We start from the raw sequence: 115,343 nt of genomic DNA, 5'->3' as shown, positions 1-115,343 counted from the left end.
CTGTGCTGCACCGTCAAGCTCACCCAGCAGATGCAGAGCCAGCTCATTCTTACCCTTCTGCTCCGCCACACGTGCCATCAGCAGACGCACCAACCATTTGTCTTTTGTGGTGTCGGTGCCCGGGCGCGTTTGCAGCCAGTGGAGTGTGGCATCCAGACCATCCGTGTCAGCTTTCTCCAAAGCTTCCGGTTCAAGGGCCAGAATATCGTTGCCAGTTTCACTCAAGGCATTGACAGGCTCATCCCGCCAGTTGGACATCTCGTCCTGCACGCTCTGGTTTATCCAGTTCAGCGTGACCTCATCAGCAAAGGGTGTGCCGTCATTGAAGGCCAGCGTTTCAAGTCCGGGAAGGCGCCGCAGCAGCCCTTTCAGGTCAGCGATAATGATATCGGCCAGCACATCCTGGCCTGATTTAATCAGGGCCTGATGGATGTACCACTGCAAATCCAGCCAGAGATGATTGGCGCCACGCGAGAAAGTGCTGTCCGCTTGTTCCAGTATCTCCAGCCAGCTCTGTTGCAAATACAGCCGTTTGAGCATTGCCCGCTGGTCAGCCCGCGGCGGTTCGATGCGCGTTTTCCCTTCGGCATCCGGTGCCGGGATCGCTCTCAGCGTGTCGTGACGCAGACTTTTCATCAGTCGGTGTGCGGCAAGCCAGCCATCGGGTTGCTCACGTAGATATCCCGTCAGGGTTCGGGCCTGAGCCAGCAAATCCTGACCTGACGTGATGTGGCTCAGCACTGGCGCGTCCTGTTCTGCCGCGTGAGATGCCCACTGCGCGCGTGTTTTACTGCTGGCGTTCTGGGGTATTACCGCATCCACGCCACCGGCTTTCATCAGGCGGGAACCCAGCGCGCTGTACAGGGCACTCAGATCTGGACGTGACGCTTCAGGCTCAGTTTCAAGACTGTCTCGGATGAGAAGCAACGCACCGGTCGTACGCTGGGCATCGTCGCGTACCACTTCTGGCCAGAGTAACAGGCTGTCAAGCAGACGAGAGCCTGCGAGCCACTCCAGTGCTGGTTTACGGCTTCGCTCACGCTGAGGGTGGAGCTGTGTTCCATATTGGGTTAGTAATCCCGCCAGTAACTCAAGCCCTTCAGCAAACCCGGTTTCACCGTCCTGGTGCAAGCGCGCCCAACAATAGTAAGTAGCAACCCGGACATCTTTGGCCACAGTGTTCAACACCTTTTCAGCCAGTTGGCAAATCAGCCCGGTATCAATACTGGAAAGTTTATTGACCTCCTCCCGGATACGCTGGAAATCATCGTCATAACCCGGGTCTTCTCCTGTAGGACTGTTCTCACTGATCGGGGTAAGCCAGCGCTGCCAGCTTTCGGAATGTGACTGCGCCTGCTGTCGCAGCAGGGTTTCATCTGCCTGGCAGGCAACAACCAGATTCTGCAAAGCGTCCATTATTCGACTCCGTCCATGTCACTGTTTTCTGTATTGGTCATCAGCGCCTGCGCCATAGCCGCGCTATCTACGCTAAATATTTGATCTGGCAGCGTAAAACCCCGGAGTGCCAGTAACGCCAGCGGCCCACTGCCCAGTTGTGAACGCAGTACCCACTGTAGGGTACGACCATCCGGGGCGGTAAAACTCATCATCCACTGACTGCGGTCAAGCTGCTCTCTCTTACTTTCATCCAGCCAGCGAATAAAGCCCCAGGTTCCGCTGTAATCACCAAACAGACGTGCACCCGCATTGACGGTAGTCCATGTCAGCATGGTTCCGGGCTTGTAGGTGTCACCAGGCCAGCGGAAGCTCTGCCAGTCTGCCATCTGGTTGAAGTAGTGCAGCTTTTGTCCATCAATAGTCAGTTGCGTTTCTACCACCTGCGGTACCGGACGCGCCTGTAGCTCAAAGCTGATGCCCTGACTGCCGTCGGTAAATAAGATATCCGATAGCTGGCTGAGCTGATTAATCGCCCGCAGGAAGGCTGGGTTAAAGCTCAGCCCCTGGCTATTAACCTTATCCGGCACCCACTGGCTGCCCTCCTTATGCAGCACACCGCCGAGTTCCGTGGTCAGGAAGCGCTCAATGCGTCCGCTGTCCTTACGCACAAACTCAGCCAGCATTGGCAGAGAGGAATCACTCTTGCTGATAGCGAATGGGAAACGTCCGTCAAATGCCGTATGCCAGTTCGCCACCACGGAGCGACTCCATTTGTCATTCAGGCTCGCTGCCGATGGCTGAAGCACAGTTTCCCAGGCCTGGGTCAGTGGTTGAACAAACGTGGTGCTGCCAAAACCACTCCACTCTTCGCCCAGGCTTGCAGCAATCAGGCTGCCGTACTGCTGGGTGTCGGTCAGGTCCACGCTTTTACCCTGGAATACGGTCTGCGCCAGGCTCTGCATCATTTCCTGAGGGTCAGAGGCGCTGGCGACCTGTTGCAGACGCAGACGCACACGGGTGATACGGGTAAGATACGTTTGCAGACTCAGTGAATTGTCAGCCGACATAACGTTGCTGCCTTTGTTTTTACCCATAAGTGTCAGCAACGGTCCAAAGGTTTCATCCAGTGGGCCCTGCGGGCCTGAGGCTGACTGGTCAATTACCGGTTTGTCCTTCCCGCCTACCAGGTCTTTAGCCGATTTGATGATGGAGTCCGACAGGCCTTCACTCTTCTGGCCGGTCTGCCCCTGCCAGGCGAGGGTGTTCATCAGGGCAATCAGCGGTGACTGACGAACATCACTCATCAGCGTCAGCTGGTCGGTGACGTCTGCAATATTGTTTGCCGGATTAAGTTGCAGGCTGTTGAGGAAGCTCAGCCAGCTACCGGCAAAGTCGGTGAAGTAGCGTTCCGTCAGACGTGCTTTCAGTGCTTCCGGCGACAGGTCTGAGGAGACGGCTTTCCGGCTGTCGCTCAGCACCCAGTCAATTTCATCGCGGCGGGAGTTTGCCGCTTTCTCAATGGCCTGCTGAATACCACCCTCCCAGGCCTGACGGGTGAACATGCCCGGCACCACCTCATCGGTGGTAAACAGGCGACGGGCATCGGTACCGCCGGTCATGTCCTCCAGAGACACATCGGCGAAGTTACGACGCACGGATTTGAGCATGTTCTCGTAAAGCGTACTTTCCGCGTTGCGCCGTCCAATTTGCTGCAACAGCACCTGGCGGCTCTGGCTGACCAGTTGCGCATCCGGTGTGGTTTTCCACTGTGGCTGCGCTGGCAGTTCGGTGATGTAGAAAGCCCACAAATCCGGTGACAGGCTTTGCCACAGGCCAGCTGAGATGCCTAAACGCGTCGGCTGCACGGTTTTCATGGTTTGCGCGTAGAATGCACCATCAGCTTTATCCGGACGGGACATCATCAGCCAGGCTTTCAGCTGGTCATAACCCGGTTTCGCCATCTGTGTCCGCTGGTCGCTGTTGGGTGCCGAATTGACCAGCGCAATGAGCTTCTGCTTAAGCGCTTCATTTGCCGGGTCACGTATCAGACGGTTGTTCGCCACTCCGTACCAGGGCAGCATTGCGTCAAGCAACTGCTGATCATGGTCCAGACCAAAGCGCTGATACCATGGCGCGCCGTCCTGAATATGGTGCAGCAGACGACCGGCATCATTACGCAGAGCATGCAGGGCCGTCAGTTGGTAATCCGATACAGAAGGGTGCTCCACCAGAGCATGAGCCTGCTGTGCAACAGAAACGATTTGTGACCGGTTGACCGCAAACGACAGCAGCGTCCCTCCACCCCAGACACTGATGATGGCCATCAGTGCCCAGGCCAGCGCCCGTTCCCACGGCATACCGACACGACGGCCACGTACGCGGGTGCAGTCGTCGACAATCCCCTGCCAGGTTGCTGGCAGAGTCAGGGCATGACGCTGTGATCCATAATTCTCAGCGTCGGCTGTTCCCGCTGACATTCCGGCAGGTTTCTTCTCCGACAGGCTGAACATCAGACCACGCAGCGGGACGCGCTGCTGAGAAACAAAGAGCCATGGCTGCAACTGCTGAGCCCAGCGGGCAATAGCACCATCGTTCAGGTGCTGGCTCAGGCGCAGCAGGAAGTCGTGGCTGCTGTTTTCCGCGACCTGACTCATCCCCTGCGCCCGCAGGGCTGGCAGCATCAGTTCCAGCTGGCGGATTACATCGTCTTCTTTTGCGCGTGGTGGAAAGCTTGCACCTACCGCCTGCTCAGGACGCGTACCCTGCGACCAGTGACTGCTGCACAGTTGCCACAGCCAGACCGGAGCGGAATAACGCAGCAGTTCGCTGATTTTTTCCAGGCCGCGTAAATCGCTGTCGCTGATATGTGGGGTAAGATTAAGCGACTCAGGCAGTACACGGATAATCCCGTCCAGCGGGCGCCCGCGGCGTAGTTTACGCAGCGCTGTGTATTTTTCGCGGTCAGGCTCCGATGCCAGGCTGCCGCCATAAATCAGCACGGTGCGGTTGCCTTCGAGCCACTGCTGCTGTTGCAGGCCGGGTACCAGTTGCTCGATCGCGGCTTCATCGCCGGTGATTAACAGCAGACGTGTTTTGCTACGCCAGTAAAAACTAATACGGGAGCGGAGATGCGCCCGAATCCTGTCACACATGACCACCGCAGGGTGAACAGGGGCGTTATCATTTTCCCGCTTCCTTTTTTCATCATCACCACTGGTATCGTCGACAAGCGCATTAAACTCCTGCTTACCGGCATTACGAACTGCCGCCAGGAGCAACATGGATAGGATAAGGGTGCAGCCTGAAATACATCCGCCAGCGATAAGCCAGTAAATTTGCTGCTGACTACCGTCTTGAATCCCGGCAATATCCGGATGCTTCCAGATCATGAACGTCATAACGGCTAACAACAAAAAGAAAAGCAATGCGACAGCAAGATAGCGGCCTTCCGTAGTCTTTGGTGCAATAGCAAAAGGTAGCTTCACGGATCCATCTCCTGTCGGGAAGCAATCGGGGTAATGAGCGTGCTCCACAGCACATTCTTTGTGGTATCGCCACAGATAATCATCTGTGGTGACTGTGTTTGTTGGGCGATTTCAGTGGCGGCAGCGATGGCAAGCCAGGGGGCTGCGGCACCGGCACGTCCCATAGACCTGTCGAGTGAAATGACGGAGTCGTCCGCTACAGACTGCGCAGGATGTACATTCTGACACGTGATCACTTCTGCGTGCTGCTCACCCGTCAGTCCGGCAAGCCATAAATTTTTAACGATATGTCCTTTGAGCGGGACGTTCCAGGCTGCCATGTTCATCCCCTCGCTCAATTCACCAGGAGAGGAAGCATCTGGCCGGTGCAGCAGCGCGAGAGGTTCGAGTGCCTCCTGTGTCAGGCGATTGCCGAGAAGCAGTGCAACAGCGGCTTCTGCGGTATTGTTTGAGTCAACCGGGTCAATCTGGAGGCCAACGATCAATAACATCGTTTCATCTTTAATGCGGTAATCCAGCCAGTGGCTAACTACTCCCGGCCCATTGCTGTCCACATACTCAACCGCGCAGGTTATTCCACTTTCCTTCCAGGCTTCCTGCCAAATTTCCTGAACCGCAGGGAATGACAAAGTTGACGAGATATTAAGGATGACAGCCAGTGAGGCATTTTCCGGGAACTGGCCAACTGGCAGATCCGCAATGAGTTCAGAAAACAGACGTGAGACAACCAGCTCAGGAGTCTCTCCCGGCTCTGTCGTAATACGGCTCAGCCTCTTGCCTTTTTCACCTTTCCAGTCCGACTGAGAAATAATAATGCTGTGATTCTTGAGCATCTCAACAGCGACAGAACCCTGTTTGTCTTCCTTATGGGCAGTTATAAATGTCATATTCAGTATCTGAAGCGCGCGGCGTGCTTTACGGGTCTCACTTAAGATCCAGCGTTCCCGATGCCGGTCAAAACTATTCGCTTTACTGTCCTGTAATGACCAGTGCCACATACGAAAACCGAAACTTATAATCCAAACAACAACGGGCGTACCAATAGCGACCAACCAGAAGTGGTTGTTATCGATGTATCGCCCGAATATCCGCATGAGGATCACACTGATGACCAGCATTGCCGCCAGGACAGCAAACCAGCGGGATGTTTTTGGCGGAACTGGTAGTGGATAACATTCAGGAAGATGTTTAAGGGAATACCGCATTCACACACTCATGATTCAAAATTTCTAAGCATTAGCTAAAAGGGAAAAATGTTTGGCTCTCTCGGGATATCTGTCAAAGATCATTTCATATTTTTTATGGCCTCTGTTTTTAATTTCAATTAGCGTTACCTCCCCGTTTGAATCATATGAAATGCGCTTACCCTCCTCAATATAATTACCTTGTATGTCAATGTAATTTGTTTCTATTCTGAGGCGGCCAATTTCAGGGCCTGATGTATAATACCCACGGCAATGCATTGTTTTTTTGAGTACATACTTCGGAATTCACATAAAGTGGCCCATGTTTTTCGAAGATATAAAATATAGTCATTTCATTATGAAAAAAGAAAAACCTGTTCTCTCTGTTGGGTATGTAGTTGTAAGCAAGATACGCTTTATTATCTTTATCTGCATTCAATTTACCTGGTCTTTTTCCGTAAGCATAATCGGAAGCATATACATTACCGATTTTTTATGTCTCTAGCTACTACCTTTGTAGTTGAATGAAACATTATTGATATATTGGATTTTATTATCATCCCCACGATAAGAAATGCAAGAACATGAGTGGGATTTTTTCATTAATTTTTTACCTTTCCCATTCAAAAATAATTCTGGTACACTGAATTTATTTAATGTCTAATCAAAATATGTTTACTCCAGAACAACTGTTGATGCTTTACACCAATTGTTGAGCATGTATTTATGCAAAAGAATATTATTTTTTAAATTAGTATCTGGTAATGGTCTAATATTATTATCAATTACCCCATCAGGCGTAATCATCCGTTCTTCTCCTCGAAGAGAATGCTTAATACCATTTTCATAAGCAAAATATTTTACAGCAACTGGATCAAGGCCGCCCACACAACCTATGGTATAAGCAAACAATACTGTATCTAATGAGTCATTAATTTTCTTAACCTCGAATGAGCCCTTAATCAAGGCCATATTTATATCAAGCGGACATTTATTTACAAAATCGACAAGACTCCATATTTTTTTGTTTTTCACATACTCCGAAGCGGTTATTGTTGAATTTTTAACATCCCCAAGATTTTCTTCTTGAATATCAATCCTCACCTTATGGACACCATCAATCCTAACAAACTCCTTAGTAAAAGAAGATGCAAAACTACTCATAACAGGCAAAGTCACCAGAAATAATGCTAGTTTTATCTTGTTTGTTAGAATCATCTTGTGCTCTCGTGTCCAGTTGTTTTAGAATGAATACCAATCATTTCATTCAGTTCATTTACATCAAAGATGTCTAATTCTTTTTGTGCATTTGACTCATAGTATCCTTTATATGCCACTGGTAAAAAAAATCTAAAATCTTTAAAAAGTGAAAATTTTATTGTGTCACCCTGATTACCGCCCAAACAAATTAATTCTCCAGACTTCGATTGACCATATACAAAGGTTGCATGCTTTCCTGATGATGCGGCACATCCATAGATAGGTTTTTTGATTTCAAAAAAGTTATTGCTATCTTTAAAAAACGAAATAGCACGATATGGATCTGGCACTGTTTTATGATATCCACTTTCTTGAAAACAATAATTTACAAAAGACGAACACCAAGCATTTGATGTCCCAACTAGATTTTTTATCCATTTATGACCTATTAATGCATGATAATTGCTGGTAATAGAGTCTTCTTTAGTTCCATGCCATTTCTTTGCCTCACTCAGTGCAATATTCATCCACGGAGCTTCTCTCTGGTCGTGAAGGAGTATAGCTATTGGATTTACAGAATTTTTTCCCCCAATCGATTCCAGCGTTTTTTTATTCACTGATTTTGATGCTGGAGGGCTAACTGCTGGTTTTTCTGTTTCGCCAACAGCATTACTACCACTTTTGCTTATGGAAAATGATTGCCCTGGGTAAATTTTATTAGGATCGGATATGTTGTTCTGTCGTGCGATTTCGTCTAAACTAACATCGTATTTATCCGCGATCTCCGCAAGAGTATCACCCGGTGAAACGATATACACTGAAGGGTCACTAGTATTGACACCATAAATCGTCAAGTGCTGACCGGGGAAGATCTTACTTACATCTTTTATATTATTATTTTTAGCAATTTCATCAGTACTTGTCTTATAACGTTCGGCAATTTTCGAGAGGGAGTCTCCTGACATGACTATGTACTCTATCGTTTTTCGCTGTCGACCAAGAGGCCGAGATTCAGCTGGCTCTTGCTTTTTTGGTACTAATTACTCTCTCCCCACCGGAAACATGCAAGGAATATTGCCCATACGTATTATAACCAATTCTGCCAGAAGATTGCGTACAATATTTATTCAGTAATTTAATGTATTCCTCTTTTGCCTGAAAACCCGTATCTTCACATAAATTTTGCGTAGCAAATTGATTCCACGCCTCATAGTCACTAATAAAATTAATGACTGTTTGATGAGGAGTCAGTTTTGCATTTGAACTCATTGCAAAAACTGAGAAGATCATTAACACAAATAATAGAATTAACAACTTAAGAAATTTCATTTTCATTACGTAATAGCATAATAATCGGATTCTTGTTCTGTAAAATCGTTAAGCACATACCAGGCATGCTAAAACGCAGGCTATCTGACATCCTCAAATGCCATTCGTCCTGGATTTATTCTCCGTGTAACCTCTTCTGCTCCCTTATCAGCCCGAAAAATGCCCTAATTTTCCGGAGGCCATTAATCGTCTATTGCGGATTGTATATTTTTTTAGTGTTGATGAGTTTTCCACCAAGTTCACTCAGAGTTTTCTCACCTGAAAAAAGCTCTTTGCATTTACGATCAATAACTACATCATCTTTATCCTCCAGGAAGGCAACTTTCATTTTCCGTTCAATATCCCAAACACCAGGAAATGAATTCACAGTACAATCCAAGTCATTTGGTGCGACATATTTAGCATTGACAGATATTTTTCCAAGATATATCGTATGTCCGAGATAAAACAAGCTGTCATCATCAGATTCCTTTTTAGAATTACTCCAAAACCCTTTTCCTGACAATAGATTATCAGTCCCATTAAATTTTGAAACAATCGCTTGATATGACCTGAGGTGAGCATCAATCACAACCAATGCCAGTACTATTTTTTTTTCAAAGTTCACATCTATAATTGACGAAATGTCTTCATCAAAGTATGGGATGAAATGAATGCTGATGGACTTTTCTTTACAATTTATAATATCATTAACAATCAAATATTTATTACCTGATGCTATAAGCACACCTACATGATCACTAGTTAAAGATATGCTTCCTGCTCCAGAAAGTAATGAATCATCCCAGTTATCTAATTTACAGGAATAATTCACATTTGACTTTTGATCATGAACAATTACATCTCCAGCTTTATTTTTATCAAAACTTATGCTAACACCATCAACTTCAATGGTATTGTAATATGCCCCCCAAGAACTAAAAGTCATAGCGCCGAGCATCATAAACAAAAATAGATTGGTTTTAAATTTCATCATCAATCACCTCTTTCGCTTTTTTTGTAGTTATCTTCCTTTGGGCTATCCCTTTAACTGCACCATTTATACCTTTAGTTACCGACAAAATAGTACTATCATCATCAGACTTACCAAATTTGTCTCCATCCATAAGTTTAAGAACTTTAGATTTAAAACACGCTATAAAAAAGCCACCTGTATCAACACAGTTGTATGAACTCTCTGTCAATTTCTGAGGACTTTCTATTTTTGGAGGATTTTTCTTCATGCCAGCAGCATTTTTTTTCTTGTACTCAGGGTCATCCCACCAATATTTATCGAAATCATTTTTAGTCAACCAACCTCGATATATCCAATAGCTTGAATATGTGTCAAGGCCAGTTAGCATCTTAAATCCTCTACCTCTGAACTTTTGCGCGTCAACATCTCCACAGTTACCATTGATCCAGCTATAGGAGCCTGTGATATACCCTCCACGAGAATTGTATTTTTTCCCTGAGAAGTAATTATCTTTCTCAGTTTCAAGAAATCCGTACCAATGCCCTAGCTCAGTAGTTTCATTAAGTGTCGATGTTTCGACAATAGCACCACCTTTCTGAACACCATCGACTATAATCTGTTGCTGACTGGTTTCCTGCATAGACAATAAATACCCTGATTCCACTGCGCCCTGCCCTAAAAAATGACAAATTCTGTTAGTATCAGATAAATTATATTTTTGCATTATTTTATTTATGTCCACATAGTACTCTAACACACTCTCTTTAATGTTATCAGATGCATTTTTATTTTTCTTACTAATATTCGCTGCCATTACCTTTTCAATTACATCACAGTCAAGCCAACCACACTTTCTGAAGTGTCTAATAAATGCTTTTGGCTCAAAATGCCACAGTCTTCCACTACTCAATGCTCCGGAATCAAAGCACAACGCTTCTGCATGAGCCTTAAATTTTGCATAATCTGCTTCCGTCATCGGAGCACGCTTGTCATTTCCTGTTTTCAGCCATGAAAAACGGGTATCGATCGTACTTTTTTCCCATTCGAACGGGAAATGACAGATTAACTTTCCACACTGATTATTGTACTCACCGTCCTCCTGCAGCTTCCTGATTATGGCTGAGCTACACTGACTATTACTGTCCGCATCGTCATCAACCAGCTGCCAGCCCGTCCAGTGAGGAAAATCAGCGTCACTGAACTTTTTAATATTCGGATCAGCGAGATTGACCACCCCTTTGCCACCCGGATAACTGACCGTCATCCATAATGGCGCATCTGCCGGTACCAGCGTTTCATGCTCCGTATTGATCACCCGGCCAAAACGAAGCAGCTCAAACCCGGCGCTGGGGCTTTCCTTATAATTCCGCATCGCGGTGTTATAGAGATTATATTCGTAGTCCTCTCCGTCAGCATTCACCAGAGGGTCGCCCAGCAGGTCATACTTCCCGTCAGTCTGCGTATTTTTCTGCCGGGTCACCATCGTGCAGCTGCCCTGTGCCAGCGTCATACTGGCATACAGAGGCGCACTGCTGGTATACAGCTCAGAAAGCCCGGTTATGGAAGTACTGTTATTTGCGGGTGCCTTATCAAAAAACTTCGTTCCGGCCGGAAGATAAAAGTGAATATCTCCGTAAACGGCATCAGTCCGGCCATCTTTCGACACGTCCAGTTCACGGGTCGTTCTGCCCGTCAGCTTGCTGATATTGTTGTCATCACAGAAAATCTGGAAATGGAATTCATTCCGTCCACTGCACGTGCCTGAAGAGCCCAGGAGGGCTTTACGGTATATTTTTGCATCCTGTTTTATTTCTGCCTCCAGAAATTTCATATGCATGCACAGTGAATAGAATATGACCTTCCCGTTATCTCCGCTTCCTGTCTCCGTTTCATGCTTCAGCAACACATAGCCGTCATCTGTCGGTCCGAGATAATTGAGTGGTTCTGCATCTTTAGACGACGATGGCTGGCGGAACGAAACCACCACGCCATCAGCAATTGCCCGGATTTTTTCAGGAGAACTTGCTCTGTCTGTATGTGTAATGTGAATACCTCTATGCCAGGATTCTGCTCCGTTCAACGGGAATCCCTGGTCTGGATTAACCGGCATCATTGCGCCAGTCCAGTCGGCATCAGACTGGGATGCAGTTCTGTTTCTCAGAAACGGTGGGCTGATAATCATGTTATGACTCCGTGTCAGGAAAAAAGGAAATAACTGGCTGGCTCTGCTGCTTCCGGAGCAGCAGAGCCAGTACCCGGGACATCTTCGTCTTTGTCTGGTTTTTCTTGCTGGTTGTTACCGGAGCTGGCAGGTTCTGCTGTTTGTCTTCCTTATAAAAGTCATATTCAATATCTGAAGCGCGCGGCGTGTTTTACGGGTCTCACTTAACGCCGGGCAAAACTATTCGCTTTACTGTCCTGTAATGGCCAGAGCCATATGCGAAAACCGAAACTTACAATCCGCACAACGACAGGTGTGCCAATAGCAAGCAACCAGAAGTGTCTGGTATCGATGTAGCGTCAGAATATACGCATAAGGGTCACGCTAATAACCAACATTGCCGCCAGAACGACAAACCAGCGGGATGTTTTTGGTGAAACTGGTCGTGGATAACATTCAGGAGGATGTTTCAGTGAATACAACATTCATACTTCATACTTCATAATTTATAATTTATAATTTATAATTTATAATTTATAATTTATAATTTATAAATATTAACTAAGGTTAGTTATCATCAAATGAAATACTCTCAAGCAGTTTTAACGCATCTTTAGAGAGCTCTTCATTTTTATCATCAGGGGAATTAATGCCAGAGCCACATAGAGCATTATTTTTATGTATCAAACAGAAATAAATGCTCTCACCTAGAGTTCCATCTATGAGTTTCGCCATACTGTTAACAGCCATAAAACCAGATGCATTTTTACTTTTTACCTGCACTAGTGATAGATGGTTTATCTTTCCATTTTTTACATAAGCTGTATCTGGTATTAGTTTCCATATCTTATTCTTATAATCATAAACAATTTTATTATCAGTACTACTAACACTAATTCCTTTAGTGTTTACTTGCTGTGTATCATATCCCGCTTCAAATGCCTCACCAGAATATAAACAACTCCACTCTGATATTGGCGATTTTTTTTAAAGTACTCATCCTCTGACAATGTAGGGAATTTGTAATCACTGAAATGCACATTACATGCATCAAAACTGGATGACGAAGAGATTTCTGCGTTAGAATCTGAAGTCAATGCTCTGGTTACTGAAGTATTTTCAATTTTAGCTTCAGGAGCAGAGGCCATAGCGAAGGAACTAATACTGAGAAAAACCACTATATATAACAATTTCATATAATTTACGTCCTATGATTATATCCTTCTGGAAAGTCCAAAACAAAACTTCCAGAAGCATTCGGGAATTTATTTTCAGTTAAAATAGCAATGGCAACTCCGTAGGCACAGCATCTTGAATCGAATCCATTTAGTGAGCGATGGTAAAGTGAACCGATCCTTCCAGGTAAATTAACTGCGGCACTTGCTTTCCAAAAACTAGGACTTCGGTAGTAATACTTAATTCCCAGATTTGAATTAACAGAAGCCCTCTCTAAAACATGCTCCTCATCGGCATATTTAGCCATCTTATTTTTTACCCAATAAAACCCAGCGCTATCTGCAGCTAATGTACCTTGTGAATCACTAACCTCGCTCCTTAGTTCTATAAACTCTGTTGGAAGCGTAGGGAAGTGGCGATCTTGCAATGTCGCATTAGATCTTTTCGCAGGTGGTTGTGCTGCAATTAATGCATATGCGTCAACCAAACTTCGTTTTAATTGATCCTGAACTACCTTGCCAATATATTTAAAATAATTTAGATGGTTTTCTGGATTAGTTAATTGCAAAAAACCGCGTCCGTACCACGGGGCGTACCAGAGGTTACTGCCATTTCCTTCATGAAGGGTACTTAACCAGCCTGTTTCTTGTATTGCATTACCTAAAAAGCAATAAATCCTAAAGGGAGTATTAATACAATACTTTCTCATCGAGGAATTTAAATTTGAAATCTGGTTACTTAAAATTGAGCCCGGCTTTCTTAAATTCGCATTAATTGCCTCCCAAGCAAACCGATCTCTGCCAGATTGCCGCAGTGCATGGCTAGGTACTATTTGTTTCATTTCATAGAAACTTAACCATCCATAGTTTCTAAAATGTTTAATGAATGTTTTTGGCTCAAAATGCCACAGTCTTCCACTACTCAATTATTGATACTTATTTCACTTAAGAGCGTCAATTGGCATAGCGCATGATTTCGGAGCGTTACCATCATAAAACGTGTTAATTAAATTGTCACCTTCAATCCGAATATTAACAAAACCATCGCCGCATCCAGACTTTATCTCTTTGAATTTTACCTCAGATGGTGCAAAGATAAATAATCTATAAATCTTATACGTACCCATTCCTTCATCTAAATGCCATACACTGAAGTCTTTATAACCATCACGATTATAATCTTCGAATGTAACATGATTTTTTTTCTCAGATGAAACATCTATTTCTTCTGTACTAATAATCTTACCATGAATTAAAATCGACATTGACAACGAATCATTACTTTTCAGCAAAATCTTCGCAGAAATACCCTCTGCAATGTTAACATTTAAAAGTGTATTATCACAACCCAATGCAATATTTGTAAAAATGCAAAAAACAAAAATAATATATCTCATCATAACACCTTAGGATTTTGTTAAGTCCACAACAATGCGAGATTTTCCAGTAGGGCTTACAGTAACAGTTGCATCAGTATTTATCTCATCCATTAAATAAAAACCAATAAATTTCGAGTAGGCTTGTCTTTCATAGTACCCATTCGAGCCCCCATTAACCAAACGATTGATTAACCCGACATTATCTGCTGTGAAATCTTCATCCGCGACTCTATTCATTGAGGTTTTTCGTCTATATACCTTTGAAGCCCAATAAAATCCACCAGAATCACAAGCGTTGTATTTATCTTCAGCCACGATATCAGGATCGAATCTTGGAGACCACCGAAACAAAGTCCCCCCATCATCGGGATGGGCTGCATAATGGGTTGAGATTGAAGTAAGCCGCGGAGCATCAGGGCGTAATCGATCCGTATATGAACCTGAATGATTTGGAAAATTTCGGTATTCACCGTAGGTTTTATACAGTCCTGCCCATGTAAGTTGCATGATCCCTCTACCATAAAAAACAGTATAATACTCCGTGGCAGGATTCACTGAATTATAACGTCCAAACCCCCACTCATGTAATAACCTCTTACTACCACCTAAATCCCTCCACTGAGCAGTTTCTAGTAATGTTTGGGGTAGAAAAAATGATATTCTTTTTTTGTCGTTTCCAATGTATTTTCTAATACACAAATTCAACGATTCGTAATGCGACTCAATCCTAGTTTTGGCTTGTTCATGATCTATTGTATACACGCTTGCAGGCTGCTTTTGAGCAGTTCTTGGGTTTCCATTTGAAGAGTAAAATAAATATTTCGGAAATGTGGCAGCTAACTCATCAAGATTCATCCAACTACATTTTCTAAAATGTTCAATGAATGCGTTTGGCTCAAAATGCCACAGTCTTCCACTATTGAATGCTCCGGAATCAAAGCACAACGCTTCTGCATGAGCCTTAAATTTTGCATAATCTGCTTCCGTCATCGGAGCACGCTTGTCATTTCCTGTTTTCAGCCATGAAAAACGGGTATCGATCGTACTTTTTTCCCATTCGAACGGGAAATGACAGATTAACTTTCCACACTGATTATTGTACTCACCGTCCTCCTGCAGCTTCCTGATTATGGCTGAGCTACACTGACTATTACTGTCCGCATCGTCATCAACCAGCTGCCAGCCCGTCCAGTGAGGAAAATCAGCGTCACTGAACTTTTTAATATTCGGATCAGCGAGATTGACCACCCCTTTGCCACCCGGATAACTGACCGTCATCCATAATGGCGCATCTGCCGGTACCAGCGTTTCATGCTCCGTATTGATCACCCGGCCAAAACGAAGCAGCTCAAACCCGGCGCTGGGGCTTTCCTTATAATTCCGCATCGCGGTGTTATAGAGATTATATTCGTAGTCCTCTCCGTCAGCATTCACCAGAGGGTCGCCCAGCAGGTCATACTTCCCGTCAGTCTGCGTATTTTTCTGCCGGGTCACCATCGTGCAGCTGCCCTGTGCCAGCGTCATACTGGCATACAGAGGCGCACTGCTGGTATACAGCTCAGAAAGCCCGGTTATGGAAGTACTGTTATTTGCGGGTGCCTTATCAAAAAACTTCGTTCCGGCCGGAAGATAAAAGTGAATATCTCCGTAAACGGCATCAGTCCGGCCATCTTTCGACACGTCCAGTTCACGGGTCGTTCTGCCCGTCAGCTTGCTGATATTGTTGTCATCACAGAAAATCTGGAAATGGAATTCATTCCGTCCACTGCACGTGCCTGAAGAGCCCAGGAGGGCTTTACGGTATATTTTTGCATCCTGTTTTATTTCTGCCTCCAGAAATTTCATATGCATGCACAGTGAATAGAATATGACCTTCCCGTTATCTCCGCTTCCTGTCTCCGTTTCATGCTTCAGCAACACATAGCCGTCATCTGTCGGTCCGAGATAATTGAGTGGTTCTGCATCTTTAGACGACGATGGCTGGCGGAACGAAACCACCACGCCATCAGCAATTGCCCGGATTTTTTCAGGAGAACTTGCTCTGTCTGTATGTGTAATGTGAATACCTCTATGCCAGGATTCTGCTCCGTTCAACGGGAATCCCTGGTCTGGATTAACCGGCATCATTGCGCCAGTCCAGTCGGCATCAGACTGGGATGCAGTTCTGTTTCTCAGAAACGGTGGGCTGATAATCATGTTATGACTCCGTGTCAGGAAAAAAGGAAATAACTGGCTGGCTCTGCTGCTTCCGGAGCAGCAGGACCAGTACCCGGGACATCTTCGTCTTTGTCTGGTTTTTCTTGCTGGTTGTTACCGGAGCTGGCAGGTTCTGCTGCTATCGGGGCAATACTCGGGAAATCTTCTGGTTTATTTGCCTTCTGCTGCCGGTCATAAAATCCCGCCCGTGTCCGGTAATCCCCGAGCGTCGCCGCCTCAATCGCATTCACATCCAGTGTGATATAACTCCCGCCGCCGTTCAGCGTGATCTTCTTCTTCGCAAGGATTTTGATTTCATCTTCCGTGCTGACGATGCTGAGTTCTTTTCGTGCCAGCAATGCCATCAGGTCGTTCTGTGCCTGTACCTGCACCGGCCCCTGGTTCGCGATAAGCTTTATTCCCAGCTTGCGCACAAACACGCTCAGGGCACTGCCCACCCCGATGAACAGATTTTTCACCACGCTGACGTCCGCATTTTTACCGGCTGTGGCAATCAGGTTCTGCCCGGCCGAGACCTGCAGGTGTTGTCCGCTGGTCAGCGCCATACCGTCCGGTGCGCTCATCAGCAGCACTGATTTTTTAAGGTCCGTCAGATGCTGTTCCAGCAGGGCGATTTGCGCCTGAAGGTCTGCCGGGTTCGCGGTCGCCTGCTGCGCATCACCGGAGATGGATGTCATCTGCTCCCGGGCATCGCCGAGATTGCTGACCGCCGGCGCCATCTCCAGCACCTGGCCCTGCGCCTTCGCCTGGCCGTCAGCACTGATAAAAATCCCTTTCTGCGCCCGGATGGCGCCCCAGTTGTCGGTTCTGAGTTCAAACCCCTCGCCGCGCTTCTGCCTGTCGCTGTCAACCAGATGGCCTAGATTCAGCTGGCTCTTGCCGCCGTACTCCGTGCTGACCTTGATATGCTCTTTCCCGCGCTCGTCGTCGAGGCGGATTTTGTTGTTCGCCGGCGTGCGCAGCACGTTACGCTTGTAGTTGCGGATGGTGACGTGGTCGCCGTGCGCCGAGTCGTGCAGCACACCGGCAATGTACGGCCGGTCCGGGTTACCGTCCTCAAAGCCAATCGCCACCTCGGTGCCTGCCAGCAGCGGCAGGTGCAGGCCGTAGGTATTCCCGGCGTACGGCCGGGACTGACGGACCCACAGGCTCTCGAACCCGGTCTCCCAGTTCTCACGGTCAAACAGCATACTGACGCGGTAGCGGCCGTCTTTGTCGATATGCCCGTAGGTGTCATTTTCAGTGGTACTGGTGACGCGGGCCGGTAAGGTACCGGCCATCACCGGACGTGAACCAGGCTCCGGGCGAAAACTGAAATCCGGGCTGTCCGGGATACCGTCAAACCTGACGCAAAAGTCCGCATCACGCTGCGCATGGCTGTGCATCGCCGTGACAACCACGCCCTGCGCAAACACGTCTGCCACTTCGTACTCGCCGGTGACGGTCAGCAGCATACCCGGAGAGAGCACCGGACAACTAGTGAAGGCAACGGTCTGCGTCTGGCCATTCAGGTAGCGTTCGTGACGGATGCGGGCGTAAAACGCACCGGACTCCGCTGCCGGGTTGCGGTCATACGCACTTCCCTGCATCAGATAATTATCGCCGTAATGATAGGCCTCACCACAGGTGGTGGTATCCCCGCCGGTCGCGTCAACCCGGGCGTTCATATCCTCCGTGGCCTGACGGTAGTTGTAATCGCGGGTGCTGACCTCCTTCTGGACCACCTTATGACGGCTCTCCATATCCCACACCGCGTCCACACCCTGCGAGTACTGCCCTGACGGCGGTACCGACGGCAGCGTCAGGCCTTTCTCATACCCCTGCTGGCTGTCATAAAACTCCACCACGTCAATGCTGAGGCGCGTGTCGGTGGTGAAGCGGAACCATATACCGACCTCGCCCAGCAGGCGGGTGATGAAGTGCAGGTCGTCCTCAGCGTACTGCATCACCTGCTCACGGCGTGGATACTCTTTACTCAGTGAGAACAGGAAGTCCTGGCCGCGCATGCCGTGACGTTCGCGCAGGATTTTTTCCACGATTTGCGGAACCGACATGTCCTGGTAAATCGCGTTCTGGTGCGAGCGGTCGAGCAGCGCCAGACGCGGCGCAAGCGTCAGGGCGTAGCGGGTTTCATCTTTTGACGTGCTTAGGCGTTCAAAACCGGTCACCACGCCCTGAATCACCCGCACCGGCTGCTGTATTTTGATACCGTAACCCTGGTCTACCGGGGCCTGAAGCGTCAGGGAAGCCGCTTTCATCAGCATCATCTCTTTGCTGATGGCATGATCCGCGCTGGTGAATTCAGTACGGTAGCTGAACGGTGTGCTCAGGGCTTCATCGCCCTCAAATGCCAGCACATCAAGCCCTGCATCGCAGCCCTTCACCGAAAGCAGGTGATGGCTGTGGCTGAATCGTAAGGGAAGATTACTGCTCATGCATGCTCACCTTCTGTCCGGTCAAACTCGAGCACTATGCCCTCTTCCTCATCCCAGCCAAGCGTCAGGGTATGCGGCTTCTTTCCCGCCGCCATCTGGCTCAGCAGCTGCTGGCTCAGGACCGGCAGAATCTGCTGGTTCAGCAGGCTGTCGATATTGCGCGCCCCGGTGTCCGGCAGCAGGCAGGCATCGGTCAGCGCATCAGACAGGCTGTCTGCTATAGCGGTTTTCATGCCGTAATGCCGGGCCAGGCGCTGACTCACCTGGCCGAGCTTCATGCCGACAATCATACGCATCGCTGCCTGTGCCAGCGGACGGTAAATCACCGTCTGGAAGCGCGCCAGCAGCGCGGGCTGGAAGTGGTCCCGCAGGACAGGACGCAGCAGTTCGTGCAGGTCGCCTTCGGTGGCGTCCGGATTTTCATCCAGCATCTGCATGATAAGGTCGCTGCCAAGGTTCGAGGTCATCAGTATCACCGTGTTACGGAAGTCAATTTCACGCCCCTCTCCGTCGCGCATGAATCCCCGGTCAAAGACCTGGTAGAACAGGTTCATCACGTCCCGGTGCGCCTTTTCCACTTCATCCAGCAGCACCACGCTGTACGGGCGCTTGCGGACGGCTTCGGTCAGAATGCCGCCCTGACCGTAACCAACGTAGCCCGGAGGTGAGCCCTTGAGCTGAGAGACGGTGTGCGGCTCCTGGTATTCCGAGAGGTTGATGGTGATAAGGGATTTCTCGCCGCCGAACAACTCGTCCGCCAGTGCCAGCGCCGTTTCCGTCTTGCCGGTGCCGCTCGGTCCCACAAGCAGGAACACGCCCTGCGGGCCATTCTCTGGTGCAAGGCCGGTTTTGCTGGCGCGCAGGCGCTGCGCAATGGCATTCAGCGCACTGTCCTGACCGACAACGCGTTTCGCCAGACTGTGCTCAAGACTCAGCAGTTCCGTCTGCTCGTCCTTCATCAGGGAAGAGAGCGGTACGCCGGTCCAGTCGGCGATAACGGTGGCGACGGTACGCGCGTCCACATCCAGCCCCAGCAGCGGGGTATTCTGCTGCACGGCAGTAAGCTGCATCTGAAGGTCCGCAATTTCCCCCTGACGGGAGATATCCGTGCGGCAGGCAAGCAGTTCTTCCGTGAGTTTCAGCTCCTGGCCGTACCGGGTTTCCCGTTCATCGAGCTGCAAAATGATGCCGACTTCTTCCTCTCCGATGGCGGCCAGACGTTCGGCGTGGGCGGTATTGCCCACCGCGATATCCTCCAGCAGCGCCTGTTTCTCCATGGCAAGTGCCGTGAGCTGCGCCTTCATCCTGGTCAGCGGCTCCGGCACCGTATCCAGGCTCATGCGGACACGGGCCGAAGCGGTGTCCAGCAGGTCAACCGCCTTGTCCGGCAGCTGGCGTCCGGTCAGATAGCGTCTGGAGAGCGTGACGGCGGCTTTAACCGCCTCATCGGTAATATGCACGCCATGGTGCTCCGCGTAGCGTGACTTGAGTCCCCGCAGCATCAGGCAGGCGGTGTCGTCGTCCGGTTCGTCCACCTTCACCATCTGGAAACGACGCTCCAGCGCGGCGTCGCGCTCAAAGTACTGCTTGTATTCGCACCAGGTGGTGGCGGCGATGGTTCTGAGCTCACCGCGGGCCAGTGCCGGTTTCAGCAGGTTGGCCGCATCGGCGCCCCCCGCCTGGTTGCCCGCACCGATAATGGTGTGCGCCTCGTCAATGAAGAGCAGAACCGGCAGGGGTGACTGCTGCACCGCGTCGATGATGTTTTTCAGGCGGTGTTCAAACTCACCCTTCACGCCTGCACCCGCCTGTAACAGGCCGAGGTCAAGGGTGCGCACGGAGACCGGCTTCAGCGCGTCCGGCACATTCCCTTCGGCGATGCGCAGCGCCAGTCCTTCAACCAGGGCGGTCTTGCCGACTCCCGGTTCGCCGACCAGAATCGGGTTGTTCTTGCGGCGCCGGGAAAGAATATCCACCATCTGGCGGATTTCATTGTCGCGGCCATAGACCGGGTCGATTCTGCCCTCACGGGCGCGGGCGGTGACGTCGAGGGTGAACCTGTCCAGCGCATTCTGTAACGCCGGGTTCAGCTCTCCTTTTATATCCGCATTCACCGGACGGCCGACAAACTCCACCTCATCGCCCTGCGTAAGCTCCGCTTCCTGCTGCACCTCCGGGCGTTCATCCGACTGCGCATCCAGAAGCCCCCGCAGGCGCTCAAGCTGGCTCTGCGCCAGCGTCAGCAGCGGCCACAGGCCGTCGCAGCGCACCAGTTTCGGTTTGTCCACCAGGGCCATCAGGAGGTGAATGCTGCGGATGTGCTCTTCCCCCGACAGCGAGGCGTGCAGCCAGGCCTCCTGCATCAGAGCCCGGACACTGTCCGACAGCTGCGGACGGCTGCGCACCGAACGTGGCAGGCTGTCCAGAAAACCCAGCATATCCTGCCATATCGTATCCATATCCCATTCGTAGCGCCGCGCCAGCACCGTCAGGTCGCCCTCACCCTGCTCCAGCAGCTTCAGCAACCAGTGCTCGGGCAGGATTTCCGCATGGGCGCGGGTCTGGCACAGGGACGCGGCCCCTTCCATCGCGCGGGCACAGTAAGGGTTAAGACGGCGTAACAGGATGGCGGGATTTTCCATGAGACTCTCTCTTTATCAGTTCCGGACACGCTACCGCCCGTCGCTGTTCCCTGTTATTCAGGAACCCAAAGCGCATCAGGTCGGGCAGGCAGATTGTGTTTTTCTTTGCACAGCGTCCGTGCATACAGACGCTGTGCAAAAAACTGCGGACAGGGCCCTGTCCGCATGCGACTTACGCGGTGGCGCGTTCGTTCCAGGAATCGGAATGAATGATGTTGCCGTCCTTGTAGGTCCAGGTGATTTTTTCGTAGCGCAGTTCAATCTGCTCGAGGTGGTTGTGCTTCTCGAACGCCGGATCTTTGATGTCGTGCATCTTCGGATTCACTTTCACCAGCTTCACGTTCTCAAGCTTCGTGTTGAAGTACTCCACTTCCTGGCCCGCGTCATTGATTCTGTACCACTTAAATTCCGCAGATTTCAGGGTCTGGCCGGTGGTCACCGCCTTGTACAGGTACGGGCTGGAGGAGTCGATTTCCTTGGTGAACAGGAACGGGGTGTGGATACGGGTACCGGTCAGCTTGCCGGTGTTATTGTCGGTCGGGATGTACAGGTTGTGCTCCTGGGCCACCACCTCGATGCTGCCTTCACGATCCTGAACGTCCACAGACCCTTTGATGTCCGCGCCGCCGTCGTCCTTCAGCCACAGATAGACTGGTATTGCCATGTTAATTACTCCGTTAAGTTGTTATCAGCGCCATCATCCTGCGATGACGCGGGGGTGTTGCCCGGCAGCTGGCAGGCGTTCGCCTGCGGCACCAGACTGATTTCGACACGGCGGTTCAGCGCCCGGCCTTCCGCCGTGTCGTTGGTGGCGACAGGTCGGCTTTCACCGTAGCCCTGCACCGCAAAACAGCTCTCCGGCACATCGCCGGTGTCCCGCATCCAGTCGCGCACCGACTCCGCACGCTTCAGGGACAGCACCTGGTTGGACTGGTCATCCCCGGTGCTGTCGGTATGGCCCGCCACTACAATCAGCCAGCCGGGCTTCGCCTTAATGCCCACCAGTGAGTTCACCAGCAGCTTTGTTGAGGCGGGTTTCAGCGCCCATTTGCCGGTATCGAACAGCGACATGCTGTCGAGGCGGATGATTTTCGGCGCGACCTTTTCCACAGGCTTTGGTGGAGGAGGTGGTGGCACATATGAGCGGATCGCTTCCAGCACCGGTATTCGCAGACGTTCCCCCCGATAAAGCCCCAGCCCCAGCCGGGCCGGTACACCATTGCGTGCATGCTCATCCAGCAGCGCCGCATCCTCGCGCAGCACCTGTACGGCGCTGGCTTTAGGACCGTAATCATCCATGGCGATGCTGTTGTAACGGACAATATCGAAGCTAACGCGTTGCAGCAGTTGGCGGTTGTTCCAGCTACTGCTGAGCAGTGCAGCAATGGTCGCCAACGTGAAGATTCCGAGCGCACCGCGCCAGGTTCGTCCATGCGGTGTCAGGCCTCGTCCTTCTGGCAGTAAAGGGAGGACAAAATTCGGGAACAGGGAAATAACCGTACTGTCCGTTCCCGCCGGCTGCCAGCCAGACACCTGCTGCATCGCAGTATGGCGGGACAACCACGCTGTCCAGACAGAGGTGGCCATGCTTCCGGCCAGGATCGGGCCCAATCCCCACAGAACCGCAACAGGTTCAATGACAGGAATATCGGGGTTTTCATCCATAAGGACAGCGTGGACGTGCTGTTGGAACCAGCTCATCAGGCTGTTCATAAGCACCTGTTGATGCATCGCAGGCGTTCCGCCAGTATTAACCCATTCAGCAACTGAGCCAGGCGCTGAAGTCCCACTCCAGACCTTTACCCCTTCCCCCAGGATCGCCGTCTGCCAGAGCATGTCATTCATCATCGCACTGCCGACCTGTCCATTCAGAACCAGTGGCACAGAATGGCCGGTTGCTTTACGCAACCGACTAATCTGCCAGCGCAGGGCAAGCAAACGACTGGTAAGGCGTTCACTGTCAGGGTGCTGCTGCGGACAAACACTGACCATCACTGACAGCTGACGTCCCCAGTCGGGGCGCAACCACAGTACCTGACGGGCGGCCTGCTCCAGTTCCAGATGATCCTCCACACGGATCCAGCAGCCCTGCGTGACAGTAAGTACCGGTGACTGATGCGGCCAGGCAAGCGGCAGATCGCCACAGACCAGTACCACGGGCTGGCAATAACTCGTTTCAGGCAGGTCCTCCAGACACAGGGTGAAATCGTGCTGCACGCGACGGCAGGCGACAGCCCAGAACGCCATGATTAGCCCCAGTACCGCCAGCAGGACGAGAACGGAAACCAGCCGGGATGCTGGCAGAAACCACAGGCAGACCACTGCACTCAGCAGGGCAGCCCAGAGCGCAAGCCCGCGCTGTTGTGCAGGGCTCATTTCACGGCTCCCGGCAGCAGGGTAAGCAGTGTCTGATCCAGCCAGCAATCCAGTCCCCACCATAATGCGGTGACCACCACCACACTCAGGCCAATGCGCATGGGCCATGATGCAAGCCAACCCCTTATCCCCCGTCCGGCATGGCTTTCCGCCAGAACGGGATGGGGTTGTGAATAGCTGAACGGCGCAACATGTTCATTAAGTGCATTCATGAGTTTCTGCCGCTCAGGATCGTATAGGGAGCGGAAGTTGCCGAGGAATCCGAGCATCATGACCCGCTGGAAGCAGGTCACGACAGCGTGGTCAGGAGCCGGTTCACGCAGCACATCGCGCATCCGATCGCACAGCGTGTCACCGGCGTCCATGGTGCCAAGGAAGTGCCCCTGCAGGGGAATGTCATACCACTGCACGCAGGCATCATCCTCCACACCGCGACTCTTAACCGCCTCATCCAGCAGCGCACATTGTGCGGTGAGAATATGCCGGCAGCTGGCTTCATCAAGTTCGCCCGCTTTCAGCTCACGCTGCACACGTTCGACATCAGCAATGCAACGCTCCCACAGCGTGCGCCCTTCTCCATCCTGAAATTTCGGACCGTGACGCAGGCTGATCACCTGCAGCCAGGTATCCTGCAGCAGGGCATCAATATCAATGGCCGCGGCAGCGCCGCGTTTACGCTCACTCATGTTCTCAGCACCGCAAAGAGTTCGAGTTCAGGCTCGCCGAGCATGCCCGGAACGTAAAACATGCAGGTGCCGCCCTGGAGCATTTCAGTGGCCTGAGGATGAGAGACATCAAGACTGAAATACTGATTTTCCAGACGTAACGGAATGGCTGCCGGCACATGGCGCAGCGGGGTCAGCGGCACGCCCACCCGCGATGAATTGACGATACTTCTGACATGATCGGGGCTGCCAACCTTGCACTGGCGCGGGAACTGCTCCTGCAGCTGAGCCACCGGCACCATTGAACGCACGGAGAGGTAGTAATCCGCCCCTTCACGCAGACGCGGATCATGCAGACGGGCCTGCCAGAAGTGCAGCCGGGCATCGTGCTCAAGCTCAATCGCCACCACCCGCGATGGCAGACTGGCTTCCAGAAGGTCCCCCAGTAAATCAAACAGCGGCGGAAATACGTTATTCAGTTGCTCGTGCTGCCAGACCGGGATCGCACTCACCTGGTGCTCCAGCGAGAAGGTCAGCAGGCTGCCCGCCAGGCGGGCCAGCTCCGGATACAGGCGTTCAGGCGGACTTTGCGGATGGCGCTGAAACTGCCCCAGCACGGGCTCAGCGCTGTTGAGGGCATTCAGCAACCAGAACAGCGACACGTCGGCCACGGCAAAGTCTGCCATGCGCTCATTACTTTCCCGTCGCATGGCCATCAGTCGGCTCAGGCGTACACGTAGCTGGATCATCAGCTGTTCGAGCTGGGTTAACAGCCAGCGGCTGCCCTCGATGGCCAGGAGCGGGGGGAGAAACGTCTCATCAGGCTGCCATGCCCCCTGCAGATCCTGCTGCAGGCGGGCAACCGGACAGGTCAGGTAATCGCTGTTGTTCTGATGTGCAAACCGCAGCGTCAGCTCAGGACGCATTACCGCAATCTGGCGGGTATCGTCCCCGAAGGTATTGCGGATATCCTGCCAACGCTGGCGATAGCGAACAGGACGCCCGGCTACCTCATCGGGCTTAAGACAGTTGCCACCATTCGCGCGCAACAGCGGAAGCGCGAGCATCACTACCACCTCATTTGATTCACTCTCCAGCGCGAGAACCGGTGGCAGATCGTCAGCATTATCCGTGTCGATAAGCGTCCCGTCGGGGAAACGGATGTGCAGATGGCGGGCCTGCAGGCGGCCCAGTTTCAGTGCATCCGGTTCGAAAGTGGCTTCAATCACTCCCCAGGGATGGGAGAGACCTAACCGGGCGATGCATTCCGCAGACCAGGCCGCATACGCGGCCTGTTGCTGGAAGTGCTGGGGAGAGACCATCTGGCCCCTGCCCCATAACGGTTGTTCCGTTTTCATGCTTCCTGCCTTACGTTACGCTTTCGCTTTCGGCATCTGGCTCACCAGAGACAGGTTCACATCCATGCCTTCCACCTGGAAGTGCGGCACCGCAAACAGCTTCACGCGGAAGAAGCCCGGGTTGTCTTCGATATCTTCCACCACCACCTTCGCGTCACGCAGCGGATGAGAAGCCTGCAACTCATCGCCCGGATCGGTCATTTCCGTCACCAGACTACGCACCCAGGTATTCAGCTCCAGCTCCAGCAGACGGCGGTCCTTGGTGGTGCCGATGTTCTCGCGCTGGATGAGCTTCAGATAGTGCGCAATACGCGACAGCAGGAAGATGTACGGCAGACGGGCATTGATGCGGCTGTTGGCCGTGGCATCTGCGGTGTCGTACAGCGCCGGTTTCTGCGCGGAGTTCGCCGAGAAGAAGCAGGCATAGTCGCGGTTTTTGTAATACGAGAGCGGAATAAAGCCGAGGTTGGCAAACTCAAACTCGCGGGTCTCCGGGATCATCATCTCAGACGGGATTTTCACCTGGTTGCCGGTACCCAAATCGTACAGATGAATAGGCAGATCTTTCACCGCCCCGCCCGCCTGCGGGCCACGGATCTGCACGCACCAGCCGTTATTGATGAAGCTCTTCACCATGTTTGACGCGAAGGAGAACGACGCGCTGGTCCACAGGTATTTCTCGTGATCCGGGCCTTTCACCTGCTCAACGTAGTTAAAGCTGCGCACCGGTACGGTGTCCGGGCCATACGGCAGACGCCCCAGCACGCGCGGCATCACGAGGCCGATGTAGCGGGCGTCGTCAGTGTCGCGGAAGGATTTCCACTTGATGTATTCAGCGCGGTCGAAGTAGTTGCCGATGTCCTTAATTGCAGCGACCTCTTCCATAGAGTCTTTCAGGAAGAATTTCGGGCCGACAGAGCCAATAAACGGCATGTGTGCGGCGGCAGACACTTTCGAGATGTTGCGCAGCAGCGCCACATCCTGCGGGCTGGCGTCAAATTCATAGGATGAAATCACGGAACCAATCGGCTCGCCGCCCGGGGTGTCGTATTCGGCGGTATAGGTGTGCCAGTAGAGGCCGCTCTGGATCAGTTCCGGTGCATCCTCAAAATCCTGGCGCAGGTCGTCCTTGGAGACGTCCAGAATCTCGGTTTTCACATTCTGGCGGTAGTCGGTGTTGTCCACCAGCTGCTTCAGGCCGCGCCAGAGGGATTCCACTTTCTGGAACGCCTGGTGATGCATTACGGCATCCAGCTGACGGCTAATCTGGAAATCCAGTTCGGCGATATGGTGGTCAATCAGCGTTTTGTCGAGCTTCTCCACGGGCTGACCGGATTTGCGGATGCAGTCCATAAACACCTGCATCGCCGCCGTCAGGCGTTCACCCGCCGGCGCGTCAGAAAGCGCGGCATCATCCAGAAACGCATTGATATCACCCAGGCTCGAGGCCGGAGTCAGGTTGATTTTTTCAAACAGGGAGGCGTAAACGCCCTCTTTTTCCAGTACGATGGTCTGCCCCTGCGCGGAGGCGGTTTCACTATTCACAGACATCAGCATATTCCCGGTTAATCCATTAAATTACACATGCCGCTTATTTCGGGGCCAGTGCACTCATTTCGTCGCGTAATTCCTGAGACAGCGCCGGGTCCTTAAGAATTTTCTCGAGTTCTTTTCTGAAAGTGGCGTTATCAAGAAGATTGGATTTGAGGTCGCGTAATAAATTACGCATGGCCAGCATGGCGCGGAGCTGGGGGATCTGGCGGGCAACCTGTTCAGGTTCGAAATCCTTAATATCGGAGAAATTCAGTTTTATACTTTCCTCCGAACCATCGACAGCCATGGTGTTAGGCACCGTCAGATTAACCTCCGGGTTAAATTCCGAAAGTACGCTATTAAAGTTATTTTTGTTGACGTTGATTTTCTTCCTTTCGGACAATGGACGATTCTCTTTTCCATTACTGAAATCACCGACGGTGAGAAGTTTAAGCGGCAGTTCGACTTTCTTCTGCGCGCCGCCTGTATGCAGCGCCAGCTTTAAATTTATGCGTGCCTTGGGCACCTCATTCTGAAATGAATCGGCCATAGCAGTCCCTTTCTTTGCAAGAAATACGAGTTAAGTGAGTGACGGGTCTTTACAAAACCATATTAGAGCAAAAGCCCATTCATGATCAACTTTTCAGATCAAAGATCTGCACATGGATTTTTCTTAAGAATTTTCCACTAATCACTAGTATTTATAAATTCCAGATATAAGTGGCACGCAGAAAGTATTAACCATTTATTCACAATAGATTAGCAGGAACGTCTGCCTTGATAGAGAATATTGAATTCATTACCACCTGTCGTTGAATAATTGATTTATATCAATGCTGATCTAAGCATCAGCTGCAAAATCGCAGAGACATATCATCTTATTCAATAAACCTCCTGAATATGGAAAAATCCTATATCGGACAAAAGTCAGGTTTTAAATAGCAGGAATTAAGCTATTACATGGAGGATGTATAAATGCTTGCAGGCTTTTCAATAAACTGGAAAAGAGATGTCGCTCGAAGCATTCATCAAAAGAATAAATGATTTTTTATGAAAGGAATTTTGATAATAACTAGCCTGTAGGTACCATGAACCGTGTGTTCAGGCGCTTAAGCGATGTATAGCTATTTGCCAAAACCACTTAAGCGCCTTTCCTGTTTTTTTAATGCTTTTCAATATACATTGTACGACTGTACGCAACATCCTCTGGGTTATTTATCGGATACCCTTTAACCCAGGGCTTAATGAGGCGGCCATTGGTGTATTGATAAATAGGGGCTATCGGCGCTTTCTCGGCGAGGATCTTCTCGGCCATGTTGTAGTCTGCATTACGCGCTTTTTCAGTGGTTTCGAGCGTCGCCTGATGAATAATCTTATCGTAAGCAGGGTCGTTGAACCGTGAGATGTTGCCGGTGTGAGAGGACGTCAGCAGCGACAGGAATGTCGACGGCTCATTGTAATCCCCTACCCACGACGCACGGATCACGTCGAAATTCCCGGTATTGCGGCTGTCGATGTAGGTCTTCCATTCCTGATTCTGCAATTTAACGTCAACACCCAGATTTTTCTTCCACATAGATGCGACGGCAATGGCGATTTTCTGGTGGTTTTCAGACGTGTTGTACAGCAGCGTTAATTTCAGCGGGCGCTGGGGACCATAGCCTGCCGCCTGTAATAACGTTTTCGCCTGAGCATTTAGCTCCTGCTGCGACATCTGCTCAAATGGCGAGATTTCCGGTGTAAAACCGGCAGTGACATCGGGAGTGAAATGCCAGGCCGGTTTCTCACCGGTTCCCAGGACTTTTTCCGCCATAATACGTCTGTCGATAGTCATGCTGAGCGCCAGACGTACGCGGGCATCCGCAGTTGGGCCTTTTTGTGTGTTAAACGCGTAGTAATAGGTCCCAAGCTGTGGCGGTGTATAAACCTGTCCCGGAATATCTTTAAGCAGCTTCTGGTACATGTTTTTCGGAAACGATTCTGTAATATCGATATCGCCCGCCAGGTAGCGTTTGGTCGCTGAGGACTCCTGGTTGATTGGCACAAAGGTGACTTTTTTAAGCACCGTGTTGGCGTTATCCCAGTAGTGAGTATTCGGCTCAACCACCAGTTTTTCATTCACCACGCGATCTTTCAGCACATACGCACCGTTGCCGATGAGCGCGCCAGGGCGCGTCCATTCTTTACCGCTTTCCACGTTTGCCTTTTGAACAGGATAGAACGCAAAGCTAGCCGTGAGGTTGCTGAACCATGGCAGCGGTTTATCCAGCTGCACGCGCAGCGTTTTAGCATCGACTGCCGTCACGCCGAGCGTTTCCGGTGCAGCTTTACCATCGATAATGGCCTGCGCATTATTAATACCCGCCAGCGCTGCAAACCAGGCGAAAGGTGACGTAGTTTTAGGATCAACCAGACGACGCCAGCTGTAGACAAAATCTTGTGCCGTCACCGGGGTACCGTCAGACCACTTCGCGTTATCCCGCAACGTAAACGTCCAGACACGGTTATCGTTGCTCTGCCAGCGCGTCGCCACGCCGGGAACCAGCTCCCCTTTTTCGTTCTGATTCACCAGCCCTTCATAAAGGTCGCGGATCACCTGTATCTCGGGTAAACCCACCGCTTTTGCCGGATCGAGCGAGGCGGGTTCATCTTTAATGTGTCGAACCAGCTCCTGCTTTTGCGCCAGCTCCGTTCCCCTGGGAACCTCCGCGGCATATGAAAGTGAAGAAAACCCGCACAGCCACAGCGCAGTACAAAGAAGCGAAACAGGATGCTTCATACGATCCCCTTAATGATGTCAGGTAACAGGCAGATGCGTAATTATTTGTTTCGAAACGGAGAAATGCAAATGCTTCCTCAGGAAAGTTGATGTCAGGCAATTTTACACACAGACGGAAACTATTTGATTAAGCGCGGGTTTTGCACAACACTGCCAGAAGCGACTTCATCATCAGGGTTTATTATGGCAACCACCCGACCAAGAACGGAACGCGGCGCCTTCCCGCCCGGGACTGAACATTATGGCCGCTCATTTTTAGGCGCCCCACTGATCTGGTTTCCGGCTCCCGAGCCCGATCGCACAAGCGGCTTAATCATTGCGGGCACACATGGCGACGAAAACTCGTCCATCGTGACGCTTTCGTGCGCGCTACGTACGCTGGCCCCCGATTTACGACGACAACATGTGATTTTGACCGTCAACCCGGACGGATGCCAGCTTGGATTACGGGCGAATGCACGAGGCGTTGACCTTAACAGGAACTTTCCGGCAGCAAACTGGCGTGCCGGTGAAACGGTGTATCGCTGGAACAGTTCGGCGCAGGAACGAGATGTGGTCCTGCTTACGGGAGAAAAACCGGGTTCCGAGCCCGAAACCCAGGCGCTGTGTCAGCTTATTCATAAGATCCACCCGGCCTGGGTTGTCTCTTTCCACGATCCCCTCGCCTGTATTGAAGATCCTCGTCATACAGCGCTCGGGCAGTGGCTGGCGGATGCGTTTGCTCTACCTCTGGTAACCAGCGTCGGGTATGAAACGCCCGGGTCGTTTGGCAGCTGGTGCGCGGACCTCAGTCTTCACTGTATCACCGCAGAGTTTCCGCCTATTTCCTCGGATGAAGCGAGTGAAAAATACCTCAGAGCGATGACAGATCTTCTGCGCTGGCAGCCTCAAAGATGAAGTACGCCGGAGGTAAAACTCAGGGCGGGTGAAACGTCAACCGCCAGCCAGGTTGGGCCATCCAGATCGGCAAAACGCACGCTGTTCACCAGCGGGAGTGCAGCACCGATCGCTCTGGACGTACACAACATACAGCCCAGCATCAGGGAAAAGCCTTGCGCCTGGGCATCTTGTGCCAGTGCCAGGGCCTCGGTTAACCCACCCGTTTTATCCAGCTTGATGTTCACCATCTCGTAGCGGCCCTTGAGGGCTGACAGGCTCTCACGGGTATGACAGCTTTCGTCTGCACAGACGGGAAGCGGATGAATAAAATTCGCCAGCGCGGCATCGTCTTCTGCCGGGAGAGGCTGCTCCAGCATGGCAACGCCCAGATCGGCAAGCAGCTGACAACGGGCTGCCAGCCCTTCGCTGTGCCATGATTCGTTCGCATCGACGATAAGGGTGGCATCAGGTACCGCCGCACGAATGGCGACCATGCGTTCGCTAATCAGACGATCGTCGAGCTTCACCTTTAATAAGGTTGCACCGGTGGCATACAACGCCTGAGCGCTGGCGGCCATTTGCTCTGGTTCACCAATGACCACCGTTTGCGCGGTGACGATCAATTGCGGCAGCGTAACGTCCAGCAGCGAAGGTAGCGGTTTTTGTTGTTTCGCCGCTTCCAGACTCCAGAGTGCGCAGTCAATCGCGTTACGTGCCGCGCCGGCCGGCAACCTCTGCTGAAGAGCCTCACGCGTCAGGCCCGCCTGCAACTCGGGCACCACCGTCATAATTTGCGCCATGACTGACGCCAGGCTTTCTCCGTAGCGAGGATAAGGGGTACATTCCCCGACGCCTTTTACGCCGTCCTCTTCACATTCAACCACGACCACGCAGGCCTCATTACGGCTGCCGCGCGAGATCACAAACGGGGTGTGCAATGGCCAGGCTTCTTCATAGACCTTAACGCTTCTCATCACTGACTCCTTGCAGGCCGGAAAGGCAGAAAATTGGTTTGCCGTGCTAACTGCGGATGACATACACTAGCCACGACGTTAACTATTTGTAAACAGGAAGATATCTATGTCACAACTCGTTCATTTCCAGGGCAACCCGGTTGCTGTTGCAGGTTCCATCCCACAGTCTGGCAGCAAAGCACAGCCTTTTACTCTGGTGGCTAAAGATCTGTCTGACGTCACGCTGAGCCAGTTTGCTGGCAAACGTAAAGTCCTGAACATTTTCCCAAGCATCGATACTGGCGTTTGTGCTGCATCAGTGCGTAAATTCAACCAGCTGGCGACCGAAATGGACAACACCGTAGTGCTGTGCATTTCTGCTGACCTGCCGTTTGCCCAGTCCCGTTTCTGCGGCGCTGAAGGCCTGAGCAACGTCATCACCCTTTCCACTCTGCGCAGCCCGGATTTCCTGGAAAAATACGGTGTTGCCATTTCCGAAGGCGCGCTGAAGGGTCTGGCTGCTCGTGCGGTGCTGGTGATCGATGAAAACGACAACGTTGTTTTCAGTGAGCTGGTTAACGAAATCACTACCGAACCGGATTACACCGCTGCACTTGAGGCACTTAAAGCCTAAACGTAAAAAAGCCTCTGCAAAGAGGCTTTTTTATTTATTCGTCACCCTTCTTCTGATTTAACCCATACTCGCGCAGCTTATTCGCAATCGCGGTATGTGACACCCCAAGACGTTTAGCCAGCTTGCGCGTGCTCGGATAGCTGCGATAAAGCTGCGTTAACACCGAACGCTCGAAACGGCTGGTGATGTCATCCAGCGAGCCTTCCATTGCCTCTTCGCCTACCGAGACCGTCCCGGCATCGTAATCCGGCAACAGAATATCCTGAGGACGCAGTTCATACCCTTCAAGCTGAGTTAATGCGCGATAGACCGCATTTTTTAGCTGACGAATATTGCCCGGCCAGCCGTAACGCGTCAGCACGGTACCCAGGTCGGCAGAGAGCTTCGGACGCGGCACGCCCTGCTCGTCGGCAAAACGGGCGACGAAGAGTTCCGTCAACGGCATGATGTCCTGCGGGCAATCGCGCAGCGGCGGAATATTGAGCGTCAGAACGTTGAGACGATAGTAGAGATCTTCGCGGAATACCCCTTTCTGCACCAGCTCCACCAGGTTTTTCTGGGTGGCGCAGATGACGCGTACATCCACGTGCACTTCATGATCTTCCCCCACGCGGCGGAACGTACCGTCATTGAGAAAACGCAGCAGTTTCGCCTGCATGCGTGGCGACATTTCACCAATCTCGTCCAGCAACACCGAGCCGCCATTCGCCTGTTCAAAGAAGCCTTTTTTGCCTTCCGGCGCATGCCCGAACAGTTCACTTTCCACCGCATCTTCAGGAATAGACGCGCAGTTCAGCGCCAGATACGGTTTTGCCGCACGCGGGCTGGCCATATGCACAGCATGCGCCAGCAGATCTTTCCCCGTACCGGTATCCCCGGTAATCAGCAGCGGTGCCGTAAGATTTGCCAGCTTGCGCGCCTGGTCGAGCACGTGACGCATCTTCGGGCTCACCGCAATAATCTGGCTGAATGCGCCTACGTCCTGGCTGGAAAGGTTCTGTAACTGGCGTCCCATGCGCACCGTGGAGCGCAGCATGATTACCGCGCCGGTGAGCACCCGCGCGGCATTTTCCCCTTTCAGGTAGACCGGCGTGATCTCCATCAGGAAATTCTGTCCATTGATGACGACGTGCTCGCTATGGGTATTTTGCGGGTTGCTGTCCAGCCAGCGCTGGAAATTAAAACCTGGGATCAATTGCGTGGCGTGATGACCGATTAGCTTTTCCTGAGTCTGCGCAAACAGCTGGCAACTGGCCTGGTTAACGCGCTCGACTTTGTTTTTCAGATCGAGAGAGAGAAACGGCTCCGGCATTGCTTCCAGCAGTGCGCTCAGCGCAAGGTGTTCCCGCTCGGATGGCATCCAGGGGATGGTGCGTACATCCGTAACGCCAGCGATACGGCGGATTTCGGCCATCAGGCTACTGAAGGTATTAAATTCAATTTCGGCAAAATTGAGGTAAATTCGCCCGACAGGGTCGATCTCTATGCCACGTAAATCAATGCTACGTAAAACAAGAAGATCGAGTAACTCGCGGGTCAGACCGAGACGGTCCTCACAAAAGACTTCCAAACGCATGGGAAATTCACCGTTTAAGCCAATAACAGTAAAATGATATGTCAGATCACGGTATTCGGGAAGGTGGCTGTCAACAAATATTGACAGCCCGCACGATTAGTAAACGAAACCTCACTGAGCAGGTTTTTTATTGAGCGTCTCTTTAAGCTGACCAATCAATTCGCGACGGAAATCCCCCAGCCGCGGCTTATCGCCATCGATCCAGGGGAGTGGACGACAAACCTCCATCGCTTTTATTCCTAAGCGTGCCGTCAGCAGACCGGCACCAATCCCCTGCGCCGCCCGGGCAGAGAGACGCGCCGCAAGATCCTGCGACATCCAGTCCATCCCGACCTCCCGCACCAGTTCGCTTGCCCCGGCGAAGGCGATATTCAGCAACACCAGTTTGAACAGGCGCAGTCGGCTGTAATAGCCAAGCTCAATGCCATACAGTCTGGCGATGCGGTTGATCAGGCGCAGGTTGCGCCAGGCGATAAAGGCCATGTCCACCATCGCCAGCGGACTGACGGCAATCATCAGGGTGGATTCCGCCGCCGAGCGGCTGATCTCACGACGAGCCTGCGCATCCAGTACCGGCTGAACAATGTGCGCATAGAGCGTGACCACTTCCTGGTCATTCTGGGTTTCGTGGATCGCCGCATACCAGCGCTGAAGCGCCGGGTGAGAGTGATCTATCCCGGCCTGAGCCGCAAGCTTTTCACAAAAAGCACGCCCTTTTCCGGTGCCGTGACTGTGCAGCAGATCCCGCGCTTCATCGCGTTCGTGCGCACGCTGACGCAGACGCCAGAGGCGACGCCACTCGGTCACGACCGAGCCGACGCCCGCACCAACGATCAACGCCCCGGCGGCGCATCCCCCCAGCGCTACCCAGTCCTGGGTTTGCCAGGCATTGATGCCCCACTGCACGCCCTGACCAATTACGCTCACACCAAAAAGGGCTAACCCGGCGGTCACCATCTTACGCCACAGGCTGCGTTTCGGGCGCAGTGCCGCATCAACGACCGCTTCCGCCTGCCCCTCTTCAACCAACGGCTCCTCTGCCAGCACGGGAGCAAAGTTGTCGGCCTGCGGACCGCTGAAGGTTTGCGCTGTTTTAAACGCCTCATGCGGGGACTGCTCAAGCTGGCCGGTAAAATCAATGCGGGGTTTTAACGGTTCCGTCATCGCAATTTATCTCCAATTAAAAACTCCAGCGCGGCATCCAGACGAATATGCGGCAATGGCTGGTCAACGTTCATGCTCTGCGGACGGAAGTCTTCGAACTGAAAACCCTGGCTTTGCCAGAAAGCCTGGCCCGGCAAACGCGGGGGAACTTCGCCCGGATAGACCGTGAGCGGCTCACCGTCGCTGAGTCGGTTGCCCCGCAGGGCCGGAATTTTCTCGCCATTCACGTCAATCAACCCACTCTGTGTAGCCTGTACGGACGCCAGACCCAGACAATCCATACTAATCCCTTCGAACGCCGCGTTCTGCCAGGCATCCTGCACCAGCTGTTGCAGCAGGGATACCATGTTGGCGTGCTGATCGACCGTCACATGATCAGCTTTTGTGGCGGCAAACAGCAGCTTGTCGATGACCGGCGAGAATAAACGGCGAAACAGCGTACGCTGGCCATAATGAAAACTTTGCATCAGCTGCGTCAGCGCCAGCCGCATATCATTGAACGCCTGCGGCCCGCTGTTGAGGGGTTGCAGGCAGTCCACCAGCACGATCTGGCGGTCAAAGCGTAAAAAATGATTTTTATAAAAACCCTTAACCACCTTCTCACAGTAATAATTGTATCGCTCGCGGAGCATACCGGCGTTGGTGGTCTTGTCTGCCTGTGCCAGCTTCGATTCGCCGATGCGGTCAACGTCCGGCCACGGGAAAAACTGTAGCGCGGGAGCACCGGCTAGATCTCCCGGCAGAACAAAACGGCCAGGCTGAATAAAATGCAGCCCTTCCTGCTTGCACTGATGCAGGTAATCCGTCCAGGCCTGGGCTATGACGGCCAGACGGTTTTCATCCGCCGGCGCCAGCGGATCCAGCCCTTCGCAAAGCTGGCGCCATTTGGTCGACCACTCTGCCCGCTGCCCCTGCAACAGACCGGTCATCTGTCGGGACCAGCTCAGGTAATCCTGCGCCAGCATCGGTAAATCGAGCAGCCATTCTCCCGGATAATCCACAATTTCGAGATACAGCGTGGACGTTTCTTTAAAGTGACGCATCAGGGATTCATTCGAGCGAAAACGAAGCGCAAGGCGAATTTCGCTCACGCCACGCGTCGGGGTGGGCCAGGCGGGAGGCTCCCCGTATAACTGTGCCAGACCTTCATCATAGGTGAAACGGGGGATGCCAAAATCACGTTGCGGTACGCGTTTTACGCCTAACAATCGCTCCTCGCGCACCGCGCTAAGCAGTGGCAGGCGCGCCCCAGCATGCAGGTTCAACAGCTGATTGACCATCGCCGTAATGAATGCCGTCTTACCGCTGCGGCTCAGCCCGGTAACGGCAAGACGCAGATGGCGATCAACGCCACGGTTCACCAGAGAATTGAATTCGTTTTTAAGTCGCTTCATCGCCGTCCTTCATTGTCTGGAACCCTGAACAAAGTCACTTCAGAATACAGTAAATTGGGGCAGATCGTTGATTATCAATTCTTAATTATTGCTATTGCCGTTTTCTCTCCAGTAAGATGGACGCAATTGCTGTCCGTCTGGAGTGAGTAAGGTGTATGTCACCCACCATCTATGATATTGCCCGCGTTGCTGGCGTTTCGAAATCAACCGTGTCACGCGTTCTGAATAAACAAACGAATATTTCTCCTGAAGCGCGTGAAAAGGTGTTGAAGGCGATAGATGAGTTAAATTACCAACCTAATAAACTTGCCCGCGCACTCACCTCTTCTGGCTTCGACGCCATTATGGTTATTTCGACCCGCTCAACCAAGACCACTGCAGGAAATCCCTTTTTCTCAGATGTACTGCATGCCATTACGGCAAAAGCAGAAGAAGAAGGTTTTGATGTTATTTTACAAACGTCCAAAAGCAGTGAAGATGATCTGCAAAAATGCGTGGGTAAAATAAAGCAGAAGATGATCAAAGGCATCATCATGCTAAGCTCGCCGGCGAACGAGTCGTTTTTCTCGACACTGGATGAATACGGTGTGCCCGTGGTCGTCATTGGTAAAGTGGAAGGAAATTACCAGAATATCTATTCTGTCGACACGGATAATTTCCGCGACAGCGCCATATTAACAGACTCGTTTATCACGCATGGCCGCACCAAAATTGCCTGTCTGCATGCCCCGCTCGATTATCACGTCTCTATCGATCGCCTGGCGGGTTATAAATTCAGCCTTGAGAAACACGGCATCGAAATTAACCCGACCTGGGTTATCGATGGCGGCTATACCCATGAAAGCGCGCTTCAGGCGGCCTGCCAGCTACTCTCCTCAGACAACCCGCCCGATGCGGTTTTTGCGACTGACAGCATGAAATTGCTGAGTCTTTATCGTGCCGCGGATGCGCTAAATCTGGCGATCCCGGAACAGGTCGCAATGGCAGGATACAGCGACCCGATGCTATCTCTCATTTTAACCCCTGCACCAGGCGGCTTTGATATCCCCACGAAAAAGCTGGGCGAAGAGAGCTGCGATTTGTTGTTCAGGTGCATTGCGGATAAACCTGCGCCGCATAAGGTATTGGTTGAAACACATTTTTCAGATGCAGCTTCGTTACGCTAAAAACCAGGGGCAAACGCCCCTGGTATAACGTCATCAGAACGCGTAATTGACGCCGACACCCGCATAGTGGAAGCGGTCGCTCTCGCCTTCGTCATGATTTTCCCATTCGTAGGCATACTCGAGCGTCATGGAAAGGCCATTCGCAAAGTCATAAGCATAGAGCAGACCCAGTCGGTTGAAGTCATGCCCTTCACGAGTTGGATCGTCCTGCCAGTCCCAGTTTGACCAGCGATCGAGCCCCAGACGGGTGTAAGGTGTAAGCGTTGTCTGGCCTAATGAAACAGGCAGGTAGGCACGAATCTCCTGGGTGGAGAATTCACCGTTATTACGTGAACTGTCCATATTGAAGCCACGCTCTAAATAGTAGTTAACTTTTGCAGAGACGGTTTCGTTTATTGTCCAGGTAAATCCGGTTTCCGTTTCGACGCGGCTGTCAGAATAACCGGTTTTTCCCAGGTCATTCGCAAACTGGTACATGGCAAACCAACCGCCAAAACGCCAGTCATCTGTTAATTTCACATCCCAGTCAGGCTGAATTTTATAGCGCTGCATATTAGCACTACCGTCTTTCGCACCGTGCTCATCTTTAAAATGATATCCATAATTACGGAAACCGCCCGTAAGACCCAGCGTAAAATCCTCTGTGCCAATGAAGCGATACCGTAATTCAAATTCAGGACGATCGAAATAGGTGCCGCGCGTCATGCTGCTGTAATCAACCGGGCCTTCCTGATACATCGCCAGTGAAATTGTCCACGCATCATACGTGGCGTTAAACCACACGGAAGGTTCATATAATCCATCTTTATCGTCGCCCTGACCTTCGACGTTTTCAATTTCATACATGGCACCAATATTAAATTCCCACTGTTTGGTTGACTCTGTTGCTTGCGCGCAGCTTACCCCTGCGCACAGAACGAGCGCAGCACTTCTTAGTAGAGTACTCATTAAAATATTCCTTTATAATTAACATACAAAAAAACCGGAAACTTTCATTTCCGGCGAATACCTTTCTTATCTAATAGCTGCTTCAGTATCAGCATCGAAGAAATGGCACTTACTCATATCGAACTGGATGCCGATATTATCTCCTGCAACGTAATCATCCGCCGCTCCCGCACGGACAACCAGTTCATGCCCTCCCACGTTGGCATAAAGCATAAATTCTGCCCCAGTCAGCTCAGCGACGCTGATCTTCGCCGCGATATTTTCACCGCTGCGCTGTAGCGTGAGAATGTCTTCCGGACGGATCCCAAAGACGACCGCTTTGCGCTGGTAACCTTGCGCATTCAGTACGGCGAGCTTGTCTTCCGGGATCTCCAGGCGCAGCGTTTCCGTCACGAAGTATCGGTCGTCGATCGCGCCACGAATGAAGTTCATCGCAGGTGAACCAATAAAGCCTGCAACGAACATATTCGCCGGCTCGTTGTAAACCTGCTTCGGCGCGCCCACCTGCTGAATGATGCCGTCTTTTAAAATCACAATACGGGTCGCCATCGTCATGGCTTCCGTCTGATCGTGCGTCACGTAAATCATGGTGGTGTTGAGCTTCTGGTGCAGCTTGCTGATTTCAGCGCGCATCTGTACACGAAGCTTGGCATCGAGGTTTGACAGCGGTTCATCCATCAGGAAGACCCCTGCTTCACGCACTATCGCCCTGCCTAACGCCACGCGCTGACGCTGACCACCTGACAATGCGCCAGGTTTACGCTGGAGATAGTCGCGTAAACCCAGGATCTGGGCCGCCCAGCTAACACGTTCTTCGATGATGGAAGGTGCTATTTTTTGCATCTTCAGGCCAAACGCCATGTTGTCGTAGACCGTCATATGCGGATAGAGCGCATAGTTCTGGAAGACCATTGCGATATCACGGGACTTGGCGGGAACATCATTCATGCAAACCCCGTCAATAATCAGTTCACCTGCGCTGATCTCCTCAAGGCCGGCGATCATTCGCAACGTCGTGGATTTCCCACAGCCCGATGGACCGACGAAGACGATAAATTCTTTATCTTCAATCTCGAGATTGAAATCCTTAACCACGTGGACCTGGTTATCATAGATTTTCTGAATGTGTTTCAGAGACAGTTGAGCCATTATTAATTCCTTATCAATACGCCCGGGATGCCCAGAACGCCGTCAGGCGTTCCCAGGTCAGTTCCTGCGTTGAATGAAGTTGTAATCCCGCATGGTTCAGGCCAGGCCCAATTCCGACCGACAGCATTCCTGCGGCGTTGATCGCATCTACCCCTGCGGCGGCATCTTCGATACCAATGGCCTCTTCAGGACGCACGTTCAGTCCTTTACAGGCTGCAAGGAAGATCTCCGGGTCCGGCTTTGAGCGGCAAATGCGCGAAGCATCGGCGCAAAAATCGAAAGCCTGATGAATGCCCAACGCGTGCAAAATCCCAGGGGCATTAAGCGATACGGATGCCAGCCCAATTTTGACCTTCGCGGCGCGAATATCCGCCAGCACGTCGCGAATACCCGGGAGCAGCGAATCCTGCGTCAGTGATGCCAGCGACTGGACGTAAAGCGCGTTTTTTTTCGTCGCCAGCGCCAGGCGCTGCTCGTCACTGAACATCCCCTCTTTCCCGCCATGTTTCAGAATGCGCTGGAGGGAGTCCATTCGGCTTATTCCCTTCAGCTGTTCGTTAAATACTTCATCGAAGGTAATACCAATCTCCTCCGCCACGGCGCGCCAGGCCAGAAAGTGAAGATGCGCGGTATCGGTGATCACCCCGTCCAGATCGAATACAACAGCGTTAAGCGTCATGGCGCCCCTCCGTGGTAGCGGTCCCATTAACAGGTGCAAGAAAGTCCTTGTGCGCGCAGACTTTTCGCCCTGATACGTGCAGCGTTTTACCCCACAGCGTCAACGTGACAGGTGCGGTAGTCTCAATGGTTAACTGGTCATTTTCACAGGTAATGTGCATTGTTGCGTCCCGCCACCGCAGCGGGAAGGCGAGTTTCTGCCAGTGAACAGGCAGTTTCGGTGCAAGATGCAGCTCCCCTTCGCTAATGTGCAGGCCAGCAAACCCCTGAATAGCGCCCAACCAGATCGCACCGGTGGCGGCGGCATGAATACCGTCATCACTGCTGTGTGGGTCGTCCCCCAGGTCGATGGCGATACCGTCACGCCAGAAGGCATACGCCCCCTCGGTGTCACCGCAGCGTGCGAGCACAATGCCGTGAATGGCTTTACTCAGGGATGAATCATGAATCGTGCGTGGCTCGTAGAACGCCAGATTGGCGGCACATTGCTGCGGCGTAAACCGTTCCGGCAGCAGGTAGTTAAGCATCACCACATCGGCCTGCTTCAGGATCTGCATCTCGTTCACTTCCGCGCGAGAGTAATCAAGCAGAATGGTTTGCTTACCCGCTTTGGCTTTATAGCGGCTCAGATCGATGGCAGGTTTTGCCATGAAGGTATCATCCTGCGGGATCACACCGTCTGCGTCGGCCTCTGGCAGCCACAGGCGCGCCAGGAACTTCCCGGCATTCTCCGTAAAACGCGCATCTTCACGGCCAAACATCGCCATAAACTGACGCGCGCAGGCAACGTTGTGCCAGGCCAGATAGTTGGTGTAGGCGTTGTTGTTGACATGCTCGGTGTATTCATCCGGTCCGATCACGTCATGGATCTCAAGACGACCATTGATTTCCGTCGCGCGTCCCATCCAGAACGAAGCGGTTTCCATCAGTAGCGTCAGCCCCTCATTCCGCATAAAGGCATCGTCGTGTGTTGCCTGCCAGTAAGCGACCACGGCCCAGGCGATATCAGCCACGATGTGATGTTCAGCGAGTGCGGAAGCCACCTTCTGGCGAACCCCGGTGCGGATGTTAATGGCCGCGAATTCTGGCGTCTCTTCCTGTCCGCTGGCCGCACTTTCCCACGGGAACAATGCACCCGGCCAACCGTTACGGCGCGCTTTTTCCCGTGCGCCTGCCAGATTAAGCCAACGATAGCGTAGCAGGCTGCGGGCAATCTGCGGGCGGGTAAACAGATGGAACGGCAGCAGGAAAATTTCGGTATCCCAGAAGACGTGCCCCTTGTACCCCTCACCCGTCAGCCCTTTCGCCGCAATACTGCTTCGCTCATCATGAGCAGGCGTCATTGTCGTCAGATGCCAGACGGCGTAATCCAGCGCCAGCTGATCCTGTTGCTCTGTGGTAGTCACTTCCACACGTGCGTCGCGCCAGACATCTTTCCAGGCATACGCTGAGCTTTCAAGCAACGCCTCATAACCTCTTGCCGCACAGACTTTAAGATCGGCCAGCGCGTTGCGCGCGATTGACTCCTGCGACAGCGCTTTCTCGCTACGATGAGCCACCCAGACGATCTTCTCAAGCGTGACAGTGTCACCTCTAGCAATCGTCAGCGAATGATGCACGCTGAGACGGCGGTTTTTGGCGGTGAAACAGCTGTCGCTTTTCGTCGAGAGCTGGCAATACGCCGAAACCACAACCTCAGATGCACGGTCCTGCGTTTCATACACGCCCTGCATGTAGTGCTGGTCAAAGATCCTGACCGAGATTTCATCCAGATGCTGTCTGCCGCTGTTCGTTTGTGTCGCATCTATGCCGGTTTTCAGCACGGCCTGAGCGTCGCCATCAAGCGGTGTGATCGAGAACTGCATTGCCACTAAGGGCAACTGGTCCAGCGAAACAAAACGACGGCTCTCCAGCCGATAACGTTTCCCGTCGGGTGCACGCCAGACAACGTTGCGATGCAGTTCGCCGTTAGCAAAGGCCAGCTCGCGCTGCCATTCAAGAATTTCGCCTGACAGGAGCGTGAAATTGACGCCATCAAGCTCAACATCAATACCGGTGATATCCGGCAGATTGACCAGCTCAGTAGTCTCGTTGCGACCCGCGCAATGATAAAGCCCCGCGAGATACATGCCTCTGGTCTGCTGGGTGTAATCTTCTTCATGCGTAGCGCGAATGCCCATGTATCCATTCCCGCATGTCATGACAGAGGCATATTTGTTCAGGCTGTGAGGACAAAAGCCCGGATCGTTTAATACAGACACGTTCAGCATAATGTCACGCTTTCCCCTGTTTCTGCTGATTCATAAAGCGCGGCAACAAGCTGTTGTATAACCAAACCCTGTTCTGCGTCAGCGATCATAACGTGCTCTCCCAGCACATGACGCACGAAGGCATCCATACTGCGCAGATGGCGCTGATCGTCCGCCTCTTCTCGATGGATAAGGGTTTCTAAAACACCGGCTTCGTCGTTATAGATATGCGCCGGGAACAGCGTTGCGCCTGCCTTATCACCGCAGAAAGAGACGTTCATGATGGACTGCTCGCGGATGTTAAGCGCAAAGGAGGTGTCCAGACGCAGAACGCCGCCGTTGCAGAATTCAATCGTGCCAAACAGGGCATCTTCCACGGTAAACTGCGTAGGATCCCATTCGCCAAACTGACCGGTGTGTTTCCGGTTCCCCAGTCTCAGGAAGCTGTGTGCGGTTACCCGCTTCACAGCCGGGAAGCCCAACACGTACATCGCAGCATCCAGCATATGAATGCCGATATCGATAAGCGGCCCGCCACCCTGGAGCGATTTATTGGTGAAAACGCCCCACCCCGGCACACCGCAGCGACGCAGCGCCTGCGCGGAAGTGAAGTAAATTTCACCGAGTGTGCCGTTCATTACCGCATCGCGCAGGAGCTGGGTGTCCAGGGCAAAGCGATGATGAAAATCATACGCAAGGACTTTTCCTGCCTTGCGCGCCGCGATGCGCATCTGGTCGGCATGTTCCGGCGTCATTGCCGGCGGCTTTTCACACATCACATGGCAACCCGCTTCGAGAGCCGCAATCACATGTTCAAAATGGAACCGGTTAGGCGAACAGACGCTCACCACATCCGGTTTTACTTTCTGCAACATCTCGTGAGCGTCCTGCCATGCCGATGGAATGGCATAACGTTCCGCGAACGCCTGTGCCTGCTCAAGGCGGCTGTCCATGACAGCCACCATTTGAACATCACTGCGCGTGGCGTAATACGAGGCATGCACTTTGTCTGCAACCTGCCCGGCGCCAATGATGGCGACGCGCAGAGGCAAAGGTGTAGAAGCACTCATCACGCTCGTCATCCTTAGCATTCACGCAGGTAATTGAGTGAGTCCTGATAGGCTTGAGCCGGATCGTCGGCACGAACCCGGCACTCGTACACCACATAACCCTGATAGTTATCAGCACGCAGCTGACCGAACAGGCTGGCGAAATCGAGGCTGCCGCTGCCCGGCTGATAGCGGTGGTTATCAGCAATGTGCACATGACCCAGCAGGTCGCGGTTGTGATGCAGCGCTTCCGTCAGTGAGTCTTCTTCAATGTTCATGTGGTAGAAATCACCGATGATCTGCACGTGCTTCAGGCCGTTCTCTTCGATATAACGACGCGCGTCGGCCAGGGTGTTGATCATATGATCCTGATAGCGGTTCAGCGGCTCCAGGTAGACGGTAGTACCGGTGCGCGCTGCTACCTCATCCAGCCAGCGCAGGGAAGCGCTGACCGCTTTGCGATCGCCATCCAGGCTACGTGGCGAAGTCATTGGCGGCAGACGGAAGGTAAACATCCCCCAGGCAGCCGGGACGATAATCCCTTTGCCGCCCACTTCTGCCAGCGCTTCCAGAATGCGTTCAATCTGCTGGAGACCGTTCAGGCGGCGTTCTTCGATGAAATCCCCGATCCAGCCATCGTATCCGCCACACGCCGTCGTAACCGGCAGACCGGTGGCTTTGATAGCGGCTTTCACTTCGTCGAGATGTTCAACCAGCAGCCGGCCATCTATTTCATAGCCATCAAATCCCATCGCTTTGATATATTTGAATTTTTCCATGATAGCGGTCGGGAAAAAGGCCTGGTTTTGTGTTGCAATTTTCATGATTTGCTGTCCTTAGCTTAAAAAGTAACGCCCATTTTGATACTGAGTTCCGGGTGCTGATCGACATACTTCATGTAGCTTTCCGGGCTGGTGGTAAAGGTGACGACCGGGTCGATCAGATCTTCACAATTGAGATAACCGTTCATCAGCAATTCCCAGCAGGTCTCTTCAATACGCTTGCGACTCCAGCGTGGATAATCCGGGTTGGGTTCACTGCATGCGCGGGAGAAGACAATCTTCGCGTTGTTGAAGTGTGCTTCGCGGCCCAGGTTGAAGCCTGCCGCAAAAGGTTTGGCGAATGCCACGTAAGAGATCGTGCCGCCGTAGGCGAGTCCGCGCAGCGCAGATTGCAGCGCATCTGCAAAGCCGCTGGTTTCGATGATCACATCAGCGCCCTGCTTGCCGGTCAGTTTCTTAATTTCAAGACCGACATCGGTACCGATTGGGTTCAGGCAGTGGTCTGCACCGTGACGGCGGGCGATCTCACAGCGATGTTCAATAGGATCGACACCAATAACCACTGACGCGCCAGCTTTTTTCGCCAGCTGAATCGCAATCTGGCCAATAGCGCCCAGCCCGACAACTACAACGAAATCCCCTACGCGGACGTTAGCATCACGCACGCCGCTCATGGCGAACTGAGCCGGATCGTAACAAACAGCGTTTTTCCAGGATGCGCCCTGCGGCATTTTGCGCAGCTTATAGTTGTTCACCGCGTTGACGATGACCGTTTCCTGCAATGGGCCGTAGCAGCAAACGCTGTCGCCGATCTGGTATTCCGTTACGTCCGCACCACATTCGATGATGTCGCCGACGATCATGTTTCCCAGTTGGAATTTACCAAATTCGATGCCGCGTGCTGCCCCCTCTTCACGTGGGGTAAACATCTGCCACTCGGCGTTAAACTCTTCATCAATGAACGGGCTTGCCGCGCGGAAATCCACAACTTCGGTGCCGTGTTTCGGGGCGCCATAACGGGCACGAATCTTCACTTCATGTGCTGCAACAGGACGATCTTCGTATTCCACCAGCGCCGCTACACGAGGCGCTGTCGCAACTAATTTTTTCATGACTCACTCCTTGTTAAAATCGGCCGCCTCAGCCCTTTACGCCGCCGGCGGTCAAACCACTTTTAATAAAACGTTCAGACAGGGCATACATAATGACAACGGGCAGTGCCGTCACCAGCGATGCCGCCATCATGCGACCCCAGATGTAATCTGGCGTACTGAAGAGCGTGTTCAGCCCCACCGGCAACGTGAAGTTGCTGGCGCTGGACAGGAAAATGGAGGCGAACAGGTAGTCATTCCACGCCACCATGAAGCAGTAAACGAAGACTGACACCAGACCCGAGATCGCCAGCGGCACGGTGATGCGGAAGATGATTTGCAGGCGGTTCAGGCCGTCCATCATCGCGGCTTCTTCGATTTCGTCCGGGATAGTGTCGAAATAGCTACGCAGCATAAAGACCGCAGTCGGCAACGTCTGCGTCACCATGGTGATGATCAGCGCCAGCTCGGTGTCATAAATGCCGAGCGCGGTGATGATTTTGAACAGCGGCACTACCAGCAGGATCCCGGAGAACATATAGACGGTGTAGAAGCTCGCATTGATCGTCGTGCGCCCTTTAAAGCGCAGTTTGGATAATGCATAAGCGCCCAGCGTACCGAGAAACACCGCAATGACTGAGGAGGTCAGTGACACCACCATGCTGTTACGGAAGTAATCCACAAACGGGAAAATCAGCGGGTTAAAGATGTCGATGTAGTGCTGTAACGTCCACTCCTGCGGCAGGATAGTCGGGTGCAGTGAGATCGCCTCTTTCGCGCTTTTGAACGATGTCATCAGCATCACAAAAAACGGAAACAGCGTGATAATCAGGAATACCGCCAGTCCCAGATAAAAACCGATACGGCCCAGAACGCGTTTATTTGTTGCCATTGAGGTTTACCCTTTTTCTGGTCAGCAGAATGACAGCGAAGATGATCACAAACAGCACAACGGAAATGGCGGCTGCTTTACCCAGGTCATTGAACGCAAAGGCGGTTTTGTAGAGATATACGCCCAGAATGTCGACCTTGGTGGTGAGCAGATAAACATCCGCAAACATGTAGAACATCCAGATGGTGCGCAGCGTGACCACCGTGGCCAGCACCGGCATGATGGCGGGCAACGTCACGATACGAAAACGCTGCCAGGCATTCGCCCCGTCCATCTCTGCCGCTTCGTACAAGGATTTATCAATGGTCTGTAGAATCGCGAGGAACGAGATAAAGGCATACGGGAAGTAACGCCAGATGGCGAACAGCACGACCAGGACAAAACTGCTGCCAGGGTTATCGAACCACAGCGGGGCCTGATCGTAGAGGTGCAGCAGATCAACGCCAAGATAGTTCACAATTCCGTAGCCGTTGTTGAACATGTATTTCCAGGCAAATACCAGTGAAATAGACGGCGTCACATAGGACAATATCACCAGTGAACGTGCCGTTTTCCGCATGCGGAATTCACGGTTAAAGAAGATCGCTACGGCCAGCCCCAGTCCGGTGCTGCCGATCACCACCAGGGCCGTATACCAGAACGTCATCCACAGGGAGTGCCAGAACGCAGCATCGCCCAGGATGCGAATGTAGTTATCCAGACCGACGAAAACCGCATCAATACGCGGATTCAGCGGTAAACGTAAAAAACTGATTTCAATGTTAGAAATCATTGGCCAGGCCACCAGGCCCCCCAGCAAAATCAGGCTGGGGGCCAACAGCAGCATGGCGAAAGGCATATCTGAACGACCAGAAAACAACGTCTTCATAATTCCCTTCGCAAAGCGCTCCTATCGTTGTGATATCAGGTCAGTCAGTTTCTTCTGGCTGTTGCTTAACGTCGCATTGAGATCTTTTTGTCCCACCGTCACGTTATGCACCATGGAACTGATAATGCCGGACCCGGTAACATCACCCATGCGGGTAAAGTTCTTGTCGCCCACGGCACCAAACACCTGGACGTTCGGGAACTGCGCAATCAGCTCGTAAGGCAGTTGACCAAAGGCCTTGATAACGTCGTTGTTTTTCCAGGAATCAGTGCCCACCACGAGTTTATTGACCGGTAGCGCGGCGCCCGGAGACATCATGACCCAATCAGAGGCGTTCTGAGCCTGCTCCATCCAGGTGACAAATTTCTCGGCGGCCTGCGTTTCCTCTTCGGTCTGGCCGGTAGTGATCGTCAACGAAGTGATCATGCCGTACACGGCAGATGATTTTTCCGTCGGGACCACGAACCCCAGGTTGGCCGGATTGCCATCTTTGAAGACCGCGGGCAGGATATAGGTAGAGTAAACGGCCATAGGCGCAGAACCGTTCATGAAGGCGTCTTTGATCTCCATGACATCATTCGAGCCCGGCATGGTGTTCGCGGCCAGTGCCCTATAAAACTCAAGCGCTTTCGACATCTCAGGGGTATCGATTTTCACGCTGCCGTTTGCATCAAAGACGTTAGCCCCTCCAGACAAAGCAAACTGCGAGAAAGCCTGCTCCGTCATGACGCTTTCTGCGGTTGGAAGCGCGATACCGTAATGTTTTTTAGCCGGATCGTTGAGCGCCTGACTGGCTTTCAGCAGTTGCTCCCAGTTGTGCGGCTCTTCAATACCCGCTGCCGCGAGCGCATCTTTGTGATACCAGACGCCGGACAGCCAGGCGCTAACCGGCACCCCCGTCCATGCGCTGCCATCTTCCGTGCGAACAACGCGTAAAATACCGTCGTAAAATGTCTCCTCGCCCACCGCCTTGACGGCGCGGCCGATGGCGTCACGATCCAGCAATTGCTCTTTATCCATGACTTTGGCGTAGTCATGACTGATCTCTATCACCTCCGGTAGCGCACCGGTACGTGCCAGAGTAATAACCTTGGTGTTATAGGCATCTTCCTCAACGGGTACCTGTTTCACCGTTATAGTCGGGTTCTCTTTTTCGAATTTTTCAATCAATTTCGTGATAACGGCCTGACGCTCCTGTTCTACCGACGAGTGCATAAACTCAATGGTGACCTGAGATGCTTTATCGTCCTTACAGCCTGATAACAGGGCGCACGAAACCAGTGCTGATAACAGCACAATTTTTGGCATTTTCATTTTAGGGTCCTTTTTAGTTTTCTTTAATCCACATTACCTGCCATGGATTGAGGATCAGCTCCGTACCGCTAATATCCTGTCCTGATAATAATTCCTTACTAGAAAGCGTTTGTTCATATACGGTCTGCATTTTATTGCTAAAATTAAATAATGCTGTAATTCGCTCGCCATTTTCAGCAACACGAATAATTTTAAGAATTTGTTTACCCACTGCGTCGAAAACAGCCTGACTATCCGGATGGAACGCCCTCTCGCCGCGACGAATAGCGATAAACTTACTCAAACGAGAATAAATTTGATAACGAATACTCTTCTTATTATTCAGTTCGCTATCAAGCTGCCCCGCCGTGTATTTTTTCCGGTTAATCGCGCGGTTATATCCGAGGCGTTCGACGCCTTCATAATCGTTCCGCGAACCAAGAATGCTCTGAATATAAACAGCCGGGACGCCTGGGAAACTTAACAACACAGCATGCGCGAGGAGGAACCGTGCAATACGTTCCTCATCTGAACTGTCTTGTAAACTTAACGCATCAAGATAGGTGACATTAATTTCATAAGGGCTTCGCGTTCCGTCAGGATTATTTTTCCAGTTGACCAGCGCGCCTTCCTGCTGAAGATTTTCGACCAACGAGAGGATCTCTGATTCCGGAAGAATGCCGCGCAGCGGATTCAAACCGATACCATCATGCGAGGCCAGGAAATTAAACCATGTAGTGTGTGAAGAAGGCAGTGCCAGCGACCCCGCCCATTGGCAAAGTGCTTTCACATCCTGACGATGAACGGCATGCAGCACCAGCGGAGGTAAGGAAAACTGATAGACCATCTGGGCTTCGTTTTCACCATCACCGAAGTAAGAGATGTTGTCTTTGTGCGGAACATTTGTCTCAGTAATGATCACCGTTCCAGGTGCCACGGCGTCCGTAATGGCGCGGAACAGCTGAATAAGGCAATGGGTTTGTTCCAGATGGATGCAGGTTGTTCCCGGGATTTTCCACATAAACCCGACCGCATCCAGACGAATATAACGCGCCCCTTCCATGAGGTAATGGAGCAGAACGTCAACCATTGCAATCAGCACCTGCGGCGAGGCGAAATTGAGATCGATCTGGTCATCGCTGAATGTAGTCCATAAATGACGAACGCTGCCATCATTAAGCGTAAACGGCGTCAACAGCGGTAAAGCGCGTGGGCGCGTCACCGCGGATAAATCGGTTTCCGGGTCGACAGAAATAAAGAAATCTTCATAACCAGGCTTCTGCGCCAGATAATTCGCAAACCATTCGCTTTTCGCTGACATATGATTGCAAACGAAATCAAACATTAAGCTGGCTGACTGTTTTAATTCCGCGACATCGCGCCAGTTTCCCGTTTCAGGTGCAACGGTATGATAATCAATAACGGAAAAACCATCATCTGATGACCACGGATAGAAAGGTAAAAGATGGACATGAGAAAAAGTACGAGAAAGCCACTCATTATAGAACCGGGTAAATACCGGCAATGCTTTCTCCCCTTTCGCGGAGATCTGATCGGCATAGGTAATCAGAACAACATCTTTTTCATCCCAGCCTGACTTACGCTTCTCCGTAATATTAACCGCCGCCAGTTGAAGCTTAGTTAATAACACGTCCAGGTGTGCATCTGAAAATGATTCACCGTAAATATGATTGATAAGGTATTTAATTTTTGCGTTCACATTATTTTCCATGGTAGCGGTCCCACGGAGTGGCAATCTACTCCCATGAAAAATATCTGTCAACGGACCTGGGGGCTGAAAAAGGCATTCTCAAAGCAGCGCAACGCAGTAATGTGAGCTGCCGCAAAGAAAGAGAAAAAGCAGAGGGGGAATTCATGCCCTCTCTCAGCGCGAGAAAGGGCTTATATGAGCGGGATTAGCGTGAAAAGTAGCGACGTGAAACGCGTTTTGCCAGTTTTTGTAACAGCGGCTCCAGCGCGACCGCCAGCAACATTCTGACCGGCTTACGGGCAACAGACTTGATCGCCCAGCCCGCCACACCAGCCGGACCATAACGTAACGCCGTCATCAGAACCAGTTTACCTGCGATTTTCAGGCCGGGTTTTACCTTCTGACCGGCCTGTTGCCAGTTTTGTTTCATGTAAGTTCTCTCTTAAAGCTGACGGAAACGACTTCTCAGCGTAAAGGTATCGGAGGTGACATAACGTTCCATCTCGCGCAATCGCTTCTCCCCTGCGCTCAGCTGTTCATCCACCGCGTTAAGAAGATCGCTGCTGGTTGGCGTGTTTTCCGCATCCAGCTCACCTTCCGGCATCGGATCAAGTACAAACGACAGAATGATGTAAGCCACCAGTGTAATAAAGGCCAGGCCAAAGAAAATCGACAATACGGTGACCACACGTACCAGTTTTACCGGGACATCCAGATAGTGTGCCAGCCCGGCGCAAACGCCCCGAACCATGCCCTGCTGCGGGATGCGCCACAGTTTTTTATTCAGATTTAGTCCAGCCATTAACGCTCCCTCCAGTTCGGGTGTTCCGCATCCAGGATGGCTTCCAGCGCTTGAATACGTTCGCGCATTTTGTTTGCCTCAGAAGAGAGCTGCGCCAGCCGCTGTTGCTCGCTTTGCGACAGCTCCCCGCGAGAAGAGCGGTTGCTGTAGTGCAGCCATAACCAGATGGGCAGAACAAACAGCACGAAAATTGTCAGGGGTATTGCCAGAAAAAGCGCGCTCATGTGTACTCCTTGTCTTGCGATGCGGCACGCTCAGGTGCCGCAGGATTTATTATTGGTTGTCTTGCTTCATTTTGGCTTTCAGCGCCGCCAGCTGCTCGCTAATTTCATCATCGGCTTTCAGGTCAGCAAACTGCTGATCCAGGGTTTTCTGCTTACCGATGCTGTGGCTTTCGGCTTCCGCTTCCATGTGGTCGATACGACGTTCGAACGATTCGAAACGCGCCATCGCTTCATCCAGTTTGCCGCTGTCCAGCTGGCGACGCACGTCGCGGGACGAACTTGCAGCCTGGTGGCGCAGCGCCAGCGCCTGTTGACGTGCACGGGTTTCGCTGAGTTTGTTTTCAAGCTCACCAATCTCTTTCTTCATACGCGTCAGAGTATCATCCACCAGCGTCACTTCATGTTCCAGCGTGGCAACCATATCGGTCAGCTTCTGCTTCTCAATCAGCGCAGCGCGGGCCAGATCTTCTTTATCTTTGCGCAGCGCCAGTTCAGCTTTTTCCTGCCACTCGTTAAGCTGGGCAGTCGCCTGCTCAATACGACGCGTTAACTGCTTCTTCTCTGCCAGCGCGCGGGCGGAGGTGGAGCGTACTTCAACCAGCGTGTCTTCCATCTCCTGAATCATCAGGCGCACCAGCTTATGCGGATCTTCTGCTTTCTCCAGCAGCGAGTTGATGTTGGCGTTCACGATGTCGGCAAAACGAGAAAAAATACCCATAATTCAATCCTCATAGTTCTGTTATCGGGCGATGCCCTGCTGAGTAGTTAATACAAATCCCATGCCAACTTTTTATCTTATTGATTTTACTGGGTGTGATTGATATTTATCCATCCAGCGGCTATTCTCACCTGGTGAATATCACTAAGGAGTGGTTAATTTCATCATGGCTGAATATAAAGACAATTTGCTTGGCGAGGCAAACAGCTTCCTGGAAGTGCTTGAGCAGGTATCGCGCCTGGCGCCGCTGAATAAACCGGTGCTCATTATCGGTGAGCGCGGAACGGGTAAAGAACTTATCGCTAACCGTCTGCACTTTCTGTCTGGCCGCTGGGACGGGCCTTTTATTTCGCTTAACTGCGCGGCGCTGAATGAAAATCTGCTCGACACGGAGCTTTTCGGTCATGAAGCCGGCGCGTTTACTGGCGCACAAAAACGGCACCCCGGTCGTTTTGAACGTGCCGATGGCGGAACGCTCTTTCTCGACGAGCTGGCGACCGCGCCAATGCTGGTACAGGAAAAGCTGCTGCGCGTCATTGAGTATGGCGAACTGGAACGCGTTGGCGGAAGTCAGCCGCTTCAGGTTAACGTTCGCCTGGTGTGCGCCACTAACGCCGATCTGCCCGCGATGGTGGCAGAAGATAAATTCCGCGCCGACCTGCTGGACCGGCTGGCTTTCGATGTCGTCCAGTTGCCGCCGCTGCGTGAGCGACGCAGCGATATCATGCTGCTGGCCGATCAATTTGCCATTCAGATGTGCCGGGAACTGGGCCTGCCGCTCTTTCCGGGCTTCAGCGAACAGGCCACCGAGACCCTGCTCGGTTACCACTGGCCGGGGAATATCCGTGAACTGAAAAACGTGGTGGAACGGTCTGTTTACCGTCATGGCAGCAGCGAGACCGAACTGGACAACATTATTCTCGATCCGTTTCGGCGCGAGGTTAAACAGCCCCTTGCTCCGGCGGCGCGCCAGCATGATCCGGCGTTGCCGCTCGATTTACGCCAGTTCCAGCATCAGCAGGAGCAGCAACTGCTGGAACGGAGCCTGAAAGAGGCGAAATATAACCAGAAACGGGCAGCTGAACTGCTGGGTCTGACCTACCATCAGTTAAGGGCATTGCTCAAAAAACATCAAATGCGCTGACATTATCAGCACTTACCCCCAGACATTTTTACGAAGCAGGCGTAAGTGCGATACACTTTGCAGATCGAATCTAAAAACCTTAAAAACTATGCGCCTGGTTTTATCATCCCTGTTTGCACTCGGTCTGTTCAGCAATCTGGCCTTTGCTGCGCCCGATCGTACTGCGCCTCCTGATATTCGTGATAGTGGTTTCGTCTATTGCGTCAGCGGGCAAGTTGATACCTTTAACCCGCAAAAGGCGGGGAGCGGCGTGATTGTTGATACGCTGGCCGCACAGATTTACGATCGCCTGCTCGACGTCGATCCTTATACCTATCGGCTGGTTCCGGAGCTTGCTGAAAGTTGGGAAGTGCTTGATAACGGCGCCACGTACCGCTTCCGTCTACGCGATGATGTGGCTTTTCAGCACACCCCGTGGTTTACCCCAACCCGCAAGCTCAACGCGGATGACGTGGTTTTCACCTTCCAGCGCATCTTTAACCGCAACCATCCGTGGCATAACGTCAACGGCGGAAACTTCCCCTACTTCGACAGTCTGCAATTCGCGGACACGGTCAAAAGCGTTCGTAAGCTGGATAACCGCACGGTTGAGTTTCGCCTGACGCGCCCGGACGCCTCATTCCTCTGGCACCTGGCGACGCACTACGCGTCCGTCATGTCAGCCGAATACGCGGATCAGCTGACGAAAAAGGATCGTCAGGAACGTCTCGATCGTGAGCCTGTGGGCACAGGACCCTTCCAGTTAGCTGAGTACCGCGCCGGACAATACATTCGCCTGCAACGACACGATCATTTCTGGCGCGGCAAACCGCTGATGCCGCAGGTTATTGTCGATCTGGGTTCAGGTGGAACAGGTCGCCTCTCCAAACTGCTGACCGGTGAGTGCGACGTTCTTGCGTGGCCTGCGGCCAGCCAGTTGACTATTTTGCGCGACGACCCCCGCCTGCGCCTGACCCTACGCCCGGGAATGAACATCGCCTATCTGGCGTTTAACACCGATAAGCCACCGCTGAATAATCCGGCCGTGCGCCATGCGCTGGCGTTAGCGATCAACAATCAGCGTCTGATGCAGTCGATTTATTACGGCACCGCGGAAACCGCCGCCTCTATTCTGCCCCGCGCCTCCTGGGCCTATGACGGCGAGGCGAAGATCACGGAATATAATCCGGCGAAAGCGCGCGAACAGCTTAAAGCACTGGGGGCAGAAAACCTGACGCTTCAGCTGTGGGTACCCACCAGCTCTCAGGCGTGGAACCCCAGCCCGCTGAAAACCGCCGAACTGTTGCAGGCAGATATGGCCCAGGTGGGCGTTAAGGTGATCATCGTTCCTGTCGAAGGCCGTTTCCAGGAGGCGCGTCTGATGGACATGAATCACGACTTAACGCTGGCTGGCTGGTCTACCGACAGTAACGACCCGGACAGCTTCTTCCGTCCGCTGCTGAGCTGTGCAGCGATCAACTCCCAGACCAACTACGCGCACTGGTGTAACCGGGAATTTGATGCTGTGCTGCAAAAAGCCCTCTCATCTCAACAGCTTGCTTCACGCATTGAGGCCTACGATGAAGCGCAAAATATTCTGGCCAGAGAGCTTCCCGTGTTGCCGCTTGCCTCTTCCCTGCGCCTTCAGGCCTACCGTTACGATATAAAAGGGCTGGTACTCAGCCCGTTTGGTAACGCCTCCTTCGCGGGCGTGACTCGTGAGAAAGAACAAGAGGTGAAAAAACCATGATTATATTTACCTTGCGGCGGCTGCTATTACTGCTGGTCACCCTGTTCTTCCTGACCTTTGTCGGCTTTAGCCTTAGCTACTTTACGCCGCACGCCCCGCTTCAGGGCTCATCCCTCTGGGACGCCTGGCTGTTCTGGTTTAACGGCCTGTTGCACTGGGATTTTGGCGTGTCCAGCATCAACGGACAGCTCATCTCTGAGCAGCTGAAGATGGTTTTCCCGGCCACCATGGAGCTGTGTATACTCGCCTTTGGCTTTGCCCTCATGGTGGGGATCCCGGTGGGGATGCTGGCGGGAATTTATCGCAATAAATGGCAGGATAAATTCATCAGCGCGCTTGCCTTAATTGGCTTTTCCATCCCTGTTTTCTGGCTGGCGCTGCTGCTTACCCTCTTCTTCTCACTGACGTTAGGCTGGCTTCCGGTGTCTGGCCGTTTCGACCTGCTATATAACGTGCAAACGGTGAGCGGCTTCGCCATCGTTGACGCCTGGCTTTCCGATTCAGTCTGGCGCGACGAAATGATCGTGAGCGCCCTGCGCCATATGGTGCTGCCAGTGCTCACGCTGGCCGTCGCACCGACGACCGAAGTGATCCGCCTGATGCGCATCAGCACTATCGAAGTCTTCGATCAAAACTATGTGAAAGCCGCCGCCACACGCGGACTGTCTCGCCTGACGATTCTACGTCGCCATGTGCTGCACAATGCGTTGCCGCCGGTAATCCCACGGCTTGGGCTGCAATTCTCAACCATGCTGACGCTGGCGATGATCACCGAGATGGTTTTCAGCTGGCCGGGCCTTGGACGCTGGATGATCAACGCCATTCGCCAGCAGGATTACGCTGCGATCTCCGCCGGAGTGATGGTGATTGGCTCGCTGGTTATTATTGTTAACGTTGTTTCCGATATTTTGGGTGCCATGGCCAACCCGTTGAAGCATAAGGAATGGTATGCCTTACGATAACGTCTACAGCGAAAAGCGCACGCCTGGTGCGCTACGCACCGTGTGGCGTAATTTCTACGGCGACACCACGGCGATGATCGGCTTTTACGGCTGCATTGGCCTCGTGTTGCTGTGTGTTTTGGGTTCGTGGTTTGCGCCGTATGGCATCGATCAGCAGTTCCTTGGTTATCAGCTTTTACCGCCATCGTGGTCGCGTTACGGGGAGGTTTCGTTCTTCCTGGGGACTGATGATCTCGGACGCGACGTGCTAAGTCGTTTACTGAGCGGCGCCGCACCTACGGTAGGCGGCGCGTTCGTGGTCACCCTGGCCGCCGCGATATGCGGCCTTGCGCTGGGCATTTTTGCCGGCTCAACCCATGGGCTGCGGTCTGCCGTGCTTAATCATATTCTTGATACCTTGCTCTCGATTCCTTCGCTGTTGCTGGCGATTATCGTCGTGGCCTTCGCGGGGCCGCACCTCACACATGCGATGTTCGCCGTCTGGCTGGCCATTCTGCCGCGCATGGTGCGATCGGTTTACAGCCTGGTTCACGACGAACTGGAGAAAGAATATGTCGTCGCCGCCCGTCTGGACGGTGCCACCACGTTTAATATTTTGTGGTTTGCCGTGCTGCCTAACATTGCCGCCGGGCTGGTGACGGAGATCACCCGCGCCCTGTCGATGGCGATTCTTGATATCGCAGCGCTGGGCTTCCTGGACCTGGGCGCGCAGCTCCCCTCCCCGGAATGGGGCGCAATGCTCGGCGATGCTCTGGAGCTGATTTACGTCGCGCCGTGGACGGTCATGCTGCCGGGCGCGGCCATCATGGTGAGCGTTCTGCTCGTTAACCTGCTTGGCGACGGGATCCGCCGCGCAATCAATGCGGGGGTGCAATAATGCCGTTACTTGATATCCGCAACCTCACGATCGAAATTAAAACGGGCGAAGGCTGGGTTAAAGCGGTGGATCGCATCAGTATTACGCTCGCAGAGGGCGAAATACGCGGGCTGGTGGGCGAATCGGGTTCCGGTAAGAGTCTAATCGCCAAAGCCATTTGCGGCGTGGCGAAGGACAACTGGCGGGTGACCGCCGACCGTATGCGTTTCGACGACATCGATCTGTTGCGTCTCTCCCCGCGCGAACGCCGTAAACTGGTGGGCCATAACGTCTCGATGATTTTTCAGGAGCCGCAATCCTGTCTCGATCCGTCCGAGCGCGTCGGGAAACAGCTGATGCAGAATATCCCCGGCTGGACCTATAAAGGCCGCTGGTGGCAGCGTTTCGGCTGGCGTAAACGCCGTGCCATTGAGCTATTGCACCGTGTGGGGATCAAAGACCATAAAGACGCGATGCGCAGTTTCCCCTACGAACTGACCGACGGTGAATGCCAGAAAGTGATGATTGCTATCGCCCTGGCCAATCAGCCGCGTCTGCTGATTGCGGACGAACCGACGAACGCGATGGAGCCAACGACTCAGGCGCAGATTTTCCGCCTGCTCACGCGTCTGAACCAGAATAACAACACCACCATTTTGCTGATCAGCCACGACCTGCAAATGTTGAGCAAGTGGGCGGATAAAATTGACGTGATGTATTGCGGACAAACGGTAGAAACCGCGCCAAGTGAAGACCTGGTGACGACGCCGCATCATCCCTACACGCAGGCGCTGATCAGGGCGATCCCTGATTTCGGCAGCGCAATGCCACACAAGAGCCGTCTGAATACTCTGCCTGGCGCGATTCCGCTGCTGGAATCGCTGCCCATTGGCTGCCGTCTGGGTCCGCGTTGCCCGTATGCTCAGCGTAAATGCATTGAAACACCGCGCCTGACAGGGCCGAAAAATCATCTGTTTGCCTGTCATTTCCCGCTGAACATGGAGAGAGAGTGAAATGGTCGAAACCTTACTGGAAGTGCGTAACCTGAGTAAGACCTTTCGCTATCGCACCGGCCTGTTTCACCGTCAGACCGTCGAGGCGGTTAAACCGCTGAGCTTTACGCTGCGCGAAAAGCAGACGCTGGCGATTATCGGTGAAAACGGCTCGGGCAAATCGACCCTGGCAAAAATGCTCGCGGGTATGGTTGAGCCAAGCGGCGGTGAAATACTGATTGACGATCATCCTCTGGAATTTGGTGACTACTCTTTCCGCAGCCAGCGCATTCGGATGATTTTTCAGGATCCGTCAACGTCCCTCAACCCGCGCCAGCGTATTTCGCAGATCCTGGATTTCCCGCTGCGGTTGAATACCGACCTGGAGCCGGAAGCGCGTCGCAAACGGATTGTCGAAACCCTGCGTCTGGTAGGTCTCCTGCCCGACCATGTCAGCTATTACCCCCACATGCTGGCCCCTGGCCAAAAACAGCGTCTCGGACTGGCCCGCGCGCTGATCCTGCGCCCGAAGGTCATTATCGCCGACGAAGCGCTGGCGTCGCTGGACATGTCGATGCGTTCGCAACTCATCAACCTGATGCTGGAGCTACAGGAAAAGCAGGGGATATCGTATATCTACGTGACTCAGCACCTGGGCATGATGAAGCACATCAGCGATCAGGTGCTGGTGATGCACCAGGGTGAAGTCGTTGAGCGCGGCAGTACCGCTGACGTGCTGGCCTCCCCGCTCCACGACCTGACAAAACGCCTGATTGCCGGACACTTTGGTGAAGCATTGACGGCCGATGCGTGGCGGAAAGATCGTTAGCCGTTGCGTAACCCGCTTGCCAGCAGAGTAAACACCTCGATGGCATGCGGCAGCGTCTTCTGCGGCTCGTCACTCGCGGCAATCATCAAGGCAGCATTCAGCGCAACGCCGTTCAACAGATGGGCTGCGACTTTCGCATCCATTTTTTTAAGCACGTTGCGTTCGATTAATTTTTCGATGGTCTGGCGGGTCGACTCAAGACAGCTGTTCTGGCTGGGCCATTGCGCCGGATCGCCCAGAACGGCCGGACCGTCAAGAAGCACGATACGCTGAACTTCCGGAACGAGCGCCATGTTGATGTAGGCGATGCCTTCCGCCAGCAGTCTCTCCCAATCATCGTCTGTGGCCGCGGCAACGGCTTTCGCGTTGCCCGCCATTTCGCTGTCTATCTGCGCGACCACCGCCGCCAGTAACCCTTTCTTATCTCTGAAATTATGATACAGCGCACCGCGCGTTAACCCCACGCTTGCCGTCAGTTCATCCATCGACGCTGCAGCAAAGCCTTTCTCAGCAAACGCCTTTCGCGCCGCATGAATCAATTTTTCGCGATTTTCCTGAGCCGTTTCAGCACGACGTTTTGTAGCCATAGGACTTCCTATAAAAGCGATATTTTTAATTTGACATACGCGGCGTATGTGAATAACATTTTTTTCACATACATTGCGTATGTTACTTCTCCTAAGTAACCACAACAACGCCTCTGACAGAATAAGGAAATGCCATGCATCCACGTAATCCTGTCTTCCCTGTCAATCGACATGCCCTTTATGATGAGCATGGCTATTCGGCTGCCATTCGCTCTGGCGATCTGTTATTTGTTTCCGGTCAGGTCGGCAGCCGCAGCGATGGCACGCCTGAGCCTGATTTCGCCGCTCAGGTGCAGTTGGCATTCGATAATTTACAGGCGACTTTGGCCGCCGCAGGATGCACTTTTGACGATCTGATTGATGTCACGACGTTTCATACCGATCCAGAAAACCAGTTCCCCGTCATCATGGAGGTGAAAAAACTGGTGTTTCCACAGCCACCTTACCCAAACTGGACGGCTATCGGCGTTAACTGGCTGGCCGGATTTGATTTTGAAATTAAGGTTATTGCCCGAATCCCCTCGCCAGCGAATTAATATCCGGCCGTCTTAGCGTGAAGCTTCTGGCCAACCTCTGGTTGGATGAGGCGAACCCAGCCCCCGGTGATATACTGCTGGAATACACACGAAATAGCCTGATAAAGAGTCAGTTCAACGTCTTTCGTGCGCCCAGTCACGGCACGTGAGCGAGAAATATCGTGACACAAGGGGCTGTGAGTGGGCTATAATTTCGAGCTAATTTCGAATGATTTTGAAATACTGCCTGTAACGCTATGAATTACAAGGCAAAATAAGCAATGAATATAAGGATTAAAGCTATGGGTTTTCTTTCCGGTAAGCGCATTCTGGTAACTGGCGTTGCCAGCAAACTGTCCATCGCATACGGCATCGCACAGGCTATGCATCGCGAAGGCGCTGAGCTGGCGTTCACCTACCAGAACGACAAGCTGAAAGGCCGTGTTGAAGAATTTGCCGCGCAGCTGGGTTCCAGCATTGTTCTGGAATGTGACGTTGCACAAGACGAAAGCATTGATGGCATGTTTGCTGAACTGGCTAAAGCATGGCCGAAATTCGACGGTTTCGTTCACTCCATCGGCTTCGCTCCGGGCGACCAGCTGGACGGCGATTACGTGAACGCGGTTACCCGTGATGGCTTCAAAATCGCCCATGACATCAGCTCCTACAGCTTCGTTGCGATGGCAAAATCCTGCCGCGCGATGCTGAACCCGGGCGCCGCCCTGCTGACCCTGTCCTACCTGGGCGCAGAACGCGCTATTCCTAACTACAACGTTATGGGGCTGGCGAAAGCGTCTCTGGAAGCCAACGTGCGCTATATGGCGAACGCAATGGGTCCTGAAGGCGTGCGTGTTAACGCAATTTCTGCGGGTCCAATCCGTACTCTGGCCGCTTCCGGTATCAAAGATTTCCGTAAAATGCTGGCACATTGCGAAGCGGTTACCCCGATTCGTCGTACCGTTACCATCGAAGATGTGGGTAACTCTGCGGCATTCCTGTGCTCTGACCTTTCCGCAGGTATCTCCGGCGAAGTGGTTCACGTGGACGGCGGCTTCAACATCGCTGCCATGAACGAGCTGGAAATCAAATAAGTCTGTTACTCTCTTCCCGCCTGGGAAGAGAGTTTTCTCCCCTCCCCGCACTTCGTTATTCCGTTCTGCTATTTGTTATCACCTAACAATATTTTTCCCCTCATCCGCCTTACGCCAGGATATTGATCGCCATTTTGAGATCAAGGAACGCCCATGGAACAACGCCGTTTTTCCGGCAAAGGCCACTGGTATCACGAAACCCAGTCGAATCATTCGCAGACGGACGTTCTGCCGCTGGTGCCTGAAGCCGCTAACGTCGACGATCGTTTTTTGCTCGATTTAGCCCTGCCTGACGACATTGCCGCAAGCTGTTGTGGGTGGCTTACGCCAGCCCGAACCTTGTGCCGCCTCTTATTCCCGCTCGATACTCCCGTAAACCGTCTGCACACGCTTAGCGCCTACGACAGACTGAGCACGGCGTTGACGGTTTCCCAGGCGTGTGGCGTCCAGCGGCTCTGTAACCACTACGCGGCGCTCCTCGCCCCCCTTCCGGGCCCCGACTCTTCCCGGGAAAGCAATCGACGCCTTGCAGAAATCACTCAGTATGCCCGCCAGCTGGCGAGCTCCCCGGACGTCATTGACGATAAAGCGCAAACCCAGCTTGATGAGGTGGGACTGACAACGTATGACATTGTGCTTATCAACCAGATCATCGGCTTTACTGGTTTTCAGGCGCGGGCGGTTGCAGTGTTTCAGGCGCTGCTTGGCCATCCGGTACGCTGGCTACCGGGACACCACATTCAGCCCCATACACTACCGCTGAGCTTTACCCGATGGACAGCCACCCAGCCCGTAGTCGAACTAAAATATGCCAGTGCGGTTCAACTTGAGGCGCTCTCACGCTGGCAGGCCGAACCTGCGCTTTCAGCGCTCACGCCGGTTCTCTGCCATGAGCCGATGCTGCTGAATCTGACGGGCGAGATACTGGTTAACCACCCACAAAGCGAAGCCCAGCCATCTGCATCGCTCTCAGCCGCCCATACGCTGCTGCTTACGTCTCCCGATCGTTTTAGCGCCGCCCAGTTAACGCCTCTCACGGAGGCCGGTATCCCACCGGGCAAGGCAATTAACCTGTTAACCCACGGCGCTTTTAATGGCTGGCTGGACCGTCTTCGCGTGGCGCTTGGCAAAGAGGAATAACCACACGCTTTACCTAAAGAGCGCTTGCTGTAGCAGTGAGAATCGCGTAAAACTGTCAGCCGCTCAATGGCTACGAAAATAGAACATTATGTTTCAGGACAACCCGCTGCTAGCGCAGCTTAAACAGCAACTACATTCCCAGACGCCCCGTGCAGAAGGGGTCGTAAAAGCCACGGAAAAGGGCTTTGGCTTTCTTGAAGTTGACGGACAGAAGAGCTACTTCATTCCGCCTCCTCAGATGAAGAAAGTGATGCATGGCGACCGCATTTCGGCCGTTATTCATACCGAAAAGGAACGAGAGTCTGCCGAGCCGGAAGCACTGATCGAACCTTTCCTGACCCGCTTTGTCGGGAAAGTGCATAAAAAAGACGATCGTCTTTCTATCGTACCGGATCATCCTCTCCTGAAAGATGCCATCCCTTGCCGCGCTGCGCGTGGCGTTGAGCATGACTTTGTCGAGGGTGACTGGGCGGTTGCCGAAATGCGCCGTCATCCTTTAAAAGGCGATCGCGGTTTCTACGCCGAGCTGACCCAGTTCATCACCTTTGGCGACGACCATTTCGTCCCATGGTGGGTGACGCTGGCGCGCCACAACCTCGAAAAAGAAGCGCCGGATGGCGTAGCGACCAAAATGCAGGACGAAGGTCTTGAGCGTCGCGATCTGACAGCGCTGGACTTTGTCACCATCGACAGCGCCAGCACCGAGGATATGGACGATGCGCTGTATGCCGAAGAGGCAGCGGATGGCAAAATGCATCTGACCGTCGCCATTGCCGACCCTACCGCATGGATTGTCGAAGGCAGCAAGCTGGACGAAATGGCCAAAGTGCGTTCGTTCACCAACTACCTGCCGGGCTTCAACATCCCGATGCTGCCGCGCGAGCTTTCCGACGATCTCTGCTCCCTGCGTCCCCATGAAGTGCGTCCGGTACTGGCCTGCCGCATGACCATCGCGGCTGACGGTACCATTGAAGAAGATATCGAATTCTTCGCCGCCACCATCGAATCCAAAGCTAAACTGGCTTATGACAACGTGTCCGACTGGCTGGAAAATACCGGCAGCTGGAAGCCTGAATCCGATAATATCGCTGCGCAAATTCGTCTGCTGCATCGCGTCTGCCAGAGCCGCAGTGAGTGGCGCCAGACCCACGCCCTGGTATTTAAGGACCGCCCGGACTACCGCTTTGTGCTGGGGGACAAAGGCGAAGTGCTCAACATCGTCGCCGAGCCACGCCGTATTGCCAACCGTATCGTTGAAGAAGCGATGATCTCCGCCAACATTTGCGCCGCACGCGTGCTGCGCGACAAGTTAGGCTTTGGCATTTACAACGTGCACACCGGCTTTGACCCGGCTAACACCGAAGCGCTGGCCGCCCTGCTCAAAACCCATGACGTCCACGTCGATCCGGAAGAGGTGCTGACCCTGCCAGGCTTCTGCAAGCTGCGCCGCGAGCTGGACGCACAGCCGTCAGGTTTCCTTGACAGCCGCATTCGCCGCTTCCAGTCCTTTGCGGAAATCAGCACCGAGCCAGGCCCGCACTTCGGTCTCGGTCTTGAGGCTTACGCCACCTGGACCTCCCCGATCCGTAAGTACGGCGACATGGTTAACCATCGTCTGCTGAAAGCGATCATCAAAGGGGAATCTGTTGCCCGCCCACAGGATGAGACTACGTTGCAGATGGCAGAGCGTCGCCGTCTGAACCGTATGGCGGAGCGTGATGTCGGCGACTGGTTGTACGCGCGTTTCCTGAATGATAAGGCAGGGACTGACACCCGTTTCCCGGCTGAAATCATTGACATCAGCCGCGGCGGTATGCGCGTGCGTCTGGTGGATAATGGCGCCGTTGCCTTTATTCCTGCCCCGTTCCTGCATGCCGTTCGCGACGAACTGGTTTGTAGCCAGGAAAACGGGACCGTGCAAATTAAAGGCGAAACGGTTTACAAAGTCACTGACGTGATTGATGTAAACATCGCTGAAGTCCGCATGGAAACCCGCAGCATTATCGCGCGCCCTGTCGCCTGATAACCGCGTAGACTCCCGGCCGTTCCGTTCAGGGATGGCCGGGAGTTCTCCCCAGTATTATCTCTCGCAAAATCATCGTTTTTTCTCACACTTTTCTGTTTCCCACCGCCACATTTCGCCAGAATTATCTACAGTAAAAAGAGCCGTCATAGTCGACTGCAAATGAATAATTTGTGCGCTACTCAGCAGCCGCGGGAGAAAACGGGATGGACGATCTGGAGCAGAATTTGCTGTTTCGTTACATGGGTACGCATAGCCCCTGGTGGCGACTAACAGCAGACAGCAATGCTCTGCATCTTGCTGCCAGTGAAAGCGCTGAAATCGTTCAGGTGGTTGCGCTGGACGATGAGCAGGCCGCTCTGATTCGCCAGCTCACCGTTATCACGTCCAGCATTGCCATGACCCTTCCCTTGTATGGTGTGGACGTTCCCGTCCATCTTGTCGGTCGTAAAATTAACAAAAATGAGTGGGCGGGAACGGCATCAGCATGGAACGACACGCCTTCCGTGGCGCGCGATCTGGCGCAGGGACTCTCCTTCGCCGAACAGGTGGTGTCCGAAGCTAACTCCGTAATTGTCATCCTCGACCAGAACGGGAATATTCAGCGCTTCAACCGTTTAAGTGAAGAATATACGGGCCTGAAGGAACAGGAAGTCATCGGGCAAAACGTGTTTAAACTGTTCATGAGCCGCAGCGAAGCCGCGGCCTCAAAACGCAACATCACCGGTTTTTTTCGTAACGGCAGCTCCTACGAAGTCGAACGCTGGATCAAGACCCGCAAGGGGCAACGCCTGTTTCTCTTCAGAAATAAATTCGTTCACAGCGGCAGCGGGAAAAATGAAATTTTCCTCATCTGTTCAGGTACCGACATCACGGAAGAGCGCCGGGCCCAGGAGCGCCTGCGCGTTCTCGCCAATACGGATACGATTACCGGTTTGCCTAACCGAAATGCCATCCATGAGCTGATCTCCGACGCCATCACCTCCCGGGGTGAAACGCAGGTGGGCGTGGTTTATCTCGATCTGGATAACTTTAAAAAAGTGAACGATGCCTATGGGCATATGTTTGGCGACCAGCTGCTACAGGCCGTTGCGCTGGCGATCCTGAGTTGCCTGGACGACGGACAAACCCTGGCGCGCCTGGGTGGGGATGAGTTTATCGTGATGGCCACCGATACCTCGCAGGGCGCGCTGGAAGCTATGGCGTCGCGCATTCTGACCCGACTGCGGCAGCCTTTCCGCATCGGGCTGATTGAGGTTTACACCGGCTGCTCGCTTGGTATCGCGCTTGCGCCCCAGCACGGTAACGATCGGGAAAGCGTTATTCGCAATGCCGACACCGCCATGTACACCGCCAAGGAAAATGGCCGGGGTAAATTCTGCGTCTTCTCGCCAGAGATGAACCAGCGCGTATTTGAATATCTGTGGCTGGATACCAACCTGCGTAAAGCGCTGGATAACGATCAGCTGTTAATTCACTACCAGCCAAAAATGACCTGGCGCGGCGAAGTCAGAAGTCTGGAGGCGCTGGTGCGCTGGCAGTCACCAGAGCGTGGCCTGATCCCGCCGATGGAATTTATCTCCTATGCGGAAGAGTCAGGGCTGATAGTGCCCCTTGGCCGCTGGGTTATGCTCGATGTGGTGCGCCAGGTGGCAAAATGGCGCGACAAAGGGATCAACCTGCGCGTCGCGGTCAACGTTTCCGCCCGTCAGCTGGCGGACCAGACCATCTTCAGTGACCTGAAGCAGGCGCTGAAAGACCTGAATTTTGAATACTGCCCGATTGACGTGGAATTGACCGAAAGCTGTCTCATCGAAAATGAAGAGCTGGCCCTGTCAGTGATCCAGCAATTTAGCCGCCTGGGGGCGCAAATTCACCTTGATGACTTTGGTACGGGGTACTCTTCCCTGTCGCAGCTGGCGCGCTTCCCTATCGACGCCATCAAGCTTGACCAGTCCTTCGTCCGGGATATCCATAAGCAGTCCATTTCACAGTCGCTCGTGCGCGCGATAGTCGCCGTGGCACAGGCGTTGAATCTGCAGGTCATTGCTGAAGGGGTGGAGAGTGCAAAAGAAGACGCCTTTCTGACGAAGAATGGCGTCAACGAACGGCAGGGTTTTCTTTTTGCTAAGCCCATGCCCGCAGCCGCATTCGAGCGATGGCTAAAGCGCTATCAGGCCAGGAATGTCCGTTAGCTGGCTTTGCGTAAGCCCGTCGCCTGATGGCGATTTTGCAGCATAACCAGCCGCTCCATGTAGGCGATATCCTTCGGTTCAAGGCAGAAGGCGGCATCCACCCAATCCTCTGTAATGTCCATCAACTCGCTTCGCGGAAGTGGCAGAACACGCGTACGCGCGCGCAGCATGGCCCTTACGCCGTTCAGCTTCGGCTGTAGCGTGTCGATAAACGTCCGTACCGAAACATAGCTCTGTAACGGCTCGAATAAGAGATCCACAAGACCGTGCTGTTCATACCATTCCGCCGTATGCGACTCACCTTTATAAATCAGCGCCTCTGCCATTTTCATGCCGGCACGACGCGCCACCAGTGAATAACCGCCCATGCCCGGGAACAGATTGAACGCGATTTCCGGAAAGCCTAATCGGGCATCGCGCTGGGCCAGAATGAAATGATGCGCGAGCGCGGCTTCAAACCCGCCCCCTAACGCGCTTCCTTCAACCATCGCCAGCGTGACAGCACCGGTATCAAACCCTCGCGAGGCGGCATGAACGCAGTCCACACAGGCCCGGGCATAGGCGCGTAACGCTTCGCGTCGGTTGTTTTTGATGCACTCAACGAAGAATTGTAAATCACCGCCGGTATTGTAGATGTCAGGGACCAGCGATCCGGTGACCCAAAAATCAACGACATATCCGGACTGGCGAACCAGCCAGGAGAGATTCATGATCTCCTCGATCAGCGCATGATTGAAGCAAGGCCGTGGCGTGGCACGTAACATCATCCACACCGTGCGCCGTTCGGCCTCATAATAAGCCGCCAGTTGAGTGAATCGTTCAGCATCAGTAAACAATGTGCAGGTTGTCTGGTTGATAACTGTCATAGTCGAATTCCTCTTATAAAAAAGCGCGTTGCGCGCAGTTTTAGACTAATCCACCCCTACAACCCGCAGCATACGGGGGTTAAATTTGTCACTTTCATTTATGAACTTTGGTTATTGCATTTTTTACCTTCTCTTTTGAATCAATTTTCTGCATCATTGATAATATTAACTTTTCGCTTCAGGGTGAGCTTATGTCTAACATTGATGCAACAGCCGTGGCACAGCGTATTGATACTGTGCTGGATATTCTTGTCGCGGGCGATTATCACTCTGCTATCCGTAATCTTGAGATCCTCAAGTCTGAACTGCTGGCTGAGAACGGCACTGATAACGCATCAGAATCCACTCAACCAAAAGCCCCGTGGGAAGTGTAACCACGTCGTTTTCGCCCTTGCCTTTTAAATGGATGCTATGAATTCCCGACAACAAATCATTTTGCAGATGGTGATCGATCAGGGACGCGTAAGCGTAGTCGATCTCGCTAAAGCTACCGGCGTTTCTGAAGTCACCATTCGTCAGGATCTGAATCTTCTGGAAAAACAGAGCTACCTGCGGCGTGCGCATGGATATGCCGTTCCACTGGACAGCGACGACGTTGAAACCCGCATGATGAACAATTTTGCGCTCAAGCGGGAACTGGCGGAGTTTGCTGCATCCTTAGTGAATAACGGTGAGACCGTCTTTATTGAAAATGGCAGCAGTAACGCCCTTCTGGCGCGCACGCTTGCCGATCAAAAAGACGTTACCATCATTACCGTAAGCAGCTATATCGCCCATCTGTTGAAGGAAACTCGCTGCGAGGTCATTCTGCTGGGCGGCATTTACCAGAAGAAAAGCGAAAGCATGGTGGGGCCATTAACGCGTCAATATGTTCAGCAGGTTCACTTCAGTAAGGCATTCATTGGCATTGACGGCTGGCAGCCCGACACCGGCTTTACCGGTCGCGACATGATGCGTTCAGACGTGGTGAACGCCGTACTCGCCAAAGAGTGTGAAGCGATTGTGCTGACCGATAGCTCTAAGTTTGGCGCCGTACACCCTTATACGATGGGTCCGGCTTCGCGCTTCAGCCGTGTGATCACGGATGAGCGTTTACGCGATGAATATCGCCAGCAATTAGAACAAGACGGCCTGACTGTCGATATTGTGAAAAAAACGGCCTGATTATCCTGCTGCGCCCGAATAATGGGCGCACTTAAACCTTTCTCTGAGAGTATTCCGACCCTTCCTTTAAGAGTTTTTACCTGTTGAAACTGTTCTAAACACGTAAAATTAATATTAGCGATATAACAGGAAGTGACTATCACCTGCGTGATGATGTAACGCCTGCGCGACCAGCTTTCACGGAAACAGAATTTAAGTATGGATATTGTCTATACTTAAAGTGCATTCCTTTCCGTGAATCGATAATTCAGGAGAAAGTATTATGACCTTTACCAGCAAAAAATTAGCCGCCGCTGTTCTGGCAATCACTGTAGCAATGTCTCTGAGCGCTTGCTCTAACTGGTCTAAACGTGACCGTAACACCGCGATTGGTGCCGGTGCTGGTGCGCTTGGTGGTGCAGTATTAACGGATGGTAGTACGCTGGGTACATTAGGTGGTGCTGCCGTAGGTGGTATTATCGGTCACCAGGTGGGCAAATAATCACCATAACGGCTCTCACCGGTATAATAATATATTTTGTATTTTCAGGTCTGACTTACGCACGTAAAAAAAAGAGCCACGGCAATGTCCGTGGCTCATTTATTTTAACCGCCCGCCAGTTTGACTTTCATACCTTTGGCTTCCAGGAGCGTTTTAATTAAATCCCGCTTATCGCCCTGAATCTCAATTATGCCGTCTTTTAGTGCCCCACCGCATCCGCACTTCTTTTTAAGCTCAGCGGCGAGCTTTACCAGCTCTGCATCATCCAGATCAATGCCGGTGACAAGGCAAACGCCTTTCCCTTTTCTGCCGCTGGTCTGGCGCTGAATACGCACGATTCCATCGCCTTTCGGACGTTCAGCTTTCTCTTTTGGCTCTTCAATGCGCCCGGTATCTGTTGAATAGACCAGACGAGTGTTGGCATCACGCATTATGCCCCCTTTTTCAGTGATGCATTAATCGCTTTCAGAGTCTCTGCCGGATGAGCGGATTGCGTCACCGGGCGACCAATTACCATATAGTCTACCCCCGCGCTCAGCGCCTGCTCTGGCGTCATGATGCGTCGCTGATCCCCTGACTCGCTGCCTGCCGGACGGATACCTGGCGTCACCAGTTTAAATTCGCGGCCTAACTCAGATTTGAAGCGAACCGCCTCCTGAGCTGAACAGACCACGCCATCAAGCCCACACTGTTGCGTGAGGCGCGCCAGACGCTCCGCATGTTCGGCAGGTGACAACGTCACACCCAGGTCACGAAGGTCAGATTCATCCATACTGGTCAGCACGGTGACGGCGATAAGAAGCGGAGCGTCATTGCCAAACGGCACCAGCGCTTCGCGCGCAGCCGTCATCATACGTGCCCCACCGGAGGCATGAACGTTAACCATCCACACACCCAGTTCAGCCGCCGCAGCAACGGCGTGGGCAGTGGTATTCGGAATATCGTGGAATTTCAGGTCGAGGAAAACGTCGAAACCACGCTGGTGCAGATCGCGGACGATTTGCGGACCGAACAGCGTAAACATCTCTTTGCCTACTTTAAGACGGCAATCCCGGGGATCAATACCATCAACAAAGGCCAGTGCGGCGTCACGGTTATTGTAATCCAGAGCAACAACTACAGGAGAATCGGTAACTACGCGGGAAGTGGAGGAAGTAACAGACGTCATGACCAGCCCTTTTCGTCTATGGGCGCGCAGCGGCGCGGAACAGATAAACGGCGTGCATTCTACCTGCCCTCGGGGTAAATGAACAGAATCGAATGCTTTTCCTGCTGAACCACAGACCGCACGGTGCTGAAAGAAATAATGCACTCTTTAGTATGTTGTAACTAAAATGGAGTGTTTTAAAAAATCACTGCCCGTCCAGACCACGAATTGGCTTGATGGTGGACCAGGCCCGGCAGGAAGGGCAATGCCAGTAGAGCGAATAGGCGGTGAAGCCGCATTTCTGGCAGCGATAGCGCGGCTTGCTCCGCACCTGTTCACCGACCATGTCTCGCAGCACCATCAGGCTCTCTTTAGCGCGCCCTTCTTCTGCATCGTTAAGATGATAATCCATCAGCTTGTGGAAGACGCGCATCGTCGGATGGCGCTGCAACTGACGGGTAATGTATACCTGGGCGGTATCACTCCCTTCGTGCTCTTCGACGACATCCGACAGCATCAGCTCGGCTGTGGCACCGGTGTTTTCTTCAACACAGCGGCGCAGGAATGCAACCCACTCGTCCTGCTTACCTAACTGCTGATAGCAGGTTTGCAGCATTTCCAGCGTTTCGCTGACCAGCTCTTTGTCCTGATCGATAACGCGAAGCAGGCTTTCCACGGCTTTGGCGTAATCACCATTAGCCATAAAGACCCGCCCCATCATTATCGAGATGCGGGCGCTGTTGCGATCGGCCGCGGCGCCTTTTTTTAGCAATGCCATGGCCTTATCCATGTCATCGCTACCCATTTGCTGAAGGGCCAGCTCGCAGTAAAAATGGGCAATTTCGACGCGCTGTTTATCTTTGCCGAGTTTGACCAGCCGTTCGGCGGTATCAATCGCTTTTTGCCAGTCGCTGGTTGCCTGGTAGATTTGCAGAAGTTGCTGAAGCGCACCGATACGGAAATCGGTCTCATCCACCAGCTGAGAGAACATATCTTCTGCGCGATCGTACAGGCCCGCCGCCATGTAATCTCTGCCCAACTGCTGCACGGCCAGCAACCGTTGCTCATAGGTCAACGATGCGCTTTCCATCAGGGTCTGGTGGATACGGATGGCACGGTCAACCTCTCCGCGCGAGCGGAACAGGTTTCCCAGGGTGAGATGCGCCTCTACGGTGCCGGTATCCTCTTTGAGCATGTCGAGGAACAGATCGACCGCTTTATCCTGCTGATTGCTCAGCAGGAAGTTCACCCCCGCAACGTAGTCACGGGAGAGTCGGTTTGCTTCATCCTGTTTTGTTTGTTGCGCGCTTCTGCGGCCCATATACCAGCCATAGGCTGCGGCGACAGGCAAAAGCAGAAACAACAACTCCAGCATATTCGATTATTCCTTGACTACCGGCACACCAGAGCTCGCCGGAATGTCAGTCGCAGGCGTAAGTTGATGTTCAAGTCGTTTAATTTTACGTTCAGCGCGAACAAGGGAAACACGAACCTTAAGCCAGAACAGGCCACATACAAGCCAGCCGATGACAAAACCCGCTGCGAATAACACAGCCAGCAGGCTCGACACCCGGTACTCGCCCTGCGCCAGCAGATAGTTGAAACTTACCTGTTGATCGTTTTGCGCGCCCAATGTGACTGAAATGACAAAAATCGCCAACACCAGTAAGAAAATGAGTAAATATTTCACATGACTTCCCGTTATGTGGTTCGAGCGTATAAAGCGTGTTCAACTCACTGCAATCAGCCTTATAAGCTACCATTTTAGTGGCGGGCGCGAAACGGAAAAAGTAATGCGCCCTTCATGGATTTATGGTCAAAATGCGGAATATCAAGCTTCAGGTTCCGCCTGACTCCCTTTCGGCTATTTCTTCCTTCTCTTCCTGCGGTGGCGTCAGAGGTCCACAGAAACGTTGTGCAAGCCAGGTCGCCAGCGTAACCAGTACCCACGAAATCAGCGTAGCCACCACCAAATCACGCGGCCAGTGCATCCCCAGCAGCATCCGGCTGCCCATTACGCCTGTCGCCCAGACCAGCAAAATCGCAATCGTGAGGGTACGTCGACGTGGCCAAAGCAGCCCCACGCCGAGTAGCGCCCAGCTGGCAGCAAACATCGTATGTCCGGAAGGAAACGCAAAGCCGGTCTCTTTTTGCCAGTGTTTGCGTAAAAATGTCGGGATATCCTGCTGTTCCGCAAGCTGTTCTTTCACCAACGCCCCGCGATCCTTACGCTTTAAAGTGTAGAACTCATCTACCGGAATATGGTGCGTTTTTTCCAGCCAGATAACAAAGGGACGGGGTTCCTGCACGCGATCTTTCACCCACGACTTCACCCCCTGCCCGACAAGAATGGCACCTCCGAGAATGGCAAATAATACCAGCGCCGCGCGAAGACGAAAGCGCAGGCACCACAGGAACCAGGCACAGAGCAGCACGTGCGTAATAATCCCCCAGGGCTGGGTGACCGTCTCAGTTATCCAGTATAAGGCTTTCAGCCACGTCTCGTTTTGTCCGGGCTTCCACATCCAGCCGGAGAACCAAACGATCAGGGGTATAACAAGCAATACGGCGGCGCCTGCGGCCGTGCGTCTGGCAATTGAAAGCATGTCCTCTCCTTTTTCACTAAGCACCACAATCATAACTGAATTTCCACCTTCTGGTGGATATGTCGGATCGTGCGTTTAACGTCCGTATAGCGTGGTGGTGATTAGGTGAAGTAGCCGGGCTTGTGGCAAAATAGTCCAATACAGAAAGCAAAATGGGGCAAAGGCACGAAACGTGTCAGCCTGGTATGGAGAATCACATGCAGCTTAAACGTGTGGCAGAAGCCAAACTGCCAACCCCATGGGGCGATTTCCTGATGGTGGGTTTTGAAGAACTGGCAACCGGACAAGATCACGTCGCCCTGGTATACGGTGACATTTCGGGGCAGACGCCGGTACTGTCCCGCGTTCATTCTGAGTGTCTGACCGGTGACGCGCTCTTCAGCCTGCGCTGTGACTGCGGTTTCCAGCTCGAAGCCGCTCTTTCTCATATCGCAGAGGAAGGACGTGGCGTGCTGCTGTATCACCGCCAGGAAGGACGCAATATCGGTCTGCTGAATAAAATCCGCGCCTACGCGTTGCAGGATCAGGGCTATGATACCGTCGAAGCAAACCATCAGCTCGGCTTTGCTGCTGACGAGCGCGATTTCACCCTCTGCGCAGATATGTTCAAGCTGCTGGGCGTGGACGAAGTGCGTCTGTTGACCAATAACCCGAAAAAAGTGGAGATCCTCACTGAAGCGGGCATCAATATCGTTGAACGCGTGCCGCTGATTGTTGGCCGCAATCCGAAAAACGCGCACTACCTCGATACCAAAGCTGCAAAGATGGGGCACCTGCTGAGCGAGTAAACGCAAAACGCCCGGCACTTCTGCCGGGCGAGATTTATCAGTCCAGCATTTTACGAATCACATAATGTAAAATGCCGTCATTCTGGTAATAGGTTAGCTCTGTTGCCGTATCAATACGACACCGACAATCCAGCACTTCTGTTGTACCATCTGCCCGCGTTAACTTCACCGGAACGGTTTTACCCGGTTGCAGATTTTGCAGACCGCTGATATCAATCTGCTCTTCCCCGGTCAGACCCAGCGTTTTACGCGTTATGCCCTGCGGGAACTCCAGCGGCAGGATCCCCATCCCGATCAGGTTTGAGCGGTGGATACGTTCAAAGGATTCGGCAATCACCACGCGAACCCCGAGCAGACGTGGACCTTTAGCCGCCCAGTCGCGACTGGAACCAGAGCCGTACTCTTTACCGGCAATAACGGCCAGCGGCGTACCCTCCTGCTGATACTTCATGGCTGCGTCATAAATTGAAATGACCTCTGTATCTGGCAGGTGGCGCGTCATGCCCCCTTCCACGCCCGGGACCATTTCATTACGAATGCGGATGTTGGCAAATGTCCCGCGCATCATCACTTCGTGGTTACCGCGGCGCGAACCGTAGGAGTTAAAATCGCGACGTTCCACGCCACGGCTTTGCAGATACCGACCTGCCGGACTGTCCGCTTTGATGCTCCCCGCTGGTGAGATATGGTCAGTGGTGACGGAATCGCCCAGCATCGCCAGAATGCGCGCGCCGTGAATATCTTTCAGCGGTGCAGGCTCCGCCAGCATCTCATCGAAGAAGGGCGACAGACGAATATAGGTGGAATCATCCTGCCAGTCATAGGTATCGGAACCCACCACGTCAATCGCTTTCCATTCCGCTGTACCTTCGAACACTTCCGCATACTCTTTGCGGAACATCTCGGTGGAAACTTTCTCTACCGCGCGCGCAATTTCACGCGATGATGGCCAGATGTCTTTCAGATAGACAGGTTCATTTTTGCGATCGTGACCAATCGGATCGGTCGCCAGGTTAATGTTCATGTTTCCGGCCAGAGCATAGGCTACAACCAGCGGCGGCGAGGCCAGCCAGTTGGTTTTCACCAGCGGATGAATACGCCCCTCAAAGTTTCGGTTACCGGAAAGTACCGCGCCAACGGTCAAATCACCCTGCTTGATCGCCACTTCAATAGGCTCAGGCAGTGGACCAGAGTTACCGATGCAGGTCGTACAGCCGTAACCCACCAGATTAAAGCCCAACTCGTCGAGGTACGGCGTGAGTCTGGCCTGCGCCAGGTAATCGGAAACCACTTTCGAACCAGGCGCCAGGGACGCCTTAACCCACGGCTGTGGCTTGAGTCCCAGTTCTACCGCTTTTTTCGCCAGCAGCCCGGCAGCCATTAACACACTCGGGTTGGACGTGTTGGTACAGGAGGTGATAGCGGCGATCACCACGGCGCCGTCAGGGAGCTGATACTGATGCCCGTTCAGAACATAGTCCACAGGACGGTGATCTTTTTGCGCGGCGTTAACCTCCAGCTCATTGCTGGCGGCAAAGGCTTTCGGAACGTTGCTCAGGGCGACGCGGTCCTGCGGTCGTTTCGGCCCTGCGAGGCTTGCCTCAACGGTGCCCATATCCAGTTCCAGCGTGCTGGTAAATACCGGCTCGTCACCCGGGTTACGCCACATGCCCTGCGCTTTGGTGTAGGCCTCTACGAGCGCCACCTGCTCCTCGCTGCGACCACTGAGGCGCATATACTCAAGCGTAACGCTATCAATCGGGAAAAAGCCGCAGGTCGCACCATATTCCGGCGCCATGTTGGCGATGGTGGCCCGGTCCGCCAGCGGCAGTGAATCCAGACCATCACCATAAAATTCTACGAATTTACCCACCACGCCATGCTTACGCAGCATCTGCGTGACCGTCAGGACCAGATCCGTGGCGGTAATGCCTTCGGACAATTTACCGGTCAGCTTAAAGCCCACCACATCGGGAATGAGCATCGATACCGGCTGGCCGAGCATGGCCGCTTCCGCTTCAATACCACCGACGCCCCAGCCCAGAACGCCAAGGCCGTTAATCATGGTCGTGTGTGAATCGGTGCCCACCAGCGTATCCGGGTAAGCCACCCACTCTTTATCCTGCAATTCACTCCAGACGGCTTTGCCGAGATATTCCAGGTTGACCTGGTGACAAATGCCGGTGCCTGGTGGAACAACGCTGAAGCGGCTGAACGCCTGCTGACCCCATTTGAGGAAGACATAGCGTTCATGGTTACGTTCCATCTCCAGACGGACGTTTTCACCGAAAGCATCGTCGTCACCAAAGTGATCGACGGTGACGGAGTGGTCGATGACGAGGTCTACCGGTGAGAGCGGGTTCACCTTAGCCGTATCGCCCCCGAGACGCTTAACAGCTTCACGCATGGCGGCCAAGTCCACAACCGCCGGCACGCCGGTGAAATCCTGCATCAATACCCTGGCCGGGCGGTAGGCAATTTCTTTGTCTGCGTGAGCATTTTTCAGCCACCCTGCCAGAGCCTGGATATCCTCCTCGGTAACCGAGTCGCCATCTTGCCAGCGCAAGAGGTTTTCCAGTAGTACTTTCAACGACTTGGGTAACCGCGAAATGTCCCCAAGCGTCCTGGCAGCCAGCGGTAAGCTGTAGTAGCGCCAGGTTTTATTTTCCGCCTGTAATGTGTCCTTACTGGCTTCGCGTAGGGTTAACGACATAAGCTCCTCCTTAAAAACAGGGATGTCCTGACAATCATCAGGGCTGTAATTAAAGATAACACAAAGATGTCGTAACGTTTTGATAACAACCCAAATTGATAAATTTAGGAATGGTCCAACGCGAGGGATTAAACAAAAAACCCCGCCGTGGCGAGGTTTTACGATTTAGTGTAAGGCCAGCCAGAGGAGCTGACACCAGAAGAGGATCGACGCTGAGAATACGCCGAGCCATGACCAGTATTTTACGGTTGTCATGTTATTCATCATAGGGGCACCAGACTTTAATTATTTAAGGATGCGAGGTCTGCCCTCGTTCTATATTGCTGATGTGTATTTATTAAGGAGTACAAAAGTGCACAGTCTTTATTCAGACTATTTGCATCATTACGCAAAAATCAAAATTATTGTTTTTTGGGTTCGTCTTCTGCGAACACATCAATAAAGGCCTGCTGCTGTGGCGTCAGTTGCCAGGAGGCTGGCACGCTGGTTGCTGGCGCCTTACGCGCTTTGTGAGCATTGTCACGAAGCTGACACATCTCTTTTCTCGCGTCAGTACGCACCGTCATGACCATAATCAACCCCAGTAATTCCAGACAAGAAGAGCAACCACCACCCAGAACAGGGCAGAGCCAAGAAAGACCGCCAGCCAGGCTTTACGCTTAAGCGCGGGATCCCTTTGCGGTTCTTCACTTCCTGACGGCATTGCTAACCTCATACAATCGATATCGCTTATCATTTAGAGACCAAACAATTGGCACAAGTAATCATCTGATGAGATAAATCCTAAAGAAACTTTAGCCGAAAAGCCAGTGAATTTACGAATCTGAGCCTGGGAAAATTCAATCTTTTGACCAGAAATAAATAATTGAAAAGAATAATTTGCACACCTGTAAATTAGTTTCTACTTTTGTCGCAAATTTGCGACAGTAAAACCCTATTCATCAAATGGGTTATGACGATATATGACAGTAGGCGCAGATGAGGTTAATTCTAATTTAGATTTAAAGGGGGAAACCGGTATCTTTCCAGAAGAGAAAGATACCGGGTGTAATTATTTGGCAGGAAGTTTGATGTCTTTAAACATCTCTTCGATGTCTTCATTGGAGCGTAACGCCACGGCCGTGTCGACCACGTCACGCGTTAAATGCGGTGCGAAGCGCTGAATAAAATCATACATATAGCTGCGAAGGAACGTGCTGCGACGAAAACCTATCTTGGTGGTGCTGTGGCTGAAGATATCATGCGCGTCCAGGCGCACAAGATCCGGGTCTGATACAGGATCCACCGCCATGCTGGCAATAACGCCTACGCCCAGACCCAGACGCACGTACGTTTTAATGACGTCCGCATCCGTTGCAGTGAAGACGATCCGTGGCGTTAATCCGGCGCGGTTAAAGGCGGTGTCTAGCTCAGACCGGCCCGTAAAGCCGAACGTATAGGTAACCAGCGGGTATTGCGCCAGCTCTTCGATTGTCACTTCGCCCTTCCCCGCCAGCGGATGATCGGGGGTCACGACAATAGAGCGATTCCAGTGGTAGCACGGGAGCATGACCAGATCATCGTACAGATGAAGAGCTTCCGTCGCGATGGCAAAATCGGCATTGCCTTTAGACACGGCCTCTGCGATTTGCGTCGGTGAGCCCTGATGCATATGCAGGGAAACGCGGGGATAGCGTTCGATGAAACCTTTGATCACCCCGGGAAGCGCATAACGCGCCTGTGTGTGCGTGGTGGCAATATAAAGGGAGCCTTTATCCGGCCAGGTATGTTCCCCGGCGACGGATTTAATGGCGTCGACTTTGGAAAGCACTTCTCGTGCGATGCGAATGATTTCCTGCCCTGCCGGCGTGACCTGAGTCAGGTGCTTACCGCTGCGGGCAAATATCTGAATACCTAATTCATCCTCCAGCATACGCACCTGCTTACTGATGCCAGGCTGCGAGGTATAAAGACCTTCTGCGGTGGAAGAGACATTGAGGTTATGATTGACGACCTCAACGATATAGCGAAGCTGCTGTAATTTCATGCCAGACCATCCGATTTAGCGCATGCGTCAATCGCTTAATACGATTTGATAATAAGAAACGGGTTAACTATAACCACTATATCATTTATAGCCAGGCTGTATAGTACGGAACAAAAAATAATAACAACGTAATAAAAAAGGGCCGGAAGTCCGGCCCTTTCAAAGGTAAGTTACGGTAAGTGAAGATTATTTTTTACCTTCAACCCATTTTCCGTCGACAAAGAAGGCTGACCAACCGGTCGCTTTACCCTCTTTCTCTGCCGCCACGTACTGCTGCTTCGTTTTACGGCTAAAGCGCACCACGGTTTTGTTGCCTTCCGGATCCTGCTGTGGCGCATCGGCCAGGTAACGCAGTTTCTCCGGCAGACGGTCGCGGAAGCGGTACAGCTCTTCTACCAGCGGCGCACGGGTTTCGCGCGATTTCGGGAAGGTGTTGGCCGCCAGGAATACCCCGGCAGCGCCGTCACGCAGCACGAAATACGCATCTGACTTCTCACACGGCAGCTCAGGAAGCGGAACCGGATCTTCCTTCGGCGGCGCAACTTCACCGTTACGCAGGATCTTACGCGTGTTTTTACAGTCGTCGTTGGTACATGCCATGTACTTACCGAAGCGTCCCATTTTCAGGTGCATTTCGGAACCACATTTCTCACACTCAACGATCGGACCGTCATAGCCCTTAATGCGGAACTCACCTTCTTCGATCTCATAACCGTCGCAGGTTGGGTTATTACCGCAAACGTGCAGTTTACGTTTTGGATCGATCAGGTAGCTGTCCATCGCCGTGCCGCATTTCTTACAGCGGCGCTTGGCGCGCAGTGCGTTGGTCTCCGCATCGTCACCTTCCAGCACGTTGAGAACTTCGTTCTCCGGCACGAGGTTGATGGTGGTTTTGCAACGCTCTTTCGGCGAAAGCGCATAACCAGAACAGCCGAGGAACACGCCCGTGGTTGCGGTACGGATCCCCATTTTACGGCCACAGGTTGGGCAGTCGATGCTGGTCAGTACCATCTGGTTAGGCAGCATGCCGCCTTCTTCAGGATCTTTCTCAGCTTTCTCAAGCTGGTTGGTAAAATCGCTGAAGAAGCTGTCGAGAACTTTCTTCCACTCGGCCTTATGGCTGGCAACCTCATCGAGACTGTCCTCCATCTGCGCGGTGAAGTCATAGTTCATCAACTCACGGAAGTTAGCTTCCAGACGGTCGGTAACAATCTCACCCATTTTTTCAGCATAGAAACGACGGTTCTCAACGCGAACGTATCCACGATCCTGAATGGTCGAAATGATCGACGCATAGGTAGACGGGCGACCGATGCCGCGTTTTTCCAGCTCTTTTACCAGCGACGCTTCGCTGAAACGCGCAGGCGGCTTGGTGAAGTGCTGGGCCGGTACCAGATCAACCAGCGACAGCTCGTCGCCTTTGTTGACGGAAGGCAGCGTTCTGTCTTCATCACCTTTACGCAGCGCAGGCATCACTTTTGTCCAGCCGTCGAAACGCAGAATGCGGCCGCGCGCTTTCAGGCGGAAATCACCCGCGCCAACGGTCAGCGTAGTGGAGTCGTATTTCGCTGGCGTCATCTGGCAGGCCACGAACTGGCGCCAGATCAGCTGATACAGTTTCTGGGCGTCCGCTTCCATATCTTTAAGAGATTCCGCCAGAACGGAAACGTCAGAAGGACGGATCGCTTCGTGCGCTTCCTGAGAATTCTCTTTGCTGGCGTACTGATTAGGACTGTCCGGCAGGTATTTCTTACCGAAGTTGTCCTCGATATAGCCACGCACCATGCTGACAGCGTCCTGGCTCAGGTTGGTGGAGTCAGTACGCATGTAGGTGATGTAACCCGCTTCATACAAACGCTGGGCCATCATCATGGTTTTCTTCACGCCGTAACCCAGACGCGTACTTGCCGCCTGCTGAAGCGTTGACGTGATAAACGGTGCGCCAGGCTTGCTGCTGGTCGGTTTGTCTTCACGATCCAGCACCTGATAACGCGCTTTTTCCAGCAGCGCTACGGCGGCCATGGTCTGATCGCGATTTTCAGGACGGAACGGTTTGTCGTTGTGGTGGCTCACCTGCAACGGCAGCGCATCGCCGCCCGGCGTGGTGACATTCGCATCCACTTCCCAGAACTCTTCCGGGACAAACGCTTTGATCTCGCGTTCACGTTCGACAACAAGACGAACAGCCACAGACTGCACTCGTCCCGCAGACAGGCCGCGAGCGACCTTTTTCCACAGCAACGGCGAAACCATGTAGCCTACAACGCGGTCCATAAAGCGACGCGCCTGCTGAGCGTTAACACGGTCGATATTCAGTTCACCCGGCTTTTCAAACGCCTGACGAATCGCATTCTTTGTAATTTCGTTAAACACTACACGGCTGTAGCGTTTGTCATCACCCCCAATCACTTCCCGCAGGTGCCATGCGATGGCCTCCCCTTCGCGGTCAAGGTCGGTTGCGAGATAAATGTGGTCTGCTTTTTCAGCAAGCTGTTTCAGCTCGTTAACGACTTTTTCTTTGCCTGGCAGCACTTCGTATTGTGCATCCCAGTTGTGCCATGGGTTAACACCCATGCGGTTGACAAGCGCGCTACGTTCATCCTTTTTAGGCTTTTTAGCCCCTTTGGTGGAGGTAGAGTCTGCGCTCTTTTTGCTGGCTGAGCCACTTGTCGGCAAATCGCGAATGTGACCAACGCTGGACTTAACCACGTAGTCATTGCCCAGATATTTATTGATCGTTTTGGCTTTTGCCGGGGACTCAACGATGACGAGAGCTTTACCCATATTCACCTTTACCTAATTTAATTCTTCCAGGAATACGCCGCACGTTGATTTCCCTTCCGCTGACGACGAGCCATTGATATTGCGACGTCGTCAGGGGATATCAACCCCTTTGTCTTACCGAACGTCAGTATGGCGACATCCAGGTCATTGAGTTTTCGGGTATTTTTCTCACATCAAAGTTCATTCGTGACGAATTCCCGGTCGAATGTCAAGCAATTCTGTTGCCAGAATGACGAAAGCGCACACTGTACCTGATAAAATTCGTTACGCAACTTTATTAGCATGCAAAAGCAAATCCCGCCAGCCAGCCCCTGTTCCTTATACCCGCGGATAGCAGGGAAAATTTGCCCCCGAAGCGACCCAGGCGTAGACTATTGTCACTGTTTAAGGAGTGGAATATGCAGAATACGACCCAACCCATTGACCGAGCTTCACTGCTTATCGAAGCAAACAAACTCATTCGCGACCATGAAGACACCCTGGCGGGTATTGAAGCGACTGGCGTGGAACAACGTAATGGCGTGCTGGTGTTCAGCGGTGAATACTTCCTTGATGAACAAGGGTTACCAACCCCGAAAAGCACCGCCGTGTTTAACATGTTTAAATACCTGGCGCATACCCTCTCAGAGAAGTACCACCTGGTCGATTAAAACGAAAACGCGAGGCATCTGCCTCGCGTTTTTCTTTACAGCAGCGGCTTTTGTCCGCGCTGCAACCAGCGTATCAGCAGGCGATCCGCGCTTTCTGCCGCACTATTGGTTAAACGGTCGAGCAGGCGCTTACGTCGGGTGAAGCGCACCCCCACCAGCTCACGACCTTCCATCAGGTTGAGCAGGAGGTCGTCGCTGGTACCCACTTCATCCACCAGCCCTTTCTCCTGCGCCTGCGTGCCGTACCAGTGTTCGCCCGTAGCCACCTGCTCAATGTCCAGCGTTGGGCGCATGCGGTGCACGAAATCCTTGAACAGATGGTGGGTTTCGTTCAGATCTTCCCGGAACTTCTGCCGTCCCTCTTCGGTATTTTCGCCGAGCAGCGTCAGCGTACGTTTGTACTGACCCGCCGTATGCAATTCGATGTCGATCTCTTTATTTTTCAGGAAACGATTGAAGTTAGGGATCTGCGCAACCACCCCAATCGAGCCGATAATGGAGAACGGTGCTGCGACGATTTTATCCGCCACGCACGCCATCATATAGCCGCCACTCGCCGCGACCTTATCTACCGCCACGGTGAGCGGGATCTGTTTATCCCGCAGACGTTGTAACTGCGAAGCCGCCAGTCCATACCCATGCACTACGCCGCCCGGGCTTTCAAGGCGTACCACCACCTGATCCTGGGCTGTCGCCACGGCCAGCACCGCGGTCACTTCCTCACGCAGAGAGGAGACTTCATGCGCATCCATGCTACCTTTAAAATCGAGCACATAGACGCGCGGTTTTGCGTCAGCCTGTGGCGTGGCGAGCTTAGCTTTCGCCTTCGCGGCTTTGGCGTCCTGCTTATGTTTTTTCTTCTGGGCTTTTAGCCACAGCTTCTGTTGATGATCGTCAAGCAGCGCCAGAGACATCTCTTCCCGCATCTCTTTATACTGCTCGCTCAGGCGGGTAATGCGTAACTCACCACGCTGACGCTTACGCTGCGTCAGGTTGACAATCAGGGCGGCAATCACCGCGACAGCAATAACCACCGTAGCGATTTTGGCCAAAAACAACCCATACTGAGAAAGTAATTCCACGCGTTCCACCTTGATTTAACCACGAATCTTTCACGCCAGTGTACAACAGCCCTGCGCAGGCGTCTCGCTCTGGACATTAGCTCTGCGAGGCGGCTTCAGGAATCCCCCGTTTCTGGTTTAAATCTTTGCAAATTGTTAATTTCCCAGCGTTCTGTCCTGTAGACTGATTGAATTCTGACGCGGTTTCGGGCATAAAGCCGAAAAGTCATAAATAAAGGTGCAAGTCACGCCCAATGCGCCTGAGGAGCCACCGTGCATTATCAGCCACAAAAAAACCTTCTACAGAACCGCATCATTCTGGTTACCGGTGCCAGCGACGGGATTGGTCGCGAAGCGGCGCTGACTTATTCTGAATACGGTGCGAGCCTTATTCTGCTGGGACGTAATGAAGAAAAGCTCAAAGCCGTTGCCCGTGAAATCGAAAACGCCGGCGGTACCCCCACGCCCTGGTATACGCTCGATCTGCTGACCTGTACGCCAGCGTCATGTCAGGCCCTTGCCCAGCGCATTAGTACGCATTATTCGCGTCTGGACGGCGTACTGCACAACGCGGGGTTACTGGGCGAAGTGCGCCCGATGGATGAACAGGATCCGGAGATTTGGCAGCAGGTGATGCAGGTTAACGTCAACGGGACGTTTTTCCTGACCCAGGCCTTGCTTCCTTTATTACTTAACTCAGATTCCGGTTCGCTGGTGTTTACCTCCTCCAGCGTGGGGCGTCAGGGTCGTGCGAACTGGGGGGCTTACGCCGCCTCAAAATTTGCCACCGAAGGAATGATGCAGGTGCTGGCCGAAGAGTATCAAAACCGCCATCTGCGGGTTAACTGTATTAACCCTGGCGGTACGCGCACTAAAATGCGTGCCAGCGCGTTCCCGACAGAAGATCCGCAAAAGCTTAAAACCCCGGCCGATATTATGCCTCTTTACCTGTGGCTAATGGGTGACGACAGCCGTCGTAAAACCGGAATGACATTCGATGCTCAGCCAGGCCGCAAACCGGGGATATCGCAATGAGTGAAGACCGTCATCAGCAGCGCCAGCAGCGTCTGAAAGAACAGGTTGATGCACGCGTGGCGGCCGCTCAGGACGAGCGCGGGATCCTCATCGTGTTCACCGGCAACGGCAAAGGCAAAACCACCGCCGCATTTGGGACCGCCACCCGCGCAGTCGGGCACGGTCAGAAAGTGGGGGTGATCCAGTTTATCAAGGGTGAATGGCCCAACGGCGAGCGTAATCTGCTCGAACCGCATGGCGTTGAGTTTCAGGTGATGGCGACCGGTTTTACCTGGGATACCCAGAACCGGGAAACAGATACCGCAGCCTGCCTCGCCGTCTGGGAGCATGCCAAAAGAATGCTCTCTGACCCGTCGCTGAACATGGTGTTGCTGGATGAGATCACGTATATGGTGGCCTATGACTACCTGCCGCTGGAAGCCGTGCTGGAGGCTCTCAGGAACCGCCCTGCACACCAGACGGCGATCGTCACGGGGCGCGGGTGTCATCGGGACATTCTGGAGCTGGCCGATACCATCAGCGAGCTGCGTCCGGTTAAGCATGCGTTCGATGCGGGTATCAAAGCGCAAATTGGGATTGATTACTGAAGAAAAAAGCCCGGTATATTCACCGGGCTTTTAGATTAACCGTTGTTATTACGGCTGCCAGAGCGGCGATTGCTGCTAACCTGGCTGTGACGTTTAACCGCACGGCGGATCTGATTCGCCTTCATACGACGACGATCTTTCTCTACCGCCACTTTCGATGTGGTTTCTGGCGTAAGGCCAACCAGATCGCGCAGGTAGTTGGTTTGCGTCAGATCCAGCTCGGTATAGCCGCCACGTGGCAGGCCTTTCGGCAGCAGGATGTCGCCATAGCGGACACGAATCAAACGGCTTACCTGGACACCGACCGCTTCCCACAGACGACGCACCTCGCGGTTACGTCCCTCTGTCAGGGTAACGTTGTACCACTGGTTAATGCCTTCACCACCGGTAAACTTGATGGTTTTGAACGCCGCTGGGCCGTCTTCCAGCTGAACGCCACGCGACAGATCGCGCAGTTTGTTCTCATCAACCTGACCGAAGACGCGCACGGCGTATTCACGTTCCACTTCACGACTTGGGTGCATCAGGCGGTTTGCCAGTTCACCATCGGTGGTGAACAGCAGCAGGCCACAGGTATTCACGTCCAGACGCCCTACGGCAATCCAGCGGGCGCCACGCAGTTTTGGCAGACGGTCGAACACCGTCGGGCGGCCTTCCGGATCGTTGCGGGTACACAGTTCGCCTTCCGGCTTGTAGTAAGCCAGCACGCGGCAGATCTGTTCAGCGGACTCTTTTACGGAGATAAGATGGCCGTCAATGCGGATCTTCAACCCCGGTACGATTTCAACGCGGTCACCGAGTGTGGCGATTTTACCGTCCACACTCACGCGACCTGCTTCAATAATGGCTTCGATTTCACGGCGCGAACCGTGGCCGGCACGCGCCAGCACTTTCTGTAACTTCTCGCTCATTGAGCTTCCTCAGGTGTCGCCTTCACAGGCGTCGAATCAGGTCAAAAACAGGGCAACGCCCTGCTTTGATGGCCGCGTAGTATATCTGCTTACACCCTTACAAGAAAGGCTTAACATCGCCCACGCCTTCACGAATCACTTCTGGCGCGTCTTCGGTGAGATCCACCACGGTGGTCGGTTGCTGGCCTAGATAGCCGCCATGAATAATCAGCTCCACCACTTTCTCCAGACGATCTTTGATCTCTTCCGGGTCGGACTCGGTAAACTCACTGCCCGGCAGCATCAGCGAGGTAGACAGCATCGGCTCGCCGAGGGTTTCCAGCAGCGCCTGGGCAATCGGGTTCGACGGCACGCGCATGCCGATGGTTTTACGTTTTTCCTGCAACAGACGACGCGGCACCTCTTTTGTCCCTTTCAGAATGAAGGTGTAGTTTCCCGGCGTGTTGTTTTTGATCAGGCGAAAGGCCACGTTGTCGACATACGCATAGGTCGACAGCTCAGAGAGATCGCGACACATTAGGGTGAAGTTGTGGCCGTCCGGCAGCTGGCGGATGCGACAGATGCGCTCCATCGCCCCTTTATCCTCGATTTTACAGCCCAGCGCGTAGCCAGAATCGGTTGGGTAGACAATAACGCCACCTTTACGGACGATTTCCACAGCCTGATTAATCAGACGTGGCTGTGGGTTATCCGGATGGATATAGAAAAACTGACTCATACTTCCCTCTCTTCAATTTGCTGTGGCTGTTCCCAGAGCTGCCAGACGGGCTCAACGCCAGCGGGTAACCAGAGCTTGCGCCCCAGTTCAATCCACGCGCAGGGTTGATGGAAATCTGAACCCTGTGACCCAAGCAGGCCAAACTGACGGGCGTAGGTCGCGAGCTGCGAACGCTCATTGGGTGCCTGCTGACACTGGGCAACTTCCATCGCCTCACCGCCGGATTCGGCAAAGTGGGCCAGCAACCTTTTCAGCCATTTAGCAGAAAGATTATACCGCCCCGGATGGGCCAATACGGCCTTACCACCAGAATGATGAATCACATCAATAGCTTGTTTTATTGTACACCACTGGGGAGGAACGTATCCGGTTTTCCCGCGCGCCAGATACTTTTTAAACACATTCGCCATGGTCGTCGCTTTACCGGCGTCAACCAGAAAACGGGCGAAATGGCCGCGCGTGACCGCCCCACCGTTCGCCAGCTTGCGCGCACCTTCCAGCGCACCGGGGATATGCGCCTTCTCAAGACGTTCGCCTATCAACTCCGCGCGTTGATTGCGTCGTGCTTTTTGCTCTTGCAAAAATGCGCACATTGCCGGATGTTCTGTATCAATATTCAGGCCAACGATATGAATTTCGTGGTTTTCCCAGAGCGTGGAGATCTCGACCCCGGGCACCAGATTTAGCGCCAGCCCGCTTCGGGCAATCTCGGCGCGCGCGGCGGGGATGGCGTCTGTTGTGTCGTGATCGGTTATTGCCAGCGTGCCGACACGCATTTCAACGGCGCGATGGACCAGGGCTTCGGGCGTCAGCAGGCCATCTGAAGCCTGCGTATGGCTGTGTAAATCATAAATTACGGCGTAGGTGGTATCGCTCAAAGCACTTCCCATAACAGTCTGGAGACATCCGAAGCACCTATGATACCGACTTACCGCGAAATACTGAAATCAGGGGTTGACAACACGCCATCGAACTAGTTAACTAGTACGCAAGTTCACACGAGAAAGGTATCTGAAAATGACAGCACATTTCGCTCTGCACGGTTGGTGGCGTACTTCCTGATCTTCGGGCAGTGTCACGCGTCTGCGAAAAGCAAACAGATACCCGGCCCGCTCCCAAGCGGGCTTTTTTTTGAACAGAATATGAGAATAACAACATGCAAACAGCCAAACCCCACCTCGAACTGCTGACCTGCGAGGCGGCCTATCGCCATAACCCTACCGCGCTCTTTCATCAGGTGTGCGGTGCACGTCCTGCGACGCTGCTGCTGGAATCTGCTGATATCGACAGCAAGGACGATCTCAAAAGCCTGCTGCTGGTTGACAGCGCGCTGCGCATTACCGCAGCGGGTGACACTGTCACTATTAAGGCGTTATCCGAGAATGGTGCGTCGCTGCTGCCGCTGCTGGATGCGGCTCTGCCTTCAGGCATTGAAAATGAGCGTCATCCGGACCTGCGAATTCTGCATTTCCCGCCGGTAAGCCAGTTGCTGGATGAAGATGCCCGCCTCTGCTCACTCTCCGTTTTCGACGCCTTCCGCCTGCTGCAAAATCTGGTCATTGTGCCGGAAGATGAGCGCGAAGCAATGTTCTTTGGCGGGCTGTTTGCTTACGACCTGGTTGCTGGCTTTGAAGATTTACCGGAAACCGAGCAGGGTAACCGCTGCCCGGACTACTGCTTCTACCTGGCCGAAACCCTGCTGGTGATCGACCATCAGAAAAAATACACCCGCATTCAGGCCAGCCTGTTCACGCCATCTGTGTCTGAGAAAAATCGCCTCGCGCAGCGCATCGGCCAACTGCAACAGCAGATGTCAGAAGCACCGCCCGCGCTCCCGGTGCAGCGTGTTGAAAAGATGACCTGCGAGGTGAGTCAGACCGACGATCAGTACGGCGCGGTGGTGCGTCAGATGCAAAAAGCGATTCGTGCCGGGGAGATTTTCCAGGTGGTGCCGTCCCGTCGCTTTTCACTGCCCTGCCCGTCGCCGCTGGCGGCTTACGATGTGCTGAAAAAGAGCAACCCAAGCCCGTACATGTTCTTTATGCAGGACAATGATTTCACTCTGTTCGGCGCGTCACCGGAAAGCTCCCTCAAGTACGACGCCACCAGCCGCCAGATTGAGATCTACCCGATAGCGGGAACCCGTCCACGCGGCCGTCGTGCCGATGGCTCCCTGGACCGCGATCTCGACAGCCGCATCGAACTGGAAATGCGTACCGACCACAAAGAGCTCTCCGAACACCTGATGCTGGTTGACCTGGCACGTAACGACCTGGCGCGTATTTGTACGCCGGGCAGCCGCTATGTGGCAGACCTGACCAAAGTCGACCGCTACTCCTTCGTCATGCATCTGGTATCCCGCGTGGTGGGTGAGCTGCGCCACGACCTCGACGTCCTGCACGCCTACCGCGCCTGCATGAACATGGGCACGTTGAGCGGCGCGCCGAAAGTCCGCGCCATGCAGCTGATTGCCGAAGCTGAAGGCCGCCGTCGCGGCAGCTACGGTGGCGCGGTGGGCTATTTCACCGCTCACGGTGACCTCGATACCTGCATCGTGATTCGCTCCGCCTACGTTGAGGACGGCATTGCTACCGTCCAGGCCGGGGCCGGGATTGTGCTGGATTCTGTTCCGCAGTCGGAAGCCGACGAAACCCGCAGTAAAGCGCGCGCGGTACTGCGCGCCATTGCTACCGCACACCATGCACAGGAGATTTTCTGATGGCTGACATTCTGCTGCTCGATAATATCGATTCCTTTACCTACAACCTGGCAGATCAGCTGCGTGCGAATGGGCACAACGTCGTTATCTATCGCAACCACGTTCCGGCCCAGACGCTGATTGACCGTCTGGCGACCATGCAAAACCCGGTGCTGATGCTCTCCCCGGGGCCAGGCGCACCGAGCGAAGCGGGCTGTATGCCTGAGCTGTTGACCCGTATGCGCGGCAAGCTGCCGATTATCGGCATCTGCCTCGGCCACCAGGCGATTGTCGAAGCCTACGGTGGTTACGTGGGTCAGGCGGGGGAGATCCTGCATGGTAAAGCGTCAAGCATTGAACATGACGGTCAGGCGATGTTTGCCGGTCTGCCGAACCCGCTTCCGGTAGCGCGTTACCACTCGCTGGTCGGCAGCAATATTCCGGCCGGGCTGACGATTAACGCCTCGTTTGAAGGGATGGTGATGGCGGTGCGTCACGATGCGGATCGCGTCTGCGGGATGCAGTTCCACCCGGAATCTATCCTGACGTCTAACGGCGCGCGCCTGCTGGAGCAAACGCTCAACTGGGCGCTGCAAAAGCTGGAGCAGACCAACACCCTGCAACCGATTCTGGAAAAACTGTATCAGGCCCAGACCCTGAGCCAGCAGGAGAGCCACCAGCTTTTCTCCGCCGTCGTGCGCGGCGAGCTGAAGCCTGAGCAGCTGGCCGCTGCGCTGGTGAGCATGAAAGTGCGCGGCGAAAGCCCGCAGGAGATCGCCGGTGCGGCAACCGCGCTGCTGGAAAATGCCGCCCCGTTCCCGCGCCCGGACTATCCGTTTGCCGATATCGTTGGGACCGGTGGCGACGGCAGCAACAGCATCAATATTTCGACCGCCAGCGCCTTTGTGGCGGCGGCATGCGGACTGAAAGTGGCGAAGCACGGCAACCGCAGCGTGTCCAGCCGTTCCGGATCGTCCGACCTGCTGGCGGCTTTCGGTATCAACCTGGACATGAACGCCGAGCGTTCCCGTGAAGCGCTGGATGACCTGGGCGTCTGTTTCCTGTTTGCGCCGAAGTATCACACCGGTTTCCGCCACGCGATGCCCGTTCGCCAGCAGCTTAAAACCCGGACGCTGTTTAATGTGCTCGGTCCACTCATTAACCCGGCGCACCCGCCGCTGGCGCTGATTGGCGTTTACAGTCCGGAGCTGGTCCTGCCGATTGCGGAGACGCTGCGCGTCCTCGGTTACCAACGCGCCGCCGTGGTACACAGCGGCGGGATGGATGAAGTTTCCCTGCATGCGCCCACGCTGGTGGCCGAACTGAATAACGGCGAAGTGCTGAACTATCAGCTTGAGGCCGCTGATTTCGGGTTGACCCCGTACCATCAGGACGCCCTGGCGGGCGGCACGCCGGAAGAAAACCGTGACATTCTCACGCGCTTATTACAAGGTAAAGGTGAGGCCGCCCATGAGGCCGCCGTGGCGGCCAACGTAGCCATGCTGATGCGTTTACATGGCGAGGAAGATCTGAAAGCCAACGCCCAAAAAGTTCTGGACGTACTGCGCTCCGGTGCAGCTTACGATCGCGTTACCGCACTTGCGGCAAGAGGGTAAATAATGCAGACCGTTTTAGCGAAAATCGTCGCCGATAAGGCCATCTGGGTGGAAGCCCGTAAGCAACAGCAGCCGCTCGCCAGTTTTCAGAATGACGTCGTTCCGAGCAGCCGTCGTTTCTATGATGCCCTCCAGGGCGCGCGTACCGCGTTTATTCTGGAGTGTAAAAAAGCGTCTCCGTCCAAAGGCGTGATCCGTGACGATTTCGACCCGGCGCGTATTGCCGGTATCTACAAGCATCATGCGTCTGCCATTTCTGTGCTGACGGATGAGAAATATTTCCAGGGCAGCTTCGATTTTCTGCCCGTAGTCAGCGGCATCGCGCCGCAGCCGATTCTGTGCAAAGACTTTATTATCGACCCGTATCAGATCTGGCTGGCGCGCTTTTACCAGGCCGATGCCTGCCTGCTGATGCTCTCCGTGCTGGATGACGAACAGTATCGCCAGCTCTCCGCCGTCGCGCACAGCCTGAATATGGGCGTGCTTACCGAAGTGAGCAACGAAGAGGAGCTGGAGCGCGCCATCGCGCTGGAAGCCAAAGTGGTCGGCATTAACAACCGCGACCTGCGCGACCTGTCGATTGACCTCAACCGTACGCGCCAGCTTGCGCCGCGTCTGGGTGCGGGCGTCACGGTGATCAGCGAATCCGGAATCAACAGCTACGCTCAGGTGCGCGAACTCAGCCACTTTGCCAACGGTTTCCTGATCGGTTCCGCGATGATGGAACACGACGATCTTAATGCGGCCGTGCGCCGTGTGCTGCTGGGTGAGAACAAAGTTTGCGGCCTGACCCGTGAACAGGATGCGCAGGCGGCGTATGAGGCGGGCGCAATCTATGGTGGTCTGATCTTTGTTGAGTCCTCTCCTCGCGCCGTTAATGAAGAACAGGCGCGCAAGGTGATTGCGGCTGCGCCACTGAGCTACGTGGGCGTGTTCCGCAATGCGGATATTAACGACGTTGCGGCGAAAGCGGACGCGTTATCCCTGAGCGCGGTTCAGCTACATGGCGATGAAGATCAGACATACATCGATGCTCTGCGACATGTTCTGGCACCTCAGGTTCAGATCTGGAAAGCGCAAAGCGTTGGCGCCATCCTGCCCGCGCGTAACCTTACGCATGTTGATAAATACGTGCTCGACAACGGCCAGGGCGGCACGGGGCAGCGTTTCGACTGGTCACTGCTGCGTGGCGAAGTGCTGGACAATGTCCTGCTGGCGGGGGGATTAAGCCCCGATAACTGTGTGGAAGCAGCCAAAACCGGCTGCGCCGGCCTCGATTTCAATTCAGGCGTAGAGTCCCAACCGGGCATAAAAGACGCCAGCAAGCTGGCATCGGTATTTAAAACTCTACGTGCATATTAAGGAAGAGAAGATGACGACATTACTTAACCCGTATTTTGGTGAGTTTGGTGGGATGTACGTCCCACAAATCCTGATGCCCGCGCTGCGCCAGCTGGAAGAAGCGTTCGTGAGCGCGCAGAAAGATCCGGCGTTTCAGGCGGAGTTTACTGACCTGCTGAAAAACTACGCCGGTCGTCCGACGGCACTGACCAAATGCCGCAACCTGACCGAAGGCACCAGAACCACGCTCTACCTTAAACGTGAAGATCTGCTGCACGGCGGCGCGCATAAAACTAATCAGGTGCTTGGCCAGGCTCTGCTCGCCAAACGTATGGGTAAAACCGAAATTATCGCCGAAACCGGCGCGGGCCAGCACGGCGTGGCCTCTGCCCTCGCCAGCGCCCTGCTCGGCCTGAAGTGCCGCATCTATATGGGGGCGAAAGACGTTGAACGCCAGTCGCCTAACGTGTTCCGTATGCGTCTGATGGGGGCGGAAGTGATCCCTGTGCACAGCGGTTCTGCCACGCTGAAAGATGCCTGTAATGAAGCGCTGCGCGACTGGTCTGGCAGCTACGAAACCGCCCACTATATGCTCGGTACCGCGGCAGGCCCACACCCGTTCCCGACCATCGTGCGTGAATTCCAGCGCATGATCGGTGAAGAGACTAAAGCGCAGATCCTCGAAAAAGAGGGTCGCCTGCCGGATGCGGTGATCGCCTGCGTTGGCGGCGGATCTAACGCCATCGGCATGTTTGCCGATTTTATCGACGAAACCAGCGTTGGGCTGATTGGCGTTGAGCCTGCCGGCCACGGCATTGAAACGGGTGAGCACGGTGCGCCGCTGAAGCATGGCCGCGTGGGGATCTATTTCGGCATGAAGGCCCCGATGATGCAGACCGATGAAGGGCAGATTGAGGAGTCTTACTCAATTTCAGCCGGGCTGGATTTCCCGTCCGTAGGGCCGCAGCACGCGTTCCTCAACAGCACCGGCCGCGCGGATTATGTCTCCATCACTGATGACGAAGCGCTGGAGGCCTTCAAAACGCTGTGCCGCAATGAAGGGATCATCCCGGCGCTGGAGTCTTCCCACGCGCTGGCACACGCGCTGAAAATGATGAAGGAAAACCCGGAAAAAGAGCAGCTGCTGGTGGTAAACCTTTCCGGTCGCGGTGACAAAGATATTTTCACCGTTCACGATATTCTGAAAGCACGAGGGGAAATCTGATGGAACGCTACGACAACGCATTTTCACAACTGAAAGCCCGCCAGGAAGGCGCTTTCGTTCCCTTCGTGACGCTGGGCGCCCCCGGTCCGGAGCTGTCGCTGAAGATTATCGATACCCTGATTGACGCCGGTGCCGACGCGCTGGAGTTGGGGATTCCGTTCTCCGATCCGCTGGCGGATGGCCCGACAATCCAGAATGCGACGCTTCGCGCGTTTGCTGCGGGCGTGACGCCGGGCCAGTGCTTCGAAATGCTGGCGGCGATCCGCCAGAAGCACCCGACCATTCCGATCGGCCTGCTGATGTACGCCAACCTGGTGTTCAGCCGCGGTATTGATGCGTTTTACGCAGAGTGCGCCCGCGTGGGCGTTGACTCCGTGCTGGTGGCTGACGTGCCCGTTGAAGAGTCTGCGCCGTTCCGTCAGGCGGCGATGCGCCACAACGTCGCGCCGATTTTCATCTGTCCACCGAATGCTGATGACGATCTGTTGCGCCAGATTGCCTCTTACGGACGGGGTTACACTTACCTGCTCTCCCGTGCGGGCGTCACCGGTGCGGAAAACAAAGCCGCGCTTCCGCTGCATCATCTGGTGGAGAAGCTGGCAGAATACCATGCTGCACCGCCGCTTCAGGGCTTTGGGATTTCCTCTCCGGATCAGGTTACTGCGGCGATTGACGCGAAAGCCGCCGGGGCCATTTCCGGTTCGGCTATCGTGAAAATCATCGAGAAGAATGTGGATAAGCCAGAGCAGATGCTGGCTGAGTTACACGCATTCGTCACATCCATGAAAGCGGCCACACACAAGGCGTAACCGTTAACACCGTCTGGCCCCGGCGTCAGGCGGTTTTCCCTTATCTCTTCCTGAAAGAAGCAGGTCAAAATTGATCCTGTCGATATTTTCGGTGTGAATGACTTTTCAAACTTTCGCGTAAGCGTATGATCTGGGCTCTTTTTAGCGTTACCCTTCTGAGTTCAGAGGTTATTCATGTCCTGGCATTCCTTCAAACAGACTTACCTGGTTAAGTTCTGGTCACCTGTTCCGGCCGTTATCGCGGCAGGCATTCTCTCTACCTATTATTTCGGTATTACCGGCACCTTCTGGGCTGTTACGGGCGAGTTTACCCGCTGGGGTGGGCAGCTATTACAGCTGGCAGGCGTTCATGCCGAAGAGTGGGGTTACTTCAAACTGATCCATCTTGAGGGCTCACCGCTGACCCGCATCGACGGAATGATGATCATTGGCATGTTTGGCGGATGTTTTGCGGCCGCGCTGTGGGCCAACAACGTTAAGTTGCGCATGCCGAAAAGCCGCATCCGCATTATGCAGGCCGTGGTCGGCGGTATCATTGCCGGGTTTGGCGCCCGCCTGGCGATGGGCTGTAATCTGGCCGCGTTCTTTACCGGTATTCCGCAGTTCTCGCTGCATGCCTGGTTCTTTGCCGTCGCCACCGCCATAGGCTCATATTTCGGTGCAAAGTTCACCCTGCTGCCACTGTTCCGCATTCCGGTGAAAATGACGAAAGTTAGCGCTGCATCTCCGTTAACGCAAAAAACCGATCAGGCGCGTCGTCGCTTCCGCCTCGGTATGCTGGTCTTTTTTGCTATGGTTGCCTGGGCGATTTGCACGGCGATGAATCAGCCCAAACTCGGTCTGGCCATGCTGTTCGGCGTCGGCTTTGGTCTGCTGATTGAACGCGCGCAGATCTGCTTTACCTCCGCGTTTCGCGATATGTGGATCACCGGACGTACCATGATGGCGAAAGCCATTATTGCCGGGATGGCCGTGAGCGCGATCGGGATCTTTAGCTATGTTCAGCTCGGCGTTGAGCCGAAAATCATGTGGGCCGGTCCTAATGCGGTCATTGGCGGGCTGCTGTTTGGTTTTGGCATCGTACTGGCGGGCGGGTGCGAAACTGGCTGGATGTATCGCGCCGTGGAAGGCCAGGTGCATTACTGGTGGGTTGGTCTGGGTAACGTGATTGGCTCAACCCTCCTGGCGTACTACTGGGATGACGTCTCTCCAGTACTGGCAACCAACTGGGACAGGGTCAATTTGCTGAATACCTTTGGTCCACTCGGGGGGCTCATGGTGACCTACGCCCTGCTGCTTATCGCCTTCTTACTGGTTATTGCGCAAGAAAAGCGCTTCTTCCGGCGTGCCACCGTCAAAACTGAAACTCAGGAGAATGCCGCATGAAAGAGATCGTGCCTGATTATCGTCTCGATATGGTGGGTGAACCCTGCCCTTACCCGGCCGTTGCCACGCTTGAGGCGTTACCGCAGCTTAAGAAAGGTGAAATTCTGGAAGTGGTGAGCGATTGCCCCCAGTCGATCAATAACATTCCGCTTGATGCCAAAAATCACGGCTATATCGTGCTGGATATCCAGCAGGACGGACCAACGATTCGTTATTTAATTCAGAAGTGATTTCACGATCGAAAAAGGCCTCTCAGAGGCCTTATCTAGTTTACTGGCTTTGGCCACCGTCGTCGTCTGAGTTTCGGCAGGCATGAATGAGTGGTGAGACGTGTTCCGCAAACGGAACAGATAGCACCGTGAGGTAGGCTATGTGCTGGGCTGAACGTCGTGAACTGAAACTGTTTACCTGCACAAACCGGACACTCAAATTTGATGTTGGGGATATCCCCTCCAGCCAGGTATGTGGAACAACCACCATACAGCAATCCCCGGCTGACCGGGGATATATCTTCTGTCAGAAACGATAACCCGCTGAGAACATAAATACCCACGGATCCAGACGGGTACTGATACTCTGCTGCTCACCGCTAGCTTTAAAGCGCACGTCTGTATCAATGTCCATATACCAGACCGAGGCGTTGATCAGCCAGTCACGGTTAATCAGATAATCCAGACCAACCTGCCCCGCCATGCCCCATGAGTCTTTCAGGCTGAGATCGGATAGCCCAGCCTCTTTACCGGTATCGTTAAATTTCTCATCAAAGAAGGTGGTGTAGTTAACGCCTGCACCAATATAAGGGCGTAACTTGCTGCTGGAATCGCCGAAGTACCACTGCGCCATCAGGGTTGGTGGTAAATGGTGCACCGTAGCAATGTCCCCGGTCGGCCCTAAACCGACGCGGTGACGGAATGGCGTGGCGGCCAGAAGCTCAACGCCAATGTTATCCGTAGCCATATACGTGAATGTCAGGCCTAACTGGGTGTTATTGCTAACGTTAAACCCGCCCATACCCAGTACATTGTCGGAACCTTCCGTTGGACGCACCGTTGCCGAACCGGCACGAATAAAGAATTCACCTGCTTCATGCGCGTACGCGCCGCCAGAGAGACTGCTTAAGATAAGGGCTGCCACCGCTAATTTTTTCATATCCGCTCCATCGTTGTGGTTTTAATTGCGGAGGAGAATATACTCACAAATGAGTAATAAGTGATCTAACACAGATCACATTAAAACCAGTAAGTTAACATTCATTGATCTAGGTTAATTTTTGGTGACGCCTCATAAAGCAATAAGTTGTTGCCGCGTCAATTTTTGGCATTTCATAGTTACAAAATTTTCTGTTTTTCCTCTCTTGCGCTTCCTGTAGCGGCTGGATAATTTATCGCTCTCACAGTCTGATTTGATGCGTTCTACTTTTGCAGGTGTGCCATGAGTGATCATAACCCGTGCATGACGTGCGGAGCCTGTTGTGCGTATTTTCGAGTCTCTTTCTACTGGGCTGAAGCCAGCGATGGCGGCGGCACCGTTCCGGTTGATCTCACTGAACCCTTGACCCCTTTCCTGCGTTGCATGCGCGGCACCAACCAAAAACAGAGCCGCTGTGTGGCACTGCAAGGTGAACCTGGGGTATCCACCCGCTGTTCCATTTACGCGGATCGCCCCAGCCCGTGCCGCACTTTCGCGATGTCGGGAGAGGATGGACAGGTCAATGAGGCATGCAATCGCGCCCGCGCCCGCTATGGATTACCGCCGCTTTACAAAGATATGCTTTTCCATACAAGCCTTGATGCTGCCACCAGCGTGTTATCCGGTGTACAATTGCCGGCTAATTAACACCTGCAATACTCAAGGAGAGTGCATGTCTATCACGGCGAAGTCTGTCTACCGTGACACGGGAAATTTTTTCCGCAATCAGTTCGTTACTTTTTTACTGATCGCGTTGTTGTGCGCCTTTATTACGGTGGTGCTGGGTCATGCGTTCTCACCCAGTGATGAACAGATTGCCTCGCTGAGCCAGGGGGATCATCTTGCAGGCAGCGCAGGGTTATTTGACCTTGTGCAGAATATGACGCCAGAGCAACAGCAAATCTTGCTGCGTGCATCTGCGGCATCTACCTTCTCGGGGCTGATCGGCAACGCCATTCTGGCGGGTGGCGTGTTGCTGATGATCCAGCTGGTGTCTGCCGGCCAACGCGTCAGCGCGTTACGTGCCATCGGGGCCAGTGCTCCGGTGCTGCCGAAACTGTTTATCCTCATCTTCCTGACCACGCTGCTGGTCCAGATGGGGATAATGTTGGTTGTCGTTCCGGGCGTGCTGCTGGCTATCGTGCTTTCATTTGCGCCAGTAATGGTTGTGCAGGACAAAATGGGTATTTTCACCGCCATGCGCAGCAGCATAAGGCTCGCGTGGGCGAATATGCGTCTGGTCGCCCCGGCCGTTATCAGCTGGTTGCTGGCCAAGACTCTACTGTTGCTGTTTGCGCCGAATTTTGCGGTATTAACGCCAAACGTCGGCGCGGTTGTCGCCAATACGCTGAGCAATCTGATTTCAGCTGTACTGCTGGTCTATTTGTTCCGCCTGTACATGTTAATTCGTCAGTAACCGGGATCGCAGAATGAAGCAGTTTCTTGATTTTTTACCGCTGATCGTATTTTTCGCTTTTTATAAGCTGTACGACATCTATGCCGGCACGCTGGCGCTGATTGTGGCAACGGCTGTGGTGCTGATTTACAGCTGGGTTCGCTATCGCAAAGTTGAAAAGATGGCGCTCATCACTTTCCTGATGGTGGCGGTGTTTGGTGGTCTGACGTTGTTCTTCCACAATGATGAATTTATCAAATGGAAGGTCACAGTGATTTACGGCCTGTTTGCGGGCGCGCTGCTCATCAGCCAGTGGGTGATGAAGAAGCCGCTGATCCAGCGCATGCTGGGGAAAGAACTGACGCTGCCGCAGGCTGTGTGGGGGCGTCTGAATATCGCCTGGGCGCTATTTTTTATTCTGTGTGGTCTGGCGAATATCTATATCGCATTCTGGCTGCCGCAGAATATCTGGGTCAACTTCAAGGTGTTTGGCCTGACGGCGCTGACCCTTATCTTCACCCTGCTCAGCGGCGTTTATATTTATCGCCACATGCCGCAGGATGACAAGCACTGATCCTTCTGGCCAGATCGTCACGCGGTCTGGCCTCTTTTCCCGCCTTCTCTTTTCTCCACAATCTTCCTGCGAAAATGTCTGAATCATGAAGATTTTATGGAGATTGCTGTCGCTTTATTGTAATGAGAATCACTATCATTAATATTCTTCATCGCATTTTTAACAAATGGAAATGAGTTGATGAATAACATAATAAGATTTGCCCCGGCTACACTTACACTCGCCATTTTTTCAACGCTATACCAAAGCGCGCACGCAGCGGAAGATCCTCTCGCCGATGGTGAAACAATGGTCGTTCAGGCAACCGCTGAAGAGGCCCTAAAGCAACAGCCGGGGGTTTCCATCATCACGGCAAAGGACATAGAAAAGGATCCACCGGTTAACGATCTTTCGGAAATTATTCGCAAAATGCCCGGGGTTAACCTCACCGGAAACAGCGCGACAGGCAGTCGTGGTAACAACCGTCAGATCGACATCCGCGGTATGGGGCCAGAGAACACGCTGATTCTGATTGACGGTGTGCCGGTGACGTCACGTAACTCGGTGCGCTACAGCTGGCGCGGGGAGCGCGACACCCGCGGGGACACCAACTGGGTTCCGCCAGAGATGGTTGAGCGTATTGAAGTGCTCCGGGGACCAGCTGCCGCCCGCTATGGTTCGGGGGCTGCCGGCGGCGTCGTCAACATCATTACCAAACGCCCGTCCAACGACTGGCACGGCTCCCTCTCCCTGTACACTAACCAGCCTGAAAATGATAAAGAGGGGGCGACGAAACGCGCTAATTTTGATCTGAGCGGCCCCCTCGCGGGCGATGCGTTAACGATGCGCCTGTACGGGAATATCAACAAAACCGACGCAGATGCTCAGGACATCAACACCGCGCAAAACGGCTCTTACGCCGCCGGGCGAGAGGGCGTACGTAACAAGGACATTAATGCCCTGCTCTCCTGGAAACTCACGCCACAGCAGATTATCGATTTCGACTACAGCTACAGCCGCCAAGGCAATATCTACGCGGGTGATACTCAATACAGCAACAGCAACGTCAGCCCTGACGGTCTGGTGTCGTCCCTGTATGGACACGAAACCAACCGAATGTACCGCCAGTCTTATGGCATTACGCACAACGGCATCTGGGACTGGGGTCAGTCAAAGTTCGGGGTTTATTATGAAAAGACCAACAACACCCGACTGGAAGAAGGCTCTACGGGCAAAGTTGAAGGGATGATCAATAGCGATAAATACGATACCAGCCGGCTGGAGTCATACCGTTCAACGGGTGAACTGAACATTCCTTTCTTCTGGCTGGTCGAACAGACGCTAACCGTGGGTGCAGAATGGAACCGTGATGAACTGAACGATCCGGCCTCAATGCAGTCGACAAATGTGTCGGGAGAAGTGATTAACGGCGTTCCCGGCACGGCTTCTGAGCGCAACAGCAAAAACAGCGCTGACCTCACCGGCATCTATCTTGAGGACAATATTGAAGCGCGTCAGGGCACCAACCTGATCCCAGGGCTCCGCTTTGATTATCACAATCAATTTGGCAGCAACTGGAGTCCGAGCCTGAACCTCTCTCAGGATTTGGGTGACATGTTCAAGGTTAAAGCGGGTATCGCTCGGGTATTTAAAGCGCCAAACTTGTATCAATCCAGCGAAGGCTATCTGCTTTCCACCCGCGGCAATGGCTGCCCGAATAACGTTTCCGAAGGAAGCTGTTATCTGTTAGGTAACCCGGATCTAGATCCGGAAATCAGCGTGAACAAAGAGATCGGCCTGGCCTTTGCCCTGGAAGGCTACGAGGCTGGAATTACCTGGTTCCGCAATGATTACAAAAACAAGATCGTTTCAGGAACGGACGTGCTGGGGCAGACAAGCAGCGACGCAAATATCCTGCAATGGGAGAACGGCGGTAAGGCCGTTGTTGAAGGGCTGGAAGGCAACCTCACCGTCCCTGTTATTCGCGACACGCTAACCTGGCGTACTAATGCGACGTATATGATTCAGTCTGAAAGTAAAGACACCGGTAATCCGCTGTCGATTATCCCCAAATATACCGTCAACACCATGCTGGACTGGGAGGTTAACAGCAAGCTTTCAGCCAACGTAAGCTGGACGATGTACGGCCGCCAGAAGCCCAGAGAAAACGCTGAAATCCGCAAAGAGGAAAATGCGATGTCCAACAGAGAGATCGGCGCGTATTCCATCGTGGGTATCGGCAGTAACTATCAGCTGACCAAAAACCTGCGCCTGAATGCCGGCATCAGCAACCTCTTTGACAAGCAGATTTACCGTGAAAATGACGGTGCATCTACCTATAACGAACCGGGCCGCGCCTATTACGCTGGCGTAACCATGTCCTTCTGACCTTCATGCGCCCGCGCTGCGGGCGCTAACCCTATTCTCTCCAGCCAGAAATCATAGTAGCATCCCGCCTGAAGTCTTCAGTTACGAGTTTAAAACAATGACAACAAATGACGCCCCACAGGGCGAACTGGTTTTACGCACACTGGCAATGCCTGCGGATACGAATGCCAATGGCGATATTTTTGGCGGCTGGTTAATGTCGCAGATGGATATGGGCGGTGCAATCCTGGCAAAAGAGATTGCACACGGGCGCGTGGTAACCGTCCGGGTCGATGGCATGACCTTCCTGCGCCCTGTCGCGGTGGGGGACGTGGTGTGCTGTTACGCACGCTGCGTAAAACGCGGCAATACGTCTATCTCCATTAACATTGAAGTATGGGTGAAAAAAGTCTCTTCTGAACCGATTGGTCAGCGCTATAAGGCGACGGAGGCCCTGTTCATCTACGTGGCAGTGGATAGCGACGGTAAGCCCCGCCAGCTCCCACGCAGCTGATCCTCAGGTAAAAAAAAGCCTCCTTGCGGAGGCTTCTTTTATTCCATCTGTGCCCCGCCGTTCAGGCGGAAGACAATATTTACAATCAACCCATTGCCGGGTTTACCGGCTTCATAGCGCCACCTGCGCATGGCCGATTTAACTTCGCGTTCAAACATATTCGCCGGCTGTGCGGACAGGATTTCCACGTTATCCACACGTCCATCAGCCGTAACGTCGAATTTCACCCGTACACGCCCTTCAATACGTAACGCCTGAGCACGTGCCGGATACTGCGGCTGGTTACGGCTCAGCGCGCGCGGGCCCGCTGGCGCCGTTACCGTCGGTTTTGTCGCGGTCGTGGTGTTACTCATCAGCGGACGTGACGGGGCGGCATTTTCAACCGGCTGCGTGGTGCGTGGCTCAACCGGACGCACTTCGCGTTTCGGACGCTCTTGCACCTTTTTGACCGGCTTGGGTTTTGGCTTCGGCTTAGGTTTCGGCTCTGGCTTATGGATCACCACCGGCGCTTCTTTTGGCGGTTCAGGAATCGGCTCGGGTTCCGGCTCGGGTTCAACAACGGGCTGTGGCGGCGGCGGCGCAACCTGCGGCGGTTCAAGATCCGCGGGCGATACCATGGTCACAGAAATTGGCTGCGCTGGCGCTGGCATTTCAATAACCTGATGAACCGAGGTATAGAGCAGACCCGCCACGACAGCACCGTGAATAACGACGGAAAGCAGCGTCGGCCATGGAAAGCGGCGAGGTAAATCAAGGGTCATCGAAGTCATAATCATCAACGTTAAAAAACCGAACCTCGATTTTAAATGCAAATAGCAATCATATTCAATAAGACACTTTGTCCTGGCGCAATTTAAGCGTATAAGAGGGCAAAAAAGGGGCATCCAGATCAGGGTTTTAACATTGTTATTATCTTTACATTGCAGTCATTTGTGCTTTCACATAACGTAAATGTCACTTTTACCGGTTAAGGAGCTTTGCCGTGCTTTATGTGATTTACGCTGAAGATGTACCTGATTCTCTGGAAAAACGTCTTTCCGTTCGCCCTGCCCATCTGGCGCGTTTACAGCTGCTACAGGATGAAGGTCGGTTGCTGACCGCAGGCCCGATGCCTGCCGTTGACAGCAACGATCCGGGCGCGGCGGGTTTTACCGGCTCCACGGTGATTGCCGAGTTTGAATCTCTGGAAGCCGCGCAGGCCTGGGCAGAAGCAGACCCGTACGTCGCAGCCGGCGTGTACGAGAAAGTCACGGTTCGCCCGTATAAAAAAGTGTTCTGAAATGAAAGGCTCCCTCGGGAGCCTTTTCTTCATTCAGTGCAGCGACGCCAGCCTCGCCGCAAATCCAACAAACAGCAGGCCTATCAACCCATTCCCCAGCTTCGCCAGTTTCTTTTTGGTTTTCAGGTAACGCGTGACAAACGCGCCTGAGAAAATGAGGAAGCTCATGTACATGAAGCTGATTAGCTCAAGCGTTGTGGCGAGGATCAGGAACGACGTGCCGGTATTCTTCGCATTGACATCAATGAACTGCACGAAGAACGATACGTAAAAGAGAATCGCTTTCGGGTTCGTCAGGCTCAGCACCAGCGAACGCTTAAGGATCGCGCTTGCCGGTTCGGCGCTACTTTCGTGCGCATTTTTTTGACGTGTCATAACGGACCAGAGCATTTTTCCGCCGAGCCACAGCAGATAAAACGCCCCAAGATAGCGGACAATATTAAATAATACCGGAGTGGTCTGGATCAACGCGGCGACGCCCGCCCAGGCCAGAAACATCAGCACGGCATCACCAATAAACACACCGGTGGCTGCCAGATAGCCTTTCTTAACGCCGTGGCCAATCCCTGTTTTCAGCACAAACAAGGTGTTCGGTCCTGGAACCAGCACGATAAAAAATGCGCCGACAACATAGGTCCAGAAATTCAGTACACCAAACTCCGCAAACACGTCTCACTCCTTTTGCTCAAAAACAGCGGGGATACCGGTAATAACGGTATCCCCTGAATCAGTTGCGCTATTGTACGCCGTTATAGCCATCAAGATAAGTCGCGGCCAGTTCGTTACCAAATAATATGGCGTCTTTACTGTCCATGTCCGAAGACCATTTATCCTTCGCGTTGCCTGCGTACAATTCCTGCGACTTCGCATTTTCTTTCAGTTGATCGCGAATGCTTTGCGCGTATTCACTGGCTTCAGCCTGAGTCCGCCCTTCCGCACGGTCAGCTTTGCCCCGGGCATAAAGCTCGCGGAACTGCGCTACGTTCAGGTGATAATTTTTCTGCACGCTGGAGGTGTAATTGCCGCCAGTAAAGCTGGACTGATGCGACACGAAATAAAACGCGTGCCGTTCGGGTGAGGTTTTGCTACTGGCACAACCGCTTAATACTGCAATCCCGAAGAGTGCTGCCATCACTTTTACGTTCATCCTTTTTTCCTTTAATAAAGCCAATGTATTCCCCACGCAAAAACATAATCTGCCAATGAGGAAAATGACGAAAGTCCTAAACCTTCCCTGAGCGCATCCAGCGCCAAAAGTGCAATAAAAATCCAGAGATAAGGATTCATCTTTTAATATCATGACGTTATGGGGACGTAGTATATCGTGGAAAGCAGACGGGAGGAGACTGCAAAGATTGATAGTCTGGATGTTTAATGGGCACCTTTACGGTGCCCCTCATGCTTTTCAGATATCCTGGACCGCGAACAGCAGCGCGTTACGGTGTCTGTTCAGGCCACATTTTCTGATGGCGTGGATACGCATATTGCGGCGGGATTGTGCTTCCAGCCAACGAGCCTTACGACGACTCACCTGTCGCAACATGCGCCAGCGCCCTACTTCAGTTCTACTGCGCTTCATGTCTACAACTCTTTCTCTAACAGAGATGCCATTATATGCCTAAGCAGGCGGCAAACCAGCGCTTTTATCTGCCGTTTTTATTTGCCAGATGAATCCTGATGCGTAAACTCATAACAATACGCTTTCAAAAGGATTTTTTATTTATGACAACCTTCTACACCGTGGTGAGTTGGCTGGTCATTTTAGGATACTGGCTGTTAATTGCCGGGGTGACGTTGCGCATTCTGATGAAACGCAGAGCGGTACCTTCCGCCATGGCCTGGCTTCTGATTATCTACATTCTGCCGCTGGTGGGCATCATCGCCTATCTCTCTTTCGGTGAACTTCATCTGGGTAAACGCCGGGCCGAACGCGCCCGTGCCATGTGGCCCTCCACGGCAAAATGGCTTGCCGACCTTAAAGCCTGCAAGCATATATTCGCCGAAGAGAACAGCAGCGTGGCCGCATCTTTGTTCAAGCTGTGCGAACGCCGCCAGGGCATTGCTGGGGTAAAAGGCAATCAGCTGCAACTGATGACCTCTTCCGATGACGTGATGCAGGCGCTGATCCGTGATATCCAGCTCGCCCGGCATAATATCGAGATGGTGTTTTATATCTGGCAGCCGGGCGGCATGGCGGACCAGGTCGCCGAATCGCTGATGGCCGCTGCACGTCGCGGTATCCACTGCCGCCTGATGCTGGACTCCGCCGGCAGCGTGGCCTTTTTCCGTAGCCCGTGGGCAGGCATGATGCGCAACGCCGGTATCGAGGTGGTCGAGGCGCTGAAAGTGAATCTTATGCGCGTCTTTCTGCGCCGCATGGATCTTCGTCAGCACCGGAAAATGGTCCTGATCGATAACTATATCGCCTACACCGGCAGCATGAACATGGTCGACCCCCGCTTCTTTAAACAGGATTCCGGCGTGGGGCAATGGATCGATTTGATGGCTCGCATGGAAGGCCCGGTGGCAACCTCTATGGGCATCGTCTATTCGTGCGACTGGGAAATTGAAACCGGTAAACGCATTCTTCCCCCGCCGCCGGATGGCAATATCATGCCGTTTGAGGAAGCCAGCGGGCACACTATCCACACTATCGCCTCCGGTCCTGGCTTCCCGGAAGATCTGATCCATCAGGCACTGCTTACCGCCGCGTACTCAGCGCGGGAATATCTGATCATGACCACGCCCTATTTCGTCCCCAGCGACGACCTTCTGCACGCCATCTGTACAGCGGCACAGCGCGGAGTGGATGTGAGCATTATTATGCCGCGCAAGAACGATTCGCTGCTGGTCGGGTGGGCAAGTCGCGCGTTCTTTAGTGAGCTGCTGGCCGCGGGCGTTAAAATCTATCAATTCGAAGGCGGTCTGTTACACACCAAGAGCGTGCTGGTAGACGGAGAGCTGAGCCTGGTGGGTACCGTCAACCTCGATATGCGCAGTCTGTGGCTGAATTTTGAAATAACGCTGGTCATTGATGACGCCGGTTTCGGCGGCGATCTGGCGGCGGTTCAGGATGATTATATCTCCCGCTCACGCCTGCTGGACGCCAGACTGTGGGCGAAACGTCCGCTGTGGCAGCGAATTGCCGAACGACTGTTTTACTTCTTTAGTCCGTTGCTGTAAAACGTGCCCAACGATGTTTAACAGGTAGTCATCATGGAAATGGATCTGAACAATCGCCTGACCGAAGACGAAACGCTCGAACAGGCCTACGATATTTTTCTCGAGCTGGCGGTCGATAATCTCGACCCTGCTGACGTCATTCTTTTCAACCTGCAATTTGAAGAGCGTGGCGGTGCTGAGCTGTTCGATCCGTCTGAAGACTGGGCCGAACACGTCGATTTTGATCTCAACCCGGACTTCTTCGCTGAGGTGGTAATTGGCCTGGCAGATGAAGACGGCGGAGAAATTAACGACATCTTTGCCCGCGTCCTGCTGTGCCGCGAGAAAGACCATAAGCTGTGCCATATTCTCTGGCGCGAATAATAAAAAAGGCTGCCCGCGCAGCCTTTTTTATTTAATCCGGCAAGGCATTTCCACAGCGGTGACAAAACCGCGCCCCGGGTTCATGATTTCCCTGCTGACAATTCGGACATTTGCGTTGCTGCTTGCTGTTCTGGAAGGCGCTGCTCATATGGGTGGTAATTAGCCCCGTCGGTATCGCTATTACCGAATAACCGATCAGAATAAGAATCGATGCCACAATACGTCCGAGCGGCGTATGCGGTGTAATATCGCCATAGCCCACGGTGGTCACCGTCACGATAGCCCAGTAAACCGACGCATTAAGCGTGGTAAACCCGTATTTTGGCCCTTCGATTAAATACATCAGGGAGCCAAAAACGATCATCACGATAGCAATAAACGAATAGAAGAGAATAAGCTGGTGGCGGGCGCTGACAATGGCGACCCAAAAAACCCTCAGCGACGGCATAAAGCGCAGCAGCTTCAGAATTCGTAACACACGAATCGCCCGCATTGCGCGCCAGGCAAACACATAATTCAGGCTGATCTCAGGCCACAGCCACATGACATACAGCGGCAGGATAGTGGCTAAATCAATAAATCCCCAGAAGCTGAAAACGTATTTCGCCGGATTTGGCCAGCTAATGACCCTCAGCACATACTCTGCGGTAAACACCAGCGTGACGATCAATTCCAGCCAGACAAAAACGTGCCACTCCTCATACGTCATGTGGTACTGCGTTCCGGCACCGGATTCGATAAAGATAATAATGACGCTAATCAGCGCAAATAAGCCACACAGACCCTCGAAACGGCGACCGGAAACCGTTTCTGGATCAAATAAAAGGTGATAAAGCCGCTGACGGGCCGACGTGAATAATCGCGACACATTAACCTCTAAAAAATAAGGGCTGACATCATGTCAGCCCTTGCGATTATAACGGGTCTACTTTCAGGCAGGAAACCGCATGTCGGAAACTGCCCTCCAGAACCGGCCGTGTTTTTGCACATTCCGGCCCGGCTATTGGGCATCGCGTACGGAATACGCAGCCTGAAGGCGGGTTGATTGGCGAAGGCAGTTCACCTTCCAGAAGCTGAATGGTTTTATTTTTTTCCAGATCGGGATCCGGAACGGGAACCGCAGACATCAGCGCTTTGGTATAAGGGTGCAGCGGATTATGGTACACCTCATCATACGTGCCCAGTTCCACGGCGTGGCCCAGATACATGACCAGCACACGGTCTGAAATGTGTTTTACCACCGCCAGATCGTGGGCGATGAAGATCAGCGACAGCCCCATTTCCCGTTGCAGTTTCTGTAGCAGGTTAACCACCTGGGCCTGGATGGAAACGTCCAGCGCCGAAACCGGCTCATCACAGATAATCAGTTTCGGTTCAAGGATCAACGCGCGTGCGATACCGATACGCTGGCACTGACCGCCGGAAAACTCGTGAGGGTAGCGGTTGATGAGGTTAGGCAACAGACCCACCTTCAGCATCATCGCTTTCACCCGATCGCGAACTTCCTGGCGCGGCATCTTCGGATGATAGGTGCGCAGCGGCTCGGCAATGATTTCGCCAATGGTCATACGCGGGTTCAGGGACGCCAGAGGATCCTGGAAAATCATCTGGATATCACTGCGCACATTGCGCCATTCATCCGGCTTCATCCCCAGCAGATCTTTGCCAAGCCATGCCACTTTCCCGTCGGTGGCTTTCACCAGGCCGATGATCGCACGCGCAAATGTCGACTTGCCGCAGCCGGATTCGCCCACCACGCCCAGGGTCTCCCCTTCGTACAGGCGTAGCGTGACGCCATCCACCGCTTTCAGGGTTTTGGCAGGCTGCCAGAACCACTGTTTACCGTCTTTGATATCGAAATGGACCTTCAGGTCAGCGATTTCGAGCAGCACATTTCTTTTTTCGTCGATTGCGTTCATACCAGCTCCTCCAGCGGCTTAAAGCAGGCGCGTAGACGGCCTGGGGCAAACGCTTCCAGCGGCGGTGCGCTGTTACAGATTTCCATCGCATGCGGACAGCGTGGCTGGAACGGGCAGCCTTTTGGCAAACGCAGCAGGTTTGGCGGGTTGCCCGGGATAGTCAGCAGCGACTCCCCTTCCGCATCGAGGCGCGGTACGGCATTCAGCAGCCCGATAGAGTACGGGTGGGCTGGCTGGTAGAACACATCGCGGGCATTACCGTATTCCATCGTGCGGCCTGCATACATGACTAACACTTTGTCGCAGATCCCGGCAACGACGCCTAAATCGTGGGTGATCATGATGATGGCGGTGTTGAACTCACGCTTCAGCTCGTTCAGCAACGTCATGATCTGCGCCTGGACGGTCACGTCGAGAGCGGTGGTTGGTTCATCAGCGATCAGCAGTTTTGGCCGGCAAAGCAATGCCATCGCGATCATGACTCGCTGACGCATACCGCCGGAGAACTCGTGCGGATACATGCGCATGCGCTTGCGTGCCTCAGGCATTTTCACCGCATCCAGCATTTTGACGGACTCTTCAAACGCTTCGGCTTTGCCCAGCCCCTTGTGGAGCATCAGCACTTCCATCAGCTGTTCACCCACCCGCATATAGGGGTTCAGGGAGGTCATCGGATCCTGAAAAATCATTGAAATCTGCTCGGCGCGCAGCTTGTTCAGCTCATGTTCCGGCAAATTCAGGATCTCTTTCCCGTTAAACGTCGCCGAACCCCCTATCACGCCGTTTGATGCCAGCAGGCCCATCAGCGCGAATGCGGTCTGGGATTTACCGGAACCGGATTCGCCCACAATGCCCAGCGTTTCACCGGCACGCAGGTCGAAGTTGAGATCGTTAACGGCAGTCACATCACCGTCGGGGGTTTTAAACGTCACGCGGAGGTCTTTAACGTCCAGCAGTGCGCTGGTCCGCTGTTGCGCCTGTGGCGCGGTTGCCGTTTCAATAATGGTCATGACGGCGCTCCTTAACGGTCTTTCGGGTCGAGGGCATCACGCAGGCCATCGCCGATAAAGTTGAAACAGAACAGGGTGACGACCAGGAAGCCCGCCGGATACAGCAGTAACCACGGTGACACTTCCATGGAGTTTGCGCCGTCACTTAACAGAGCGCCCCAGCTACTCAACGGCTCTTGCGTACCTAATCCCAGGAAGCTCAGGAAAGATTCAAACAAGATCATACTTGGCACCAGCAGGGAGGCGTATACCACCACCACGCCCAGCACGTTAGGAACGATATGACGCACCACAATATTGGCGGTAGAAACGCCACCAACCTGTGCGGCTTCGATAAACTCCTTACGTTTAAGGCTCAGCGTCTGGCCGCGCACAATACGCGCCATATCCAGCCAGGACACCATCCCGATCGCCACGAAGATCAGCAGGATATTTTGACCAAAGAAGGTCACCAGCAGAATGACGAAGAACATGAACGGGAAGGAGTTCAGGATTTCAAGCATACGCATCATCACGGAGTCCACTTTCCCGCCGAGGTAACCGGAAAGAGAACCGTAAAGCGTGCCGACAATTACCGCCACCAGCGCCGCTGCGATGCCAACCATCAGGGAGATACGGCCGCCAATCGCCACACGCACCAGCAAATCACGCCCGGAGGAGTCGGTACCGAAATAGTGCCCGGATTCCATATCCGGCGCGCTGGACATCATGCCCCAGTCCGTATCGAAATAGGTGAACTGAGAGAGCATCGGTGCCAGGGTTACGAACAGCGCGATAAGCACCAGCACGACCAGGCTGGCAACGGCGGCACGGTTATGCATAAAACGACGGCGGGCGTCCTGCCAAAGGCTACGACCTTCGACCTCCAGCTTTTCACTGAAGTTTTCCAGCGCCTCGCTGTTTTTCTTACTCAACATCATGGCGTGCTCCAGTTAGTAACGGATTTTCGGATCGATAACGGCATACAGCACATCGACAACGGCATTAAACAGAATGGTCAGCGCGCCCACGAGGATCGTCAGGCTCAGCACCAGCGAATAGTCTCGGTTAAGCGCCCCGTTAACAAACAACTGCCCGATGCCCGGCAGGCCATAAATGGTTTCAATCACCATTGAACCCGTAATAATGCCGACGAATGCAGGACCCATATAGGAGAGCACCGGTAACAGTGCAGGCTTGAGAGCGTGACGGAAAATAATCCGGCGCATCGGCAACCCTTTCGCTCGGGCGGTACGGATAAAGTTCGAATGCAGGACTTCAATCATTGAACCACGCGTAATACGGGCGATACTGGCAATGTAGGCCAGAGATAATGCCACCATCGGCAATATCATGAACTTCAGCGCCCCGCCATTCCAGCCGCCCCCGGGCAGCCATTTAAGGGTTATCGCGAATATCATGACCAGCAACGGCGCGACAACGAAGCTGGGGATAACCACCCCGGTCATTGCGACCCCCATTACGGCGTAATCCCATCGGGTATTTTGTTTTAGTGCGGCGATAACGCCCGCAGTGACACCGAGAACAACGGCCAGGATAAATGCAGCAGCCCCTAATTTAGCCGATACCGGGAAGCTGGACGCCACCAGGTCGTTAACGGAATAGTCTTTATATTTGAATGACGGACCAAAATCACCGTGTGCAAGTTGCTTCAGATAGTTGAAGTACTGCGTGGTGATAGGATCGTTTAAATGGTATTTCGCTTCGATGTTGGCCATAACTTCTGGCGGAAGCGTGCGTTCACCGGTAAAAGGACTGCCCGGCGCAAGACGCATCATAAAGAAGGAAATTGTAATTAGAATAAATAACGTTGGAATCGCTTCAAGACAGCGACGCAGGATAAATTTCAACATTGCCCGTACCTTCTGGCGTGTGCCTGATGAATGTTACAAAATAGACACAGTGGGGCAAGCTCGCTCGCCCCACGTATTGCCATTAATGCTTGATAATATAAAGATTCTTAACGGAAATATTATCCAACGGGTCTTTACCGGTATAACCCCCTACCCATGGTTTCACCAGGCGGGCGTTAACGTAGTAGTAAACCGGAACGATCGCAGAGTCTTTATCGAGCTGTTGTTCTGATTTCGCGTACAGATCGGCGCGCTGGGCGTCATCTGCCACTTTCAGGGTATCGCCAATCAGCTTATCAAACGCCGGGCTCTTATAGTGTGCGGTATTGTTCGAACTGTCGCTGAGCATGGTGTTCAGGAATGAGGTCGGTTCGTTATAGTCCGCACACCATCCTGCACGTGCCACGTCAAAGGTTCCCTGATGGCGCGTATCGAGGAAGGTTTTCCATTCCTGATTTTCCAGCTTCACGTTCACGCCGAGATTTTTCTTCCAGATTGACGCGACGGCAATAGCCAGTTTTTTATGCAGATCGGAGGTGTTGTACAGCAGACTAAACGTCAGCGGCTTGTCGGCGGTATAGCCCGCTTCAGCCAGCAGCTTTTTCGCTTCTTCATTACGTTTTTCCTGGGACCATTTGAACCATTCAGGTTCAACCAGCTTCATACCGTCGGTGTAAGGCGGGGTGTAGCTGTAAGCCGGCAGGTCGCCCTGATTCTTCACTTTATTCACGATAATGTCGCGATCCAGAGCCAGCTTCAGTGCGGTACGAACACGTACGTCGGTGAACGGTGCTTTCTGGTTGTTAATTTCATAATAGTAGGTGCACAGATACGGATCGACGTGAACTTCTTTCGGGATCTCTTTTTTCAGCTTCTGGAACAGTTCAATCGGCATGTTGTTATAGGTCATGTCGATTTCGCCGCTGCGGTAGCGGTTTACGTCCGTTACCTCAGAAGAGATTGGCAGGTAGGTGACCTGATTGATAACCGTCTTGGCATTATCCCAATACTGCGGGTTGCGCTCCAGCACCATACGCTCGTTAACGACCCAGTCCTTCAGCTTATATGCACCGTTGGTCACGATATTCGCAGGCTGCGTCCATTTTTCACCAAATTTTTCTACCGCGGATTTTGGTACCGGAGAAACGGACGGGTGAACCAGCAACTTATAGAAGTACGGAACAGGTTCGCTCAACGTCACTTCAAAAGTGTTGGCATCGATGGCTTTTACGCCCAGGTCGGTTACTGGCTTTTTACCCGTGATGATGTCATCAATATTGGCGATATGGCCATACTGGAGGTAACTCGCGTACGGGGAGGCGGTATTCGGATCCGCCAGACGCTGCCAGCTATAGACGAAATCTTCGGCGGTAACCGGCGTACCGTCAGACCATTTGGCATCTTTACGCAGATGGAAGGTCCAGACTTTAAAATCTTTGTTGTCCCATTTTTCCGCCACGCCCGGAGCCGGGTGGCCGTCTACGTCAGTCACCAGCAGACCTTCAAACAGATCGCGGTTAACGTTAGACTCTGGAACACCTTCAATTTTGTGCGGATCAAGAGACTGCACTTCCGCACCGTTATTACGTACCAGCGTTTGCTTCTCAGCCAGCTGAACACCAGCAGGAACGTCCGCAGCCATTGCAGCGTTGCCCGCGATTAGCGCAGTTAAAATCCCCGCCGCTACCAGACTTTTTTTTGTGATGATGGACATTGTGTTGATACTCCACTCATTATTATGACTGGCCTTCGCCAGTTGTGTAATCCCCTGTTGGGGCCTGTACAGCGCAGGAGTTTTTTTTGCTGCTGTCAGGTTCTTTTTTTACTTCTTGCTATCATCGACTTCATTATTACTGACCGCTCGTACGGCGATCTTGCGTCGATTCTTTACACCTCTCCCCTGTCAGTGAGGTGTGCTGGAAAGCTTAAGTGAGGTCTATATGAAAATAGTTCTCATCAACTTGTTTGATGCCGCAAAATATAAGGCCGGAAAGTACCAAATGGTGCCAACTCTCGCCAATACATTTTGCAAATTTGTTAAGCATTTCTCTTTTACGGAGTCAGGCGTAGCTATGCCGCCTACCACCTTTCACGCCAAAAACAAGTAAAACCCTTACAATACATTCAGTTGTAGAGTTCTCTCGTGACTGGTGCGATGACATGACAAATTCGAACGATTTTTCACGAAAATTTAACATCTGGTTATTATTTAGCACATTCGTCTGGGTCAGCGTCGAAATTACTAATATCATTTCGGTTATCTGTCAGCAAGCCCCAGAGTATCATGTGAGTAAAATAACAGAGCGTTTGAAGGATTTATGGGCAGAGAAGCAAACTGAAAATAAACAACCTCTTGAAAATCAACAAAAGAGGGTTATTAGTAGAACTTATTATGGCTGGTGCGTATTTCAACTTTATTTATATGATTTGCTGATATTCACGTAAAAAAACGGAGCCGCTGGCTCCGCTCTTTCAAACGAAAGTCAGTGTACTAATCCGGGGAATATACTTTTTATACCGGTAACGATAAATTCGATGCCTAACGCCATTAACAACAGACCCATGATACGGGTAATCACGTTGATGCCCGTTTGTCCCAGCAAGCGAACCAGCCATGGCGCCATACGAAATACGCCCCAGCAGCAAAGTGCGAACAGGGCAATGGCGACAGAGAAGCCAATCAGGTGCATCAGGCTGTGATAGCGTGTTCCCCATACAATGGTAGAGCTGATTGCCCCCGGGCCCGCCATCAGCGGCAGTGCCAGTGGCACCACGCCGATGCTCTCGCGGATAGCTGTCTCTGATTTTTCCTGCTTGTTCTGTTTATCCTCCCCCAGCTTGCCGCTGATCATCGACATGGCAATCGTCACCACCAGGATCCCGCCTGCTATTCGGAACGAATCAATCGAGATGCCGAACACCTGAAGAATGGCGTCCCCCAGATAAAGAGACGTAAGCAAGATAATCGCCACCGACAGGTTTGCCGTCAGGTTGGTTTTATTTCGCGCGGCAGCTGTCTGATAACTGGTCATACTGATGAAGACAGGGATAATCCCTACCGGGTTGACCAGGGCAAACAAGCCAATAAAAAACTTGAAATATGTAGGGAAATCAAAGAGCGTTTGAATCACATTAAGCTCCGCAATTGAGCATGGTCAGGGAGAGACAGCGTGTAATGATAAATCCGCGCTGAAGATACGCTTTTTAGCCGCACACTTCACCAGAAATCTGTTCTAAAACGTTATCAATTCATGATGTTAAACATTTGTATAATCAATGATAGCGCCACTTCCAATAGTTACTTAATTATTTAACACTGGAATAATTAGCACAAAATAACCCTGCTGAAAGGTATCAGCTTAGGACAAAATTGATCTTGATCATAATTTTCGTACTCAGAAGTGAGTAATCTTGGTTACGCCGCCAGGGAGATCACCTATCAAAAAGGTATGATGCTAAGGTAAGGCTCTTTTAGTAAATTAGTGAGCGGAAGCAGTGAGTAATCCTTTGTTTTACTGTGTGTTACGCAAGTGGGATCGGCTCTGACTATACTGTCAGACGTATCGAGCGCTGGTTTACTAAAAGAGTTTAAACATTATCAGGAGAGCATTATGGCTGTTACCAATATCGCTGAACTGAACGCCCTCGTCGAGCGCGTGAAAAAAGCCCAGCGTGAATATGCCAATTTCACCCAAGAACAGGTTGATAAAATCTTCCGCGCGGCCGCTCTGGCTGCTGCAGATGCTCGAATCCCTCTCGCTAAAATGGCCGTTGCCGAATCCGGTATGGGTATCGTTGAAGATAAAGTGATCAAAAACCACTTTGCTTCAGAGTATATCTACAACGCCTATAAAGATGAGAAAACCTGCGGTGTGCTGTCAGAAGACGACACTTTTGGCACCATCACTATCGCTGAACCCATCGGCATTATTTGCGGTATCGTTCCAACCACTAACCCAACCTCTACCGCCATCTTCAAATCTCTTATCAGTCTGAAAACACGTAACGCAATCATTTTCTCCCCGCATCCACGTGCGAAAGACGCCACCAACAAAGCAGCGGATATCGTGCTTCAGGCTGCCATTGCTGCGGGTGCGCCAAAAGATCTGATCGGTTGGATCGACCAGCCTTCTGTTGAACTGTCCAACGCCCTGATGCATCACCCGGACATTAACTTAATCCTGGCGACCGGCGGTCCTGGTATGGTTAAAGCAGCATACAGCTCCGGTAAACCAGCCATCGGCGTAGGCGCAGGTAATACCCCTGTTGTGATCGACGAAACGGCAGATATCAAGCGTGCAGTTGCCTCTGTGCTGATGTCGAAAACCTTCGATAACGGCGTTATCTGTGCATCTGAACAGTCTGTTGTCGTGGTTGATTCGGTATACGACGCCGTTCGTGAACGTTTCGCCAGCCACGGCGGCTACCTGTTGCAAGGTAAAGAACTGAAAGCCGTTCAGGACGTGATTCTGAAAAATGGTGCACTGAACGCAGCTATCGTAGGTCAGCCAGCGTATAAAATCGCTGAACTCGCCGGCTTTAGCGTCCCTGC

At 53.0% G+C, this 115,343-nt stretch carries 107 protein-coding genes, 1 pseudogene and 1 other annotated feature (2 of these 109 only partly in view); of the genes and pseudogenes, 38 read left to right on the top strand and 70 right to left on the bottom strand.

The features are described from left to right. The 21 genes from tssA to ACNQ0T_RS02295 form a co-directional block, all read right to left on the bottom strand. On the bottom strand, positions 1 to 1,416 hold the 5' portion of the coding sequence (gene tssA, locus ACNQ0T_RS02395) for a type VI secretion system protein TssA (RefSeq protein WP_417929485.1). It extends 186 nt beyond the left edge of the window; 1,416 of the gene's 1,602 nt are visible here — the first part of the coding sequence; the start codon lies at positions 1,414 to 1,416; its stop codon lies beyond the left edge, outside the window. Next, positions 1,416 to 4,883, bottom strand: coding sequence for an ImcF-related family protein (locus ACNQ0T_RS02390; protein WP_417929483.1), 3,468 nt, complete (start codon positions 4,881 to 4,883; stop codon positions 1,416 to 1,418). The genes tssA and ACNQ0T_RS02390 overlap by 1 nt, the downstream gene beginning before the upstream one ends. Then, entirely contained in the window at positions 4,880 to 6,088 is a 1,209-nt protein-coding gene (locus tag ACNQ0T_RS02385; protein WP_417929481.1) for a hypothetical protein, read from the bottom strand. Before ACNQ0T_RS02385 ends, ACNQ0T_RS02390 begins: the two co-directional genes overlap by 4 nt. 654 nt (positions 6,089 to 6,742) lie before the next feature. Further along, on the bottom strand, positions 6,743 to 7,285 hold the full coding sequence (locus tag ACNQ0T_RS02380) for a M949_RS01915 family surface polysaccharide biosynthesis protein (protein WP_062932967.1): 543 nt from the start codon (positions 7,283 to 7,285) through the stop codon (positions 6,743 to 6,745). After that, complete coding sequence (locus ACNQ0T_RS02375) at positions 7,282 to 8,232, bottom strand: TIGR02594 family protein (protein WP_417929480.1); 951 nt, start codon at positions 8,230 to 8,232, stop codon at positions 7,282 to 7,284. The genes ACNQ0T_RS02380 and ACNQ0T_RS02375 overlap by 4 nt, the downstream gene beginning before the upstream one ends. A gap of 46 nt (positions 8,233 to 8,278) precedes the next feature. Next, positions 8,279 to 8,596 carry a hypothetical protein gene (locus ACNQ0T_RS02370; RefSeq protein ID WP_324271218.1) on the bottom strand — a complete coding sequence of 106 codons (318 nt, stop codon included), beginning with the start codon at positions 8,594 to 8,596 and terminating at the stop codon, positions 8,279 to 8,281. 190 nt (positions 8,597 to 8,786) lie between these two features. Further along, positions 8,787 to 9,572 (bottom strand): hypothetical protein, encoded by a 786-nt coding sequence (locus tag ACNQ0T_RS02365; protein ID WP_417929478.1) that lies wholly within the window; start codon positions 9,570 to 9,572, stop codon positions 8,787 to 8,789. Next, entirely contained in the window at positions 9,559 to 11,733 is a 2,175-nt protein-coding gene (locus tag ACNQ0T_RS02360) for a M23 family peptidase (protein WP_417929477.1), read from the bottom strand. The genes ACNQ0T_RS02365 and ACNQ0T_RS02360 overlap by 14 nt, the downstream gene beginning before the upstream one ends. A gap of 546 nt (positions 11,734 to 12,279) precedes the next feature. Next, the gene (locus tag ACNQ0T_RS02355) at positions 12,280 to 12,462 is read right to left on the bottom strand and encodes a hypothetical protein (protein WP_062932966.1); all 183 of its coding nucleotides are present in this window, start codon (positions 12,460 to 12,462) and stop codon (positions 12,280 to 12,282) included. 451 nt (positions 12,463 to 12,913) lie between these two features. Next, entirely contained in the window at positions 12,914 to 13,729 is an 816-nt protein-coding gene (locus tag ACNQ0T_RS02350) for a hypothetical protein (RefSeq protein ID WP_417929476.1), read from the bottom strand. A gap of 99 nt (positions 13,730 to 13,828) precedes the next feature. Continuing rightward, the gene (locus ACNQ0T_RS02345; RefSeq protein WP_417929474.1) at positions 13,829 to 14,287 is read right to left on the bottom strand and encodes an XAC2610-related protein; all 459 of its coding nucleotides are present in this window, start codon (positions 14,285 to 14,287) and stop codon (positions 13,829 to 13,831) included. 6 nt (positions 14,288 to 14,293) lie between these two features. Then, positions 14,294 to 16,462: a M23 family peptidase gene (locus ACNQ0T_RS02340; protein WP_417929472.1), complete on the bottom strand. Its 2,169-nt coding sequence runs from the start codon at positions 16,460 to 16,462 to the stop codon at positions 14,294 to 14,296. A gap of 14 nt (positions 16,463 to 16,476) precedes the next feature. Beyond that, a complete protein-coding gene (locus tag ACNQ0T_RS02335; protein ID WP_417929471.1) occupies positions 16,477 to 18,918 on the bottom strand; it encodes a type VI secretion system Vgr family protein in 2,442 nt (813 codons plus the stop codon). After that, on the bottom strand, positions 18,915 to 21,560 hold the full coding sequence (tssH, locus tag ACNQ0T_RS02330; RefSeq protein ID WP_417929469.1) for a type VI secretion system ATPase TssH: 2,646 nt from the start codon (positions 21,558 to 21,560) through the stop codon (positions 18,915 to 18,917). Before tssH ends, ACNQ0T_RS02335 begins: the two co-directional genes overlap by 4 nt. 172 nt (positions 21,561 to 21,732) lie before the next feature. Continuing rightward, positions 21,733 to 22,224: a type VI secretion system effector Hcp gene (gene hcp / locus ACNQ0T_RS02325; RefSeq protein WP_009653685.1), complete on the bottom strand. Its 492-nt coding sequence runs from the start codon at positions 22,222 to 22,224 to the stop codon at positions 21,733 to 21,735. Between the two features lie 5 nt (positions 22,225 to 22,229). After that, on the bottom strand, positions 22,230 to 23,936 hold the full coding sequence (locus ACNQ0T_RS02320; RefSeq protein ID WP_058646463.1) for an OmpA family protein: 1,707 nt from the start codon (positions 23,934 to 23,936) through the stop codon (positions 22,230 to 22,232). Beyond that, positions 23,933 to 24,622 carry a type VI secretion system protein TssL, short form gene (gene tssL, locus ACNQ0T_RS02315; protein ID WP_063147252.1) on the bottom strand — a complete coding sequence of 230 codons (690 nt, stop codon included), beginning with the start codon at positions 24,620 to 24,622 and terminating at the stop codon, positions 23,933 to 23,935. The genes ACNQ0T_RS02320 and tssL overlap by 4 nt, the downstream gene beginning before the upstream one ends. Then, positions 24,619 to 25,959 carry a type VI secretion system baseplate subunit TssK gene (tssK, locus tag ACNQ0T_RS02310; RefSeq protein ID WP_022648283.1) on the bottom strand — a complete coding sequence of 447 codons (1,341 nt, stop codon included), beginning with the start codon at positions 25,957 to 25,959 and terminating at the stop codon, positions 24,619 to 24,621. The genes tssL and tssK overlap by 4 nt, the downstream gene beginning before the upstream one ends. Before the next feature lie 15 nt (positions 25,960 to 25,974). Next, complete coding sequence (gene tssC / locus ACNQ0T_RS02305) at positions 25,975 to 27,516, bottom strand: type VI secretion system contractile sheath large subunit (RefSeq protein ID WP_417929468.1); 1,542 nt, start codon at positions 27,514 to 27,516, stop codon at positions 25,975 to 25,977. Positions 27,517 to 27,550: 34 nt separating this feature from the next. Then, complete coding sequence (gene tssB / locus ACNQ0T_RS02300) at positions 27,551 to 28,042, bottom strand: type VI secretion system contractile sheath small subunit (RefSeq protein WP_023300236.1); 492 nt, start codon at positions 28,040 to 28,042, stop codon at positions 27,551 to 27,553. Between the two features lie 612 nt (positions 28,043 to 28,654). Continuing rightward, positions 28,655 to 30,271 carry a peptide ABC transporter substrate-binding protein gene (locus tag ACNQ0T_RS02295; RefSeq protein WP_022648286.1) on the bottom strand — a complete coding sequence of 539 codons (1,617 nt, stop codon included), beginning with the start codon at positions 30,269 to 30,271 and terminating at the stop codon, positions 28,655 to 28,657. A gap of 183 nt (positions 30,272 to 30,454) precedes the next feature. On the opposite strand from ACNQ0T_RS02295, the gene mpaA reads away from it, so the two are divergent. Beyond that, the gene (gene mpaA / locus ACNQ0T_RS02290; protein ID WP_161176948.1) at positions 30,455 to 31,168 is read left to right on the top strand and encodes a murein tripeptide amidase MpaA; all 714 of its coding nucleotides are present in this window, start codon (positions 30,455 to 30,457) and stop codon (positions 31,166 to 31,168) included. Here mpaA and ycjG read toward each other — a convergent pair. After that, a complete protein-coding gene (gene ycjG / locus ACNQ0T_RS02285) occupies positions 31,159 to 32,124 on the bottom strand; it encodes an L-Ala-D/L-Glu epimerase (RefSeq protein ID WP_046619740.1) in 966 nt (321 codons plus the stop codon). The genes mpaA and ycjG overlap by 10 nt on opposite strands. 106 nt (positions 32,125 to 32,230) lie before the next feature. On the opposite strand from ycjG, the gene tpx reads away from it, so the two are divergent. Beyond that, complete coding sequence (gene tpx, locus ACNQ0T_RS02280; protein WP_003856889.1) at positions 32,231 to 32,737, top strand: thiol peroxidase; 507 nt, start codon at positions 32,231 to 32,233, stop codon at positions 32,735 to 32,737. 34 nt (positions 32,738 to 32,771) lie between these two features. Here tpx and tyrR read toward each other — a convergent pair whose 3' ends face one another. The 3 genes from tyrR to ACNQ0T_RS02265 all read right to left on the bottom strand — a co-directional run bounded on the left by tyrR (position 32,772) and on the right by ACNQ0T_RS02265 (position 36,871). Next, complete coding sequence (tyrR, locus tag ACNQ0T_RS02275) at positions 32,772 to 34,313, bottom strand: transcriptional regulator TyrR (protein ID WP_023300239.1); 1,542 nt, start codon at positions 34,311 to 34,313, stop codon at positions 32,772 to 32,774. 111 nt (positions 34,314 to 34,424) lie between these two features. Continuing rightward, the gene (locus ACNQ0T_RS02270) at positions 34,425 to 35,477 is read right to left on the bottom strand and encodes a TIGR01620 family protein (protein WP_417929467.1); all 1,053 of its coding nucleotides are present in this window, start codon (positions 35,475 to 35,477) and stop codon (positions 34,425 to 34,427) included. Further along, the gene (locus tag ACNQ0T_RS02265; protein WP_022648291.1) at positions 35,474 to 36,871 is read right to left on the bottom strand and encodes a YcjX family protein; all 1,398 of its coding nucleotides are present in this window, start codon (positions 36,869 to 36,871) and stop codon (positions 35,474 to 35,476) included. The genes ACNQ0T_RS02270 and ACNQ0T_RS02265 overlap by 4 nt, the downstream gene beginning before the upstream one ends. Positions 36,872 to 37,026: 155 nt before the next feature. Between ACNQ0T_RS02265 and ACNQ0T_RS02260 the strand changes: the two genes are divergently transcribed. Then, positions 37,027 to 38,037: a LacI family DNA-binding transcriptional regulator gene (locus ACNQ0T_RS02260; RefSeq protein ID WP_022648292.1), complete on the top strand. Its 1,011-nt coding sequence runs from the start codon at positions 37,027 to 37,029 to the stop codon at positions 38,035 to 38,037. Positions 38,038 to 38,070: 33 nt separating this feature from the next. Here ACNQ0T_RS02260 and ACNQ0T_RS02255 read toward each other — a convergent pair whose 3' ends face one another. From ACNQ0T_RS02255 to pspA, 15 genes are all read right to left on the bottom strand, one after another. Then, the gene (locus ACNQ0T_RS02255) at positions 38,071 to 38,985 is read right to left on the bottom strand and encodes an OmpG family monomeric porin (protein WP_023300241.1); all 915 of its coding nucleotides are present in this window, start codon (positions 38,983 to 38,985) and stop codon (positions 38,071 to 38,073) included. Between the two features lie 66 nt (positions 38,986 to 39,051). After that, complete coding sequence (locus ACNQ0T_RS02250; protein ID WP_193131936.1) at positions 39,052 to 40,134, bottom strand: ABC transporter ATP-binding protein; 1,083 nt, start codon at positions 40,132 to 40,134, stop codon at positions 39,052 to 39,054. Positions 40,135 to 40,147: 13 nt separating this feature from the next. After that, the gene (gene pgmB, locus ACNQ0T_RS02245; protein ID WP_022648295.1) at positions 40,148 to 40,813 is read right to left on the bottom strand and encodes a beta-phosphoglucomutase; all 666 of its coding nucleotides are present in this window, start codon (positions 40,811 to 40,813) and stop codon (positions 40,148 to 40,150) included. Beyond that, on the bottom strand, positions 40,803 to 43,082 hold the full coding sequence (locus tag ACNQ0T_RS02240) for a glycoside hydrolase family 65 protein (RefSeq protein WP_417929465.1): 2,280 nt from the start codon (positions 43,080 to 43,082) through the stop codon (positions 40,803 to 40,805). The genes pgmB and ACNQ0T_RS02240 overlap by 11 nt, the downstream gene beginning before the upstream one ends. Next, positions 43,076 to 44,134, bottom strand: coding sequence for a Gfo/Idh/MocA family protein (locus tag ACNQ0T_RS02235; protein ID WP_417929464.1), 1,059 nt, complete (start codon positions 44,132 to 44,134; stop codon positions 43,076 to 43,078). The genes ACNQ0T_RS02240 and ACNQ0T_RS02235 overlap by 7 nt, the downstream gene beginning before the upstream one ends. Positions 44,135 to 44,145: 11 nt before the next feature. Next, positions 44,146 to 44,934, bottom strand: a complete 789-nt coding sequence (locus tag ACNQ0T_RS02230; RefSeq protein WP_023306377.1) for a sugar phosphate isomerase/epimerase family protein — start codon at positions 44,932 to 44,934, stop codon at positions 44,146 to 44,148. A 17-nt stretch (positions 44,935 to 44,951) separates the two neighbouring features. After that, a complete protein-coding gene (locus ACNQ0T_RS02225; protein WP_015570403.1) occupies positions 44,952 to 46,004 on the bottom strand; it encodes a zinc-dependent alcohol dehydrogenase in 1,053 nt (350 codons plus the stop codon). A gap of 28 nt (positions 46,005 to 46,032) precedes the next feature. Further along, positions 46,033 to 46,875, bottom strand: a complete 843-nt coding sequence (locus ACNQ0T_RS02220) for a carbohydrate ABC transporter permease (RefSeq protein ID WP_003856865.1) — start codon at positions 46,873 to 46,875, stop codon at positions 46,033 to 46,035. Next, positions 46,862 to 47,743 carry a carbohydrate ABC transporter permease gene (locus ACNQ0T_RS02215; protein ID WP_022648300.1) on the bottom strand — a complete coding sequence of 294 codons (882 nt, stop codon included), beginning with the start codon at positions 47,741 to 47,743 and terminating at the stop codon, positions 46,862 to 46,864. The genes ACNQ0T_RS02220 and ACNQ0T_RS02215 overlap by 14 nt, the downstream gene beginning before the upstream one ends. Positions 47,744 to 47,764: 21 nt before the next feature. After that, positions 47,765 to 49,057 carry an ABC transporter substrate-binding protein gene (locus ACNQ0T_RS02210; RefSeq protein WP_023300247.1) on the bottom strand — a complete coding sequence of 431 codons (1,293 nt, stop codon included), beginning with the start codon at positions 49,055 to 49,057 and terminating at the stop codon, positions 47,765 to 47,767. Between the two features lie 13 nt (positions 49,058 to 49,070). Then, positions 49,071 to 50,768, bottom strand: coding sequence for a sugar phosphorylase (locus ACNQ0T_RS02205; RefSeq protein ID WP_417929462.1), 1,698 nt, complete (start codon positions 50,766 to 50,768; stop codon positions 49,071 to 49,073). 184 nt (positions 50,769 to 50,952) lie between these two features. Next, complete coding sequence (gene pspD, locus ACNQ0T_RS02200; RefSeq protein ID WP_006810818.1) at positions 50,953 to 51,177, bottom strand: phage shock protein PspD; 225 nt, start codon at positions 51,175 to 51,177, stop codon at positions 50,953 to 50,955. Between the two features lie 12 nt (positions 51,178 to 51,189). Then, positions 51,190 to 51,549: an envelope stress response membrane protein PspC gene (gene pspC / locus ACNQ0T_RS02195; protein ID WP_006810819.1), complete on the bottom strand. Its 360-nt coding sequence runs from the start codon at positions 51,547 to 51,549 to the stop codon at positions 51,190 to 51,192. Then, positions 51,549 to 51,773: an envelope stress response membrane protein PspB gene (gene pspB, locus ACNQ0T_RS02190; protein WP_022648304.1), complete on the bottom strand. Its 225-nt coding sequence runs from the start codon at positions 51,771 to 51,773 to the stop codon at positions 51,549 to 51,551. Before pspB ends, pspC begins: the two co-directional genes overlap by 1 nt. Before the next feature lie 49 nt (positions 51,774 to 51,822). Beyond that, positions 51,823 to 52,491 carry a phage shock protein PspA gene (gene pspA / locus ACNQ0T_RS02185; protein WP_126490307.1) on the bottom strand — a complete coding sequence of 223 codons (669 nt, stop codon included), beginning with the start codon at positions 52,489 to 52,491 and terminating at the stop codon, positions 51,823 to 51,825. Between the two features lie 151 nt (positions 52,492 to 52,642). On the opposite strand from pspA, the gene pspF reads away from it, so the two are divergent. The 6 genes from pspF (at position 52,643) to sapF (ending at position 59,003) form a co-directional block, all read left to right on the top strand. After that, positions 52,643 to 53,635: a phage shock protein operon transcriptional activator gene (gene pspF / locus ACNQ0T_RS02180; protein WP_162882544.1), complete on the top strand. Its 993-nt coding sequence runs from the start codon at positions 52,643 to 52,645 to the stop codon at positions 53,633 to 53,635. Positions 53,636 to 53,723: 88 nt separating this feature from the next. Then, positions 53,724 to 55,364 (top strand): ABC transporter substrate-binding protein SapA, encoded by a 1,641-nt coding sequence (gene sapA, locus ACNQ0T_RS02175; protein ID WP_022648307.1) that lies wholly within the window; start codon positions 53,724 to 53,726, stop codon positions 55,362 to 55,364. After that, the gene (gene sapB, locus ACNQ0T_RS02170) at positions 55,361 to 56,326 is read left to right on the top strand and encodes a putrescine export ABC transporter permease SapB (protein WP_022648308.1); all 966 of its coding nucleotides are present in this window, start codon (positions 55,361 to 55,363) and stop codon (positions 56,324 to 56,326) included. Before sapA ends, sapB begins: the two co-directional genes overlap by 4 nt. Continuing rightward, entirely contained in the window at positions 56,313 to 57,203 is an 891-nt protein-coding gene (gene sapC / locus ACNQ0T_RS02165) for a putrescine export ABC transporter permease SapC (protein ID WP_003856843.1), read from the top strand. The genes sapB and sapC overlap by 14 nt, the downstream gene beginning before the upstream one ends. Next, entirely contained in the window at positions 57,203 to 58,195 is a 993-nt protein-coding gene (sapD, locus tag ACNQ0T_RS02160) for a putrescine export ABC transporter ATP-binding protein SapD (RefSeq protein ID WP_003856840.1), read from the top strand. The genes sapC and sapD overlap by 1 nt, the downstream gene beginning before the upstream one ends. Before the next feature lies 1 nt (position 58,196). Then, positions 58,197 to 59,003 carry a putrescine export ABC transporter ATP-binding protein SapF gene (gene sapF, locus ACNQ0T_RS02155; protein WP_003856838.1) on the top strand — a complete coding sequence of 269 codons (807 nt, stop codon included), beginning with the start codon at positions 58,197 to 58,199 and terminating at the stop codon, positions 59,001 to 59,003. Here sapF and ACNQ0T_RS02150 read toward each other — a convergent pair. Further along, positions 59,000 to 59,590, bottom strand: a complete 591-nt coding sequence (locus ACNQ0T_RS02150) for a TetR/AcrR family transcriptional regulator (protein WP_022648309.1) — start codon at positions 59,588 to 59,590, stop codon at positions 59,000 to 59,002. The two genes, sapF and ACNQ0T_RS02150, sit on opposite strands and share 4 nt — an antisense overlap. Positions 59,591 to 59,724: 134 nt before the next feature. On the opposite strand from ACNQ0T_RS02150, the gene ACNQ0T_RS02145 reads away from it, so the two are divergent. From ACNQ0T_RS02145 to pdeR, 5 genes are all read left to right on the top strand, one after another. Further along, on the top strand, positions 59,725 to 60,126 hold the full coding sequence (locus tag ACNQ0T_RS02145; protein WP_063150492.1) for a RidA family protein: 402 nt from the start codon (positions 59,725 to 59,727) through the stop codon (positions 60,124 to 60,126). A gap of 281 nt (positions 60,127 to 60,407) precedes the next feature. Beyond that, positions 60,408 to 61,196 carry an enoyl-ACP reductase FabI gene (gene fabI / locus ACNQ0T_RS02140; protein ID WP_003856831.1) on the top strand — a complete coding sequence of 263 codons (789 nt, stop codon included), beginning with the start codon at positions 60,408 to 60,410 and terminating at the stop codon, positions 61,194 to 61,196. Positions 61,197 to 61,349: 153 nt separating this feature from the next. Continuing rightward, positions 61,350 to 62,336, top strand: coding sequence for an oxidoreductase (locus tag ACNQ0T_RS02135; RefSeq protein ID WP_023300250.1), 987 nt, complete (start codon positions 61,350 to 61,352; stop codon positions 62,334 to 62,336). A gap of 88 nt (positions 62,337 to 62,424) precedes the next feature. Next, on the top strand, positions 62,425 to 64,359 hold the full coding sequence (locus tag ACNQ0T_RS02130) for an exoribonuclease II (protein ID WP_126490309.1): 1,935 nt from the start codon (positions 62,425 to 62,427) through the stop codon (positions 64,357 to 64,359). A gap of 206 nt (positions 64,360 to 64,565) precedes the next feature. After that, positions 64,566 to 66,554 (top strand): cyclic di-GMP phosphodiesterase, encoded by a 1,989-nt coding sequence (gene pdeR / locus ACNQ0T_RS02125; protein WP_038416158.1) that lies wholly within the window; start codon positions 64,566 to 64,568, stop codon positions 66,552 to 66,554. Here pdeR and ACNQ0T_RS02120 read toward each other — a convergent pair. After that, a complete protein-coding gene (locus tag ACNQ0T_RS02120) occupies positions 66,551 to 67,420 on the bottom strand; it encodes a crotonase/enoyl-CoA hydratase family protein (RefSeq protein ID WP_022648314.1) in 870 nt (289 codons plus the stop codon). The genes pdeR and ACNQ0T_RS02120 overlap by 4 nt on opposite strands. 191 nt (positions 67,421 to 67,611) lie before the next feature. Here ACNQ0T_RS02120 and ACNQ0T_RS02115 point away from each other — a divergent pair, with 191 nt between their 5' ends. The 3 genes from ACNQ0T_RS02115 to osmB all read left to right on the top strand — a co-directional run bounded on the left by ACNQ0T_RS02115 (position 67,612) and on the right by osmB (position 69,065). After that, entirely contained in the window at positions 67,612 to 67,794 is a 183-nt protein-coding gene (locus ACNQ0T_RS02115; RefSeq protein WP_022648315.1) for a hypothetical protein, read from the top strand. A gap of 37 nt (positions 67,795 to 67,831) precedes the next feature. Further along, positions 67,832 to 68,584 carry a DNA-binding transcriptional regulator YciT gene (locus ACNQ0T_RS02110; RefSeq protein WP_022648316.1) on the top strand — a complete coding sequence of 251 codons (753 nt, stop codon included), beginning with the start codon at positions 67,832 to 67,834 and terminating at the stop codon, positions 68,582 to 68,584. A gap of 262 nt (positions 68,585 to 68,846) precedes the next feature. Next, the gene (gene osmB, locus ACNQ0T_RS02105) at positions 68,847 to 69,065 is read left to right on the top strand and encodes an osmotically-inducible lipoprotein OsmB (protein WP_003856823.1); all 219 of its coding nucleotides are present in this window, start codon (positions 68,847 to 68,849) and stop codon (positions 69,063 to 69,065) included. A 104-nt stretch (positions 69,066 to 69,169) separates the two neighbouring features. On the opposite strand, the gene yciH is transcribed toward osmB, so the two are convergent. The 5 genes from yciH to pgpB form a co-directional block, all read right to left on the bottom strand. Next, entirely contained in the window at positions 69,170 to 69,496 is a 327-nt protein-coding gene (yciH, locus tag ACNQ0T_RS02100) for a stress response translation initiation inhibitor YciH (protein ID WP_038416160.1), read from the bottom strand. After that, the gene (pyrF, locus tag ACNQ0T_RS02095; protein ID WP_022648318.1) at positions 69,496 to 70,233 is read right to left on the bottom strand and encodes an orotidine-5'-phosphate decarboxylase; all 738 of its coding nucleotides are present in this window, start codon (positions 70,231 to 70,233) and stop codon (positions 69,496 to 69,498) included. Before pyrF ends, yciH begins: the two co-directional genes overlap by 1 nt. A gap of 184 nt (positions 70,234 to 70,417) precedes the next feature. Beyond that, complete coding sequence (lapB, locus tag ACNQ0T_RS02090) at positions 70,418 to 71,587, bottom strand: lipopolysaccharide assembly protein LapB (RefSeq protein ID WP_003856819.1); 1,170 nt, start codon at positions 71,585 to 71,587, stop codon at positions 70,418 to 70,420. A 6-nt stretch (positions 71,588 to 71,593) separates the two neighbouring features. Then, entirely contained in the window at positions 71,594 to 71,902 is a 309-nt protein-coding gene (locus ACNQ0T_RS02085; RefSeq protein WP_006810839.1) for a LapA family protein, read from the bottom strand. 148 nt (positions 71,903 to 72,050) lie between these two features. Beyond that, positions 72,051 to 72,818, bottom strand: a complete 768-nt coding sequence (gene pgpB / locus ACNQ0T_RS02080; protein ID WP_032622464.1) for a phosphatidylglycerophosphatase B — start codon at positions 72,816 to 72,818, stop codon at positions 72,051 to 72,053. Positions 72,819 to 73,015: 197 nt separating this feature from the next. Here pgpB and ribA point away from each other — a divergent pair, with 197 nt between their 5' ends. Beyond that, positions 73,016 to 73,606, top strand: a complete 591-nt coding sequence (gene ribA, locus ACNQ0T_RS02075) for a GTP cyclohydrolase II (RefSeq protein ID WP_013096372.1) — start codon at positions 73,016 to 73,018, stop codon at positions 73,604 to 73,606. A gap of 37 nt (positions 73,607 to 73,643) precedes the next feature. Here the strand turns inward: ribA and acnA are convergent, their stop codons facing one another. The 6 genes from acnA to topA all read right to left on the bottom strand — a co-directional run bounded on the left by acnA (position 73,644) and on the right by topA (position 81,129). After that, a complete protein-coding gene (acnA, locus tag ACNQ0T_RS02070) occupies positions 73,644 to 76,319 on the bottom strand; it encodes an aconitate hydratase AcnA (RefSeq protein WP_023306390.1) in 2,676 nt (891 codons plus the stop codon). 165 nt (positions 76,320 to 76,484) lie between these two features. After that, positions 76,485 to 76,583 (bottom strand): small membrane protein YmiC, encoded by a 99-nt coding sequence (gene ymiC / locus ACNQ0T_RS02065; RefSeq protein WP_032103392.1) that lies wholly within the window; start codon positions 76,581 to 76,583, stop codon positions 76,485 to 76,487. Positions 76,584 to 76,720: 137 nt separating this feature from the next. Beyond that, positions 76,721 to 76,891 carry a hypothetical protein gene (locus ACNQ0T_RS02060; RefSeq protein ID WP_032622443.1) on the bottom strand — a complete coding sequence of 57 codons (171 nt, stop codon included), beginning with the start codon at positions 76,889 to 76,891 and terminating at the stop codon, positions 76,721 to 76,723. 2 nt (positions 76,892 to 76,893) lie between these two features. After that, positions 76,894 to 77,034, bottom strand: coding sequence for a YmiA family putative membrane protein (locus ACNQ0T_RS02055; protein WP_213083754.1), 141 nt, complete (start codon positions 77,032 to 77,034; stop codon positions 76,894 to 76,896). Between the two features lie 336 nt (positions 77,035 to 77,370). Continuing rightward, positions 77,371 to 78,345 (bottom strand): HTH-type transcriptional regulator CysB, encoded by a 975-nt coding sequence (gene cysB / locus ACNQ0T_RS02050; protein ID WP_006810844.1) that lies wholly within the window; start codon positions 78,343 to 78,345, stop codon positions 77,371 to 77,373. Between the two features lie 186 nt (positions 78,346 to 78,531). After that, positions 78,532 to 81,129, bottom strand: coding sequence for a type I DNA topoisomerase (gene topA / locus ACNQ0T_RS02045; protein ID WP_022648322.1), 2,598 nt, complete (start codon positions 81,127 to 81,129; stop codon positions 78,532 to 78,534). Positions 81,130 to 81,527: 398 nt separating this feature from the next. Here topA and ACNQ0T_RS02040 point away from each other — a divergent pair, with 398 nt between their 5' ends. Continuing rightward, the gene (locus ACNQ0T_RS02040) at positions 81,528 to 81,779 is read left to right on the top strand and encodes a YciN family protein (protein WP_003856804.1); all 252 of its coding nucleotides are present in this window, start codon (positions 81,528 to 81,530) and stop codon (positions 81,777 to 81,779) included. A gap of 35 nt (positions 81,780 to 81,814) precedes the next feature. Here ACNQ0T_RS02040 and sohB read toward each other — a convergent pair whose 3' ends face one another. After that, on the bottom strand, positions 81,815 to 82,861 hold the full coding sequence (gene sohB / locus ACNQ0T_RS02035) for a protease SohB (protein WP_063149429.1): 1,047 nt from the start codon (positions 82,859 to 82,861) through the stop codon (positions 81,815 to 81,817). 252 nt (positions 82,862 to 83,113) lie between these two features. Between sohB and ACNQ0T_RS02030 the strand changes: the two genes are divergently transcribed. Both ACNQ0T_RS02030 and cobO read left to right on the top strand, forming a co-directional pair. Then, a complete protein-coding gene (locus ACNQ0T_RS02030) occupies positions 83,114 to 83,875 on the top strand; it encodes a YciK family oxidoreductase (protein WP_023300261.1) in 762 nt (253 codons plus the stop codon). Continuing rightward, entirely contained in the window at positions 83,872 to 84,462 is a 591-nt protein-coding gene (cobO, locus tag ACNQ0T_RS02025; RefSeq protein WP_023300262.1) for a cob(I)yrinic acid a,c-diamide adenosyltransferase, read from the top strand. The genes ACNQ0T_RS02030 and cobO overlap by 4 nt, the downstream gene beginning before the upstream one ends. A gap of 35 nt (positions 84,463 to 84,497) precedes the next feature. On the opposite strand, the gene rluB is transcribed toward cobO, so the two are convergent. From rluB to rnm, 3 genes are all read right to left on the bottom strand, one after another. Continuing rightward, entirely contained in the window at positions 84,498 to 85,373 is an 876-nt protein-coding gene (rluB, locus tag ACNQ0T_RS02020; RefSeq protein WP_003856794.1) for a 23S rRNA pseudouridine(2605) synthase RluB, read from the bottom strand. 97 nt (positions 85,374 to 85,470) lie between these two features. Then, positions 85,471 to 86,091, bottom strand: coding sequence for an L-threonylcarbamoyladenylate synthase (locus ACNQ0T_RS02015; RefSeq protein ID WP_003856793.1), 621 nt, complete (start codon positions 86,089 to 86,091; stop codon positions 85,471 to 85,473). Further along, on the bottom strand, positions 86,088 to 86,969 hold the full coding sequence (gene rnm, locus ACNQ0T_RS02010) for an RNase RNM (RefSeq protein WP_032622438.1): 882 nt from the start codon (positions 86,967 to 86,969) through the stop codon (positions 86,088 to 86,090). Before rnm ends, ACNQ0T_RS02015 begins: the two co-directional genes overlap by 4 nt. Before the next feature lie 139 nt (positions 86,970 to 87,108). On the opposite strand from rnm, the gene trpL reads away from it, so the two are divergent. From trpL to yedF, 8 genes are all read left to right on the top strand, one after another. Continuing rightward, the gene (gene trpL / locus ACNQ0T_RS02005) at positions 87,109 to 87,153 is read left to right on the top strand and encodes a trp operon leader peptide (protein ID WP_071524153.1); all 45 of its coding nucleotides are present in this window, start codon (positions 87,109 to 87,111) and stop codon (positions 87,151 to 87,153) included. Then, positions 87,130 to 87,224 (top strand) — a sequence feature (Trp leader region). It overlaps the preceding gene by 24 nt. Positions 87,225 to 87,247: 23 nt before the next feature. Then, positions 87,248 to 88,810 (top strand): anthranilate synthase component 1, encoded by a 1,563-nt coding sequence (locus tag ACNQ0T_RS02000; RefSeq protein ID WP_063162977.1) that lies wholly within the window; start codon positions 87,248 to 87,250, stop codon positions 88,808 to 88,810. Continuing rightward, positions 88,810 to 90,405: a bifunctional anthranilate synthase glutamate amidotransferase component TrpG/anthranilate phosphoribosyltransferase TrpD gene (gene trpD / locus ACNQ0T_RS01995; RefSeq protein ID WP_022648332.1), complete on the top strand. Its 1,596-nt coding sequence runs from the start codon at positions 88,810 to 88,812 to the stop codon at positions 90,403 to 90,405. Before ACNQ0T_RS02000 ends, trpD begins: the two co-directional genes overlap by 1 nt. Positions 90,406 to 90,408: 3 nt before the next feature. Then, positions 90,409 to 91,767: a bifunctional indole-3-glycerol-phosphate synthase TrpC/phosphoribosylanthranilate isomerase TrpF gene (gene trpCF, locus ACNQ0T_RS01990; RefSeq protein WP_032624116.1), complete on the top strand. Its 1,359-nt coding sequence runs from the start codon at positions 90,409 to 90,411 to the stop codon at positions 91,765 to 91,767. Between the two features lie 10 nt (positions 91,768 to 91,777). Next, positions 91,778 to 92,971: a tryptophan synthase subunit beta gene (gene trpB / locus ACNQ0T_RS01985; protein ID WP_022648334.1), complete on the top strand. Its 1,194-nt coding sequence runs from the start codon at positions 91,778 to 91,780 to the stop codon at positions 92,969 to 92,971. After that, positions 92,971 to 93,780: a tryptophan synthase subunit alpha gene (gene trpA, locus ACNQ0T_RS01980; RefSeq protein WP_417929457.1), complete on the top strand. Its 810-nt coding sequence runs from the start codon at positions 92,971 to 92,973 to the stop codon at positions 93,778 to 93,780. Before trpB ends, trpA begins: the two co-directional genes overlap by 1 nt. Before the next feature lie 174 nt (positions 93,781 to 93,954). Next, positions 93,955 to 95,166, top strand: coding sequence for a selenium metabolism membrane protein YedE/FdhT (yedE, locus tag ACNQ0T_RS01975; RefSeq protein ID WP_161176966.1), 1,212 nt, complete (start codon positions 93,955 to 93,957; stop codon positions 95,164 to 95,166). Further along, on the top strand, positions 95,163 to 95,396 hold the full coding sequence (gene yedF, locus ACNQ0T_RS01970; RefSeq protein WP_161176967.1) for a sulfurtransferase-like selenium metabolism protein YedF: 234 nt from the start codon (positions 95,163 to 95,165) through the stop codon (positions 95,394 to 95,396). The genes yedE and yedF overlap by 4 nt, the downstream gene beginning before the upstream one ends. Before the next feature lie 286 nt (positions 95,397 to 95,682). Here the strand turns inward: yedF and ompW are convergent, their stop codons facing one another. After that, the gene (ompW, locus tag ACNQ0T_RS01965; RefSeq protein ID WP_023300268.1) at positions 95,683 to 96,315 is read right to left on the bottom strand and encodes an outer membrane protein OmpW; all 633 of its coding nucleotides are present in this window, start codon (positions 96,313 to 96,315) and stop codon (positions 95,683 to 95,685) included. Positions 96,316 to 96,597: 282 nt separating this feature from the next. Here ompW and ACNQ0T_RS01960 point away from each other — a divergent pair, with 282 nt between their 5' ends. The 5 genes from ACNQ0T_RS01960 to yciA all read left to right on the top strand — a co-directional run bounded on the left by ACNQ0T_RS01960 (position 96,598) and on the right by yciA (position 101,184). Then, a complete protein-coding gene (locus ACNQ0T_RS01960) occupies positions 96,598 to 97,002 on the top strand; it encodes a YkgJ family cysteine cluster protein (RefSeq protein WP_017384228.1) in 405 nt (134 codons plus the stop codon). 25 nt (positions 97,003 to 97,027) lie between these two features. Further along, positions 97,028 to 97,771 carry a YciC family protein gene (locus tag ACNQ0T_RS01955; protein ID WP_023300270.1) on the top strand — a complete coding sequence of 248 codons (744 nt, stop codon included), beginning with the start codon at positions 97,028 to 97,030 and terminating at the stop codon, positions 97,769 to 97,771. A gap of 13 nt (positions 97,772 to 97,784) precedes the next feature. Continuing rightward, a complete protein-coding gene (locus tag ACNQ0T_RS01950) occupies positions 97,785 to 98,324 on the top strand; it encodes a septation protein A (protein ID WP_003856762.1) in 540 nt (179 codons plus the stop codon). Between the two features lie 180 nt (positions 98,325 to 98,504). Continuing rightward, positions 98,505 to 100,691, top strand: coding sequence for a TonB-dependent siderophore receptor (locus tag ACNQ0T_RS01945; RefSeq protein ID WP_155024837.1), 2,187 nt, complete (start codon positions 98,505 to 98,507; stop codon positions 100,689 to 100,691). A 97-nt stretch (positions 100,692 to 100,788) separates the two neighbouring features. After that, positions 100,789 to 101,184: an acyl-CoA thioester hydrolase YciA gene (gene yciA / locus ACNQ0T_RS01940; RefSeq protein ID WP_022648341.1), complete on the top strand. Its 396-nt coding sequence runs from the start codon at positions 100,789 to 100,791 to the stop codon at positions 101,182 to 101,184. Between the two features lie 38 nt (positions 101,185 to 101,222). Here the strand turns inward: yciA and tonB are convergent, their stop codons facing one another. After that, positions 101,223 to 101,945, bottom strand: a complete 723-nt coding sequence (gene tonB, locus ACNQ0T_RS01935; protein WP_417929629.1) for a TonB system transport protein TonB — start codon at positions 101,943 to 101,945, stop codon at positions 101,223 to 101,225. A gap of 221 nt (positions 101,946 to 102,166) precedes the next feature. Between tonB and ACNQ0T_RS01930 the strand changes: the two genes are divergently transcribed. Next, positions 102,167 to 102,463, top strand: coding sequence for a YciI family protein (locus tag ACNQ0T_RS01930; protein WP_003856755.1), 297 nt, complete (start codon positions 102,167 to 102,169; stop codon positions 102,461 to 102,463). Positions 102,464 to 102,496: 33 nt separating this feature from the next. On the opposite strand, the gene leuE is transcribed toward ACNQ0T_RS01930, so the two are convergent. The 4 genes from leuE to ACNQ0T_RS01910 all read right to left on the bottom strand — a co-directional run bounded on the left by leuE (position 102,497) and on the right by ACNQ0T_RS01910 (position 104,042). Next, a complete protein-coding gene (leuE, locus tag ACNQ0T_RS01925; RefSeq protein WP_006810877.1) occupies positions 102,497 to 103,132 on the bottom strand; it encodes a leucine efflux protein LeuE in 636 nt (211 codons plus the stop codon). A gap of 67 nt (positions 103,133 to 103,199) precedes the next feature. Further along, complete coding sequence (locus ACNQ0T_RS01920) at positions 103,200 to 103,610, bottom strand: Exc2 family lipoprotein (protein ID WP_022648348.1); 411 nt, start codon at positions 103,608 to 103,610, stop codon at positions 103,200 to 103,202. 11 nt (positions 103,611 to 103,621) lie between these two features. Then, a complete protein-coding gene (locus ACNQ0T_RS01915) occupies positions 103,622 to 103,750 on the bottom strand; it encodes a KPN_01571 family protein (protein WP_209662595.1) in 129 nt (42 codons plus the stop codon). A 118-nt stretch (positions 103,751 to 103,868) separates the two neighbouring features. Next, positions 103,869 to 104,042, bottom strand: a complete 174-nt coding sequence (locus ACNQ0T_RS01910; RefSeq protein ID WP_017384232.1) for a YciY family protein — start codon at positions 104,040 to 104,042, stop codon at positions 103,869 to 103,871. 143 nt (positions 104,043 to 104,185) lie between these two features. Between ACNQ0T_RS01910 and cls the strand changes: the two genes are divergently transcribed. Together cls and ACNQ0T_RS01900 are read left to right on the top strand one after the other, a co-directional pair. Next, positions 104,186 to 105,646, top strand: a complete 1,461-nt coding sequence (gene cls / locus ACNQ0T_RS01905; RefSeq protein WP_022648349.1) for a cardiolipin synthase — start codon at positions 104,186 to 104,188, stop codon at positions 105,644 to 105,646. A 33-nt stretch (positions 105,647 to 105,679) separates the two neighbouring features. Beyond that, positions 105,680 to 106,009 carry an HI1450 family dsDNA-mimic protein gene (locus ACNQ0T_RS01900; RefSeq protein WP_006810881.1) on the top strand — a complete coding sequence of 110 codons (330 nt, stop codon included), beginning with the start codon at positions 105,680 to 105,682 and terminating at the stop codon, positions 106,007 to 106,009. Positions 106,010 to 106,040: 31 nt separating this feature from the next. Here the strand turns inward: ACNQ0T_RS01900 and ACNQ0T_RS01895 are convergent. The 7 genes and pseudogenes from ACNQ0T_RS01895 to ACNQ0T_RS01865 form a co-directional block, all read right to left on the bottom strand. Further along, positions 106,041 to 106,909: pseudogene (locus ACNQ0T_RS01895) on the bottom strand (ion transporter). 14 nt (positions 106,910 to 106,923) lie between these two features. After that, entirely contained in the window at positions 106,924 to 107,928 is a 1,005-nt protein-coding gene (oppF, locus tag ACNQ0T_RS01890; protein WP_022648351.1) for a murein tripeptide/oligopeptide ABC transporter ATP-binding protein OppF, read from the bottom strand. Beyond that, positions 107,925 to 108,938 (bottom strand): ABC transporter ATP-binding protein, encoded by a 1,014-nt coding sequence (locus tag ACNQ0T_RS01885; RefSeq protein ID WP_017384234.1) that lies wholly within the window; start codon positions 108,936 to 108,938, stop codon positions 107,925 to 107,927. The genes oppF and ACNQ0T_RS01885 overlap by 4 nt, the downstream gene beginning before the upstream one ends. Positions 108,939 to 108,949: 11 nt before the next feature. Continuing rightward, positions 108,950 to 109,858, bottom strand: a complete 909-nt coding sequence (oppC, locus tag ACNQ0T_RS01880) for an oligopeptide ABC transporter permease OppC (protein WP_015570372.1) — start codon at positions 109,856 to 109,858, stop codon at positions 108,950 to 108,952. 12 nt (positions 109,859 to 109,870) lie between these two features. Beyond that, entirely contained in the window at positions 109,871 to 110,791 is a 921-nt protein-coding gene (gene oppB, locus ACNQ0T_RS01875) for an oligopeptide ABC transporter permease OppB (protein WP_003856738.1), read from the bottom strand. 82 nt (positions 110,792 to 110,873) lie between these two features. After that, the gene (gene oppA, locus ACNQ0T_RS01870; protein WP_023300277.1) at positions 110,874 to 112,505 is read right to left on the bottom strand and encodes an oligopeptide ABC transporter substrate-binding protein OppA; all 1,632 of its coding nucleotides are present in this window, start codon (positions 112,503 to 112,505) and stop codon (positions 110,874 to 110,876) included. A gap of 769 nt (positions 112,506 to 113,274) precedes the next feature. Then, complete coding sequence (locus ACNQ0T_RS01865) at positions 113,275 to 113,922, bottom strand: YchE family NAAT transporter (protein ID WP_017384236.1); 648 nt, start codon at positions 113,920 to 113,922, stop codon at positions 113,275 to 113,277. Between the two features lie 480 nt (positions 113,923 to 114,402). On the opposite strand from ACNQ0T_RS01865, the gene adhE reads away from it, so the two are divergent. Then, positions 114,403 to 115,343 carry the 5' portion of a bifunctional acetaldehyde-CoA/alcohol dehydrogenase gene (gene adhE / locus ACNQ0T_RS01860; RefSeq protein ID WP_032624107.1) on the top strand. Its footprint extends 1,741 nt past the window's final position, so the window shows 941 of its 2,682 coding nt (coding positions 1-941); its start codon is at positions 114,403 to 114,405; its stop codon lies beyond the right edge, outside the window.

Origin of the sequence: Enterobacter cloacae complex sp.6700776 (assembly GCF_048284255.1) — a bacterium.
Lineage (GTDB): Bacteria > Pseudomonadota > Gammaproteobacteria > Enterobacterales > Enterobacteriaceae > Enterobacter > Enterobacter intestinihominis.
This window is presented reverse-complemented; position numbering and strand designations above follow the sequence as displayed.

Bases quoted from the DNA above. Each gene is read 5' to 3' on its own strand.
- ACNQ0T_RS02370 (WP_324271218.1), bottom strand. From the start codon at position 8,596: ATGAAATTTCTTAAGTTGTTAATTCTATTATTTGTGTTAATGATCTTC.
- ACNQ0T_RS02260 (WP_022648292.1), top strand. From the start codon at position 37,027: ATGTCACCCACCATCTATGATATTGCCCGCGTTGCTGGCGTTTCGAAA.
- oppC (WP_015570372.1), bottom strand. From the start codon at position 109,858: ATGATGTTGAGTAAGAAAAACAGCGAGGCGCTGGAAAACTTCAGTGAA.
- yedE (WP_161176966.1), top strand. From the start codon at position 93,955: ATGTCCTGGCATTCCTTCAAACAGACTTACCTGGTTAAGTTCTGGTCA.
- ACNQ0T_RS02145 (WP_063150492.1), top strand. From the start codon at position 59,725: ATGCATCCACGTAATCCTGTCTTCCCTGTCAATCGACATGCCCTTTAT.
- trpCF (WP_032624116.1), top strand. From the start codon at position 90,409: ATGCAGACCGTTTTAGCGAAAATCGTCGCCGATAAGGCCATCTGGGTG.
- sapD (WP_003856840.1), top strand. From the start codon at position 57,203: ATGCCGTTACTTGATATCCGCAACCTCACGATCGAAATTAAAACGGGC.
- ACNQ0T_RS02240 (WP_417929465.1), bottom strand. From the start codon at position 43,082: ATGCTGAACGTGTCTGTATTAAACGATCCGGGCTTTTGTCCTCACAGC.
- ompW (WP_023300268.1), bottom strand. From the start codon at position 96,315: ATGAAAAAATTAGCGGTGGCAGCCCTTATCTTAAGCAGTCTCTCTGGC.
- ACNQ0T_RS02250 (WP_193131936.1), bottom strand. From the start codon at position 40,134: ATGGCTCAACTGTCTCTGAAACACATTCAGAAAATCTATGATAACCAG.
- oppA (WP_023300277.1), bottom strand. From the start codon at position 112,505: ATGTCCATCATCACAAAAAAAAGTCTGGTAGCGGCGGGGATTTTAACT.
- cobO (WP_023300262.1), top strand. From the start codon at position 83,872: ATGAGTGAAGACCGTCATCAGCAGCGCCAGCAGCGTCTGAAAGAACAG.
- ACNQ0T_RS02000 (WP_063162977.1), top strand. From the start codon at position 87,248: ATGCAAACAGCCAAACCCCACCTCGAACTGCTGACCTGCGAGGCGGCC.
- tssL (WP_063147252.1), bottom strand. From the start codon at position 24,622: ATGAGTGAGCGTAAACGCGGCGCTGCCGCGGCCATTGATATTGATGCC.
- ACNQ0T_RS02040 (WP_003856804.1), top strand. From the start codon at position 81,528: ATGCAGAATACGACCCAACCCATTGACCGAGCTTCACTGCTTATCGAA.
- ymiC (WP_032103392.1), bottom strand. From the start codon at position 76,583: ATGAATAACATGACAACCGTAAAATACTGGTCATGGCTCGGCGTATTC.
- pspA (WP_126490307.1), bottom strand. From the start codon at position 52,491: ATGGGTATTTTTTCTCGTTTTGCCGACATCGTGAACGCCAACATCAAC.
- ACNQ0T_RS02340 (WP_417929472.1), bottom strand. From the start codon at position 16,462: ATGATTATCAGCCCACCGTTTCTGAGAAACAGAACTGCATCCCAGTCT.
- ACNQ0T_RS02230 (WP_023306377.1), bottom strand. From the start codon at position 44,934: ATGAAAATTGCAACACAAAACCAGGCCTTTTTCCCGACCGCTATCATG.
- ACNQ0T_RS02375 (WP_417929480.1), bottom strand. From the start codon at position 8,232: ATGTCAGGAGACTCCCTCTCGAAAATTGCCGAACGTTATAAGACAAGT.
- hcp (WP_009653685.1), bottom strand. From the start codon at position 22,224: ATGGCAATACCAGTCTATCTGTGGCTGAAGGACGACGGCGGCGCGGAC.
- ACNQ0T_RS02265 (WP_022648291.1), bottom strand. From the start codon at position 36,871: ATGAAGCGACTTAAAAACGAATTCAATTCTCTGGTGAACCGTGGCGTT.
- cysB (WP_006810844.1), bottom strand. From the start codon at position 78,345: ATGAAATTACAGCAGCTTCGCTATATCGTTGAGGTCGTCAATCATAAC.
- ribA (WP_013096372.1), top strand. From the start codon at position 73,016: ATGCAGCTTAAACGTGTGGCAGAAGCCAAACTGCCAACCCCATGGGGC.
- ACNQ0T_RS02055 (WP_213083754.1), bottom strand. From the start codon at position 77,034: ATGAGGTTAGCAATGCCGTCAGGAAGTGAAGAACCGCAAAGGGATCCC.
- yciH (WP_038416160.1), bottom strand. From the start codon at position 69,496: ATGCGTGATGCCAACACTCGTCTGGTCTATTCAACAGATACCGGGCGC.
- sapA (WP_022648307.1), top strand. From the start codon at position 53,724: ATGCGCCTGGTTTTATCATCCCTGTTTGCACTCGGTCTGTTCAGCAAT.
- ACNQ0T_RS01915 (WP_209662595.1), bottom strand. From the start codon at position 103,750: ATGAATCCTTATCTCTGGATTTTTATTGCACTTTTGGCGCTGGATGCG.
- oppB (WP_003856738.1), bottom strand. From the start codon at position 110,791: ATGTTGAAATTTATCCTGCGTCGCTGTCTTGAAGCGATTCCAACGTTA.
- ACNQ0T_RS02210 (WP_023300247.1), bottom strand. From the start codon at position 49,057: ATGAAAATGCCAAAAATTGTGCTGTTATCAGCACTGGTTTCGTGCGCC.
- pgmB (WP_022648295.1), bottom strand. From the start codon at position 40,813: ATGACGCTTAACGCTGTTGTATTCGATCTGGACGGGGTGATCACCGAT.
- rluB (WP_003856794.1), bottom strand. From the start codon at position 85,373: ATGAGCGAGAAGTTACAGAAAGTGCTGGCGCGTGCCGGCCACGGTTCG.
- ACNQ0T_RS02350 (WP_417929476.1), bottom strand. From the start codon at position 13,729: ATGAAACAAATAGTACCTAGCCATGCACTGCGGCAATCTGGCAGAGAT.
- ACNQ0T_RS01945 (WP_155024837.1), top strand. From the start codon at position 98,505: ATGAATAACATAATAAGATTTGCCCCGGCTACACTTACACTCGCCATT.
- ACNQ0T_RS02215 (WP_022648300.1), bottom strand. From the start codon at position 47,743: ATGAAGACGTTGTTTTCTGGTCGTTCAGATATGCCTTTCGCCATGCTG.
- ACNQ0T_RS02320 (WP_058646463.1), bottom strand. From the start codon at position 23,936: ATGAGCCCTGCACAACAGCGCGGGCTTGCGCTCTGGGCTGCCCTGCTG.
- ACNQ0T_RS01955 (WP_023300270.1), top strand. From the start codon at position 97,028: ATGTCTATCACGGCGAAGTCTGTCTACCGTGACACGGGAAATTTTTTC.
- ACNQ0T_RS02060 (WP_032622443.1), bottom strand. From the start codon at position 76,891: ATGGTCATGACGGTGCGTACTGACGCGAGAAAAGAGATGTGTCAGCTT.
- tyrR (WP_023300239.1), bottom strand. From the start codon at position 34,313: ATGCGTTTGGAAGTCTTTTGTGAGGACCGTCTCGGTCTGACCCGCGAG.
- ACNQ0T_RS01910 (WP_017384232.1), bottom strand. From the start codon at position 104,042: ATGAAGCGCAGTAGAACTGAAGTAGGGCGCTGGCGCATGTTGCGACAG.
- ACNQ0T_RS02135 (WP_023300250.1), top strand. From the start codon at position 61,350: ATGGAACAACGCCGTTTTTCCGGCAAAGGCCACTGGTATCACGAAACC.
- osmB (WP_003856823.1), top strand. From the start codon at position 68,847: ATGACCTTTACCAGCAAAAAATTAGCCGCCGCTGTTCTGGCAATCACT.
- ACNQ0T_RS01900 (WP_006810881.1), top strand. From the start codon at position 105,680: ATGGAAATGGATCTGAACAATCGCCTGACCGAAGACGAAACGCTCGAA.
- acnA (WP_023306390.1), bottom strand. From the start codon at position 76,319: ATGTCGTTAACCCTACGCGAAGCCAGTAAGGACACATTACAGGCGGAA.
- pdeR (WP_038416158.1), top strand. From the start codon at position 64,566: ATGGACGATCTGGAGCAGAATTTGCTGTTTCGTTACATGGGTACGCAT.
- sapC (WP_003856843.1), top strand. From the start codon at position 56,313: ATGCCTTACGATAACGTCTACAGCGAAAAGCGCACGCCTGGTGCGCTA.
- ACNQ0T_RS02380 (WP_062932967.1), bottom strand. From the start codon at position 7,285: ATGATTCTAACAAACAAGATAAAACTAGCATTATTTCTGGTGACTTTG.
- ACNQ0T_RS02205 (WP_417929462.1), bottom strand. From the start codon at position 50,768: ATGGAAAATAATGTGAACGCAAAAATTAAATACCTTATCAATCATATT.
- pspB (WP_022648304.1), bottom strand. From the start codon at position 51,773: ATGAGCGCGCTTTTTCTGGCAATACCCCTGACAATTTTCGTGCTGTTT.
- oppF (WP_022648351.1), bottom strand. From the start codon at position 107,928: ATGAACGCAATCGACGAAAAAAGAAATGTGCTGCTCGAAATCGCTGAC.
- ACNQ0T_RS02360 (WP_417929477.1), bottom strand. From the start codon at position 11,733: ATGATTATCAGCCCACCGTTTCTGAGAAACAGAACTGCATCCCAGTCT.
- ACNQ0T_RS01920 (WP_022648348.1), bottom strand. From the start codon at position 103,610: ATGAACGTAAAAGTGATGGCAGCACTCTTCGGGATTGCAGTATTAAGC.
- topA (WP_022648322.1), bottom strand. From the start codon at position 81,129: ATGGGTAAAGCTCTCGTCATCGTTGAGTCCCCGGCAAAAGCCAAAACG.
- tssC (WP_417929468.1), bottom strand. From the start codon at position 27,516: ATGCTGATGTCTGTGAATAGTGAAACCGCCTCCGCGCAGGGGCAGACC.
- ACNQ0T_RS02355 (WP_062932966.1), bottom strand. From the start codon at position 12,462: ATGGCTGTTAACAGTATGGCGAAACTCATAGATGGAACTCTAGGTGAG.
- ACNQ0T_RS02150 (WP_022648309.1), bottom strand. From the start codon at position 59,590: ATGGCTACAAAACGTCGTGCTGAAACGGCTCAGGAAAATCGCGAAAAA.
- trpD (WP_022648332.1), top strand. From the start codon at position 88,810: ATGGCTGACATTCTGCTGCTCGATAATATCGATTCCTTTACCTACAAC.
- pspD (WP_006810818.1), bottom strand. From the start codon at position 51,177: ATGAAACAAAACTGGCAACAGGCCGGTCAGAAGGTAAAACCCGGCCTG.
- ACNQ0T_RS02345 (WP_417929474.1), bottom strand. From the start codon at position 14,287: ATGATGAGATATATTATTTTTGTTTTTTGCATTTTTACAAATATTGCA.
- pyrF (WP_022648318.1), bottom strand. From the start codon at position 70,233: ATGACGTCTGTTACTTCCTCCACTTCCCGCGTAGTTACCGATTCTCCT.
- ACNQ0T_RS02255 (WP_023300241.1), bottom strand. From the start codon at position 38,985: ATGAGTACTCTACTAAGAAGTGCTGCGCTCGTTCTGTGCGCAGGGGTA.
- mpaA (WP_161176948.1), top strand. From the start codon at position 30,455: ATGGCAACCACCCGACCAAGAACGGAACGCGGCGCCTTCCCGCCCGGG.
- ACNQ0T_RS02130 (WP_126490309.1), top strand. From the start codon at position 62,425: ATGTTTCAGGACAACCCGCTGCTAGCGCAGCTTAAACAGCAACTACAT.
- ACNQ0T_RS02110 (WP_022648316.1), top strand. From the start codon at position 67,832: ATGAATTCCCGACAACAAATCATTTTGCAGATGGTGATCGATCAGGGA.
- ACNQ0T_RS02385 (WP_417929481.1), bottom strand. From the start codon at position 6,088: ATGCGGTATTCCCTTAAACATCTTCCTGAATGTTATCCACTACCAGTT.
- tssH (WP_417929469.1), bottom strand. From the start codon at position 21,560: ATGGAAAATCCCGCCATCCTGTTACGCCGTCTTAACCCTTACTGTGCC.
- fabI (WP_003856831.1), top strand. From the start codon at position 60,408: ATGGGTTTTCTTTCCGGTAAGCGCATTCTGGTAACTGGCGTTGCCAGC.
- ACNQ0T_RS02220 (WP_003856865.1), bottom strand. From the start codon at position 46,875: ATGGCAACAAATAAACGCGTTCTGGGCCGTATCGGTTTTTATCTGGGA.
- ACNQ0T_RS02270 (WP_417929467.1), bottom strand. From the start codon at position 35,477: ATGACGGAACCGTTAAAACCCCGCATTGATTTTACCGGCCAGCTTGAG.
- trpA (WP_417929457.1), top strand. From the start codon at position 92,971: ATGGAACGCTACGACAACGCATTTTCACAACTGAAAGCCCGCCAGGAA.
- ACNQ0T_RS02120 (WP_022648314.1), bottom strand. From the start codon at position 67,420: ATGACAGTTATCAACCAGACAACCTGCACATTGTTTACTGATGCTGAA.
- ACNQ0T_RS02225 (WP_015570403.1), bottom strand. From the start codon at position 46,004: ATGAAAAAATTAGTTGCGACAGCGCCTCGTGTAGCGGCGCTGGTGGAA.
- tonB (WP_417929629.1), bottom strand. From the start codon at position 101,945: ATGACCCTTGATTTACCTCGCCGCTTTCCATGGCCGACGCTGCTTTCC.
- ACNQ0T_RS02365 (WP_417929478.1), bottom strand. From the start codon at position 9,572: ATGATGAAATTTAAAACCAATCTATTTTTGTTTATGATGCTCGGCGCT.
- ACNQ0T_RS01950 (WP_003856762.1), top strand. From the start codon at position 97,785: ATGAAGCAGTTTCTTGATTTTTTACCGCTGATCGTATTTTTCGCTTTT.
- ACNQ0T_RS02015 (WP_003856793.1), bottom strand. From the start codon at position 86,091: ATGAGTCAGTTTTTCTATATCCATCCGGATAACCCACAGCCACGTCTG.
- tssK (WP_022648283.1), bottom strand. From the start codon at position 25,959: ATGAAAACGGAACAACCGTTATGGGGCAGGGGCCAGATGGTCTCTCCC.
- cls (WP_022648349.1), top strand. From the start codon at position 104,186: ATGACAACCTTCTACACCGTGGTGAGTTGGCTGGTCATTTTAGGATAC.
- ACNQ0T_RS01960 (WP_017384228.1), top strand. From the start codon at position 96,598: ATGAGTGATCATAACCCGTGCATGACGTGCGGAGCCTGTTGTGCGTAT.
- tssB (WP_023300236.1), bottom strand. From the start codon at position 28,042: ATGGCCGATTCATTTCAGAATGAGGTGCCCAAGGCACGCATAAATTTA.
- lapB (WP_003856819.1), bottom strand. From the start codon at position 71,587: ATGCTGGAGTTGTTGTTTCTGCTTTTGCCTGTCGCCGCAGCCTATGGC.
- trpB (WP_022648334.1), top strand. From the start codon at position 91,778: ATGACGACATTACTTAACCCGTATTTTGGTGAGTTTGGTGGGATGTAC.
- yedF (WP_161176967.1), top strand. From the start codon at position 95,163: ATGAAAGAGATCGTGCCTGATTATCGTCTCGATATGGTGGGTGAACCC.
- sapF (WP_003856838.1), top strand. From the start codon at position 58,197: ATGGTCGAAACCTTACTGGAAGTGCGTAACCTGAGTAAGACCTTTCGC.
- ACNQ0T_RS02115 (WP_022648315.1), top strand. From the start codon at position 67,612: ATGTCTAACATTGATGCAACAGCCGTGGCACAGCGTATTGATACTGTG.
- sapB (WP_022648308.1), top strand. From the start codon at position 55,361: ATGATTATATTTACCTTGCGGCGGCTGCTATTACTGCTGGTCACCCTG.
- ACNQ0T_RS01885 (WP_017384234.1), bottom strand. From the start codon at position 108,938: ATGACCATTATTGAAACGGCAACCGCGCCACAGGCGCAACAGCGGACC.
- pspC (WP_006810819.1), bottom strand. From the start codon at position 51,549: ATGGCTGGACTAAATCTGAATAAAAAACTGTGGCGCATCCCGCAGCAG.
- ycjG (WP_046619740.1), bottom strand. From the start codon at position 32,124: ATGAGAAGCGTTAAGGTCTATGAAGAAGCCTGGCCATTGCACACCCCG.
- yciA (WP_022648341.1), top strand. From the start codon at position 100,789: ATGACAACAAATGACGCCCCACAGGGCGAACTGGTTTTACGCACACTG.
- ACNQ0T_RS02335 (WP_417929471.1), bottom strand. From the start codon at position 18,918: ATGAGCAGTAATCTTCCCTTACGATTCAGCCACAGCCATCACCTGCTT.
- ACNQ0T_RS02295 (WP_022648286.1), bottom strand. From the start codon at position 30,271: ATGAAGCATCCTGTTTCGCTTCTTTGTACTGCGCTGTGGCTGTGCGGG.
- pgpB (WP_032622464.1), bottom strand. From the start codon at position 72,818: ATGCTTTCAATTGCCAGACGCACGGCCGCAGGCGCCGCCGTATTGCTT.
- tpx (WP_003856889.1), top strand. From the start codon at position 32,231: ATGTCACAACTCGTTCATTTCCAGGGCAACCCGGTTGCTGTTGCAGGT.